This is a genomic window from Amycolatopsis thermoflava N1165 (assembly GCF_000473265.1).
Lineage (GTDB): Bacteria > Actinomycetota > Actinomycetes > Mycobacteriales > Pseudonocardiaceae > Amycolatopsis_E > Amycolatopsis_E thermoflava.
Genome location: NZ_KI421511.1, coordinates 7,626,232 through 7,735,342, shown reverse-complemented (window position 1 = coordinate 7,735,342; position 109,111 = coordinate 7,626,232). Strand labels below are relative to the sequence as shown.

Here is a 109,111-nt window from a genome sequence, read left to right as displayed (position 1 = left end):
TCGGCGCGCTGTTGTGGCGCCGCGCGGTGACCACGACGTTCGGCCGGTGGGTCGCCGACGGCGACTGGCCGGAAGCCGACGCGCGGCGCGTGGTGACCATGATCGCGCGCGACAACGCGCGGCGCGTGTACCGGCTTTGAGCGGCGCGATTTACCGGCCCGGCCACGCCGCGGCGTGGCCGGCCCCGCAGCTCATCAGCCCTGGCCGCGCAGCCGGTCGAGCAGGCGGCGGTCCCGCTTCGTCGGGCGGCCCGCTCCGCGCTCGCGGCGGGCGACCGGCGTCAGGGCCTCCGGCGGGGGCGCCGGGGTGCGGTCGATGTAGCACGTGGCCGCGTCAGGGGCGCCCACCCGTTTTTCGATGACCCGCACGACCTCGACGATCCGCGTCCGGTCATGGACGCGCGCCCGCACCGTGTCGCCGGGGTGTACGCCCGTCGCGGGCTTCGCCGGGCGGTCGTTGACCCGCACGTGCCCGCCGCGACAGGCCGCGGCCGCGTCGGATCGGGTCTTCGTCAGACGGACCGCCCACAGCCAGCGGTCCACGCGCGTGGACTCCATGGTCATCCATCTTGCCTCGCCGGCGCCTTGACCGGCAGGATCGCCGCCAGCCCGGCCGCGAGGATCAGCACGATCCCCGCCATGCCGGCGCGCTGGCTGTCGAAGATCGCGATGAACCCGCTGAACGCCAGCGGCCCCAGGAAGCTCACCGCCCGCCCGGTGGTCGCGTACAGGCCGAACGCCTCGCCCTCCCGCTCCGGCTCGACGATCCGCGCCAGGAACGTCCGGCTCGCGGCCTGCGCCGGGCCGAGGAACACCGACAGCGCCAGCCCGCACACCCAGAACGTCGCCTTGCCGGGCAGCACGGTCAGCGCGACACCGATGATCACCAGCGCGATCAGCGATGTCACGATCACGGTCTTGGGCCCGAGGCGGTCGTCCAGCCTGCCACCGCTGACCGCGCCGATCCCGGCGGTCACGTTCGCCACGATCGCGAACATCACGACCTCGGTCTGGCTGAACCCGAACGTCCCGGCCGCGACCACGCCGCCGAATGTGAAGATCGCGGTCAGGCCGTCGCGGTAGATCGCGCTCGCGGCGAGGAACCACAGCGTCCGCCGGTCGGTCCGCCACAGGTGCGCCAGCCGCTTGGCGAGCACCTTGTAGCCGGCGAAGAAGTTGCCCCTGGCCTGTTCGCGGGACGGCGGGTTCTCCGGCACGAACAGCAGCACCGGCAGGGCGAACACCAAGAACCACACCGCGACGAACAGGGCCACCGCGCGGATGTTCAGGCCGTCCTCGGAGGTCACGCCGAACAGCCCGACGTCCGGCTGCACGAACGCGAACAACACGATCGCGAGGGCGATGACGCTGCCGAAGTAGCCCATGCCCCAGCCGAAGCCGGACACGCGGCCCATCGTCTTCGGCGTGGACACCTGCACGAGCATCGCGTTGTAGTTGACCTCGGCGAACTCGAAGAACACGCTGCCGACCGCGAGCAGGACCAGCCCGGCCAGCAGGTAGGACGGCTCGTCCTGGACGAAGAACAGCCCGGCCGTGCAGGCGATCGCGATGGCGCTGTGGATCCCGAGCCAGAGCTTGCGCCTGCCGCCGACGTCGCTGCGCTGCCCGGTGACCGGAGCCAGCAGGGCGACCGCCACACCGGCGATCGTCATCGCGACGCCAAGCGCTTGCGACCCGCTTTCCGTGTCGGCGGCGACACCGTCGGTGAGGTAGACGGAGAAGACGAACGTGAGGATGACGGCGCTGAACGCGGACGCTCCCCAGTCCCAGAACGCCCAGCTCAGCACGGCTTTGCGCGCGCCCGGCGAGGCCTTGGCGGTGACGGTCACGGCATGATTGTCCACGAGCCGGATGAACCGCTCCGCCCGGCCGGGTGAACGGCGTCACGCTGTGAAAGACTGGGGCTGCGCACTCTCGGCAATGGTTCGGCCACTCCACGCAGCAAGTCCGCCACGGGAAGCGCGCCGACTGGCAAATGTTGACAACGTCACGGATGGTGCCCAGCGGTAACCCGGACGACCCAATTGGCGATACCAGGGGTATCCGAAAGATCGCGGGAGGGGTTTCGCAGTGAGTTTGGGCCAGTCCAAGACTCCGGTCACCGACCGTCCAGTCTGGCTTGTCCTGACGGCGGTGTTCGCGGCGACCGCGGCGGTACAGGTCTACCTGGCGCTCGCCATGTCCGTGTGGTTGTCCGGCGTTCTGGCGATCGTGCTCGCCTTCGCCGCGGCGGGGTCACTGGCCGCCGCGGCGAAGGCAGTGCCGATCACACGTCGAAGTCGACCGTGAGCGCGTCGGACACCGGCAGCGACTGGCAAGTCAGCACGAACCCGTCGGCGACCTCGCTCTCCTCGAGCGCGAAGTTGCGGCGCATGTCCACGGCTCCGGCGGTCACCTTCGCCCGGCACGTGCCGCACACGCCGCCCTTGCACGCGAACGGCAGATCCGGCCGCGCGCGCTGAGCGCTGTCCAGCACCGGCACGTCCCGCGGCACGGCGAGCGTCGTGGCGCGGCCGTCGAGGATGATCGTCGCCTGGGTGACGACTCCGTCGAGCGGCTTCTCCTCGTGCCGCACCGGCTCCGGCGGCACGTCGTCCACATAGAACAGTTCCTGGTGGATCCGCGAAGCAGGCACTCCGGCCGCGCGCAGCCGGTCCTGCGCCACCGTGACCATCCCGAACGGCCCGCACAGCCACCAGTGCCCGACCGCCGACACGTCCGGGAACAGCGCCAGCAACGCGGACAGCTTCTCGCCGTCGAGCCGTCCGGTGAACAGCTCCGCCTCGCGCGGCTCGCGGGACAGCACGTGCACCAGCTCGAGCCGGTCCGGGTAGCGGTCCTTCAGGTCGGCCAGCTCGTCGGCGAACATCACCGTGTCCGTGCGGCGGTTGCCGTACAGCACGGTGACGGTCGCCGCCGGGTCGCGCAGCACCGTCGCCGCGATCGACAGCACCGGCGTGATGCCCGAGCCGGCCGCGATGAGCACGTGGTGCTCCGGCACCGACAGGTCGGGCGTGAAGTTCCCGGTCGGCGTGCCGACCTCGATCTCGTCGCCCGGCCGCACCTGGTGCACCAGCCACGTCGAGAACAGCCCGTCCGGCACCTCGCGCACCCCGATGCGCGGCTTGCTGCCCTCGGGCGAGCAGATCGAGTACGACCGGCGCTCCTCGCGCCCGTCGATCGTCCGCCGCAGCGTGAGCGACTGCCCGGCGCGGAACGCGTAGGCCTCCGCCAGCTCCGGCGGCACGTCGAAGGTGACCGCGACGGCGTCGTCGCACAGGGGCGTCACCTCGGCCACGGTCAGCGTGTGGAAGTCGCCCCGCAGCCTCGATTTGGTGCTCGCGGTCACCTCAGATCTCCTTGACGTGCTCGAAGGGTTCGTCGCAGGACCGGCAGCGCAGCAACGACTTGCAGGCGGTGGCCCCGAACTCCGACACCAGCTCGGTGTCCGCCGACCCGCACCGCGGGCAGGACACCCGGCGCACCGGCGGGCTCAGCGTCAGCGGAACCGGCCCGGTCGGCCGTCGCGGCGCGCTGCCCGGCGGCGCGATACCCGCCTCGGCCAGCGCCCGGCGGCCCCGCTCGCTGATCCAGTCGGTGCTCCAGGCAGGCTGCAGCACCGTGCGGACCTCGACGCGCGAGTAGCCGGCGCTCTGCAGCGCGTGCACCAGGTCGTCGCGCATGGTGTCCATCGCCGGGCACCCGGTGTAGGTGGGCGTGATCGACACCGTCACCGCACCGTCCTGTTCGGACACCTCGCGCAGCACGCCGAGGTCGGCCAGCGTCAGCATGGGCAGCTCGGGGTCGCGGACGGTCTCCGCGACGGCGCGGGCGCTCACCATGTCGCCTCCGGATGGGCGCGGGCGACGCTCTGCAGCTCGGCAAGCAGGTAGCCCATCGCCTCGGTGTGCCGGCCGCCCCGTCCGGTCTGCCCGTTGACCCCGGCCTTGCCCGCGATCTCCGGGCGGGACAGGGAACCGGCGGCGAACACCTGCGCCAGGACGTCGTCGAACTCCTCGCGCACCGACGCCGGGGCGACCGCGACACCGGCCGCGGCCAGCCGCGACTCGGTCTCGTGCGGCACGAACAGCTCGTCCACGAACGGCCAGATCCCGTCCAGCCCGGCCTGCATCCGCTCGTGCGAGAACGCGGTGCCGTCACCGAGCCGCACGGCCCACTGCGCGGCGTAGTCGCGGTGGTAGGTCAGCTCCTTGACGCCCTTGTCGGCGATCGCGGCCAGCACCGGGTCCACCGACGACCGCAGCCGCTGGAACAGCGCCAGCCGCCAGGTCGAGAACACCAGCAGCACCGCGATCAGCTGCCCGAAGTCGCCGCGCTCCAGCTCCGCGAGCCGGACGTTGCGGAACTCGTGCTCGTCGCGGAAGAATGCGTAGTCGTCCTCGCCGCGGTCTGAACCGCCCGCCCGTCGCCCACCGCCACCCTCAACGGAGGCGCTCTGCGCCGCTGCTTCTGCTTTGCCCGCGCGCGCCAGCAGCAGCCGCGCCTGGCCGAGCAGGTCGAGGCCGATGTTGGCGATCGCGACCTCGTCCTCCAGCTCGGGCGCGCGGGTGCACCACTGCTGCAGCCGGTGCGAGAACACCAGGGCGTCGTCGCCCAGCATCAGGCAGTACCGCGCCAGGTCCGCACCGTCCACACCGGACGGCACCGAGGTGTCGACCCCGGCGAGCGGGTCCTCGAACCCGGTGCCGAACGCCCACCGCGAGTCGTCGTGAGCGTCGATCAAAGCCTCGTAGGCGTTGTCAAAGGACATCATCAGCTCACATGTGGGGAACGTTGTCGGGGATGTCGTAGAACGTCGGGTGCCGGTACACCTTGTCGCCGGACGGCGCGAAGAACGGGTCCTTCTCGTCCGGCGAGGACGCGGTGATGTCGGCGGCCTTGACCACCCAGATGCTGACGCCCTCGTTGCGCCGCGTGTACAGGTCACGCGCGTTGTGCAGGGCCATCTGGTCGTCGGCCGCGCGCAGCGACCCGACGTGCACGTGGTTGAGGCCTCGCTTGCCACGCACGAAAACCTCGTACAGCGGCCACTCGCTCTTGCTCACTTCGCCTCCGCCATCTTGCGCGCGTGCGCGGCCGCGGCCTCGCGGACCCACGCGCCGTCCTCGTGCGCCTGCCGCCGCCGCGCCAGCCGCTCGGTGTTGCACGGGCCGTTGCCCGCGACGACCTGCTTCATCTCGTCCCAGTCGACCTGGCCGAAGTCGTAGTGCCCGCGCTCGGCGTTCCAATTCAGGTCCGGGTCCGGCAGGGTCACGCCGAGCGCCTCGGCCTGCGGCACGGTCATGTCGACGAACCGCTGGCGCAGCTCGTCGTTGGTGTGCCGCTTGATCTTCCACGCCATCGACTGCGCGGTGTTGGCGGATTCGGCGTCCGGCGGGCCGAACATCATCAGCGACGGCCACCAGAACCGGTTCACCGCGTCCTGCACCATGTCCCGCTGCGCCTGCGTGCCCTTCATCATCGTCATCAGCAGCTCGTAGCCCTGCCGCTGGTGGAACGACTCCTCCTTGCAGATCCGGATCATCGCCCGGGCGTACGGCCCGTACGAGGACCGGCACAGCGGCACCTGGTTGCAGATCGCGGCGCCGTCGACGAGCCAGCCGATCGCGCCCACGTCGGCGAACGTCAGCGTCGGGTAGTTGAAGATCGACGAGTACTTCTGCCGCCCGCTGATCAGCTTCTCGGTCAGGTCCGCGCGGTCCGCGCCCAGCGTCTCGGCGGCCGAGTACAGGTACAGCCCGTGCCCGGCCTCGTCCTGCACCTTCGCCAGCAGGATCGCCTTGCGCCGCAACGACGGCGCGCGGGTGATCCAGTTGCCCTCCGGCTGCATGCCGATGATCTCGGAGTGCGCGTGCTGCGCGATCTGCCGGATCATCGTCTTGCGGTAGCCCTCCGGCACCCAGTCCCGCGGCTCGATCCGCTGGTCCTTTTCGATGGTGTGCTCGAAGTGCCGTTCGAGGTCCTTCTCGTCGAGGATGGCAGTCATCGATTCTCCTTGGCCACCAGGGTGAGCACGTCGTACTTGGCGACGGATTCGCCCGCGGAGTTGGTCACGTCGGCGTCCCAGCGCACCTCGCCGTAGTCGGCGTTCTCGCGCGGGGTGATCTGCTTGGCGGTCAGCGTCACGGTCAGCTCGTCACCGGGCTTGACCGGGGTCAGGAACCGCAGGTTCTCCAGGCCGTAGTTGGCCAGGACCGGCCCCGGCTCGGGCGAGACGAACAGGCCCGCCGCGAACGACACGACCAGGTAGCCGTGCGCCACGATGCCGCCGAACAACGGGTTGGCAGCCGCCGCCTCGGGGTCGGTGTGGGCGTAGAAGGTGTCGCCGGTGAACTCGGCGAAGTGGTCCACGTCCTCCTGGGTCACGGTGCGCGGCCCGGCCACCACCGAGTCGCCGATCTTCAGCTCCGCCAGGGACTTGCGGAACGGGTGGACGTCCTCGGTGTTGCGCGGCGCGCCCTCGACCCACCGGCCGGTGACCGCGGACAGCACCTTCGGGCTGCCCTGCACGGCCGTGCGCTGCATGTGGTGCAGCACGCCGCGGATGCCGCCCATCTCCTCGCCGCCACCGGCGCGGCCAGGGCCACCGTGCACCAGGCCCGGCATCGGCGAACCGTGGCCGGTCGACTCCTTCGCGTCGTCGGCGTCGAGCACCAGCAGGCGGCCGTGCCACGGCGCCACGCCCAGCACGACCTCGCGGGCGAACTGGGCGTCGCCGGTGACGACCGACCCGGCGAGGCTGCCCTGGCCGCGCGCGGCGTAGCCGATGACCTGCTCGACCGAGGTGTAGGGCATCAGCGTGGAGACCGGGCCGAAGGCCTCGACCTCGTGCGGCTCGGCGCGGTCGGCGTCGCCCTTGAGCAGCACCGGCGAGATGAACGCGCCGCGCTCGGCGTCGGCGTCGACCACCTCGACCCGCTCCGGGTCGCCGAACACGACGCTGGAGGCGTCCTGCAGCGCCTTCAGCGAGCGGCGGACCTCCTCGCGCTGCTCCAGGCTGGCCAGCGCGCCCATGCGGACGCCCTCCGCCGCGGGGTTGCCGATCTTGACCTTCGCCAGGCGCTCGGCGGCGGCCTCGGCCACGTCGTCGAGCAGCTCGGCCGGCACGAACGCACGGCGGATCGCGGTGCACTTCTGTCCGGCCTTGACGGTCATCTCGGTGACCAGCTGCTTGACGTAGAGGTCGAACTCGGCCGTGCCGGGCTTCGCGTCCGGGCCGAGGATCGAGCAGTTCAGCGAGTCGGCCTCGGCATTGAACCGAACAGCCTGGCGCACGATCACCGGGTGCGTGCGCAGCTTCTGCGCCGTCGACGCCGACCCGGTGAACGACACCAGGTCCTGCTCGGTGAGGTGGTCCAGCAGGTCGCCGGCACTGCCGGAGATCAGCTGCAGCGTGCCCTCCGGGATCAGACCGGATTCGATGATCAGCTCGACCAACCGCTCGGTCAGGTAGGCGGTCTGGCTAGCCGGCTTCACGAGGCTCGGCACGCCCGCGAGGAACGCCGGGGCGAACTTCTCCAGCGGACCCCACACCGGGAAGTTGAAGGCGTTGATCTGCACGGCGACGCCCCGCAGCGGGGTGGCGATGTGCTGGCCGAGGAACGTGCCGCCCTTGCTCAGCGGCTCCACGTTGCCGTCGACATAGACGGTGTCGTTGGGCAGCTCGCGCTTGCCCTTGCCGGAGTAGGCGAACAGCACGCCGATGCCGCCGTCGACGTCGAACTTCGAGTCGCCGAGCGTGGCGCCGGTCTTGGCGGACAGCTCGTACAGCTCGTCGCGGTGCTCGCGGAGGTGGGAGGCCACGGCTTTGAGCAGCGCGGCCCGCTGGTGGAAGGTCAGCTCGCGCAGGGCAGGCCCGCCGACGCGGCGGCCGTGGTCGAGCGCGGCGGCCATGTCGATGCCGGCGGACGAGATCCGTGCGACCTCGGCGCCGGTGACCGCGTCGTGCAGGGGCGCCCCCTCGCCCTCCCCGGTCCGCCAGCCGCCGCTGACGTAGCTGCGCAGCATCCTCGTCGACTGCTGGGCCATCGTTCCTCGCTTCCCCGGATTAACCAACCGAACGTTCAGGAAGTCATGGTAGCGTCTCGGCATGGCTGACGAAAGCACCAGTGACGTTGTTTCCGTTTCCCGCGAAGGCGCCGTGGCCACCGTGACGATGCTCCGGCCCGCCCTCACCGGTGAACTGAAGACCGAGCTGCGGGACGCGCTGGAGCGGGTGGCGGCGGACGATTCGGTCCGCGCCGTCGTACTCACCGGCACCGGCCGGGCGTTCTGCGTGGGCCAGGACCTGGCCGAGCACGCCGACGCGCTGCGCGCCGACCCGGCGACCGCGTTCGCCACCATCGACGAGCACTACAACCCGATCGTCACGACGCTGGCGACCATGCCGAAACCGGTGGTCGCGGCGGTCAACGGGACGTGCGTCGGCGCCGGGCTCGGGTTCGCCCTCGCCTGCGACCTGCGGGTCACCGCGGACACCGCGAAGTTCGGCACCGCGTTCACCGGCATCGGCCTGACCTGCGACTCCGGCCTGTCCGCCACGCTCGCGCGCGCCGTCGGCGCGGCCAGGGCGAGCGAACTCGTCCTGCTCGGCGAGACGTTCACCGCCGCGCAGGCCGCGGAGTGGGGCATCGCCGGGCGCGTCGTGCCGGCCGACGAGGTGGCCGCGACCGCCGCCGACTTGGCGGCCCGCCTGGCCGCGGGCCCCACGCGCGCCTACGCGGAGGCCAAGCGCGCGCTGGCCGCGTCCTGGGGCGCGCCGCTGCCGGAAGTCCTGCGCCTGGAAGGCGAAGCACAGGCGCGACTCGGGCTCACCGACGACCACCGCGGAGCCGTCGAGGCCTTCCTGGGCAAGTCGAAGCCGGTGTTCCAAGGGTCTTGACAGTGCCGAGGCCGGACGCACATTATTAACCGTCCATTCGGTCAGTAACGACGGAAGGCAGTGCTGCCGTGTCCCAAGCCGCGCAGGCGATGTTCGCCGACGACGTCGCGTCGAAGTCGCTCGGCATCGAACTCGTCGAAGCCGACGGTGGCCGGGCGGTCGCCCGCATGACGGTCACCGAGCAGATGGTGAACGGGCACGCGATCGCCCACGGCGGGTACATCTTCCTGCTGGCCGACACGACGTTCGCCTGCGCGTGCAACAGCCACGGCCCGGTGACGGTCGCGGCGGGCGCCGAGATCTCGTTCGTCGCCAGCGCCCGCCTCGGCGACCGGCTGGTCGCCACGGCCGAGGAACGCACGCGTTACGGGCGCAACGGCATCTACGACGTCACGGTGCACCGCGAGACCGGCGCCGGGCGCGAAGTGATCGCCGAATTCCGCGGCCGCAGCCGCACGATCGGGAAGAACTGAGGAGCCGGCCCCCATGACGACCATGCACAGCGACGTGCCCCAGGCGAAGCGCCTCGGCACCGCGCCCGCGCCGGACGACCTGACCGCCGCCGAGCGGATGAGCGTCGACGAGCTGCGCGCCACCCAGCTGGAACGTCTGCAGTGGACGTTGCGGCACGCCTACGAGAACGTGCCGTTCTACCGCCGCAAGTTCGACGAGGCCGGGGTGCACCCGGACGACTGCCGCGAGCTGTCGGACCTGGCGAAGTTCCCCTGCACCACCAAGCACGACCTGCGGGACAACTACCCGTTCGGGATGTTCGCGGTGCCGCAGGAGCAGGTGCGCCGCATCCACGCCTCCAGCGGCACCACCGGCAAGCCGACCGTGGTCGGGTACACCGAAGCCGACATCGACACCTGGGCGACCGTGATGGCCCGCTCGATCTACGCGGCGGGCGGGCGGCCGGGGCACAAGGTGCACGTGGCCTACGGCTACGGCCTGTTCACCGGCGGGCTCGGCGCGCACTACGGGGTGGAGAAGCTGGGCTGCACCGCGATCCCCGCGTCCGGCGGCATGACCGCCCGGCAGGTGCAGATCATCACCGACTTCCGGCCCGAGGTCATCATGGTGACCCCGTCGTACATGCTGACGCTGCTGGACGAGTTCGAGCGCCAGGGCCTGGACCCGGCGAAGTCCTCGCTGCGGGTGGGCATCTTCGGCGCCGAGCCGTGGACCGAGCAGATGCGGCGGGAGATCGAGCAGCGGATGGACCTGCACGCCGTCGACATCTACGGCCTGTCCGAGGTGATGGGGCCGGGTGTCGCGCAGGAGTGTGTGGAAACCAAGGACGGCCTGCACATCTGGGAGGACCACTTCTACCCCGAGGTGGTGGACCCGGTCGAGGGGAACGTGCTGGCCGAGGGCGAGACGGGTGAGCTGCTGTTCACCTCGCTCACCAAGCAGGCCATGCCGGTCATCCGCTACCGCACACGGGACCTGACCGCGCTGCGCCCCGGCACCGCGCGGCCGGCGTTCCGGCGCATGGACAAGGTCACCGGCCGCAGCGACGACATGATCATCCTGCGCGGGGTCAACGTGTTCCCGACGCAGATCGAGGAGATCGTGCTGGCGACCGAGGGCCTGGCGCCGCACTTCCAGCTGAAGCTGACCAAAAAGGACCGGATGGACCACCTGACGGTGCTGGTCGAGGCCCGGCACGACACCCCGGCCGACCGCCGTTCCGGCGCCGCCGCGGAGATCGCGGCACGGGTCAAAGACGGCGTGGGGATCAGCGTCGGCGTGGAGGTGCTCGACCCGGACACACTGGAACGGTCGATGGGCAAGCTGCGCCGCGTGATCGACCAGCGCCCGCCGGCCTGAGACCGCTTGGGATACTGGGGTCATGACGACCGCACCTCCGGCCCGGCCCGCCCGGCGTGGCAGGCCGGGCTACGACCTGGAGTCCCTGCTCGCGGTCGCGGTCAAGCTGTTCAACGAGCGCGGCTACGACGGCACCAGCATGGAGGACCTGTCGCGCAAGCTCGGCATCACCAAGTCCGCCATCTACCACCACGTGCCGAGCAAGCAGGAGTTGTTGCGGCTGGCGGTGAACCGGGCGCTGGACGGGCTGTTCGAGATCGTGGCCGAGCTGGACTCGGTCGACGGGCGCGCGGTGGACCGGCTGGAGTACCTGGTGCGCGGCAGTGTCCGGGTGCTGGTGGACCGGCTGCCGTTCGTGACGCTGCTGCTGCGGGTGCGCGGCAACACGAAGGTGGAGCGGGACGCGCTGGCCCGTCGTCGTGAGTTCGACCACATCGTGTCCGAACTGGTCACCAAGGCCGTCGACGAGGGCGACCTGCGGCCGGACATCGATCCGCCGACCGCGGCGCGGCTGTTGTTCGGCATGGTCAACTCGCTGATCGAGTGGTACCGGCCGCGCGGCGGGCAGAGCGGCGACGAGCTGGCGGAGACGGTGGCGGCCGTGGCCTTCGACGGGCTGCGGGTGCGGTCCGCTTAGGACTCGTTTGCCGGGTTTCCCGGGTGAACGGTCTCACACCGGGAATGCACCGGCCGTGTGTGGTGTCCGCACTGTCATGCCGGAAATCCGCAACCTGCGGCTGATCATGGTGGTGCTCGCGTTCTCGTGCGGCGCCACGGTGGCCAACCTGTACTACGCGCAGCCACTGCTGACCGAGATCGCGACCGCGTTCGGGGTGAGCCAGGGCAGCGCCGCACTGGTGGTGACGTTGACGCAGCTGGGTTACGCGGCCGGGCTCGCGTTGCTGATGCCGCTCGGCGACCTGGTGGAGAACCGGGCGCTGGCGTCGCGCACGCTGGTGTTCACCGCGCTGGCGCTGGTGGTCGCGGCCGTGGCGCCGGTGTTCGGGGTGTTCCTGGCGGCGTCGGTGCTGATCGGCGTGACGTCGGTGGTGGCGCAGATCCTCATCCCGTTCGCCGCGCACCTCGCGCCGGAGGAGCAGCGCGGCCGGTTCGTCGGCACGGTCATGACCGGTCTGCTGCTGGGGATCCTGCTGGCGCGGACATTGTCCAGCCTGGTCGCGGGGGCGTTCGGGTGGCGGACGATCTACTTCGTGTCGGCGGTGCTGATGCTGGTGGTGGCGGTCGCGGCGCGCCGGATGCTCCCCCACCGCCGCCCGACGCACGACGAGGGTTATGCCCGGTTGATGGGGTCGATCCTCACACTGGCCCGGGAGGAACCCGCGTTGCGGCGCCGGGCGGTGTGCCAGGCGTTGATGTTCGGGGCGTTCTCGGCGTTCTGGACGTCGGTGGCGTTCGAACTGGTCGGGCGGCACGGGCTCACGCAGACCGAGGTGGGGGTGTTCGCGCTGGTGGGCGCGGCCGGCGCGGCGGCCGCCCCGTTGGCAGGGCGCTTGGGCGACCGCGGGCACGGCGGGATCGGCAGCGGAATCGCACTGGCCCTGGCCGCGGTCGCGATGGTCGTGGCGTGGCTGGGCGCGGGATCGGTGGTGGTGCTGGCGCTGGCCGGCGTGGTGCTCGACCTCGCCGTGCAGGGCCACCAGGTCCTTTCGCAGCGGGAAATCTACGGCCTGCGGGCGGACGCGCGGGCCCGCATCAACACGGTGTTCATGACGACGATCTTCGTGGGCGGCGCGGTAGCGTCGGCAGTAGCGGGAAGCTTCTACGACGCATTCGGCTGGGCCGGCCCGACCCTGTTCGGCGCGGCGCTGCCGCTGATCGGACTGGCCATTTGGGCAACAGCGACAACACGCCAAGCAACACAAGAGAAGCTGGGTGGTCATCCCGTCGCCTGACACTGGCGCGATCACCTTGAGCCAGGGCCGCAACCTCCGCTTCTCGCGTGAGTTGACATGCCAACCTTGCGGCCCTGGCTCAAGGTGATATGCACAAACCGGAAGGCGACGGGATGACCACCCAGCCACCCACCCAAGGTGAGACGAGGCACCCAACCCCTGGTCATCCCGGAGCCTGCCCGTCCGGCGAGGACTCTTTTGATCTTTTCCGCCCTGCGGGCGGTGCGCCTTGCGGCGCCCGGAAAGGTCACCTTCCGACCACCCCCGCCCCCGATGCCTGATTGTGTTTCAGTCGCCGAGCAGGGTTGTCAAGGCGGGAAAGCGTGCCTTGACAACCCTGGTCGGCGACTAAAGATCGGCTGTGGATCGGGGGCGGGGGAGGCCTGGTTCGATGGTCGGTGCTGTTGCGTTGCCGGGCGGCGGTTGTTGTTGTTGCGGGAGTTTTTCTGGTCCGGTCCCGGTGCTGGAGCATCTGTGCTTCACTTCCCGTGACCGATCGGGCACGAGGAAGGACCTCTGGGGTGACGAGCTGGCGCGATCTCGCGACGTTCATCCGGCAGCAGTACAAGGTGGTTCGGGACGAACCGGACGAACTACGCATTCGGATCCGCTTCCAGTCCGATCCCGAGGAGGAGGAGCGCACCCAGATCGTCGTGATCGCCCGGGAGGTTCTCGATCGGCGGGACGAGTGGATCCAGATCGCGACACCGTTCGCCCGGGTGGACGAGGTGGACGTCGTCGGGGTGCTGGCCGAGGTCGGGCACACCACCGTCGTCGGCGGAGTGGTCGTCATGGGCGAGTACCTGGTGCTCCGGCACTCCCTCCCGCTGGCCAACCTCGACATCAACGAGTTCGTCGACCCGCTCGCCCTGGTCACCAGTTCCGCCGAGCTGCTCGAAGAACAGCTCACCGGGCGCGACGACTACTGAAATCCGGTTGCTGCGGGCCGATCCGCGGGTAACCCTGTGGATCCACCTGAGCGAAAGGATCTTCGGATGTTCACCGCCGTCGAGGGCGCCCGCGTGCCGATCCGCATGTGGGCCGACCCGGCGACCGTCGAGGACGCAGCGATGCGTCAGCTGCACAACGTCGCCAACCTGCCGTGGGTGCACGGTCTGGCCGTCATGCCGGACGTGCACTACGGCAAGGGCGCGACAGTCGGCAGCGTGATCGCGATGCGTGACGCGGTCTCCCCCGCCGCGGTGGGTGTGGACATCGGCTGCGGCATGAGCGCGGTCCGCACCTCGCTGACCGCCGGCGACCTGCCCGACGACCTCGGCAAACTGCGCCGCCGCATCGAGGACGCCGTGCCGGTCGGCTTCGCCATGCACCGCACCCCGGTCAACCCCGCCCGCGTACCCGGCACCGGCGGGTGGAACGAGTTCTGGTCGGCGTTCGGGCAGCTGCACGACGGCGTCCAGAACCTGCGCGACCGGGCGCGGGCGCAGATCGGCAGCCTCGGCGGCGGCAACCACTTCATCGAGGTGTGCCTCGAACAGGGTGGCCCGGACGCCGGCCGCGTGTGGCTGATGCTGCACTCCGGCTCCCGCGGCATCGGCAACGAACTCGCCAAGCGGCACATCGACGTGGCCCGCAAGCTGCCGCACAACGCGGACCTGCCGGACCGCGACCTGGCGGTGTTCGTGGCGGGCACCCCGGAGATGGCGGCCTACCGGCGAGACCTGTTCTGGGCGCAGGACTACGCGGCCCGCAACCGGGCCACGATGGTCGCGCTCGTCCAGCAGGCCGTCGCCGACACGGTGCCGGGCGTGCGGTTCGACGAGCCGATCTCGTGCCACCACAACTACGTCGCCGAGGAGACCTACGACGGCGTGGACGTGCTGGTCACCCGCAAGGGCGCGATCCGCGCGGGCTCCGGCGACCTCGGGATCATCCCGGGCAGCATGGGCACCGGCTCCTACATCGTCCGCGGCCTCGGCAACGAGACCTCGTTCCACTCGGCGTCGCACGGAGCCGGGCGGCGCATGTCGCGCACCAAGGCGCGCAAGACGTTCACCGCCGCCGACCTCGCCGCCCAGACCGACGGCGTGGAGTGCCGCAAGGACGAGGGCGTCGTCGACGAGATCCCGGCCGCCTACAAGGACATCGACTCGGTGATCAAGGCGCAGACCGACCTCGTCGAGGTGGTCGCGCACCTCAAGCAGGTGGTATGCGTCAAGGGGTAGGCAGCGGCTTCGCCGGGTAACTGCGCAGCACGAGCGACGTGGTGACCGGCCCGAAGCGGGCCAGCGAGTCCACGATCTGTTCGAGCCGTTCGGCGTGCGTGCAGTGCACGTCGAACAGCAGACAGTCCTCACCGGTCACGCGGACCGTGGAGACGACCTCGGCGATCCGCCCGGCGAGGGCCAGCGCCTTCGGCAACTGCGCGTGCGTCGTGCGCAGCCGGACGACGGCGTGGATGTTCAGGCCCACCGCGGCGGGCGCGACGACCGCGCGGTACCCGAGGATGACGCCGCTCTTCTCCAGGCGCTGGATGCGCGCGCCGGCCGCCGGCTGGGACAGCCCCACCCGGCGGCCCACCTCGGCGCCGCTGAGCCACCCCTCGGTCTGCAACAGCTCCAGGATCGCGCGGTCGATCTCGTCGAGTGATTCCATCGTTGTCGCCGCCACTTCCCTTGAGATCACTTGCCCCGCCCGCCACGGACGGTTGAACCATCGATCATCGTCCACGGCGGCACCCGGTCGTGCGGGGGCCACGAGTGGAAACGGCGGTGGACGTTGGTCGCGTACGTCATCATCCCGGGGATCGACGGTTCGGACGAGAAGCACTGGCAGACCGTGTGGGAGGAGCGTTGGGGCGCTTCGGCCGTCCGGATCGCCCCGGCCTCCTGGACGGAGCCGGACCTCGCGGACTGGGTGGCGGCGGTCGGCGCCGCCCACGCGACCGCGGCCCGGCGCGGCGAGCGGGTGGTGCTGGTCGCGCACAGCCTCGGCTGCTGGGCGGCGGCCGAGTGGCTGGCCGCGGCCCGGCCGCGCGGGGCGGCCGCGTTCCTGGTCGCACCGCCCGACCCGCGGGGGCCTGCGTTCCCCCGCCAAGCCGCGCCGACGTTCGCGAACCTGCGGGCCCGGCCGCTGCCGTGCCCCGGCCTGGTGGTCGCCGGCGACGACGACCCCTACTGCGAACCGGCGGCCTCGGCCGCGCTCGCCGGCGCGTGGCGAGTCCCGCGGCGCCTGCTCGCCGGGCACGGCCACCTCAACTCCGCCAGCGGCCTCGGCGACTGGCCATCCGGCCTCGCCCTCCTCAGCGAAGTTGCCGCCTGATCTACCACTGCCGTCCCACATGCAGCGCCCCCAGTTCCGGCGCGGACAGGTGCAGCACCTCGTACCGCTCGGTCGCCTCGCCGTCGTGCTCGCCGAGCACGAACCGCACCAGCTGCCAGTGGTGCGGGTCCAGCGCGAGGGCCGCGCTGTGCACCCCGGACCCCCTGGCGGTCGCGCTCAGCCCGGTGAGCGCCTCCTCGACGGCCGCGGCGGCATCCGCACCGACCGGGGTGACGAGGCGGGACGCGTGCCGGGGCGTGCGGTCGCGCGCCGGACCGGGCTGGAACGCCAGCCCGGTCCAGTGCCGCACCACCGGGCGGCCGAAGTCCCGCACGATGTTCTCGAAACCGCCGCCGCCCACCAGGAACTCGGCCATCCGCCCGGGGTCCCGCCACAGGTAGAACGGCGCGTACTGGTTCGGGCTCTCCCGGAGGAGGTACGCCTTCAGGCCGAGGCCCGCGCGGTCGTCGAGCGCGTGCCCGCGCTCGGCGACCCGCCTGCGGATGATGCCCATGTCGTAGTCGGCGGGCAGGGCGATCTCGTACTGCTTCGCATACATCCCCGCACTGTACCTACTGGTATGTACGAAGGACGTAGCCGGTGTACTGGTACTCCGAGCCGTGCTCGCGGCGCATCGCGATCTCGCGGCGCGCCGCGGCGACCGCCTCGGCCATCGCCGGATCGCCGGCGGCGGCGTCGGCCCGCGCGGCCAGGTGGTCGTAGAACTCGTCGAACCAGTCGCTGTCCGGCTGCGGGAACACCGCCTCCACCCGGTAGCCCGCGGCCACCGCGGCGGCGGAGTTCTCCTCAGTCGTCCTCAGTGGATACTGCTCGTCCCAGAACTCCCGCGCGGCCGCCGACGGCGTGCCGGTGGACCATTCGCACTCGGTGAGCACGAGCGCGCCGCCGGGCTTGAGCAACCTCTTCCACGTGCGCAGCGCGGTGTCGAAGCCGAGCACGAAGACCGAGCTTTCGGCCCACAACAGGTCGAACGTGCCGTCCGGGAACGGGGGGTCGGCCATCGACGCGTTGACGGTGTCGACGTCGAGCCCCTCGGCAGCCTTGGCGAGGTCGTCAAGGAAGGGCTGGTGGGTGTCCAGGCCGGTCACCCGCGCGCCGGCTTTCGCCAGCAGCAGCGCCGACCGGCCGGGGCCGCACCCGAGGTCCAGCACGCGGGGCCGCTCGGGCAGCGGGCGGGCGAGGTCGAGGAGGCGGAGGGTGGTGGCGTCCGAACCCGGGCCCTGCCGCGGCAGGCCGTGGAACAACGCGAAGAACGCTTCGGTCACGTGCGGCAGCCTCCGGCCCGCCGCACGGTCGCGCAACCGGTTTTCAGCCGGCCAGGTCGACCTCGGCGGTCAGCACCCCGTGGTGCTCCTGCAGGTCGACGCACCAGGTGCGGGCGAGCCGGTCGAGGATGTGCAGCGGGAGCCGCAGCGCCGCGTGACCGGGCAGGGTGCGGCAGCGCAGCTCGCGGATCTCGGCGCGCAGGCTGCTGCCTTCGGTGTGCCGGAGGCGGACGGTGAACGGCACATGCGCGTGCCTGCAGGCGAGACTCGCGAGGGTGTCGACGACAAGGAGCGCGCGTTCGTTCGCCTCCTCGCTCTCCTCGTCGAGGAGCGCGCGGAGGTGCCGCCGGAGCCCGGCGAGGTGGGGCGCGCCCAACAGGGGCACGCCGCTGGTTCTGTCACAGATCTGGGCTGAGTCCGGCAAGACGGTCCTCCGCTGGTCCTTCAACGGGCGTGGAGCGTCGTTGTACCCCGGTCAAGGGAACGCGAAACCTGCTCGCCGTCAACGGCCCAGATCCGGTGCTGCATCGGCGATCCGCTGCCGCATCGAACGTTCCCGCAAGGCCTCGATGGCCTCGTCGACCAGCTTGGTCAGCGGGTATGCCAGCTCGGCTTCGAAACGTTTCGCCGCGGCGGTGGTCGCCGCCCACTCCGCGTCCAGGACGGGCAGCAACTCCTCGGCCTTGGGTGTCAGGTGGACGATGCGGTGGCGGGCATCGGCGCCCGGCCTGAGCGTCACCAGCTCCGCCTTCACCATCTGCGCGACCGTCTGGCTCGCCGCCGAGTGGGTGACCCCGATGGCCGCGGCGAGATCCCGGATCGGCTGCGGACCGTCTGCGGCCAGCGTCCGCACCACCGGCGTGAAGCGCGGCCGGAACCAGGCCAGGCCGAGGTCGGCGTACACGGCGGCGACGTCGCCGTCCAGCAGTTCCAGCAGGTGCCGCAGCCGGGTGGCGAGGAGTTCGGCGCCGGGGATTGTCACAGCGCTAATATAACAGCACTGTTGCATCTGGAGGGATCATGACCCAGCTCCACCCCGTCGCCGAACCCCACACCGAAGGCATGCTGGACGTCGGCGACGGCAACCGGATCCACTGGGCCGAGTGCGGCAACCCCCGCGGCAAGCCGGCCGTGTTCGTCCACGGCGGCCCCGGCTCCGGCGCCTGGACCAATTCACGCGGCTACTTCGACCCGGAGCGCTACCGGATCATCCTGTTCAGCCAGCGCAACTGCGGCCGCAGCACGCCGCACGCGAGCGACCCGGCCACCGACCTGAGCCACAACACCACCGAGCACCTGATCGCGGACATGGAACGGCTGCGCGAGCACCTCGGGATCGAGCAGTGGCTGCTCTTCGGGGGTTCCTGGGGCTCCACGCTGCAACTCGCCTACGCCGAGCGGCACCCGGAGCGGGTCAGCGAAATCGTGATCGTCGGCGTGACCACCACCCGGCGCCGCGAGATCGACTGGCTGTACAACGGGGTCGGCCGGTTCTTCCCGGCGGAGCTGGAGCGGTTCCGGGCAGGCGCCGGCGACGTCGAGGGTGACACGTTCGACGTCCTCGCCGCGTATGCGCGCCTGCTGGCGGACCCGGATCCCGAGGTGCGGAACAAGGCCGCGCGGGACTGGAGCACCTGGGAGGACGCGGCGATCTCACTCGAACCCAACGGGGTGCCGAACTCCTACAGCGACCGGCCGTCCCGCGACCTGCTCGCGATGACGCGGATCTGCGCGCACTACTTCTCGAACGCCGCCTGGCTGGAGGAGGGTGTGCTGATCCGGGAAGCCCACCGGCTGGCGGGGATCCCGGGGAAGCTCATCCACGGCCGCCTCGACCTGTCCGGCCCGGTCGAGACGGCGTGGGAGCTGACCAAGGTGTGGCCGGACGCCGAACTGATCGTGATCGACGACTCCGGCCACACCGGCAGCGACGCGATGCGGGCGGCGATGCGCGCCGCGCTCGACGAGTTCGCGGTCAGGCCAGCTCGGGGATGACCTTGTTCGTGAACAGATCCACCGACGCGCGGTCGTAGGCGATGTCGGCGAAGTAGGTGATCGCGTAGGTCATGCCGAGGCCGCGCAGCTCGGTGAGCCGCTCGGCGATCTGCTCGGGAGTGCCGACCAGCGGCCCGTTCGCGAACGAGTTGACGGTGCTCTCGAGCAGGTCGGCGGACAGGTGCGGCTCGTAGTGCGAGCGGATCCACGCCAGGCGGTCGGCCACGTCCTTCTCGGTCTCGCCGATGACGACGTTGTAGTTGGCCGAGCGGACGATGGCGTCGAAGTCGGTGCCCACGTCCTTGCAGTGCGCGGCGAGGACCTCGGACTTGTGTTTGAAGTCCTCGGCGCCACCGGCGAAGTTCGTGTACCGGGCGTACCGCGCCGCGATGCGCAGCGTCTTCTTCTCGCCGCCGCCGGCGATCCACAGCGGGATGCCGCCGTCCTGCAGCGGCAGCGGGTACGACAGCGCGCCGTCGACCTGGTAGTGCTTGCCGTTCAGCGTCGCCTTGCCCTCGCTCCACAGCTGCCGCATGATCTGCACACCCTCGTCGAGCATGCCGAGCCGCTCGCCTGCGGACGGGAAGCCGTAGCCGTAGGCCCGCCACTCGTGCTCGTACCAGCCGGCGCCGATGCCCATCTCGACGCGACCGCCCGAGATGACATCCGTGGTCGCCGCGACCTTCGCCAGGTAGGCCGGGTTGCGGTAGCTCATGCAGGTGCACATCTGGCCGAGGCGGACGCGGCTCGTGGTCGCGCCGAGCGCCGCCATCAGCGACCACGCCTCGTGCGTGGCCTCGGCCAGCGGAGCCGGGACGGTGTGGAAGTGGTCGTACACCCACACCGACTCGTACGGCCCGTTCTCGGCGTACCTGGCGATGTCGAGCATGGTCTGCCACTGCCCGGCGGGCTCGATACCGGTCAGGTCGAGCCGCCAGCCCTGGGGGATGAACAATCCGAAGCGCATGCGCCCAGCCTAGCCGGGGCGCCGGCCCCCGTCAGAAGAAGCCTTCATGTCCTTTTCGGACGTTTGGTCCGGTCGTCACGCTCTGCCGGTGCCCGAAGTCCGCGCTGATCCGGTCGGCCGCCTTGATCAGGAGCGGCACCACGTCGGTGCGCAGCTGTTCCACTGTGGACCGTCCGCTGGACGTCGAGGAGGCCAGGGCGGCCACCACGGCGCCGGAGGAGTCCCGCACCGGCACGGCGGCCGAGAGCAGCCCCTTCTCCAGCTCCTCCGCCACCACCGAATAACCCAGCGAGCGGACGTCACGCAACCGCCGCCGGAACTCGTCCGGATCGGTGACCGTGTGCTCGGTGTGGGCCGTCAGGCCCGCGGCGATGACGTGGTCGACCACCTCGTCCGGCGCCCAGCCCAGCAGCACGCGGCCCATCGACGTGGAGTGCGCGGGCACACGCGTCCCGATCGACACGTTGATGCTCATGATCCGCCGCACCGGCACGCGGGCGACGTAGACGACCTCCGTGCCGTCCAGCGCGGCCAGCGACGCCGACTCGCCGGTCTGCTCGGCGAGCCGGAGCAGGTGCGGCTGCGCGATCTCGATCATGCCGTGCGAGGCGGAGTAGTGCTGCCCGATGCTCAGCACGCGCGGCGTCAGGGTCCAGCGCCCGCCCTCGCCGTGCACGTAACCCAGATGCTGAAGGGTCAGCAGGATCCGCCGCACCGCCGGGCGCGACAGCTGCGTCGCGGCCGCGAGTTCGGCGAGCGTGGGGTTGGGCCGCTCCGCGTCGAACGCGAGCAGCACCGCGAACCCCCGCTCGAGGCTCTGGATGAGGTCGCGCGGATTCCCCTCGGTGGTCATGGCCGCCATCTTCCCGCACCTGAGGTATTGACTCGCGCACCCACCAGCAGGCACTCTCCTTGTGAACGCAGAGCGTGCAACTAGTACGCAGAGCGTACAGGAGGTGTCGAAGATGACGCTCGACCAGCGCCAGCTGCGCACCGGCTTCGGCCGGTTCGCCACCGGTGTCACGGTGGTGACCTGCCGCAACAGCGCCGGGGAACCCCACGGCGCGACCGTCAACGCCTTCACCGCGGTCTCGCTGGAGCCCGCGCTCTGCCAGGTGACGCTGACCCGCTCGTCCAAGGCGTGCGGCTACCTGGCGGACTCCCCGTTCGCGGTGAACGTCCTCGCCGCGGACCAGCTCGACACGGCGATGCACTTCGCGGGCCGCCCGCAGGACCCGGGCCCCCGCTGGGGCACTGGCCCGACGGCGCCCGTGCTGCTGGGCAACGCCGCGACGATCTCCTGCCTGCCGTGGCGCACCTACGACGGCGGCGACCATCTGATCGTGCTCGGCGAGGTCGTCGACCTCGAACTCACCGACGCCGAGCCGCTGCTGTTCTACGCGGGCCGCTTCCGCAACCTCGGCCCCACCGACGACGGCTCGCACTGGGCCGTCTCCCTCGACTGCCCCGAGATCGGCTGGTTCCCGGCCGCTCCGGCGGCCGTCTGACCACCCACCACCAGATCCCGTTCAACGACGAAGGGACCATCCCGTGGCGATCCACCAGCCCGACGAAGCCGTGACCCCGACCCGGACCACCCGCCCGATGACCGGCGAGGAGTACCTCGACAGCATCCGGGACGGCCGCGAGATCTTCATCTACGGCGAGAAGGTCGACGACGTCACCACCCACCCCGCGTTCCGCAACTCCGCCCGGATGACCGCACGCCTCTACGACGCGCTGCACGACCCGGACAAGCAGGGCGTCCTCACCGCGCCGACCGACACCGGCAGCAGCGGGTTCACGCACCCGTTCTTCCGCACCCCGCGCAGCCGGGAAGACCTGTTCGCCGACCGGGACGCCATCGCCGAGTGGGCCCGCATGACCTACGGCTGGATGGGCCGCAGTCCCGACTACAAGGCCGCCTTCCTCGGCACGCTGGGCGCGAACTCGGACTTCTACGAGCCGTTCGCCGACAACGCCCGCCGCTGGTACACCGAATCGCAGGAGAAGGTCCTCTACTGGAACCACGCGATCATCAACCCGCCGGTCGACCGCGACCGCAACCCCGACGAGGTGAAGGACATCTTCATCCACGTCGAGGAGGAGAAGGACGACGGACTGATCGTCTCCGGCGCCAAGGTGGTCGCCACCGGTTCGGCCATCACGAACTACAACTTCATCGCCCACTACGGCCTGCCGATCAAGAAGCGCGAGTTCGCGCTGGTGTGCACGGTGCCGATGGGCGCGCCGGGCATGAAGCTGATCTGCCGACAGTCCTACGCGCAGAGCGCGACCAGCGCGTTCGACTACCCGCTGTCGTCCCGGTTCGACGAGAACGACACGATCTTCATCCTGGACAAGGTGAAGATCCCGTGGGAGAACGTCTTCATCTACGGCGACGCCGAGAAGGCCAGCACGTTCTTCCCCGGCTCGGGCTTCCTGCACCGCTTCACCTTCCACGGCGTCACCCGGCTCGCGGTCAAGCTCGACTTCATCGCCGGCCTGCTGATGAAGGGCGTGGAGGTCACCGGCACCAAGGACTTCCGCGGCATCCAGACCCGGGTCGGCGAGGTCATCGGGTGGCGCAACCTGTTCTGGGCGCTGTCCGACGCGATGGCCGCGCGGCCCGACGAGTGGATCGACGGCGCGGTCCTGCCGCACCTGGACTACGGCCTTGCCTACCGGTGGTTCATGACCGTCGGCTACCCCCGGGTGCGCGAGATCATCATGCAGGACCTCGGATCCGGGCTGATCTACCTGCCCTCGCACGCCGACGACTTCAAGTCGCCGGAGGTCCGCCCCTACCTCGACCAGTACGTGCGCGGCTCGAACGGCATCGACGCGATCGAACGCGTCAAGCTGATGAAGCTGATCTGGGACTCGATCGGCAGCGAGTTCGGCGGCAGGCACGAGCTGTACGAGCGCAACTACTCGGGCAACCACGAGGGCGTGCGCGCCGAGCTGCTGTTCGCCGCGCAGCAGTCGGGCCAGGCCGACGGCATGAAGGGCTTCGCCGAGCAGTGCATGGCCGAATACGACCTGGACGGCTGGACCGTGCCGGACCTGTTCAACCCGGAAGGCCGTCGCTGACGGTCCGGTGATCCCACGGCGGGGCCCGGTGGACGACGACGTCGCCGGGCCACCACCGCCGGGTGCGGCGCCTCGTCCCCCGGGGCGCCGCACCCGGTGCGACCAGCGAGGAGCTGCGATGACCGCGATGCTGTGCCCGGTGTGGCGCGACACCGTGCCCGCCGGTCTCGGGCCGTCCGTGGTGACCCTCGGCGTGTTCGACGGGGTGCACCGAGGGCACGCGCGGCTCATCGGCGAGGCCGTCGGCATCGGCCGTGCCCGCGGCCTGCCGACGGTGCTCGTCACCTTCGACCCGCACCCGGCGCGGGTCGTCGGGCCGCCGCGGTGCACGGACGCGCTCAGCACTGTCGAGCGGCGCGCGGAACTCGCCGGGGAACTCGGTGTCGACGCGGTGTGCGTCCTGTCGTTCACACGGGAGCTGGCCGGGATGTCGCCCCTGGACTTCGTCGCCCGGATCCTGGCCGGGCGCCTGCGCGCCGCGGCCGTGGTGGTGGGCGGGAACTTCACGTTCGGCCACCGCGGCGAGGGCACGCCGGAGACGCTGCGGCGGCTCGGGCGCAACTACGGCTTCACCACGCACCCGGTGGACCTGCTGCCGCTGGTCTCGTCCACGCACGTCCGGTCGTGCCTGCGGGCGGGCGACGTGGCCGGCGCCGCGCGAGCGCTGGGCCGGCCGCACCGGGTCGAGGGTGTGCTCGCCGACGGCCGGCTGCGGGTGGAGCCGGGCACCGCGCTGCCCGCACCGGGCGTCTACCGGGGACGGTTGACGTGCGGGGACGAGGTCCTGGTGGAGGTGGACGCGGAAGGTGTGGCGGTCCGCACCTCCCGGACCGGCGCGACCGGTCTGGACTTCCTCAGCGGCTGATGCGGCCGGGCATCGGCTGCGGCTTGCTGGGCGGTGGCTGCGGGCTCGGTGGCCGGCGCTGCCACGGCCGGGAACTGGTCCTGCGCACCTGACCCCCCGGGACGGTCTCGACGACATTCGCTGGCGAAGACTAACCACACCCCGGGTGTGACTCACGCGGCGCACCCTCGTTCTGCGACCGCAGTTGCAGGAGGGACTGTTGTTACGGCTGGTCCGGTCCTTTTCGCGCAACTCCCACTATGCGAGGTGCGACGACGGACACCTTCGCGCCCCGCGGGAAGATCAACTCCCGGCAGTGTGACACGACGAACCCGGCGGCCTCGATCGCGGTGCGGGTGTCCCGGTTGGGCAGGCACCCGCCCATCAGCCGTGGCCAGACAAGTGCGGCGAGGTCCTGCCAGCGCGCACGCAGCGGAGTGCGGGCGCGGACGTGCTCGTAGAACCGCAGCCGTCCGCCTGGCCGGAGGACGCGCCGGAACTCGGCGAGCGCGGCGGCCTGGTCCGGCACCGAGCACAACACGCCGCTGACCACGACCTCGTCGACGGACCCGTCCGGCAGCGGCAGGCGGTCGGCGCGCGCGTCCACGACCGGGACGCCGGACTTCGCCGCCTCGGCCCGCAGGGCGGGCTCCGGCTCGACGGCCGTGAGGTCCACCCCGGGCGGGTAGTGGGGGAAGTTCAGCCCGGTGCCCGCCCCGACTTCGAGCACCCGCCCCCGCGCGCCCGCGAGGAGCTCCCGCCGGAGCGCGGCGCCGCCCCGGGCCTCGTTGCGGGCGCCGATGCGCTTGAACAACCAGGGGAAGAAGCGGTTCGCCATGCCTCGACGTTAGGGGAGGTCCGCCAGGCCCGGTACCGGTCCGGCAGGCAGACCGCGCAGGGCCGGTACCCGGCGGCGACCGCGGTCCGCTCGTCGGCGAAGAAGACGCGGTGGCGGGCGTAGTGGCCACGGGCGAGGGCGCGCCGGACGGACGGGCAGGTGAGCAGGCCGTAGATCCGCAACCGCCGGTGCCCGCCGAGGGTGCCCGGGACAGCGCTGCGGTAGGGGCGGCCGTCGGCGCCGAGGAGGGTGTAGACCACGGGGTCGATGTTGCCGGTGTTCGGTGGGATCGGCTGGCGTGTTCCGGTCGTGGCGGCCAACCGTGGCAGCCGATGGCCGAAGCGGTCAGGGTTGTGGCACGCACCGGCCGAAACGGGTGCCCGGGACAGCGCTCCGGTAGAGGCCGGCCGTCGCCGCCGAGCAGGGTGCAGACCACGGGGTCGAGGATGCCCGGACCGGGAAGACTGCGCTGGCGTGTTCCGGTCGCGGCGGCCAGCGGAGGTGGCGGCCAGCGGAGGTGCCGGACAGCGGTTTGCGGCGATCAACGACCGGGCGGTCAGGGGCGTAGCGGCCAGCGGCCGCGGCGGGTCAGCGGCGGCGGTCAGCGGTCGGGGCGCGGTCAGTGGCCGTAGCGGCTGGCGGTCGATCCGAGCTTCCGGCAGCGCCTCGTGGGACAGCGGCGCCGTGTCCCGGGCGACCGAGGATCACTCCACAGTGGACCCCGCCGGTTCCCACAGGCCCGCGGCGCGGCCCTCCGCCACGTGCTCCTCGTACACCGCCACCTTGTGCCGGATCACGGCGAGGCTCTCCTGCAGCTCCGCGATCCGCGCCCGCACCCGCTCCTCGTGCTCACGCAGCAGCGCCAGCCGCTCGGATTCGTTGCCCCTCCCCTGCCGCACCAGCGCGGCGAACCGGCGGATCTCCTCCAGCGGCATCCCCGACGCGCGGAACCGCGTGCAGTACCGCAGCCACTCGACGTCCGCCTCGCGGTAGACGCGCCGGCCGCTCGCGTTCCGGGCGACCGGGCTCGCCAGCAGGCCTTCCCGCTCGTAGAGCCGCAACGTGTGCACGCTCAGCCCGGTGCGCCGCGCGACCTCGCCGATGCTCAAGTCCACCGGACCAGCCTAACTTGACCTAGACGCCGCTCTAACTCCTAGCGTCGCGGCCATGATCCAGAAACCACTTGGCACCGGCTTCGGCGCCCGCACCACCGCCGCCGAGGTCCTCGCCGGCGTCGACCTGACCGGCAGGCTCGCGATCGTCACCGGCGGCTACTCGGGTATCGGCCTGGCCGCCACCCGCGCGCTCACCCAGGCCGGCGCGCACGTCGTCGTTCCCGCGCGTCGCCCGGAAGCCGCGCGCGAAGCGGCCGAAGTGGACGAACTCGATCTCGCCGACCTGGACAGCGTGCACCGGTTCGCCGAGCGGTTCCTCGCCTCCGGCCGCGGCATCGACATCCTCATCGCGGGCGCGGGCATCATGGCCGCCCCGGAAACGCGCGTCGGGCCGGGCTGGGAATCGCATTTCGCCGTCAACCACCTCGGGCACTTCGCGCTGGTCAACCTGCTCTGGCCGGCCATCGCGCCCGGCGCGCGCGTCGTGGTGGTCTCCTCGGCAGGCCATCAGCTCTCGCCCATCCGCTGGGACGACATCCACTTCGACCGCGGCTACGACCGCTGGCTCGCCTACGCCCAGTCCAAAACCGCCAACGCGCTCTTCGCCGTGCAGCTGGACGTCCTCGGCCGCGAGCGTGCCCGCGCGTTCTCCCTGCACCCCGGCGCGATCCTGACCCCGCTGCAACGGCACCTCGACACAGCGGACATGGTGGCGGCGGGCTGGATCGACGAGCACGGCAACCCCGCCGACCCCAGCTTCAAGACACCCGAGCAGGGCGCGGCCACCCAGGTCTGGGCCGCCACCTCACCGCGGCTCGACGGGCTCGGCGGCCTCTACTGCGAGGACTGCGACATCGCCGAACCCACGGACAGCACGGAGATGATCGCCGGCGTCCGCGACCACGCGGTGGACCCCGCGGAGGCGGAACGGCTCTGGGCGCTGTCCGCGGAACTGACCGGGATCAACGCGTTCTGAGCGCGGCCAGCTCCCGCCCCAGGTTCGCCTTCGCCGCGGCCTCCCACCGCGACCGCGCAGCCGCCGTGGCGTACAGCGGATCCCGCGCCAGCAGGTCCGACAGCACAGCCGACCGGCCGGCGCGCCACAACTCGTCCGGAATCGCCGCGTATTCGGCGCGCACCGCGCTGCGGTAGCGGTCGTAAGCGACCTCCTCCGCGCCGAGGATCGCGAGGTCGGCGTCGAGCAGTGCCTGCGCGGTCGCGTCCCCGTCCGGCGCGGCGTGCGTGAGCGTGGCCAGCACCAGCTCCTCGACCCGCGCCACGTGCTCCGGCCGCACCCCCGCCCGGCGCAGCCACGACACCGCCCACTCGGCACTGCGCCGCTCGTCGTCACCTGGCCGTCCGTCGTACACGACGTCGTGTGCGGCGGCGGCCAGCGCGAGCGTCGCGCGTTCCTCCGGCGGCAACCCCAGGTCCGCCGCCAGGGCCGCCGAATCCCGCAGCACCGCGAGCACGTGCGCCGTGTCGTGGTAACGGCGGTGCGGCTCCGCGTACCGGGCAGCCAGGTCCGCCGCCGCGTCCGCCGCCACACCGCCGTCGCCACCGAGCGCCCGTACCGCGCTCACCCAGTCGTTCCGCACGCACCCATCATCGCGCGGGGCGGATGTTCTGGTTGACGTGGAACACGTTCTCCGGGTCGTACTTGGCCTTGATCCGCGCCAGCCGGTCGTAGTTGTCCCGGTAGGACGCTCGCACCCGGTCCTGCCCCTCGTCGTCCATCATGAAGTTGATGTACGCCCCGCCCGCCGACGTCGGGTGCAGGTCCGACCAGTAGTCCTTGGCCCAGCGGGACATCCCGTCGAGGTCGGCCGGCTCCGGCGACACTCCGACGATCACACCGGCCCACCCGCCGTCGCGGTAGCCGAACGCCGTCGCCTCCGCCGGGACGCGCGCCGCGGCGCCGTCGATCGGGTACAGGTGCATCGTCGAGAACGGCGTCGGCAGCGTCTGCCCGTACCGGACGTGGACGTCGATCGCCTCGTCGCTGATCTCCGAGAAGAAGTCGGCCTTCCAGTACCACTGCAGCCCGGCCGGGTAGAGCTCGTCGAAGGCGGTCTGCAGGATGTTGTGCGGCATCGGCTGCAGCCCCACCACCAGCGGCGTGCCGTAGCTCTTCACCGGCTCCAGCACCTCGTCCGCGCGGTCGTGCGGCCCGGTGTAGCACCAGACGATGCCGCACGCCTTGCGTCCCCACAGCTCCTCGGGGAACGGCGGTGCGGGCGGGATCGTCAGCAACCCGAACCAGCCGGACAGCTCCTCCGGCAGCGACGGCAGCAGTTCGCGGTACCAGCGCAGCACGTCCGGGGTGTCGGCCAGGTCGTAGAGCACCGGCCCGCCGATGATCACACCGTGCTCGCCGATGTCGTGGGCGCGGAACGTGAACGACGTGACCACGCCGAAGTTCCCGCCGCCGCCGCGCAACGCCCAGAACAGGTCCGGGTGCGACGTCTCGTTCGCGGTCACCAGCGTGCCGTCGGCCAGCACGACGTCGGCCGAGAGCAGGTTGTCGACGGTGAGCCCGAACCTGCGGGCCAGGTAGCCGACCCCGCCGCCGAGCGTCAGCCCCGCGACCCCGGTCGAGCCGAGGAACCCGCACGGCACGGCCATGCCGAACGGGACGGTGGCGTGGTCGACGTCGGCCCACGTGCACCCCGCGTCGACGCGGACGGTGTGGTGCTCGGGGTCGACGGTCGTGCTGTGCAGCAACGCGAAGTCGATCACCAGGGCGTCGTCGGCGATGCCGAGCCCGCCGGCGTTGTGGCCGCCGCCGCGCACGGCGATCGTGATGTCGTGTGCCCGCGCGAACTTCACGCACGCGACCACGTCCGCGGTGTCGCGCACCCGGACGATCGCGGACGGCCGCCGGTCGATCGCCCCGTTGTAGACGGCGCGGGCCGCGTCGTAGGCCGGGTCCGACGGGAGCACGAGGTCGCCGCGCAGGGTGGCGGCCAGCTCCTCGTACGGTGCGGTGGCAATGGTGGTCATGGTTCCTCCTCTGGTGGGTCGCCACGACGCTAGGGACCGGGCGTTCGCGCAGCGTTCGCCCGCGCGGGGTCAGCCGGCGCCGGCCCGAACGGCGAGGTCGTGCTCGCACCGCCGCTCCAGGGCGAGGCTGCCCTGCGCCCTGGCGAGCCGCACCGCGGAGCGCAGCCGGGACACCGCGGTGTCCGGGTCGTCGAGAGCGGCGCGTTTGCGCATCACCTCGGGCATCCACCACACGTCGTCGCGGGCCTGCCCGGCGACGATCGCCGCGTCCAGGGTCGCGCGGGCCGCGTCCGGGCCGGACAGGTCGGCGAGCAGCGCGAGCCAGTACGGCATCCGCGCGAACGAGCCCTCCGCGCGTAGGTTGTCGATGCCGCGCCGGGCGACCTCGGGCCGCCCGGCCCGCCAGCCGCCCAGCACCAGGCCCCATTCCCGGTAGTAGGCGAAGCCGTAGCGGTCGCACAGCTCGCCCAGCTCGCGCACGGTGTCGCCGAGCCGGTCCACCTCGCCGCACATCTGGTAGGTGATCCCGGCGTAGGCGAGCCCGACGGCAAGGCTGTACGGGTGCTCCGCCGACCGGGCGAGGTCGATCGCGTCCTGGCAGGCGGCCAGCGCCTCCCCAGTGTGGCCGAGCAGCCAGTGCGGGTGCGCGGCCCACCCCGTCGCGTGCACGTCGGGGCGGGTGCCGACGGTCAGCGACGGGGCGCCGCGGGACAGTTTCACGGCGAGGTCGAAGTGCTGCAGCGCCTCGGCGGGCCGTCCGAGGCTGCTCGCGCTCCCGCCGTACACGAAGTGCGCCGCGCCGCGCAGTTCCGAGTCCGGGTCGACGAGGTCCAGCACGCTCGTGGCGACCTCGTAGGCGTCCGCGGTGCGGCCCTGCACGAAGCGGGAAGCCCACAGCCCGACCATCGCGGTGAGCATGGAATCCTGCTGCCCCAAGCGTTTGGCGAGGGTGATGGTGCGCTCCAGGGCCTGCTGCAGCTGCGGCGAGGCGTACCCGTGGCGGGCGTTCAGCGGCGCCGCCATCGTCTCCAGGATCGCCAGTTCCTGACGGGCGGACTCGGCGCTGTCCGGCTGGGACCGCACGATGTCCAGTGCCTCCTGGTGCAGCCGGATCGCCTCGGCGTGGGCGAAGGTGCTGGACGCGAAGGCCGCGGCGCGCCGGTAGAAGCCGACGGCGCGGTCCGGGCGCCCGCCCCGCGCGTACTGCTCGGCCAGTCGGCCGGACACCGGGGCGGTGTCGCCGGCGTGCAGCAGCTCCAGCGCCTGCGCGATGCGCCGGTGCAGCAGCCACCGGTTGGGCGGGCTGACCAGGTGGTAGGCGGTGTCCCGGAGCAGATCGTGGCTGAAGTCGTAGCCGCCGTCGATCTCCTGGATGATGCGGCGCCGCCACAGCTCGTCGACGGCCTGCACGACGGTGTCCGGTTCGAGGTCGCTGGCCTCGGTGAGCAGGGCGAGCGTGAAGTCGCGGCCGACCGCGGCGGCGAGCCCGGCGGTCTTGCGCGCGGCCGGGCTCGCCTGCTCCACCCGGTTGCGCAGGACGTCGGTGAGGTCGCTGCCCGGTAGTGCCTTGCCCCGCACGGCTTCGACGACGTAGAGCGGGAAACCGCCGGTGGTGGCCTGCAGCAGCTCACGGTCCGCGGGGGCGAGCGGCTGGCCGGAGATCAGCTCGGCCAGCCGGGCGGATTCGGTGATCTCCAACGGGTTCAGCGTCAGCTCGGTCAGCAGGCCGGTGCCGCGCATGCGGGTGGTCCACTCCGCGAGCTCCGGCCACGCGCCGTCGGTGCGCAGGGTCGCGGCGACGAGGACCGGCGCGTCCGGGGTCAGGCCGAGGCAGAACGTGAGGAACGCCAGGGTTTCCTGGTCACACCACTGCAGGTTGTCCAGCACCAGCAGCATCGGGCGGCCGGCGCCGGTGAGCGCCCTGGCCAGGCCCTCGAAGAACCGGTGCCGCTGCCAGGCGTCCACCATCGCGCGGGGGCCGGTGTCCGGATCGCTCCGCGACCGGCCCGCGGGCACGAGGCGGTCCACCTCGGCGCGCCACACCGGTTCCAGGTTCGCGGTCGCGGCGCGCACCGCGGGGGCACGCAGCCAGTCCGCGACCGGCGCCAGCGGCAGCCGCCCCGGCGTGCCGAAGCACTGCGAGGTGGCCACGATCGCGCCGTGCGCCCGTGCCGCCGAGGCGACTTCGGCGACCAGCCTGCTCTTGCCGACCCCCGCGCCGCCGCACACCAGCACGAGCCCGGGGCGGCCGGCCGCCGCGGTCTGCCAGACGCGCGAGAGGAGGGCTACCTCCCGGCCGCGCCCGACGAGCCCGGTGGTGCCGGGGCGCGGGCCCGTCGCCTCGCCCGCCAGCAGGCGACGCAGGGCCCGCCGCGTCGCCTCGTCCGGCACGACGCCGAGTTCGCGCTCCAGGGTGGACGCACAGTGGTGGTAGGTGCTGACCGCGCTGGCCCGGTCCCCCATCGCCGCCTGCAGGTCCATCAGCGTGCGGTAGCCCTGTTCCTCCAGCGGGCGCAACTGGATCCGCCTGCGGGCGGCCTCCGCGGCGCCGGGCAGGTCGCCGCGGCTCTTCCTGGCCTGGCACAGCAGATCGCACAGCCGGACGGAGGCCGATTCCAGCGCGGCACGCGGCTCGATCACCCATTCGTCGTTGATGCCGGGCAGGAATTCACCGCGGTAGAGCGCGAGCGCGGCCGGCGCGTGCTGGAGCACCCCGTCGCCGGACTGGGCCGCCGCGCGGGCCAGTTCGAAGTCGCGCACGTCGACGCGGACGGTCGCGGTGTCGCGCCAGCACAGGTCCTTGGCCGTGACGACCAGGCAGTCCTGGCCGAGGGTGTGGCGCAGGTGGTGCAGCTCGCGGCGGAGGTTCGTCAGCGCCTGCGGTTCGGACGAGTCGGGCCAGAACAGTTCGGCGATGCGCTGCCGCGGCTGAGGCACCCCCGCGTGCACGACGAGGTACGCGACAAGCGCGACGGTGCGCGGCGAACGAGTCACCACCGAACCGTCCGCTTCGTCGAGGATTGCCTGTTCTCCCAGCAGGGAGACCCGCAGCATCCCGCCAGAGTAGACCGCGACGCGGCTCCGATCGACGGAACGCCTAGAGCCCTTGCCCGGCCAGTGCTTCACCGATGATCCGCGCGCCGTCGGGGAACGCGCCCGGGTTCGGGCCGGAGTAGTTGAGCCGCAGGTACACCCCGGGCGGCTCCGCGGGAAACCATTCGCCGCCCGGGTTCACCACCACTCCGGCCGCCTCGCAGTCGCGGATCAGGCGCGCCGGATCGGTGGCGTCCGGCAGCCGCACCCACAGGTTCAGCCCGCCCTGCGGCAACCCTTCCAATCGTGCGGACGGCACGTGCTCCCGCAGCGCGCCGGCGAGCAGGTCGCGCCGCGCGGCCAGCTGGCGGCGCACCCCGCGCAGGTGCGTGCGCCACCCGGGCTGCGTGACGACGTCGAGCGCGACCGCCTGCAGCAACCCGCTCACGTACATCGACTCGCCCTGTGCGCTGGCGAGGATCCGCTCGCGGGCCGCGCCGCGCGCGATGATCCCGGCGACCCGCACCGCCGGGGACACGCTCTTCGTCAGCGACCGCAGGTACACCACGTGCCCGCGGTCGTCGCGCGCGGCGAGCGGCACCACATCCGCCGCGATCCCGAAATCGTGCGCCCAGTCGTCCTCGATCAGGAACGCGCCGTGCTCGCGGACGACGCCGAGGACCCGGTCGCCCAGCTCGGCGGGCCAGCGGGCGCCGGTCGGGTTGGCGAAATTCGGCTGCGCGTAGAACGCCCTGGCCCCGGTCCGCCGGAACGCGCGGTCCAGCTCGTCCGGGTCCGGACCGTGCGGACCGCTCGGCACGGGCACCACCCGCACCCCGGCCTGCGCGGCGGCGAGGATCGCGCCCCAGTACGTCGGCGACTCCAGCACCAGCGGCGCGCCCGCCCCGACGAGCCCGCGGAACGCCGCGCTGAGCCCGCTCTGGCTGCCCGGGAACACGACGACGTCGCCCGGCGCCGCCGGACCCAGCTCCGCGGCGAACCATGCCTGCAGCTCCGGCAACCCGGCGGCCGGCGGGCGGTTGACCGCGGAAGCGCCCCGCGCGGCACGCGCGAACGCGGCCCGCACGAGCCGCTCGGGCAGCAGTTCCCGGTCCGGGTACCCGGAGTGCAATGCGATCACGTCGTTCGGCACCGTCCGCAGCGCGGTCGACACCCGCGGCATCCGCTGCGGCGGCGATCCGAGCGCCGCCGTCTGCCACCCGTAGTCGTTCGCGCGCGCCACGCGGACCGCGCGCACGAAGGTGCCGACACCGGGCCGGCTCTCCACGATCCCCTGGGCCGCGAGGGTCCGCAGGGCCTTCTGCACGGTCACCGGGCTCGCCGCGTACTCGGCGACGAGCGCGCGGGTGGACGGCAGCTTCGCGCCCGGTTCGGCGGTCGCGATCCACTCGCGCAGCCCGGCGACGATGCGGGAGCTGCTATCGTCGGACATGAGTCAGGATAGTAGCGCTACTCTCGTCGAGCGTCGGGTGCTACCGACCGCGCGGGCCGGTCTCGGCTGGGGTCTGCTCGGGGTCACGGCGTTCTCGTTCACCGTCCCGTTCACCCGCGTCGCCGTCGGCGCCATGTCGCCGCTTTTCATCGGCGCCGGCCGGGCGGTCGTCGCCGCGCTGCTCGCCGCGGTCGCGCTCGCGTGCACCCGGCAACGGCTGCCGCGGGGCGTGCAGTGGTTCCGCCTCGCGATCGTCGCCGCGGGCGTGGTCGCCGGGTTCCCCGTGCTGACGTCGTTCGCGCTGACCACCGCCTCGGCCAGTCACAGCGCCGTCGTGATCGCGCTGCTGCCCGCCGCCACCGCGGTCATCGCCGTGCTGCGCGGGCGGGAACGGCCGGCGGCCCGCTTCTGGTCGGCGGCGGCCCTCGGCGCGGTGGCCGCGGTCGCGTTCGCGTCCCTGCAGGGCGGTTTCACCGGCCCGCGGTGGTCGGACCTGCTCCTGGTCGGGGCCGTGCTGGCCGCCGGGATCGGCTACGCGGAGGGTGGGCTGCTGGCCCGCGAACTCGGCGCGTGGCAGACGATCTCGTGGGCGCTCGTGTTGTCCGCGCCGCTGATGACCGCGCTCGCGGCCGTCGCGGCGTGGCAGCACCCGCCGACGGGCAACGCCGTGGACTGGGCCGCGTTCGCCTACCTCGGCGTGGTGAGCATGTTCCTCGGGTTCTTCGCGTGGTACCGGGGGCTCGCGATCGGCCCGATGGCGCGGGTGAGCCAGATCCAGCTGGTTCAGCCGGTGCTGACGATCTGCTGGGCGGTGCTGGTTCTCGGCGAGGCGATCACCTGGCCGACCGTGCTCGGCGGCGTCGCGGTGATCGCGTGCGCCGGGCTCGCCGTGCGGACCAGGCTGGTCAGGCGAGCGTGACCTCCTCGGGCAGCCGGTCCGGCCGCAGCCCCCGCCAGGACGGCGCCCGCAACCGCCCGTCCGACGTCCACTGCCGGAACTCCACCTCGCCCACCAGTTCCGGCTCCACCCAGTGCGCGTTGCGGGCGTACTCGCGGGGCACCGGGCTGTCGAACGGGCTCGTGCGGCGGGCCAGCGGGCGCAGGCGCGCCTGCAGGTCGTCGAGCATGCGGTCGGTGAACCCGGTGCCGACGTGCCCGGCGAAGCGCAGTCCGGTCTCGTCGTGCAGGCCGAGCAGCAGGGCGCCGAACGTGCCGGACCGCCGCCCCTCGCCGGCGGTCCAGCCCGCGATCACCACCTCCTGCGTACGGGTCAGCGGTGTCTTCACCCAGTCCGGCGATCGCACGCCGGGCTGGTAGACCGAGCCGAGCCGCTTCGACACCAAACCCTCCAGGCCGACCTCGCGCGCCGCGCTCAGCAGCTCCGCACCCTCCACGTCGGACGCGAGGAAGTGCCGCCGCACCCGCACCTCCGGCCGGTCGATGCCCAAGCCCAGCAACCGTTCCCGGCGGTCTTCGTAGGGCAGGCCGGTGCAGTCCTGCTCCCCTTCGCGCAGCAGGTCGAACGCGAAGAACACGACGGGCACCGAGGACAGCCGCGCCGGGGTGGGCGCGGCCAGGTTCATGCGTTGTTGCAGGCGACCGAAATCCGGCCTGCCGTCCTCGTCGAGCGCGACGACCTCGCCGTCGATCAGCAGTGTGCGGGGATCGTCCCCGAGCACGGTCAGCTCCGGGTAGGTGCTCGTGACGTCACGCAGCCGCCGTGAGTAGAGCCGGACCTCGCCGCCGGACACCGCGGCCTGGCACCGCACCCCGTCGTACTTCCACTCGAACGCCCAGCCCTCGCTGTCCCGCACGGGTCCGGAAACGGCCAGCATGGGGGCGACGGGCTCGGGCAGCGGCATGCCCCCGATGCTGCGCCGGATCGTGTGCCTCCGCCAGTCGGCCACACCTCTTCGTGGGGACTCTTCGAGAAGGCCCGCGGTGAAGTGGTGCGGCACTACCAGTGGATGCTGCGGGAGGACTACCTGCCCCGGATCGTGAACCCGATGATCGTCGACGACGTGTTCACCAACGGGCGCAGGTACTTCAACCCGCAGACCGCGGGTGGTCCGGCGACGATGCCGATCGAGTTCTCGGTCGCGGCGTTCCGCCTCGGGCACAGCATGGTGCGGGAAACCTGTTCCTGGAACCGGATCTTCGAAGCCGGTTCCCCGCTGGGCATCGCGACGTTGTTCCAGCTGTTCACCTTCAGCGGCACCGCCGGGATCCTGGCCACCGGCAGCAGATGGCCGAGTTCCTGGAGACCACCCCGCTGACCGGAACTGCGTGACGAGCTGGTCGCCAACACGCCGCTGTGGTTCTACGTCCTGTGTGAGGCCGAGGTGCACGAGGGGCGCCTGAACGGCGTCGGCGGGCGGATCGTCGCCGAGGTGTTCCACCGCTGCATCGAGGCGAGCCGCTACTCGATCCTGAACGAACCGGGCTGGCAGCCTGCGCTCGGCGCGCGGCAGGGCGGCTTCACGATGGCCGACCTGCTGGTCTTCGCGGCGGGCGGGAAGCCGGAGAACCGCAACCCCCTCGGCGACAAGCCCTAACCGAGCAGACCACGCTGGTGCGCCAGGGAAACTGCCTCGGCGCGGCTCCCGGCGCCCAGCTTGGCCATGACGCGCGACAGGTGCACGCTCGCGGTCTTCTCGCTGATGAACAGGCGCTCGCCGACCTGGCGGTTGGTCAGCCCGCCCGCGACCAGTTGCAGCACGGACCGCTCGCGCGGGGTCAGCACGTCGTCGGCGGTCGCGGCCGCGGCGGTCAGCCTGCCGCGCCGGGCCAGGTCCGCCACCGCGGATCGCAACGGTTCCGCGCCCAGCTCGGTCGCGGCGTCGCGCACCAGCCGGACCTGCTCGGCCGCCGCGTCCCGCTCGCCGTGCGCCAGCAGGGCCGCGGCCCACCGCCAGCGGGCGAGCAGCTGCCAGTACGGCAGGGGCGCGGCCTCCTCGACCGCGGCCGCCCACGCGGCCGGGTCGTCCGCGCCGCGCAAGCGTTTCAGCTCCGCGGCGAGCCGAGCGGTCGGCACGCGCGTGTCCGGGCTGCGTTCCTCCAGCCGGACCTGCACCGACGACACCGGCTCCCCGGCGGCGGCCAGCTCCTCGCCCTGGGCGACCAGCTCACCGGCGTCCCCGCCGCGGCGCCGGACCTCCTCGGCGAGGTCGGCCAGCGCGGACACCCCGGTGACGACCGCCCACCGCAGGTCGGCGAGGCTGGACCGGGTCAGCGCATGCAGCCGCTCGATCACGGTCCGGATCTCCGCGACGGCCCGCTCGGCGTCGCCCTGCCACTGGGCGGCCTCGGCCAGCGCGATCCCCAGCAGCACGCCCGTGCGCGCGTCGTCGCGCTGGTCGGCCAGTCGCGCCGCGAGGTCTTCGACCTCGGCGAACCGCCCCTGCGCGGCCAGGATCGGCGCGGAGTACGACCCGACCCTGGCCCGTGCGAACCGCGGCGCGCCCGGCACCTCGGCCCGGGCGAGCGCGGTTTCCCAGTCCCCGAGCACGTACAGGTCGAACAGCTCGCTCGTGCGAGCTTCGACGCCGACGTTGCTCCAGCCGAGCCCGGCCCGTTCCGCGCGCTGCCACGCCCGCGCGGCCATCCGCGCCGCACCGGGCAGGTCCCCGCTCACCAGCAGATTGCAGGTGACGTTGTGCAGCGCCCGCAGCTCCACCCGGACCGCGCCGATCTCGGCCGCGCGCTCCGCTGCGGCCAGGCCGAGGCGCGTGGACAGCTCGACGTTGCCCTGCCAGTCCTCGAACGCGGCGAGCGTGACCATCCCGTCGGCCTCGACCTCGGGCGCCCCGGCCGCACGCGCGTCGGCGATCGCCTGCTGGACGTGGCCGCGCAGCTCGTCGACGTCGACGTCCGGCACGCCCCACACCCAGGCGCGGGCGCGCAGCGCGAGGACCCGGGCGCGCACGACGCTCGCCGGGCGGTCGCGCACCAGCTCCCACGCCTCGGCGACGGCCTTGGACACCTCGCCGCGGTGCACGTCGAACGGGATCAACGCGATCGCGAGCTGGTGCCGCGTGTCGGCGGCCAGCTCGGGGTCGTCGCGCAGGTCCGCCTCGGTCACCGCCGAGCGGGCGTAGGTCACGGCGCGGTCGGCCTCGCCCGCGGTGTCCGCCATCGCGGCCGCCGAGCGCAGCAGCGCCAGCTGGTCCCGTCCGCTGATCCGCTCCGGCTCGTCCACCGCCTCCCACAGCTGCAGCGCCTGCTCGAGGTGATGCAGCGCATCGCCCGGCGCCTGCATCCCGGCCGCCTGGTCCGCGGCCCGCACCGATGCGGCGAGCGCGGTCGGCAGGTCGTGGCTGCGGAAACTGTGGTGCGCGAGCGCGGCCGCGGTGCCGTTCTCCGCGGCCAGGCGGGCGAACGCGGCGTGCAGTCGGACCCGCTCCCCGGGCAGCAGGTCGTCGTAGACCGCTTCGCGCAGCAGCGCGTGCCGGAACGCGTAGCCGTCCTCCGCGGCGACGAGGACGTTGTGCAGCACGGCCTCGCGCAACGCGGTTTCCAGGGTGTCCTCGTCCAGACCGCAGACCGTGCGCAGGCTGGCGTGCGCGACGAGCTGGGTCGCGCCGGAGACCGCGCGGGCCACGCGCTGCGCCTCGGGGCTGAGCCGTTCCACGCGCGCCAGCAGCAGCTCGGCCAGTCCGTCCGGCAGGTTCGCGCCCCGGCGCACCGCAGCGGTCAGTTCCTCGCAGAAGAACGGGTTGCCCTCGGAGCGTTCCGCGACGGTGCGCACGGTGACGTCCGGCAACGCGCCTTCGGCGAGCGCGGACACGAACGCGACCGTGTCGGCCGCGCCGAGCGGGGCCAGCTCGACCCGGGCCACCGCGGGCAGCCGCGACACCTCCGCCAGCAGCGGGCGCAGCGGATGGCGGCGGTGCAGGTCGTCGGTGCGGTAGGTGGCGACCACCAGCAGCCGCTGGGTGTCCAGCCGGGACAGCAGGAACAACACGAGGTCCCTGGTCGAGGCGTCGGCCCAGTGCAGGTCCTCCAGTGCGAGCAGCACCGGGCCGCGCGCGGCGAGCTCCACCAGCAGCGCGTGCACCGCGTCGAACAGCCGCAGCCGTTCCACCGCCTGGTCGACGGGCTCGGGCTGGGTGAGACCGGGCAGCAGGCGCCCGAGCACCGGCCACTGCTCCGCCGCCGCCCGCTGCCCGCCCAGCGCCTCGGCGAAGGGCAGGTACGGCAACCCCGCCTCGCCGACGTCGAGACAACGCCCGGACAGCACGGTCACCCCGTCGGCCCCGGCGACCAGCTCACCGAGCAGCCGTGACTTGCCGACCCCGGCGTCACCGGCCAGCAGCACAGCCCCCGCCTGGCCCGCCCTGGCCCGGTCCAGCGTGGCTCGCAGGGTGTCCAGCTCGGGTGCGCGGCCGATCAGCGGGATCGCGGTGTCGAGGCGAGGCACACCTCATGCTCCCACGGACGGTCAGCGCGGGGGCCGTTCGTCCGCGAGGGCGGCGACCGAATCGGCCAGCCCGAAGCGGTCGCGCACCCGGCACAGGAAGTCCGGCTCGTCGAGGCGGACCAGGCGTGCGCGCCGGCTCGCCGCCTGCACGGTGATCCAGTCGCCCGGCTCCAGCACGCCCCGCAGCTGCCCGTCCACGCTCACCGCGGCCTCCCCGGACTGCTCCAGCACCCGGATGCCGACCCGCTGCTGCGGCGCCAGCACGACGCTGCGGTTGAAGACCATGTGCGGCGCGACCGGCGTGAACACCAGCGCGTCCAGGCCGGGCGAGACGATCGGGCCGCCCGCGGAGAAGCTGTAGGCGGTCGATCCGGTCGAGGACGCCACGACGAACGCGTCGGTCGAGTAGACGGCGAACTGCCGCCCGTCGACGTACACCGCGAGGCTCGCCTGCCGGTCGCGGGCCAGCTTCTCCACCACGATGTCGTTGAGGCCCAGCACGTCCAGCTGGATGCCGTCGCCGTCGGACGGGGCCCGCCGCGTGTTGGGCGGTGGCAGCGCCGGGCCGCGGCCGTACCGCAGCATCGGCTCGATGCCCTTCGGGATGCTCAGCGGCCGGGACGCGCACATGGTGAGCGTCATTCGCGAGTCCTCCTGGAAGGCGCCGTCGTTGACCGCGTCCAGCGCGGCGACCACGTCCTCGGTGGCGACCTCGGTGAGGAACCCGACGCGGCCCACGTTGACGCCGAGCACCAGCGACCCGACCGGCGCCGCGACCCGCACCCCGCGCAGGAAGGTGCCGTCACCGCCGACGGTGACGATCAGGTCCGGGTTGCCCGCGCGCTCGGCCTCCTCCTTGGCGTGCCGCCGGTGGCCGTCGAAGTCGTCCCAGACGTCGATGTCGGTGCACGGGATGCCGCGGGCGGCCGCCCAGGCGCGGACCTCGCCCGCGGCGCGCCGCGCGGCCTCCTTGCCGCCGTGCACGACCAGGCCGATCCGGGAAACGGAAGCCATGTCCCTCCTCGCGACCGGAGGCACTCCACGTCGGCCTCCTCGGTACCAAGCTAGTACCGGCGGGTCAGGACGCGAGCGGCTCGGCGCCTTCGGGCACCGCAACGAGGGCGGGCTTGGGCAGTTCGGCGCAGCTCACGCGCAGTTCGGCAGGCCGCGGGGTCGCCCACGTCCCCAGCATCAGGAAGGTGACGGACTCGCCCGGCCCGAGGTCGAGCACGTCGGGCAGGCGGCGGGTGAGGGCGCGGTCGTAGCGGTCGCCGAAGTCGACGCGGACCCCGGTGGCGAGGACCGGGCCGGTGTTGGTGAGGCGGTACCACTGCTGCGGCTGGGCCTCGAGGCGGAACGCGGGCGCCGGCTCACCGACGCGGCGGGGCAGGGCCGACCGGCGGCCGAACCAGAACGCCGTCGCCACGGCCAGTATCAGCACGGCCACCTCGATCATCAGTCGCACAACCAGCTGATCGTCCGTTCGGGGCAGTGCGCTACCCGGGGTGATCGAACCGTGATGTGACAAGCACGATCATCAATGTCCCGTCCACCAGGGATTCGGGCAGCGGCCACCCGGGGTGCTTAGCGTGTGCGCGCCTTTCCTCCCGAACCCCCGAAAAGGTGACGCATGACCGACCTCTCCCCCACCCGCCGTCAGGTCCTGATCGCCGGTGGCGCCGCGCTCGGCGCCGCTGCCTTCGCCGGCTGGGGCACCGCCTCCGCCAGCCCCGTGCGCGACCCGTTCACCCTCGGCGTCGCGTCCGGCGACCCGCTGCCCGACGGCGTCGTGCTGTGGACGCGGCTCGCGCCGGAGCCGCTGGCCGCCGACGGCCTGGGCGGCATGCCGTCGAAGGCCGTGCCCGTCGAGTGGCAGGTCGCCGCGGACGAGCGGTTCCGGCACGTGGTGCGCGCGGGCGCCGAGATCGCGCGGCCGGAGTCCGCGCACACCGTGCACGCCGAGGTGTCCGGCCTGCAGCCCGGCGCCGAGTACTTCTACCGCTTCCGCGTGGGCAACGAGATCAGCCCGGTGGGCCGCACGAAGACGGCGCCGCGGCCGGGCGCGCGGCTGGACAGGTTCTCGTTCGCGTTCGCCAGCTGCCAGAACTACCCGGACGGCTTCTACACCGCGCACGCCCACCTCGCCCAGGAGGACCTGGACCTGGTGGCGTTCCTCGGCGACTACATCTACGAGGGCAACGGGCAGGGCAGCATCGGCCGCGGGCACACCCCCGCCGCGGAAACCTTCAACCTGGCCGACTACCGCGTCCGGCTGGCCCAGTACAAGGGCGACGCGGACCTGCAGGCCGCGCACGCCGCGTTCCCGTGGGCGGTCGTGTTCGACGACCACGAGGTGGAGAACAACTGGGCGGGCGACATCTCCCAGCCCGACACCGAGCCCGACCAGGACCCGGCCGTGTTCCGGCAGCGGCGGGCGCAGGCGTTCCAGGCGTACTGGGAGCACATGCCGCTGCGCCGCGCCCAGCGCCCGTCCGGGCCGGACATCCGCATCTTCCGCAGGCTCACCTTCGGCGACCTGGTGGACGTGCACCTGCTGGACACCCGCCAGTACCGCGACGACCAGGTCGCGGGCGACGCGCGGCTGGACCCGTCGCGCACGATCCTGGGCGCGCAGCAGAAGGAGTGGCTGCTGCGCAACCTGTCCGGCCCGACCGCGCGGTGGAACGTCCTGGCGCAGCAGGTGTTCTTCGCCCAGCGCGACTTCACGTCCGGCACGGCCGACTCGTTCAGCGACGACGCCTGGGACAACTACTACGTGGAGCGCAACCTGGTGCGCTCGAAGCTGGCGCAGGCGAGCAACCCGGTGGTCATCACGGGGGACGTGCACGCGAACTACGTGGCCGACGTGAAGGCCGACTTCGAGGACCCGGCGTCGGCGACGGTCGCGACGGAGCTGGTGGGAACGTCGATCTCCTCCGGCGGCGACGGGACCGACCAGAACGCCGGTGACCGCGTGCAGCTCGCGGAGAACCCGCACATCAAGTTCATCAACCGCAAGCGCGGCTACGTGCGGAACACGATCACGCGGGACTCGTGGACCGCCGACTACCGCATCGTGGACTACGTGACGCGCCCCGGCGCGCCCGTCCAGACCCGGGCGAGCTTCGTCATCGAAGCCGGCCGCGCGGGGGCGCGGCACGTGTGACCGGGGTCCCTCACCCGCCGGTCTCCCGCAGCCGGCGGGTGAGGAACTCCCGCTCTGGCGCGTTCTCCGTCCGCCGCAGGGCTTCCTCGTAGGCCCGCGCCGCTTCGTCCCGCCGGCCCAGGCGGCGCAGCAGGTCCGCCCGGACCGCGTGGAACAGGTAGTACTCGGTCAGCCGCAGGCGCTCCACGAGCGCCAGCCCGGCCGCGGGGCCGTCGACCTCCGCCACCGCGACCGCCCGGTGCAGAGCCGCCACCGGGGACGGCGCGACCGCCATGAGCTGGTCGTACAGCGCCACCACCTGCCGCCAGTCGGTCTCCGCGGCGGTCGGCGCGTCGCTGTGCACCGCGTTGATCGCGGCCTGGATCTGGTACGGCCCCGGCCGCCCCCGCCGCAGGCACCGGCGCACCAGTGCCTGCCCCTCGGCGATCAGCTCCCGGTCCCACCGGCTCCGGTCCTGGTCGGCCAGCAGCACCAGCTCCCCACCCGGACCGGTGCGGGCGGCACGGCGCGACTCGGTCAGCAGCATCAGGGCCAGCAGCCCGAGCACCTCCGGCTCGTCCGGCATCAGCCCGGCCAGCACCCGCGTCAGCCGGATCGCCTCGGCGCACAGGCCTTCGCGCCGGGCCGTGTAGCCCTCGTTGAACACCAGGTACAGCACCGCGAGCACGGCCCGCAGCCGGTCCGGCAGGTCCGCCTCGTCCGGCACCCGGTACGGGATGCGGGCGGCGCGGATCTTGCCCTTCGCGCGCACGATCCGCTGAGCCATCGTCTTCTCCGGCACCAGGAACGCCCGCGCGATCTCGGCGGTCGTCAGTCCGCCGAGCAACCGCAGGGTGAGCGCCACCCGCGCGGCCGGGGCCAGCGCCGGGTGGCAGCACGTGAAGATCAGCCGGAGCCGTTCGTCGGGCACGGCACCCTCCTCCACCGGCTCGTCGCGGGCGTGCAGCAGGGCCGCGCGGGCCTGCCGGTCGTCGCGGATCGCCTCGCGCCGCAACCGGTCCACGGCGCGGTTGCGGGCGGTCGTGATGATCCAGCCCGCCGGGCTCGGCGGGATCCCGTCCTCGGGCCACCGCCGCACAGCCGTGGTGAACGCGTCCTGGACCGCCTCCTCGGCGATGTCGATGTCGCCGAAAACGCGGACCAGGACGGCCACCGCGCGCCCGTACTCCTCCCGGAAGACGCGGGCGATCTCCTCGGTCAACCGAGGGACTCCTCCACGAACGGCCGGACCTCGATGGGCAGCCCGACCGCCCGCGCGGCCTTGCGCCCCCACACCAGGGCCTCGTCCAGGTCGGCGGCCCGGATGAGGGTGAACCCGCCGACATGCTCCTTGCCCTCCAGGTAGGGCCCGTCGGTGATGAGCACGTCGTCGCCCTGCGCGCGGAGGACGGTCGAGGTGCTCGGCGGGTGCAGCCCGCCGCTGAACACCCACGCGCCCGCGGCCCGCAGCTCCTCCTCGAACGCCGCCACGTTCTTCATGATCGGCTCGAGGACCTCCGGCGCGGGCGGCTCGCCGTCGGGCTGGTAGATCGTGAGCAAGTAGTGGGTCATGGTCCCTCCTCGGGTCGGTTTCCACCCTCTACACGAACGGCGCCCCCGCGGATCGACACCACACCGGAAAATACTTTGACGGGCGCCCGTTCGCGGACGACAGTGGAGTGCACCGAAACTCCACGCGATGCCCGCCCGATCCGCCGCGCCCGGCTCCACACCGCGCGCGCCGGTCCGGTCGCCGAGGCGCGCGTGCGCGGGCCCGCTATCGCACGGGCCGCCCCCGGCCGGCGCGGACCGAAGCCGCGCCGGCCGGGGAGACCAACGGCGCCACCGCTGTCAGCGTCCGGGGCGCACCAACCTGCTGTCGATCGCGTTGTGCGCGGACACCGGCGCACTGCACGGGTCTCTGACGACCCGGCTCGCGCTGCCCGCCATCACGCACCTGGAGACCGCGCCGATCCTGCGAACAGCGCGTCGCCGGTCTCGACGTCGAAGAACAACGCGCCGCGCCCACGGAGTTCGTCGACCCGCCGCACGACCGTGCCGCCCGAGGTCAGCCGCACCCAGGCGTGTCGTCGCGCTGCTGATCACCGGTGGGCGGCTCGGCGACCTCGCCAGGCGCCGCCGGGTGTTCCCGGCTCGGTGTGACGGCGTTCCTGCTCACCTCGCTGGCGTGCGCTCGCGCGCCGGACGCCGGCGCGTTGATCGTGTTCCGCGCCGCTCAGGGCGCGTCCGCGGCGGTGATCATCCCGCAGACCATCGGGCTGATCCGCGCGATGTTCACCGGCCCGGCGCTGTCCCGCGCGCTCGGCGCGATCGGCCCGGTCATGGGGCTCGCGGCGGTGTGCGGGCCGGTGCTCGGCGGCGTGCTCACCGCGGCCTGGACGTCGCGGTCGGTTTCCTGGTGAACGTGCCGCTGTCGGTGATCGTGCTGCTGCTCACCCGTGGCCTGCCGGAGGACCGCGTGCCCAGCCGCCCGCGCCTGGACCTGCCGGGCACGGTGCTCACGGTCCTCGGCCTCGGGCTGCTCGTCCAGCCGGCTGACGCAACTGTCCACTCCGGACTACCGGCTCCTCGCGGCCGGCGCGGTCGTGCTCGTCGTCCTCGTGCTGCACCAGCGCCGCAGCCGTGCTCACTCGTCAAACGGTCCCTGGTCGCCGGACGACGGTTCCCGGCCGCGCTGGTCACCTCGGCGCTGTTCGTCACCGCCACCTCGGGCCTGCCCCTGGTCGTGGCCCTGCACGAGCAGCTGGACGCCGGCGTGCCTGGTGAGCGACCACGCCGTTGTCCTCGGCACACTGGCGGTGATCGGAATCGGCGCCGGGTTGTTCAGCCCGGCGTTCTTCACCGCGGCGCTGCCCGCGGTGCGCCGGCGGAGATCGGTTCCGCCGCGGGATTGCTCAACGCGGTGCAGCACTCGGCGCGACGCTCGGTGTCGCGCTGCTCGGCGGCGTGTTCTTCGACGGCGGCGCGCCTGCCGCGTACCGGATCGCGATCGCATTGGCGATCGGCGCCGCGGCCGGTGCCGCGGTGATGGCGGGAAATCGGCGCTCTCGGTTTTCCGGTGATGCGGGTTATCGTGTTTCGTGACCATTCCGCGATTCCCGCCGCGGACTTTGCGGTGGCAGGTGATCCTGCTCGTGAGCGGGTTGCTCCTGCTGCTCACCACCACCGCGATCGTCACCACCGCGGCCCGCGTCCACGTGACCGACGTCGGTTCGCGGGTGCGGGACACGCTGCGCCCGGCGCAGGTCGCGGTCGCGGCGCTCGGCAAGGGTTACGTGGACATGGAAACGGGCGAGCGCGGTTTTCTGCTGACGCGCGATCCGCAATTCCTGCAACCCTACGAAACGGGGCACGCGGCGGTCGCCGGCGCGGAGGGCGACCTCAGGCGGCTGATGGCCGGTGACGCGGAATCGATCGCTCTCCTCGACGAAGTCAGCGCGGTGGGCGCCGAGTGGCGCACCCAGGTGGCCGAGCCGTCGATCGCGCAGGTCCGCGCGGACGGCACCGTCGCGGACGGCCGGCTGGGCAAGGCCTTGTCCGACACCCTGCGCGCACGTCTGGCCGCACTGGGGAACCACCTCGACCAGCTCATCGCGGCCCGGCTGGAATCGTCGCGCCGCGCGAACGCCACCGCGAACCTGACCACCGGGCTGTGCGTGGCGCTGGCGCTCGTGCTGGGAATCGCGAGCGTGGTCATCCTGCGCCGCTCGCTGGTCACGCCGCTGAACCGGCTGGTGGCGCAGGTGCGCGAGGTGGCCGCCGGCGACCTGCACCGCGAGGTCGAGGCCGCCGGGCCGGAGGAGGTGGTGCGGCTCGGCGAAGCGGTCGAGGCGATGCGGGTGCGGATCCTGTCGGAGGCCGAACAGGTGGCGGCGTCGGCGAACCGGATCGCCCGGCTGGAGGAGACCGACCGGATCGCCCGCACGCTCGGCGACACGGCGATCCGCCGGCTCTACGGCATCACGCTGGACCTGCAGTCCGCGGCCGCCCGGTTCCCCCGGTCCGGCCCGGTGATGGCCACCGCGATCAGCGGCATCGACCGCACGATCTCGGCGCTGCGGAGCTCCGTCTACGGCACGGCAGCGACGCGGACCCGCCCGGCGCTGCGCGCGCAGGTCAGCGACGTGGTCGGGGAGCTGGAGACGACCCACGGGCGCGCGCCGGGGCTCGTCCTGACCGGCGACCTCGACATCGAACCGCCGGAGGAGGTCACCGCAGAGGTCACCCAGGTGCTGCGGGACATCCTGCGCGCCACCGCGGTGCCGGGCGGCGGCGCGGAGGAGGTCGAGCTGGCGCTGTCCGGCGAGGAGATCCGGCTGCGCGTGCGGTGCGCGGTGCCGGACGAGCAGGTGGCCGGGGTGGAACTGGCGCTGGCGGAGGCGTCCGGGGACGCGGTCGTGTGCCGCGAGCCGGGCCGGGTCACGGTCGAGTGGCGGCGTCCGTTGTGACCACCGGGTAGGCCGGTTCGCTCATCTCCGCCAGCGCGGTCTCGCGGCCCTCCGGCGTGAGGTGGTCGATGTAGAGGCGGCCGTCGAGGTGGTCGGTCTCGTGCTGGAAACAGCGGGCGAGCAGGTCGCGGCCAGGCACGGCGACGGGGTTGCCCGCGAGGTCGAAGCCGCGGACGGTGACCTGGGCGGGGCGTTCGACGACGGCCCTGGCGCCGGGCACGGACAGGCAGCCTTCGGGGTGGGCGCCGGTCTCGTCGCCGGCGACTTCGATGACGGGGTTCACGACGTGGCCGGCGTGCCACAGCTCGCCGTCGCTGCGTGCGTAGCTCTCCGGGCACAGGTAGACGAACACGCGCAGCGGGACGCCGATCTGGTTGGCCGCGAGGCCGACGCCGCTGGCGGTGCGCATGCTGACGAACATGTCGGACACCAGCTGGGCCAGGTCGTCGCCGAACTCGGTGACGTCGGCGCACGGCTGGTGCAGCACCGGGTTGCCGACGACGGTGATGGGCCGGGACTCGCCCCGGGCGTAGTGGTGGGCCAGGTCGCCGCCGGTGGTGACGTCGTGGTGGACCTCGATCTCGGACATGGGACGAGTAAACCAACCGGGTGCGGGTATGACGGCGAGTGCCCAGTTCGAGTGCATCTGAAGGCAGGCAGAGATGACGAAGGCTCGCGAAATCATGACGCCGGAACCGGAGTGCGTGCGGACCAGCGACACCGTGCTCGACGCCGCGAAGCGGATGGCGGAGCTGCAGGTGGGGGCGATGCCCATCTGCGGTGAGGACAACCGGCTCAAGGGCATGCTGACCGATCGGGACATCGTGGTGAAGGTGCTGGCGGAGGGCAAGGACCCGCGCGCCGTGAACGCCGGGGAGCTCGCGCAGGGCGAGGCGGTCACGATCGGCGCCGACGACGATGCGGAGGAAATCCTGCGCACAATGTCGCAACACCAGGTCCGGCGGCTCCCGGTGATCGACGGCCACGACCTGGTGGGGATCGTCGCGCAGGCGGACGTGGCGAGGTCGCTGGACGAACCCAAGATCGGTGACCTGTTGCAGGCACTTTCGGCCGATTGATGCCGGTTCGATCGGGTTTGTGCAGGTTCCTCGGCTTTTTGTAGGTTCGTCGTTCCCGCCCGGAGGGGCGTTCAACGCTTGGTTCGTGTTGGCGCCCGCTCCGGGCTTTGCGCTGTGCCGGTGAGGCCCGCGCTCGGCCTTTGTGCCGTGTCGGTGAGGCCCGCGCCTAGCTTTGTGCCGTGTCGGCGAGGCCCACTCCCGGCTTCCCCGCCCCGTGATTGAGGCCCGCTGAGGCCCGCTCGCGGCTATACGCTGCGTCCCTGAAGCCCACTGGAGCCCGCTCGCGGCTATGCCTTGCGTCGCTGAAGCCCGGCGAGACCCGAGCGGCAATGCGCTGCGTCGCTGAGGCCCGCTCCCGGCTTCTGCGCCTCGTCGTTGGCGCCCGCTCCCCGCGTTGCGCCGCCCTGCGTTCCAGCCGATCTGCCCCGCGCGCAGGTATACCTGTTGCTCCAGTCAGGTGATTCGACCAATTCGACCCGATAGGGTGGCGATTTTCCGCCCAGCACAGGTTTTTGTCGGTCCCCGTCCCTAACGTGGCCGACATGAACCCGACAACCCACCACAGTCCCAAGTGGACGGTCCGCATCCGCGCCGCCCTGCTGGGCGCCGTGCGCGCCCTGGCCAGGTCAGTCCGCGTCCTCCAGCCGGAACCCGACCTTCAGCCCGACCTGGAAGTGCCCGATCGCGCCGTTCTCGATGTGCCCCCGTATTTCGGTCACCTCGAACCAGTCCAACCCCCGCAACGTCTGCGAAGCACGCTCGATACCCCCACGAATGGCGGCCTCCAAACTCTCACTGGACGAGCCGACGATCTCGGTGACGCGATAGGTGTGCCCGGCCATGTCAGGCCTCCTTGCCCTAGGCGAATCCCGGCCCCGGCATTGTCACCCGCCACGCCCGCCACCGCATCCCACTCCCGATCTCGCGCACCCACCCCCACCTGCGTGCCGTCCACCCACCCCACCTTCGGGCGAACACCACCCTCAACATCGCCACATCCCCTCACGATCTCGCGCACCCACGCCCCCGCCCCACCGATCCGCCTTCCCCACGGGCCAACCCTCAACCCCCCACCCTCGGGCGAACACCAACCCCAACATCACCACCACACACACCGCCACCCCCTCACGATCCCGCCCAGCCACCCGCCCATCCCGCCCCCGCGCAGGGCACCTCCAAGTGCCGACCTCGGGGACCGCCGCCGATCCCAGGGGCGCATGCCAGGATCGGGGGCATGACACCAGAGGAGCTGTTGACCACCACCCGCAGCGTGCGCAAGCGGCTGGACCTGTCGCGTCCCGTGCCGCGCGAGCTCATCGAGCGTGCGATCACCCTCGCGCTGCAGGCGCCGACCGGGTCGAACCGGCAGGACTGGCACTGGGTCGTGGTCACCGACGCCGGCAAGCGCGCCAAGCTGGCCGAGCTGTACGCGAAGTCCTACAAGGCCTACCGCGACCAGGGCCCCGCGCCGGAGGAGCGCTACCCGGGCGACACGGACCGCGCCGCCACCCAGCACCGGGTGATGAACAGCGCCGACTACCTGGCCGAGCACATGGCCGAGGTGCCGGTGCTGCTCGTCCCGGCGATCCACGTGCCGGGTGGCAAGCTGCCCGAGGGCAACCAGGCCGGCTTGTGGGGCTCGATCCTGCCCGCGGTCTGGAGCTATATGCTCGCCGCGCGCACCCTCGGGCTCGGCACCGCTTGGACGTCGCTGCACCTGGTCTACGAGAAGGAGGCCGCTGAACTGCTGGGCATCCCGGACCACGTCCGGCAGGCGGCGCTGATCCCGACGGCGTTCTACACCGGCGAGACGTTCAAGCCGGCGAAGCGCCAGCCGCTGTCCGAGGTCCTGCACTACGACCAGTGGTGATCCGGTGCCCAGGAAGAGCGCGGCGTTCCTGCTGTACCGCCTGACCGGCGACGGTGGGGTGGAGGTGCTGATCGCGCACATGGGCGGGCCGTTCTGGGCGCGCAAGAACGAGCGGGCCTGGTCCATCCCGAAGGGCGAGTACACCGACGAGGACCCGCTGCCCGCCGCACGGCGCGAGTTCGCCGAGGAGGTCGGCGAGCCCGTCCTCACGGGCGAGATCCTGGAGCTGGGCGAGGTGCGCCAGCCGAGCGGCAAGGTCATCACGACGTTCGCCGCGGAGGGCGACTTCGACCCGGCCGGCTTCGCCAGTAACACGTTCGAGATGGAGTGGCCGAAGGGCTCCGGCCGCGTCCAGGAGTTCCCGGAGGTGGACCGCATCGAGTGGACGACGCCCGAGCGCGCCGCGGAACTGCTCGTCAAGGGCCAGGTGCCGATCATCACCCGCCTGCGGGAAACGCTGGTGGCACAAGGAATCCTGCGCGCCTGACCCCGGCGGCAACCCCGCACCGGCCCCGGTTCCGCCCGGACACCCCACCTCCGGGCGGAACCCCAGGCGGACCGGCAGGCCCAGGCGATCCCCGCCCCTGCGGGCGGAGATCTTGCTGATCGCGGCGGGGCGAGGTTGCCCCCAGCGGGGCGCAGGTTTACCTCGGCGGGGCGCAGGTTTGCCCCAGCGAGGGGCGCAGGAATTGCCGTGGCCGGGCGACACTTTTCGCCGCTCCGGCATGGCGTAACCCTGCCGCGGCAGCGCGAGAACCTCGTCGCTGCCGAGCAAACCTTCGCCGCGGCGGAAAACCCGCGCAGGCGGGCAGGCGCCCGCACGTGAGGCGCACCCGCGCGCTCCGCGCCGCCAGCGCGGCACCTGCCTGGGACGAACCCGCTGCACCCACAGCGCACAAGGCGGTGGGCCCCGCTACGCGAGGCCCACCGAACCCACACCCTCGAAGCAGCGCCACCGAAGCAGCGAGGGCTACGCCAGCCACCACCAGAAGCGACCCCCAGGCTGACAACACCGCCGCCAGCCGGGCAGAACCTTCAACACGACCGGGAACACCGTGGCGGACACCTGCGCAAGCGCGAGGGCGCGCCAAGCGAAAGGCGCGCCCGCGCTATGAACCCCGGGCTCGACCACCCCGCCGGGCGGAGCCCACCCGAGGCACCCCGCCGCACCCACACCGCATATGCCGGTGGGCCCCGCTACGCGAGGCCCACCGAACCCACACCCTCGAAGCAGCGCCACCGAAGCAGCGAGGCCTACGCCAACGCCACCACCAGAAGCGACCCCCAGGCTGACAACACCGCCATCAGCCGCAGCCCCCGGCCGGCCACACCGGCACCAGCAGCAGCGCCTGGCGAGACTGCCAGCCCTCAGCGCAGCACCACCTGCCGTCAGGCCAGCAGCACCAGCAGCAGCCCGAGACCCAGCGACACCGCCGCCAGCAGCAGCCTCAAGCCGGCAACGCCAGCACCAGCAGCAGCCCCAGGCCGGCAACACCGGCACCAGGAGCAGCGCCAGGCCAGACCACCAGCCCCCAGGCAACCACCAGCCCTCAGGCAACCACCTGCCCTCCGGCAAGCACCTGCCCTCAGGCCAGCACCTCCCCTCCGGCCGGCACCACCAGCAGCGGCCCCCAGGCCCCTGCCCCAGCAACACCACCAGCCGTCAGGCCAGCGACACCGCCACCTGCTCCAGCCGGTCCAGCGACTCCTGCATGCCGCCCTCCATGCCGGACTCCAGGTGCCCGTCGCGGGTTTCCTTGTTCGGGTACTCGGCCAGCACGGTCAGCGTGGTGCGCCCCTCGTGTTCGGTCAGCGTCAGCGTGTTCAGCGACTCCGCACCGGGCATGCCTTCGAACACCTCGGTCGACACGATCCGCTCGTGCGGCACGATTTCCCGGTACTCGCCGTGGAAGGCGACCTCGAAACCGCCGTCGGCGATCATCACGTTGCGCCATCTCCCGCCGACCCGCAGGTCGACCTCGACGGACGTGACCTCGCCACGCTCGCCCGACCACCAGCGCTTCACCAGCTCCGGCGTGGTCCACGCCTTCCACACCAGCCGCGCGGGCGCGTTGAACTCACGCACGATCTGAACCTGGTTGTCCGCCGGGAGCGTGACCTTCGCCGTACCGCTAGTCGTCATCGTGCTCATCTCCGTCCTCCAGTTCCTTGAGTTCTTCCAACACCGCGTCCATACGGTCGAACCGCTCGTCCCACAACCGCTGGTATCCGCTGACCCACTCGTGGATGTCCTTCAGCGGGCGGGCGTTGATGCGGTAGACCCGCTGCCGTCCGGAGTCGCGAACCTCCACCAAACCCACCTCCCGCAGGACCCGCAGGTGCTTCGACACCAGCGGCTGGGCGAGCCCGAGCACCGACACCAGGTCGTTCACCGGCTTCTCCCCGCCGGCCAGCAGATCGAGGATCTGCCGCCGCCGCGGTTCGGCCACCGCGTTGAACGCGTCCGCCGTAGTCGCTGCCCTTGCCATGCAGCCAATATATACCCATATGGGAATGAGTCAAGGGATCCAGGCAACTGCATCGATTTCGACCAGGTAGCGGGGGTCGAACAGGGTCTGGACGCCGACGAGCGTGCTCGCCGATCGCGTGGTCACCCCCGCACGCAACGGCGCGAGGATCGCCTCCGCCAGCTCCGGGCGATATCCGACGACGTAGATCGTGTGCTTGACCAGGTGCTCACGACTCGTGCCCGCGGCGGCGAGCGCGATGTCGATGTTCCGCACGATCTGCTCCACCTGCGCACCGTGGTCACCCTCGCCGACGAGTTCACCCTCGGCGTTCCAGGCGACCTGCCCGGACAGGAACACCAGCCGTGACGCGGGCACGGCGACGGACAGGCTGAACATCTCCGGCAGCGCGAAGAGCCCGGCCGGGTTGGCGTACTGCGGCATCTCACTCTTGGTCATCGACCCACCATAGGCTACGTTTGGTCGGTGACCAAGAAGATCGTCATCGCCGGAGCGGGCCCGACCGGGCTGTGGCTGGCCGCGGAACTCCGCCTCGCGGGCGCCGAGGTCACCGTCCTCGAACAGCGCGCCGAACGGGACCCGCACTCGAAGGCCCTCACCATCCACCCGCGCACCATCGAGGTGCTGGCCTCACGCGGCGTCGAGCAGCCGTTCCTGGTCGAGGGGATCCCCATCCCGCAGGGGCACTTCGCCGTGCTCGACGACCGCCTGGACTTCGCCCTGCTCGACACCGATTTCCCGATCACCCTGGCGCTCCTGCAGGCACGCACCGAGGAACTGCTGGAAGACCTCGCGCGCGAGAGGGGCGCGGACATCCGGCGCGGCCACCGCGTCACCGGCCTCGCCGAACACCCCGGCGAGGTGCGCGTGGCGGTCGACGGCCCGGACGGCGAGTACACGGTCGCCGCCGCGTACGTCGTGGGCTGCGACGGCACCCGCAGCACCGTCCGCGCCGCCGCCGGGATCGACTTCCCCGGCACGTCCGCGTCCGTCTACGGCTGGCTCGGGGACGTCGTGCTGACCGACCCGCCGTCCGCGGGCTCCTACAGCCGCGCGACCGCCGACGGCCTGCTCCTGGCCGTCCCGCTGCCCGGCGGCCTGCACCGGCTGGTCGGCCACAGTCCCGGCGACGTCCGCGCCGACCACCCCGGCGAGCTCACCCTCGACGAGCTGCGCGCCAAGGTCACCGCCATCGCCGGCCGGGACTTCGGCATGCACTCTCCCGCGTGGCTGTCCCGGTTCTCCAACGCCAGCCGCCAGGCCACCCGCTACCGCCGGGGACGCGTCCTGCTCGCCGGCGACGCCGCCCACATGCACATGCCGGCCGGCGGCGTCGGGCTCAACGTCGGCCTGCAGGACGCGATGAACCTCGGCTGGAAGCTGGGGGCCGTGGTTCGCGGCGAGGCGCCCGACGACCTCCTCGACACCTACCACGACGAACGCCACCCGGTCGGCGCCGAACTCCTGGAGCACACCCAGGCGCAGACCGCGCTGATGACCGCGTTCACCCCGGACGGCCGCCGGCTGCGGTCACTGCTCAGCACCCTCATCGCCGAACAGCCCGCGTTCGCCAGGGCACTCGCCGAGCGGCTGTCCGGTCTGTCCGTCCGCTACCCCGGCGCGCACCCGCTCGCCGGCACCCGCGCACCGAACCTCAAGTTCCGCGACACCACGCTCTTCCGGCTCCTGCACGCGGGACGCCCGGTGCTGCTGGACTTCCGCGACGAGCCCGGCCCCGCCACCCCCGGCACGGTCGTCCACCACGGACGCCCGCTGGACGACCGGCCGGACTGGGCCGCGCTCGACACGGCCCTCATCCGCCCCGACGGCCACGTCGCGGACGTGACCCCCAGCGGCGAGCCTGATCAGCACCCCTGACGGCGACCTGGCTAGCATCGCCCGGTGATCACCCGGAACGGCGACAGCCGGCGCGACGAGATCGTCCGGGTCGCGCTCGACCTGCTCGACGAAGAGGGCCTGGAGGCCGTCAGCCTGCGTGCCGTCGCGCGGCGGCTCGGTGTCCGGCTCAACACCGTCTCCTGGCACGTCAAGACCAAGGCGCGGCTGCGTGAGCTGATGGCCGACGCGGTCTTCGCCGGCATCTCCCTCGACGGGCTCCCGGACGACTGGCGGGACCGCACGACCGAGCTGGCCCACCGGTTCCGCCGCGCGCTGCTGGCGCACCGGGACGGCGCGTTCGTCGTCGCCGGGACGTTCGTCGCCGAGCCGGCCACCCTGCGCGCCGCGGAAGCGCTGGTCGCCGCCCTGCTCGACGGCGGCCTCGAACCCCGCGACGCGGGCTGGACCTGCTGGACGATCCTCTACTTCACGCTCGGCCTCACGCAGGAGGAGCAGGGCGCGACGGGCGCGGTGGCCGGCCTGCTGGAGTCCGCGGTCACCCCGGACAGCCACCCCGCGCTGGCCCGCGTGCTGCCGCACCTCGTGGACAACGAGTTCACCCGCCGCTTCGAGTTCGGGCTCGACCGCATCCTGGACACGGCCGCACGTGGCTAGCCTGAACCCATGACGCCAGGCGAACTCAAACGACTGTGCCTGTCGCTGCCGGGGGCCCGCGAGGAGTTCCCGTTCGGCGAGGCCAACAGCGTGTTCAAGGTCGCGGGCAAGATGTTCGCCCTCAGCCCGCTCGAGTCGAAGCCGCTGCGGGTCAGCCTGAAGTGCGATCCGGACCTGGCGGTGCAGCTGCGCCGCGACCACCCGGAGATCACCGCCGGGTACCACCTGAACAAGCGGCACTGGAACACCGTCGTGCTGGACGGCGGCGTGCCCGAGGACCTGGTGCGCGAGATGGTCGAGGACTCCTACGACCTGGTCGTGTCCGGGCTGCCGCGCCGCGAGCAGGAGAAGCTGCGGTGGGTCGCGCTCAGCCAGGAGAAGACGCCGCGCGGATCCGGCAAGCCGGCCCGGTGACCGTCGAACTGACCCTGCTGCCGCGGGTGGCCTGCCGCGGCCGGGAGATCACCGCGCCCCGGCTGCGGGACCTCCTCGCGCTGCTCGCCGGCGACCTCACCACCGGCTGCGGCACCGGCCGGCTGGTGGACGGGCTGTGGCCGGACGAGCAGCCGGAGAACCCGGTGAAGGCGTTGCAGATCCTCGTTTCGCGCGCCCGCTCGCAGCTCGGCCACGACCTCATCGCCAGCACGCCGACCGGGTACCGCCTCACGCTCGAACCCGCCCAGGTCGACGCCGCCGCGCTGCTCCAGCACGCGTCCGCGGCGCGGACGGACGATCCCGCGATCGCGCTCGCCGAGGCCGACGCCGGGCTCGCGCTCTGGGACGGCACGGCCGACGACGGGCTGGACCCGCTGTCCACCTTGCGCCGCGAACGCCGCTCCGCCCACCGCTTCCTCGTGCGCGCCCGCGGGCTGGCGCTGTCCCGGCTCGGCCGCCACGCCGAGGCGGTCGAACCGCTCACCGCCGCGGCGGCGGACCGGCCGCGTGACGAGGAAGTCCTGCTGGAGCTGTTGCGCAAGGAGTCCGCGACCGCCGGGCCGTCCGCGGCGCTGGCCAGGTTCGAGTCCTACCGCCGCGAGCTGCGGAACCAGTTGGGCACCGATCCCGGGCCGGAACTCCAGGCGTGGCAACGGGAAACGCTCGCCGGCGAGCGGCCGGCTGTCCGGCACGGCATCCCGCACGAGCCCAATCCGCTGCTGGGCCGCGCGGACGACATCGCGGCGATCACGCAGCTGCTGCGCCGGTCCCGGGTCACCTCGATCGTGGGTCCCGGCGGGCTGGGCAAGACCCGCCTCGCGCATTCGATCGGCCGGGACGCCGAACAGCCGCTGGTCCATTTCGTCGCGCTGGCCGGTGTCCGCGCCGACGCGGACGTGGCCGGGCACGTCGCGACCGCGCTCGCCGTCGGCGAGGCGCGCCGCACGCCGGGCCCACCGCCGCCCGACGACCTGACCGGCATCGCCGAAGTCCTCGGCGCCGCACCGGCGCTGCTGATCCTGGACAACTGCGAGCACGTCCTCGACGGGGTCGCGGAGCTGGTCGGGGCCCTGGTGTCGATGACGCGGGACCTGCGGGTGCTCGTCACCAGCCGCGCGCCGCTGGGCCTGTCGTCGGAGTCGGTGTACCCGCTGCCGGAACTCGACCTGGACACGTCGATCGAGCTGTTCGCCCAGCGCGCCCGGGCCGCGCGGCCGGACGCCGACCTGCCCGCGGACACCGTGGCCGCGCTGTGCCGCCACCTCGACGGCCTGCCGCTGGCGGTGGAGCTCGCGGCGGCGCGGGTGCGCGTGCTGTCGGTCGCGGAGATCGCGCGGCGCCTCACCGACCGGTTCGCGCTGCTGCGCGGCGGCCCGCGCGACGCGCCCCAGCGGCACCGGACGCTGCAGGCCGTCGTCGACTGGAGCTGGCACCTCCTCGACGAGCACGCGCAGGCGGCGATGCGCGCGTTGTCGGTGTTCCCCGGCGGGTTCACCGAAGACGCCGCGCGGCACCTGCTCGGCGGCCGCGACACCCTCGACGTGCTGGCGGAGCTGTCCGGTCAGTCCCTGCTGAAGGTCGTCGACACCCCGGTCGGCGCCCGGTTCCGGATGCTGGAGACGGTGCGCGAGTTCAGCGCCGCCCGCCTCGGCGAGGCCGGCGGGACCGCGCGCGCCACCGCGGACTTCCTGGCCTGGGCCCGGGATTTCGGCCTGGCCCACCACGAACCGGTGTTCGGCCCCGACCCGTACACGGCGAGCGAGCGGATCCGCGCCGAGCAGGACAACCTCGTGACGGCGATGCGACTGGGCATCGAGCGGGCGGACGGCGCGACCGTCGCGGCCACGGCGGCGGCGCTGGGCGCGCTGTGGACGGCCGACTCCAACTACTCGCGCCTGGCCGCGCTCACCACGGAAGTGCCGGCGGTGCTCGCGCGCTTCCACCCGAAACCGGAGTTCGTCGAGGTGACCCGCACGGCCGCGACCGTGTGCGCCACCGCGACCTTCATGCTCCAGGGTCCGCGCGCGGTGCGGTCGCTGGTCGTCCTGCGGCGGCTGCCCGAAGCGCCGCCGACGACGCTGGTCCGCGCGCTGTCCACCGTCCTGTCCGCGCTGCCCGGGATCGATCGCCGCGGACTGGACGCCCTCGGCGACAGCGACCAGCCGCTGCTCGCGTTCGTCGCGCACGCCGTGCACAGCTACTGGTGGGAGACGGCGGGCGACGGCGAGCGGGCGCTCGCCTCGGCGGTGCGGATGCTGGACGCGGCGGGCGATTCCGGCCTGCCGTGGGTCCGGTTGATGGCCCGCGCCCGGCTCGGCGAGCTGTACCTGCAGCGCGGCGAACCGGACGAAGCCGCGCGGCACCTGTCGGTCGCGATGCGGGTGCTGGCGGATCTGGCGCCGTGGCCCGACACGATCGGGATCCGGTGGGGGCTCATGCTCGCCGCCCTGCAGAGCGGCGCGGTCGACGAGGCCGAACGCTGGCTGGCGAAGACGAGCCCGGGCGGCGGCGAGGACCGGTTCGACGTCATCACGTTCGACCTCGGGGTGCGCGCCGAGATCTCCTTGGCCCGCAACGAAATCGACCAGGGGCTCGCGCTGTGGCGGCAGGCGGTGGCCCGTCAGCGGGACAGCGGCGTGCTCCCCCTGCCGGATGCGCCTGGCCTGGACGCGTGGACGCTGGAGCTGCTCTGCGTCACGGTGATCGCGCACGCCCAGCACGGAAGGCTCGACCTGGTCGCCGACCTGGTCGCCGAGCTCCCCCCGCTGGCGCCGCCGTTGTTCAGCGAGAGCGCGGCGAAGGTGCCCGCCTACCTGATCGGGATGGCGGTGCGCGGCACCCTTCTGCTCACGCTCGGGGTGCTCGCGCTCGACCGCGGGGACCGCACCGGGGTGCGGCTGGTGGCGCTGGCCGAGCGGCTCGGGTTCCTGCGCAACTTCCAGCCCACGATGACACCGGCCGGGTTCCGGGCCGCGGCCGAGAAAGCCGACGGGCCGGCGTACGCCGACGCGGTGTCGGAGTACGCCGGCCTCGGCCCGGACGAGCTGCGCCTGGCGGCGCTGGACCTGCTCAGCGCGTGGGTTCCCGGTTGAAGAGGCGCTTGGACCAGAAGTAGCCGAGGACGGTGATCCCCGCGCCCCAGCCGATGGCGCCCCAGCCGTACCAGCCGATCGGCGTGCCGGCGAGCAGCCCGCGCAGGGTCTCGATCACCGCGGTGAACGGCTGGTACTCGGCGAACCAGCGGATGCCGGCGGGCATCGAGTCCAGCGGCACGAAGGCGCTGGACAGGAACGGCAGCAGGAAGGTCATCGGCAACACGACGTTGCTGGCGCCCTCCGGCGTCTTGGAGAGCTGGCCGAGCGCGGCGGAGAACCAGCTCAGGCCGAGCGTGAGCAGCAGCAGGACGGCGGCCGCGAGCAGCCAGTCGCCGAAGCCGGCCGAGGTGCGGAAACCCATCGCGACGGCCACCGCGAGGACGACGACGAGGCTCACCACGGTCTGGATCACGTTGCCGACGACGTGTCCGGTGAGGACGGACGCGCGGGCGATCGCCATGGTGCGGAAGCGGGCCACGATGCCCTCGGTCAGGTCGGTGCAGATCGCGACGGCCACCGGCATCGAGGCCGAGCCGATGGTGAGCAGCAGGATGCCGGGCACGAGGTAGCCGAGGTAGTCGCCGCCGGCCGGGGCGCCCGCGATGCCGTTGCCGATGGCGCCGCCGAAGACGTAGTTGAACAACAGCAGCATCATGATCGGGACGGCGACGACGCTCGCGGTCATCGACGGGTAGCGCAGCGCGTGGCGAAGGTTGCGGCGCAGCATGGTGGCGGAGTCGGTGAACATCAGCGGGAGACCTTCTCTTCGGTGGGGTGTCCGGTCAGGGCGAAGAAGACGTCGTCGAGGTCGGGCGTGTGCACCGACAGTCCCTCGGGCTCGATGCCGGCGTGGTCCATGCGGTCGAGCAGCGCGCGCAGTGAGCGGACGCCGCCGTCGCTGGGGATCTGCAGGGTGCGGGCATCGTCGTCGCGGGTGACCTCGCCGAACGTGCGGGCGGCCAGGTCGAGTGCGCGGTCGTCGGCGAAGCGGAGCTCGACGTGCCCGCCCGGGATGCGGCGCTTGAGCTCGGCCGGGCTGCCCTCGGCGACGAACACGCCGTGGTCGAGCACCGCGATGCGGTCGGCCAGCTCGTCGGCCTCCTCCAGGTACTGGGTGGTGAGGAAGACGGTGACGCCGCGGGCGACGAGGTCGCGGATGATCTCCCACATCGTGTGGCGGCTGCGCGGGTCGAGGCCGGTGGTCGGCTCGTCGAGGAAGATGATGCGCGGCTCGCCGACCAGGCTCATCGCGAGGTCCAGGCGGCGCCGCATGCCGCCCGAGTAGACCGCGGCGAGCTTCTTGCGCGCCTCGACCAGGTCGAAGCGTTCGAGCAGCTCGGCCGCCCTGCGACGGCCCTCGGCCTTGGGCAGGTGGTGCAGGTCGGCCATCAGCCAGAGGTTCTCCTCGGCGGTCAGCTTGTTGTCGACGGCGGAGAACTGGCCGGTGACGCCGATGGCGGCCCGAACGCGGTCGGCCTCCGCGGCGACGTCGTGCCCGGCGATGCGGGCGCTGCCGGAGTCGGCCCGCAGGTAGGTCGACAGGATCTGGACCATGGTCGTCTTGCCCGCGCCGTTAGGCCCGAGCAGGGCGAAGATCGAGCCGGCCGGGATGCGCAGATCGATCCCGCCGAGCACGACCTTGTCCCCGAACGCCTTGCGCAGCCCGGCGACCTCGATGGCCGGGGTGGTCGTGGTGGTGGTCAAAGCCCCCTCCTCCGTGTGCTGTTCCGTTGCTGGTGACGAGCTTCGGAGGAGGCGGCTTCAGAAGGGCTTCAACGCGGTTTCAGGGGCGACGGACCTGGCTTCAGAGTGAGCGGCGTCACTTCCCCGACCGGTCACGCGGCGGGCGGCTCGCCCGTCCTGCTCCCACGACCTGATCGAGGAGGACATCATGCGAGTACTCGTGGCGGGCGGCAGTGGCGTCATCGGGCGGCGGCTGGTTCCGTTGCTCCGCGCGGTCGGGCACGACGTGGCGACGCTGTCCCGCTCCGACGGGGTCGACGCGCTCGACCCGGCCGCCGTCCGGCGGGCCGTGCGGGACGCCGCCCCGGACGTCGTGGTCAACATGCTCACCGCCATCCCCCGCGAACTGGATCCGCGCAAGCTCGCGAGCCAGTTCGCGCTCACCAACCGGCTGCGCACCGAGGGCACCCGCAACCTGCTCGACGCGGCAGGCGGCGCGCGGATCATCAGCCAGGGCCTCGCCTACGGCTACCAGCCGGCGCCCGGGCCGGCGGGCGAAGACGCTCCCTTGTGGACTGTCGGCACGCCGAAGCAGTTCGCACCTGTGCTGAACGCCCTGCGCGAACTGGAGGACCTGACCACCGGCGCGGGCGGGCTGGTGCTGCGGATCGGCCACCTCTACGGCCCCGGCACGATCTACGCGGCCGACGGGTCCTTCGCGCGGCAGGTGCGTGCCGGGAAGGTGCCGCTCGTCGGCGGCGGTCACGCCACCTTCTCCTTCACCCACGCCGACGACGCCGCCAGCGCCGTCGTCGCGGCGCTCGACCGGCCGGAGGTGACCGGCGTGCTCAACGTCGTCGACGACTGCCCCGCCGAGCTGCGTGAGTGGCTGCCCGCCTACGCCCGACTGCTGGGCGCGCCGGCCCCGAAGCGCGCGCCGGCGGCGCTGGCCCGGCTGGCCGTGGGAGGCTGGGGTGTGGCGTTCATGAACCAGCTGCGCGGGGCCGACAACGCGCGCGCCCGGATGCGCCTGGACTGGCGGCCGCGGTACCCGTCGTGGTCGGACGGGTTCGCCGCGGACCTGACGGGCGCGGGCCGGTGAGCGGGTTCGAGGAACACCGGGCGGTGCTGCTGGGGCTGGGCTACCGGCTGCTGGGCAGTATGTGGGACGCCGAGGACGTGGTGCAGGAGGCCTATCTGCGGTGGGTGCGCGCGGACCGCTCGGAGATCCGGGAGCCGCGCGCGTTCCTGGTCACCGTGGTGACCCGGCTGGCGCTGGACCAGTTGCGGTCGGCGCGGGTGAAGCGCGAGGCGTACCCCGGGCCGTGGCTGCCGGAACCGGTGCACGCCGGGGAGTTCGGCCCGATGGAGACGGCGGAGCTGCGGGACACTCTCTCCTACGCGACGTTGCACCTGATGGAGCGGTTGTCGCCGCCGGAGCGGGCGGTTTTCGTGCTGCGGGAGGCGTTCGAGGTGCCGTACGAGGAGATCGCCGGGATCGTCGGCGCCACTCCCGCGGCCTGTCGTCAGACGCACCACCGCGCCGTGCGGCGGTTGTCGGGCGGGCGGGACCGGTTCCACCCGTCCGCGGCCGAGCACGGCGAGCTGCTGACCCGTTTCCTGGACGCGGCGCGCGACGGGGACCTGACCACGCTGACCGAACTGCTCAGCGAGGACGTGGTGGCCTACAACGACGGCGGCGGCAAGGTGCGGGCGGCGCTGCGCCCGGTCACCGGGCGGGACAACGTGGTGGCGTTCGTGACGGGCCTGCTGGCGCGCTACCCGCTGGACGAGGTGCGGATCGCGGAAAGCAACGGGCAGCCCGCGGTGTGGACGCGGCTGGGCGGGCAGGAGCAACTGGTGACGCTGGACGTGCGGGACGGCCGGATCCACGCCGTGTTCGCCGTGCTGAACCCGGACAAGCTCACCAGGGTGCGGCCCGCCTAGCGGCTGCGCCACCAGGAGACGAGCCGCTCGGCGATGCCGTCCACGTCGGAGTCCAGTCCGAAGTGGTCGGACATCTCGTGGCGGAGGTACTCGCGGATCCCGTCCACGTCGGCGCCCGCGCGCAGCCGGGAGAGCAACGGCCAGACCAGGCAGTCGTACTCGTCGTCCACGGACTCCGCGACGCCGATGGGATCCCACTCGTTGAGCAGGAGGCGGATCGGTTCGACGGGGAGCACCAGGCCAGTATGGAGGCATGGGGTACACCCGATGCGCGGCGGTCGACGTGCACTACCCGGAAGCCGGCGGCGCCACCGCGGCACTGGTGATCGCAGCCGGGCCAGCCTTCGCCGAAGTCACCGAGGAGCACGTGGTGCGGGTGGACGACGTCGAGCCGTACCGGCCGGGCGCCTTCTACCTGCGGGAACTGCCCGCGATGCGCGCGGTCCTGCGCCGTGCGGGGCCGGTGGACCTGCTCGTCGTCGACGGGTACGTGCACCTCGACCCGGACGGCCGCCCCGGGCTCGGCGCCCACGCGCACGAAGAGTTCGGCGTTCCGGTGATCGGGGTCGCCAAGACGGCCTTCCGCAGCGCCACGCACGCGATCCCAGTGCTGCGCGGCAAGGCGGTCCGGCCCCTCCAGGTCACCGCGATCGGCCTCGCCCCGGACGAGGCCGCGCGGATAGTCCGGACGATGGCCGGTCCCCACCGCCTGCCGGACGCGCTGCGCCGCGTCGACCGGCTGTCACGCGAGTAGGGGCCCGTCCCCCCGAGGACGGGCCCCCGCACCCCCGTGGCTCAGACCCGGGCGAGTTCCGGTTCCGGCGCCCGGCGCAGGCGCACCACGCCGGACACCGCGATCAGCAGTCCGAGCGCCGCGATTCCGGTGATCACCGCCAGCGCCGGGGTCAGGCCGGTCAGCAGGTTGCCTTCACCGCTGCCCGTCAGCACCGCCGTCACGATCGCCAGGCCGATCGCGCCACCGACCTGCAGCGACGTGTTCAGCAGGCCACCGGCGAGTCCCTGCTCGTTGTCGCTGATGCCGGTCGTCGCCTGGATGTTCAGGGACGAGAAGGCCAGGGTGAAGCCGATGCCGAGCAGGATCATGCTCGGCAGCACCGAACCGGCGTACCCCGAGTGCTCGTCGACGCGCAGGAACAGCACGTACGCGAGCACGTGCGCCAACACGCCACCGAGGATGGTGCGCGACGTGCCGACCCGGTCGATCAGCGGCTCGATCCGCGGCGAACCGAACGCGACGATCAGCGCGGCGGGCAGGAACCCGAGCGCGGTCTCCAGCGCCGACCACCCCAGCACGTCCTGCAGGTACAGCATCACCACGAACTGGAACCCGATGTAGGCCCCGAAGAACAACGCCGCCCCCAGGTTCGCCCGCGCCAGCGGCCCGGAGCGCAGGATGCCCAGCCGCAGCAACGGGTGGCTGCTGCGCTTCTCGATCAGCACGAACGCGGTCAGCAGCGCCGCCGCGACGACGAAGGTGATCAACGTCTGCGGCGAGGCCCAACCGGTTTCCGGCGCCTCGACGACACCGAACACCAGCAGCAGCGACCCGGCCGCACCGGTGATCGCGCCGGGCAGGTCGTAGCCGCCCGCCGAGTGGTCCCGCTCGTAGGCCGGCACGACCTTGATCGCCGACACCAGCGCGATCAACGCGATCGGCACCGGCAGCAGGAACGTCCACCGCCAGCCGACCTCCGTCAGCAGCCCGGAGAACACCAGGCCCGCCGAGTACCCGCTGGCGCCGAACACCGCGAAGATGCTGATGGCGCGGTTGCGGGCCGGGCCCTCCTGGAACGTCGTGGTGATGATCGACAGCGCGGCCGGCGCGGTGAAGGCCGCGGCCAGGCCCTTGACGAACCGGCTCGCGATGAGCAGCGCGCCGTTGTCGACGAGACCGCCGAGCAGCGACGCGACCGCGAACACGGCCACCGCGACGAGGAACACCCGCCGCCGCCCGAGCAGGTCCGCCGTGCGGCCGCCGAGCAGGAGCAGCCCGCCGTAACCGAGCACGTACCCGCTCACGACCCACTGCAACGCGCTGGTGGACAGGCCGAGGTCGGCCTGGATGGACGGCAGCGCGACGCCGACCATCGAAACGTCGAGGGCGTCCAAGCCCACGACCGTGGACACGGTGAGCAGCACGGCCCACAGCCGTGCGTCCCACCGCGTCGATGTGGTGGACAGGTGCGCAGGAGAAGTCATGGCAGCCAGGTTACATGCGTGCGCATCTAATGCAAGCGGATTTAATGCCTTCGCATCAAATTCCCGTGCATGCTATGGTGTCGCCATGGGTGACGTCGCCGAAGGCCGGCTGGTGCAGCAGTGGCACGAGTTGCTGGCTTTGCACGCGACCGTCTTCGGCGAGCTGGAATGCCGCCTGCAGGACGCGCACGGCATCGGGGTCAGCGAGTTCGAGGCTCTCGAACGGCTCGCGACCTGCGACTTCAAGTGCCGCTCCGCCGACCTCCTGGAGGCGGTGCACCTGAGCCAGAGCGCCACCTCGCGCCTGGTCGCCCGCCTGGAGAAGGAGGGCCTGGTCGAGCGCGCGATGTGCGAGCAGGACCGGCGCGGCGTCTTCGTCTCGCTCACCGACGCCGGACGGCGCCGTTACGAGGAGGCGAAGCCGACCCACCGCGCCGTCCTGCGCGCCACGCTCGGCGAGGCGCGTCTCACGAAGGCCGGTTGACCCGCCGCTCCACGGGGTAGCTCACCGCCATCGCGCAGACGCCGACGGTGGGAGTGCAACCGTGAGCGAGCCAAACAGGGAAAGCGTTGTCAGCAGGGCGAAGGCCGGCCTCGACCGCGTCGACGCGGTGCAGCAGGAGCACACCGCGTTGTCCGTGCCGGTCGCCGTGGTGAAGAAGTTCCTCGAGGACCAGTCCACGCAGCTGGCGAGCATGATCGCGTTCTGGGCCTTCTTCTCGATCTTCCCGCTGTTCCTCGTCCTGATCACCCTGCTCGGGTTCTTCGTGCCGGACGACCTGAAGAACGACGTGCTGGGCAACGTCGGTTCGATGTTCCCGCTCCTCGACCCGGCCACGATGCAGGGTTTCGGCGGCTCGGCATGGGCCCTGATCCTCGGGCTGGTGACCGCCCTGTGGAGCGGGATCGCCGTCGTGCGCGCGACGCAAACCGCGTTCAACTCCGTGTGGGAGCTGCCCTTCCACGCACGGCCCAGCCTGCCCGTGCAGATCGGCCGCAGCGTGCTGGTGCTGGCGACGATCGGGCTCGGCCTGGTCGTCAGCACGCTCATCAGCGGGTTCGTCTCCAGCGGCAGCGACCTGCTGGACCTGGGCTGGCTGGGCCGGATCCTGGGTTACGTGATCGCGATCGTCCTGGACGTCGGGTTGTTCGTCGCCGCGTTCCGGATCCTGACCGACCGCGAGATCACCACCCGCGACGTGCTGCCCGGCGCCGTGCTGTCCGGCGTACTTTTCTGGGTGCTGCAAACGCTTTCGTCGCTGATCATCAGCCGCTACCTGCAGAACGCGCAGAGCACCTACGGCACGTTCGCCACGGTCATCACGCTGCTCTGGTGGTTCTACCTGCAGAGCATCATCACGTTGCTCGGCGCGCAGCTCAACGTCGTGCTCAAGGACCGGCTGCACCCGCGCGCGCTGGTCGGCGCCCCGGAGACGGACGCCGACCACCGCGCCTACGAGTCCTACGCGGAGGAACGCTCCTACCACGAGCAGGAACGGGTGGACACCGAGTTCCCGCCCGAGCAGCGCCGCTGACTACTCGGCGCCGGTGACGAACGCCTCCCGCTCGGCGGCCGGCCGCTCCCGCAGGGCGAGGACCGCGGCCAGCGTCACCAGGCAGGCCACCAGCATGTACCCCGACACCGACAGCGACGTGCCGGTCTCGCCGACGAGCCAGGTCGACACCAGCGGCGCGAACCCGCCGCCGAGGATGGCGCCGAAGGCGTAGGCGAAGGACACCCCGCTGTACCGGATGCCGGCCGGGAACAGCTCGCTGTAGGCGGCCGCCTGCGGGCCGTAGGTCAGGCCGAGCCCGAAGCCCAGCACGATCACCGCGCCCAGCATGAGCGGCACCGAGCGGGTGTCGAACAGCAGGAAGAACGGGAACGTCCAGGCGCCCATCGCCAGCGTGCCGACGAGGTAGGTCTTCCGCCTGCCCCAGCCGTCCGACCAGTGCCCGGCCAACAGCGTGAACACACCCCAGGACACCGCGCCGACCATGCCCACGAACAACATCGTCGTGCTGGACAGCTTCAGCGTGCGGGTGCCGTAGGAGTTGATGAACGCGATCAGGATGTAGCCGACCATGTTGTTGGCGATGAACAGCCCGATCGCGACCAGCAGCTCACGCCGGTTGGTGCGCAGCAGCTCGGCCAGCGGCGCGGACCGGCGGGCGCGGCGGGCGCGCAGCTCGCTGAACACCGGGCTCTCCGACACCCTGGCCCGCACGAAGAAGCCGACCGCGATCAGCACCACGCTGAGCAGGAACGGGATCCGCCAGCCCCAGCGCGCGAACTGGTCGTCGGTGGTCGCCGCGGACACGCTGAAGAACACCAGGTTCGCCAGCAGCAGCCCGATCGGCACGCCGATCTGCGGGAACGAGCCGAAGTAGCCGCGGCGGCCGGGCGGCGCGTGCTCCACCGACATCAGCGCCGCGCCGCCCCACTCGCCGCCCGCGGACAGGCCCTGCAGCAGGCGCAGCACGACGAGCAGGACCGGCGCCGCGACACCGATCGAGTCGTAGGAGGGCAGCAGCCCGACACCGATCGTGGAAATCCCCATCAGCAGCAGGGTCGCGACGAGAACCGCCTTGCGGCCGACCCGGTCACCGAGGTGCCCGGCGACGATCCCGCCGATCGGCCGCGCCACGAAGCTCACCCCGAGCGTCGCGAACGAGGCCAGCAGCGCCGCGGTTCCGTCCAGCGAGGGGAAGAACTGCTTGCCGAACACCAGGCTCGCGGCCGAGGCGTAGATGAAGAAGTCGTACCACTCGATGGTCGTGCCGACGAGGCTCGCGCCGACGACGCGGCGCAGCTGCCGGCCGTCGTGCGCCGAGCTCGTCCGGGCCGAGGCCTCGGGCGTGTGCGTCATGGGCCATCCCTTCCCGCCATTGGAAAGAAGATCAAAGGTTTGATTAGTTCCCTGGCAACCTAGATCCCACAGTGCCGGAAGACCAGTGGCGGGTGCAGACCTTTACCGTCCTGAGACCTTCGACGGACCGGTCACAGGAAGTCACGCAGCCGGGCGGCGAAGGCGACCGGGTCGCCGGCGAAGCCCGTGTGGTCGCCGGGGAACCGGACCGGTTCGATCCCCAGCTCCTTCGCCAGCGCCTCCGACGTGCGTTCGCACAGCTGGCCGGCGGACTCCGCGCCGATGCCGACCACCACGGGACGGGTGCGCAGGACGTCGAAGTCCGGGGTCCAGCGGGTGGTCGGGCGGTACATGTGCGCGTACTGGAAGTCCGCGTCGGCCCGGTCCTGCGGGCTGGGCTCCTGCGCGAAGAACTGCTGGAAGACCGGCTCCGGGAGGTGGATGCCCGCCATCACCAGGAACTTCCGCATGGCGCCGACCGGGTCGCCGCCGAAGTGGGTCGCGATGACCTCCTCGCCCTGCGCGCGGATCCGGTCGGCGTCCGGGAGCAGGTCGCTCAGCGGCGGTTCGTGCGCGATGACGGTGGTGACCAGGTCGGGGCGCGCCTGGGCGAGCGCGAGGACACTGACCGCGCCGCCGCTGGACCCCAGCACCACGGCCGGGCCCGCGTCGGCGTGTTCGATGAGCCGGGCGAGGTCGTCGGCGCGCATCTCCGGCGTGGAGTCCTGGTCCGGGTCGTCGACCGGGCTGCGGTTGATGCCGCGCGGGTCGGTGGTGAGGACGGTGTGGTCGGTGGCGAGCAGCTCGGCGAGCGGGGTGAACGAGCGCGCGTCCATCGGGGCGCCGACGAGCACGACGAGCGGGCCGTGGCCGCGGATCTCGTGGTAGAGCTCGGCGCCGGGGACGCGGAGTGTGCCGGCGATCTGGGACATCGGGTCCTCCTCGGGATGTGGGTTTTGCAGGTGTGACCGCCGGCGTGGGGCAGAATCATCGCTCGTGACGGAACTGGCCGTTGACCTGGAGCGGGCGCGCGCCGGGGACGACTCGGCGTTCACGCGGCTGGTCGAGCCGCTGCGGCGGGAGCTGCACGCGCACTGCTACCGCATGCTCGGGTCGGCGCACGACGCCGACGACGCGTTGCAGGAGGCGCTGCTCCGGGCGTGGCGGGGGCTGGCGCGCTTCGAGGGGCGCGCGTCGCTGCGGTCGTGGCTGTACACGGTGACGACGCGGACCTGCCTCGACGCGGTGGAGCGGCGCGGCAGGCGCGCGCTGCCGATGGATCTCGGACCGTCCAGCGAGCACGTGGTCGCCGGGGACGCACCGCGGACGGACGTCGCGTGGCTCGGGCCGTACCCGACGGGGCCGGACGCGCGGGCCGAGCAGCGGGAGGCGGTCGAGCTGGCGTTCGTGGCGGCGTTGCAGCACCTGCCGGGGAACCAGCGGGCGGCGCTGGTGTTGTTCGAGGTCCTGGGGTTCTCGGCGGCCGAGATCGCGTCGATGATGGGCACCTCGGCGGCGTCGGTGAACTCGGCGCTGCAACGGGCGCGGCGCGTGGTGCCGGCGCGGGAGCCCGCGCCGCCCGACGCGCGGGTGCGGACGCTGGCGTCGGACTACGCCCGGGCACTGGAGCGGGGCGACGCGGACGCGCTGGTGGCGTTGCTGACGGAGGACGTGACGTGGTCGATGCCGCCGATGCCGCACTGGTACCGCGGGCTCGACGCGGCGATGTCCTTCGCGCGCCGGTACCCGCTGGCGTCCTGCGGCTCGTGGCGGCACCGGATCGTTTCGGCCAACGGGTTGCCCGCGGTGGCCTCGTACCTGCGCTCGTCACCGGGCGGGGCGTTCGAGAGCTGGTCGATCAACGTGCTCCGGCCGCGGGACGGGCGGATCGCGGAGATCACGTCGTTCGTGGGGCGGGAGCACTTCGCGGTGTTCGGGCTGCCGGACGCGCTGGGCTGACCGGCACAGTCCTCTGTGGACCGGTTTACCGCCGGTAACCCCTGGGTAAACCGAGGATCCTCCGGTTGACGAGTCAGCGGAGGAGGTGGTGCATCGTGGATGACATGGTGCATCGGCCGGATCGGTTCACCAGCGTCGTGGACGGGCCGTCCGAACTGGCGGCCCTCCGGCGGCGGGTGCGGGTCATGCTCGCGGGCGTCGGCGAAGAGCACGTGGTCGACGCGCTGCTGGTGACCGATGAAATCGCCGGCATCGCCTGGCTGTCCACGCGCCAGCCGTTCACGTTGCGGCTGGGCCGGGCGGGCGCGGACACCATCCGCGTCGACGTCACGGTCGCCGCCGAGCCACCCGCCCGCGGGGAACTCGGCACGTCGGCGCGGGTCCTCGACGGGATCGCCGCCAGGTGGGGCATGACGCCGCGCCGTGGCGAAACGGTGCTGTGGGCGGACGTTCCGGTCGCCGCCCCGGCCACGCCGGACGGTCCGGCGCTGGACGCGGTGCACGTCACGGAACCGGCGTGACGGTGGTCGCCGGTGGTCCGGGATCCGGGCCACCGGCGACGGCGGTTAGAGTGTCCGGGCTGAACTACCGACCGTGGAGGGATCCGTGCCGCAGGCCTTCGCCACCCGCTGGACGCGCGAGGGCAGCGAAGTCGTCGTCACCATCGTCGGCGAGGTCGACCTCACCACGGCGCCCCGCGTCCGCGAGGCCGTGAAGGACGCCCGGGACAGCGTCGCCCCGGTCGCGCTCACCACCGTGATCCTCGACCTGTCCGAGGTGGAGCACCTGGACTCCCTCGGCCTGGCCGTCCTGGTCGAGACGGCCGCCGAGTGCCATTCCGCCGAGCAGGCGCTCGCGCTGATCTGCCCGACGCCGGTCGTCACGCGGCCGCTGGAGATGACCGGGCTCGACGGCATCCTCACGATCACCGCGTCACTGGAGGAGGCCCGCGAGGCGGCCCGGGAGTACCTCTCCGGCAAGGCCTAGGCGCTGGTCGTGGAGCCGGGGCGGACGATCATCAGCACCGTGACGACGGCCCAGAGCACGTTGAAGATCCCGGTGTACATCGCCAACCGCGCCGGCGCGCGTGGTTCCGGTTCCGCCTGCTCCGCGATCCCGTCCAGGATGTCCTGCTGGCGCGGCAGCACCACCAGCACGAGCACGGCCGCCGCGATCGCGGTGAGCACGATGGACACGATCACCCACGCGTCACCCGTCACGCCGAGGCTGCCCGCGGTCGCGAACCCGAACACCGGGATCGCGATGCCGACCGCGGCGTAGACCCGGCAGATGCGGTGCAGCGTGCGCAGCACCGCGAGGTCGTGGTCGGTGCCGCCGGTCGCGCGGCGGGTCGCGGCGGGGAACATGCTGGCCGCGACGGTGACCGGGCCGATCGCGACCAGCGCCGCGAGCACGTGGAGGGAGAGCAGTACCTTCGTCACGCACCGGGACGGTAACGGCCGCCGGTGATCATCGGAACTGGCTGGATGGCCAACTTCCACCGGATTCTCGCCAACCCGTTGACCAGGGCGGTCCTGGCGAAACGGCGTGGCGAGGACCTACGGTGTCGCCATGCACACGGTCGCCGTGCTGGCGCTGGACCAGGTGGTCCCGTTCGACCTGGCCACCCCGATCGAGATCTTCACCAGGACCCGCCTGCCGGGCGGGCGCCCGGCCTACCGCGTGCGAGTCTGCGCCCCGACCCCGGAGGTCGACGCGGGCACGTTCACGGTCCGGGCCGACTGGGGCCTGGAGGCGCTCGCCGACGCCGACACGATCATTTTGCCCGGCTGCGCCGATCCGACGGTGCCGGTGCCGGAGGACGTGCTGGACGCCCTGCGCAAGGCGGCCGCCGACGGCACCCGGATCGCGTCGGTCTGCGCGGGCGCGTTCGTCCTCGCCGCGACCGGGCTGCTGGACGGCCTGCGCGCGACGACGCACTGGGTGGCGGCGGACCTGCTCGCGCGGCGGCACCCGGAAATCGAGGTCGACCCGGACGTGCTGTACGTGGACAACGGCCAGTTCCTCACCTCGGCGGGCGCCGCGGCCGGGCTGGACCTGTGCCTGCACCTCATCCGGCGCGACCACGGTTCGGCGGTGGCGGCCGACGCGGCGCGCCTGTCGGTGATGCCGCTGGAGCGGGAGGGTGGCCAGGCGCAGTTCATCGTGCACGACCAGCCGCCCGCGCCGCGGGGTTCGGTGCTGGAGCCGGTGCTGCGGTGGATGACCGACCACCTCGACCGGGACCTGACGCTGAGCGACATCGCGGCGCGGGCGGGCATGAGCACGCGGTCGCTGAACCGGCGCTTCCGCGAGCAAACCGGGACGACGCCGCTGCAGTGGCTGCACCGCGAACGGATCCGGCAGGCGCAGTACCTGCTGGAAACGACGCGGCACCCGGTGGACCGCATCGCGGGGCAGGTGGGTTTCGGTTCGCCGACCGCGTTCCGCGAGCGGTTCCGGCGGGTGGTCGGCACAAGCCCGAACGCCTACCGGGCCGCCTTCCAGCGGCGGGAGCCGGCGCAGCCGGGCACGCTCACGTAGCGGCCACCGGGGCCCAGCCCGCAACCGCACCCGGCGCCTGGTTCCCGCGCATCGCCGGCGCCAGCGCCACTGCGCCGCAGCGGCGCGAACCGGCAGCCAGGCACACCGACGTAGCGGCCACCGGAGCCCGGCCCTTGGCGCACCAGCTCAGCACGAGCACCCCCCTCGCAACAGCGGCCACCCCACCGACGCCAGCCTCCTCCGCACCCGGTGGCTGGTTCCGGCGCATCGCCGGCACCCGCCGCACCGCGTCGCAGCGGCGGGAACCGGCTCGGCCGGGGAAGGCAAGCTGCGGCCACCGGAGCCCCCGCTCGGGCGGACCCGCCTAGCACGCGCGAACCCTCGCAACAGCAGCCACGCCCGGACGGCCCCAGCCCTCGAGCGCACCCGGCGACCGGCTCCCGCGCACCCTCGGCACCAGCGCCACTGCGCCGCGTTCCAGCGACGGGAATCGACGCAGGCAGCCGCACCCACACAGCGGCCGGAGGAGCCCGGCCCTTGGCGCACCAGCTCAGCACGGGCACCCCCCTCGCAACAGCGGCCACCCCACCGACGCCAGCCCCCACCGCCCCCACGGCCGGTTCCCGCATCGCCGGCGCCAGCGCCACGGCTTCGGTTCCACCGCACGCCCGCTGAGCCGTGTACCCTTCAGGCTCCATCGAGACGAGTCGGTCCCGTCCACTCCTGGTACTGTCCGGGACATGACCCGGACCCGTCGCGCGCCGAGTGGCGCCGCCGTGCTGCGTGTCGAGCTCACGGACGCCATCGTCGAGGTCGTGATCGACGAACTCGCCGAGAAGGGCTACGCCCGCACCTCGATGGACGGCGTGGCCAGGCGGGCGGAGGTCGGGAAGAGCTCGCTCTACCGCCGGTGGTCCTCGAAGCAGGACATGGTGGCCGACGCGGTCTCCCAGCTGAGCGTCCCGCTGGTCGACATCCCCGACAGCGGCTCCCTGCGCGGCGACATCGAGCGCGCCTTCGAGATGGTCGTGCAGTGGCTCAGCGACGAGCGTCTCGGCCGGATCCTGCCCGACCTGACCGCCGAGGCGAAGCGCAACCCGGCACTGGCCAAGGCCCTGACCGAGCACCTGGAGGAGCCGCGCCGCGCCAAGGCGGAACCGGTGCTGGACCGCGCGATCGCCCGGGGCGAGCTGCCACCGGACGTCGACCGGGAACTGGCGCTCGACATCTTCGCCGCCCCGATTTACTGGCGCTACACCGTGCGCCGCACCGAGATCACGCCCGAGTTCCTGGCGACGCTGACCGATTCGACGCTGGCGTTCCTCGGCGCCCGCCCGGCGAAGAAGCGGCGCAGGTAGTTCACCGCAGCACCCGGAACGTGCTGCGGTGGAACACCACCGGCTCCGCCCCCGGGAAATCCCGCAACGCCGTGATGCCGAGCAGCGCGATGACGTGGTCACCGGCGTCGACCTCACCGGTGAGCCGGCATTCGAGCTGCAACGCGCTGTCCTCGACCAGCACGGCGCTGCCCCGCGCCACCCACGGCACCCCGGCGAACCGGTCCCCGTCCGGCATGGCCAGGCTGCGGCAGATCCCGCCCTGCCCGGCCGACAGCACGCTGACCCCGAGCTCCGGCGCCGCCCGCAACGTCCGCCAGGTCCGCGACGCCTTCCGCACGCACACCGAAACCAGCGGCGGGTCCAGGGAAACGGCGGTGAACGTGCTCGCGGCCATGCCCACCGGTTCACCGCCGACCAGCGCGCACACCGCCGCCACCCCGCTCGGGAACTGGCCGAACGCCGCCCGCAATGTGGTCCCGTCGATCATGTCGTCACTCCTTCCAGCTCGAACGCGCCGCGGAGGAACTCGACCGCCGGGCCTACGACCTCCGGGCTGCTGAACACCGCGGTGGCGTGGTCCGCGCCCGACACGACCTCCAAAGTGGACTGTCCGCCCGCGGCGAGCACCGCCTCGTGCAGCCGCCTGCTCTGCCCGAGCCCGGACCGGCGGTCGGCGTCGCCGTGGCTGATCCGGAACGGCGGCACCCGCGACGCCGCCGCCACCGCGCGGGACACCGCCGCCCCGGCCACCACCCCGGGCCGCGCCGCCAGCGGGAACCCGAAGAACTGCGAGCCGACGTCGACCGCGTTGCGCAGACCGGCCTCCGTCGGCTCGAACGCGTCCTCGACGATCGTCGAGAAGTCCGTGACCGGGTAGTGCAGCACCACCGCGGACAGCCGCGCGGACACCGCGGGGTGATCGCCTACCGGCCGTCCGATGCGGTCGGTGAGCGCGGCCAGCGCCATCAGGTACCCGCCGGCGGAACTGCCCCACCCGGCGACGCGCGCCGGGTCCAGCCCGTACCGGTGGGCGTGGACGCGGACCCACCGGATCGCGGCGAGCACGTCCTCGACCGGCTCCGGGTACCGCGCCTCGCCGGCGAGCCGGTAGTCCACCGACGCCACCGCGATCCCGTGCCGCGGCAGACTCGCCCACGGCCCCATTTCCTTGACCCCGCCGAGGAAACTCCCGCCGTGCGCGTACACCACCACCGGCACCGGGCCGGTCGCGCCGAGCGGGACGTGCAGGTCCAGCGTCAGCGGCCGCCAGCCGACCGGGATCGCGTACTTGACGTTGAGGTACGACTCGGCGTCGTCGAGGATCCGCACCGGGCGGACCGTCCACAAGCGAGGGTCCGCCATGTGGTGCGAGGCAGGCCGCACGAAGGCGACGTCGGACGGGTGCGGCAGCGTCATGCCTTGCGCACCCCCGGCAGGTAACGGCCGGCGTCGGGGATTTCGCCGCTCAGCTCGGCGGCGCCGACGAACGCGTTCTTGGCGTCGATGCTGTCGTGGCTGGCGAACGTGCGGGCGTTGCGCCAGAACCGGTCCAGCCGGTACTTGTTCGCGGTGCTGCGCGCGCCGGTGAGGTCGTGCACGCGCGCGGTGACGTCCAGCGCCGCCGTGGTGCACACGACCTTGACCTTGAAGAACTCGGTCATCAGCGCGCGCAGGTCGGTCGTGTCGTCGGAGTTCGCCAGCTTCCGGCAGGTGTCCAGCAGGTAGGCGCGGCCCGCGGCGAGTTCCGCGGCCATCTCGCCGATCTGCCGGTGCATCAGCGGATCCTCCATGGCGGAGGCGAACATCGGCATGCTCGCGCGGTTCAGCCCACGCAGGTACTCCAGCATCGCCGCGTACGCGCCTTCGCCGATCCCCTGCAGCAGCAACGCGTGGCCGGGCAGCACGAGGTCGACGAACACGACCTCCGACTCGGGCGCCGCGTAGTGCCAGCCGTCGGGCACGAACACCTCGGCGTAGGTGATGGTCTGGCTGATCGTGCCGCGCTGGCCCATGTTGTCCCAGTCGCCGTGCACCTCGACGCCGGGCGCGTCGAGCCGGATCAGTGCGTGGTGCCGGGACGTCGCGCCGTCCGGCCCGGTGAGGCGGAAGCTGACGTTCGCCAGGTCGCGGCCACCGCCGCCGCTGTTGGTGTTGAAGGTCTTCACGCCGTTGACGACCACCCCGCCGTCGACCCGGCGGCCGGTGACCGGTCCGGTGCCGCCGGTTTCGGCGTTGGAGGCGACGATGCGCCGCCCCTGGGAGATCAGCTCGTCGGCGAGCGCCTGCTTGGTCGACACGGGCAGCGGCGCGGACATCACCTCGCGGGCCTGCAGCGCGGTGGTCGACCAGCACTGGCCGGTCGACCCGTCGCCCGCGGTCACCTCCAGCGCCGCCTCGACCACCCGGTCCCAGCCGGCGAAGGTGCCGCCCGTCCACAGTCCGCCGAACTCGACGGGGACGTTCGCGCGCTGCAGACCGGCCTCACCGAGCAGGCGCATCGCCTCGGTGGGATCGACCCCGCGAGCGTCGACCTCGACGCCCAGCTCGGCGATGCGTGGCCGGAGCGCCCTGGCGCGGTCGACGACCTCGTCGTAGCTCGCGGGCGCCGCGGGCCAGGCGGGGATTTCACGGAATTGCGTGGAAACGGACATGAACGCCGTCCTTCCGGAAGGAATCAAGAAATGGACGAGACGGTATCGTCTCGACCAAGGTAACCCGTCCGGAGCGGACCAACAAGAGTCTGGACACGCCGGGAGCGCCCGGCGTACTCTGCTCGGACGCGACGATACCGTATCGACCATTCGCGAGCGCTGTTCCGTGGCGTGGTGGGGGGACCGCCATTCACCCCGGAAGTCCAGGAGTGCTCATGACCCCAGACGGAAACCACCACCGGTTGCGCGCCAACGCGGTGGGCATCTTCGACATGATCCTCATGGTGATCGCGGTGACCGCACCGCTGACCGCGGTCGCCTCGAACCTCTCGCTGAGCCTCGCGTTCGGCGCAGGCACCGGCACGGTCGGCGTGCTCGTCCTCGTGCTGGCGATCCTGCTGGTGTTCTCCGCGGGCTACGTGGCGCTGAGCCGCCAGGTGGTCAACGCGGGCGCCTACTTCGCCTACATCGGGTTCGGCCTCGGCCGTCGCATGGGCGGCGCGTCGGCGCTCGTGGCGACGCTGGCCTACAACGTCGCGGCGGCCGGGATGTCCGTGGCCGTCGGGTACTTCGGGCACGCCGGGCTGTCCGCCTACCTCGGCTTGGACGTCCCGTGGTGGGTGATCGCGCTGGTGGCGGTGGCCGCCACCTGGGTGGTCGGCTACTTCGGCGTGACGATCGCGGGCAAGGTGAACGTCTTCGTCGCCGTCACCGAGTTCGCGGTGCTGCTGGCGTTCGCGATCGCGGTGCTGGTGCGGCGTCCGGGCGGGTTCTCGTTCGACGTGCTCGCGCCGGGCAGCGTGTTCGGCGGGAACTTCGGGCTCGCCGTGGTGTTCTGCATCCTGTCCTTCGCCGGGTACGAGGCCGCGGCCATCTACGGCGAGGAGGCGCGGTCGGCGCGGCGGAACGTCGGCCGGGCAACGTATTCCGCGCTGATCGTGCTGGCCGTGACGTTCGTGTTCGTCATGTGGGCGATCGCGGCGGCGTTCCCGGACGCGGTCGCGACGGCACAGGCCGATCCCGGCGCGCTGCTGGTCTCGGCGATCACGGCCTACCTCGGCGGGTGGGCCGGCCCGGTGCTGAGCCTGATGATCACGTTCAGCTTCTTCGCCGCGGCGCTGTCCTTCCACGCGATCGCGTCGCGGTACATGTTCTCCCTGGCGCGCGACGGGTTCCTGCCCCGGTCGCTGAGCCGGGTGCACCACCGCCGGCAGACACCGGTGTCCGCGGGGACCGTGCAGCTGGTGGTGTGCGTGCTGGTGGTGGTGCCGTTCGCGGTGGCCGGCGCCGATCCGATCGCGACGTTCTTCCCCGCGGTCTCCGGGATCACCGCGCTGGCGATCATCTACCTGATGGCGGCGTGCTCGGCGAGCATCGTCACCGCGGCCGCGCGCGGGCGGATCGGCGGGTCCACCTGGGCGGTGCGGGTCGCGCCGTCGATCGCGTGCGTGGCGCTGGTGAGCTGCGGGGTGGTCATCGTCGCCCACTACACGGAGATCACCGGCAGCGATTCGCCCGTCATCAGCGCGCTGCCGCTGTCCCTTGTCGTCGCCGCGGCCTACGGCTGGCTCGCGGCGCGGACCCGGACCGTCACCGAGGAACCGGCTCTGGCCTGAAAGGAAGTCCGATGAGTTTCACGCCCAATCCCGGCGACACGCTGGTGTTCGAGAACGACCGCGTGCGCGTGTGGTCGATGACCCTGCCGCCGCGTGGGATGTACGACTGGCACCAGCACCACCACGACCACCTGATCATCTGGCCGGACCCGGGCCGGGCGGAGGCGCAGCGCCTCGGCGACGAGGACTGGACGCTGCGGCAGACCGCCGAGGCCGGGTACGTGGCGTTCAAGACCGTCGGCAGCGGCGGGCCCCTGACGCCGCACCGGATCCGCAACCTGGAGGACCACGCCGTGACGCACTACATTGTGGAGCTGATCAGCGAACCTTCGCCGAGCCAGGTGGAGCTGCCGTCGGAGACGAACGACCGCGGCTCGGCGGTGGACGTCCGGACGGGCGAGCCGTTCTAGGGAGGTCATGTGCGAGTCACCCTGCGCCCCGCGACGGAGGGCGACCGCGAGTTCTGCTTCCGGCTGCACGAAGCCGCGATGGGCGCGTACGTCGCGGCCGTGTGGGGCTGGGACGAGCAGGAGCAGCGCGCTTACCACGACCGCGGATTCGCGCCCGGCCGCTGGCAGATCGTGACCGTGGACGGGACCGACGCGGGCATGCTCAGTGTCGAGCAGCGGGACGGCTCGCTCTACCTGGGACGGATCGAACTGCTGCCGGAGTTCCAGGGACGCGGCGTCGGGAGCAGGCTGATCACGGACCTGATCGCCGACGCGGACCGGCGCGGGGTGGCTGTGGAACTGGACGTGCTGGCGGTCAACACGCGGGCGTACGAGCTGTACCGGCGGCTGGGTTTCCGTGAGGTGCGCCGTGGTCGCAAGATCGCGATGAGGTACCGCGGAACGCCTTGATCGGTTACGGCATCATAACCGGCGTGAAGCGTGGTTCTCTCTTCCGGACAGCAGCGGTGGTGGCGGCGGCGCTGACCGCCCCGGCGTGCGGATCGTCCTCTTCGGACGCTCCGAGCGCGACGGCGACGAGCAGCAGCGCCCCGCCGCCCATCGTGGAACCCACGACGCCGCCGGGCACTTCGCTGACCGTCGGGCAGCGCGCGGTGGTCAACTACTCCGACGGGATCGACGAGGGTCTGCTGGCGATCACCGTCACCGCGATCGAGCAGGCGGACCAGAACGAGTTCCGGACCGCGTTCGGCGACAAGGCGGAGGGGCTGACGCCGTACTGCATCCGCTACACCGTGGAGAACCTGACCGGGACCGATTTCGGCACCAAGGTCGGCCCGACGCTGGAGGCCCTGGTCGGCGACGGGGAGACCACGGGAACGTTCATCACGGGCGACATCCCGAGCTGCGCACCGCGCCTCTCCCCCGGCGACTTCGACCACCCGGGCGCGCGGTACGAGAACGCGGACCTGGACGCGACATCGCCGGACGACCCGGTGGTGGCGGCCCGCTACGACGGCAACGACTACGACGGCAACCCGCTGGTGTGGCGGATGCCCTGACGCTGGGCGCGGGAGGCGTGCGGGCCCCGGCGGGGCCGCCGGGGCAAGCCGCGCCGTGACCAAGCGGGTCTGTCGGCGAGCCAGACCGTCACCGCGCGCCGGGCAGGCCGCGCAGCGACGGAGCGCGGCTGCCCGACAAGCCGCACCGCGACCGCGGCGCCACCGGCAAGCCGCGCCGTGGCCGAGCGGCTCTGCCGGGCAACCCGTGCGGTTGCCCGGGTGGGACTGTCAACCAACGGTCCCACCCGGTCACAGCCCTAGCCCGCTACCGGCTCCAGCACCTTCGCGCCCGTCTTCTCCCGCAGCTCCTCCTCCGTGACGCCCGGCGCGAGGCGCACCAGGCGGAGGCCCTCCGGCGTCACGTCCAGCACCGCGAGGTCCGTGATGATCCGGTCCACCACGCCCGCGCCGGTCAGGGGCAGCGTGCACGTCTCGACGATCTTGGGGCTGCCGTCCTTCGCCACGTGGTCGGTGATCACGATGATCCGCTTGGTGCCCGCGACCAGGTCCATCGCGCCGCCCATGCCCTTCACCAGCGCGCCGGGCACGGTCCAGTTCGCCAGGTCGCCGTTGGCGGCCACCTGCAGCGCACCGAGGATCGCCAGGTCGATGTGCCCGCCGCGGATCATGGCGAACGACGTGGCCGAGTCGAAGAAGCTCGCGCCGGGCTGGACGGTCACCGTCTGCTTGCCCGCGTTGATCAGGTCGGCGTCCTCCTCGCCCTCGAACGGGAACGGGCCGAGGCCGAGGATGCCGTTCTCGCTCTGCAGGGTCACCCGGACGCCATCCGGGATGTGGTTGGCCACCAGCGTGGGAATGCCGATGCCGAGGTTCACGTAGTCCCCGTCGCGCAGTTCCGCCGCCGCCAGCGCGGCCATCTCGTCGCGGCTCCAGCCCATGGTCACGCCTCCGTCCCGGCGAGCGCCCGCGGGCGCACCGTGCGCTTTTCGATCTCCTTCTCCCGCGGCGTGGCGACCACCAGCCGGTCGACAAACACGCCGGGGGTGATGACCAGGTCCGGGTCGACGTAGCCGTCGAGCAGGACCTCGGTCTCCACCACGGTCACCCGGCCGCAGGTGGCGACCACCGGGTTGAAGTTGCGGGCCGCCATCCGGTACACGAGGTTGCCCTCCCGGTCGGCGGTGTGGGCGTGGACCAGCGCCAGGTCGGCGACGATGCCGCGCTCCTGCACGTAGGTCTCGCCGTCGAACTCGGCGTGCGGCTTGCCCTCGGCCACCGGCGTGCCCACGCCCGTCTTCGTGTAGAACGCCGGGATGCCGGCGCCGCCCGCGCGCATCCGCTCGGCCAGCGTGCCCTGCGGCGCGAACTCGACCTCGACCGAACCGTCCAGGTACTGCTGCGCGAACAGCTTGTTCTCCCCGACGTAGGACGCGATCACCTTGCGGACCTGCTTGTTCTCCAGCAGCAGCCCGAGACCCTTGCCGTCCACACCCATGTTGTTCGACACGATCGTCAGATCGCGCACCCGGGCTTCGCGGACGACCTCGATCAGGTCGTAGGGGATGCCGGACAGACCGAAGCCGCCGACCGCGATCGTCATGCCGTCTCGCAGCGCGCCTGCCATCGCGTCGGCGGCCGCGCCGAACACCTTGGACACGTGAACTCTCCTTCGAGCGTCCGTGGGATGAGCACCTGCCCGCAGTCAAGACGACCTGGGGAAACCCGGTCAAGCAGCCGTTCTGGATCTCTCGTCAGGTGAACGGCTCGAGGTTTGGCGTTCACTGAGTGGACGTACCATGGGGACATGCCGCCCGCCCACCTGATCGGCCGCGCCGCGCTGGTGCTCCGTGCGCTGTCCGCGGCCGGTGAGCCCGGTGCGTCGACCTCCGACGTGTCGCGGCTGACCGGGCTGGCCCGGCCGACGGTCCACCGGTTGCTGGCGGCGCTGGCCGACGAGGGGTTCGTCGACCGCGACCAGCGCAGCGGCCGCTGGTACCTGGGCCCGGAGCTGTACCTGCTGGGCGAGTCGGCGGCCGCGCGCTACGACGTGACGCAGCACGCGCGGGCCAGCGTGCACCGGCTCGCCGCGGCGACCGGGGAGAGCGCGTTCTTCTCCGCCAGGCGCGGCGACGAGACGGTGTGCCTGCTGCGCGAGGACGGCGACTTCCCGATCCGGTCGTTCGTGCTGTACGAGGGCGCGCGGTTCCCGCTGGGCGTGGTCTCGGCCGGGCTGGTCGTGCTGTCGCTGCTGTCCGACCGGGAGATCGACGACTACCTGGCGCGGGTCGACCTGACGGAGCGGTGGGGCGCGGCGCACGCGCCGGGGCCGCTGCGGGAGCGGATCGCCGAGACGCGGGAGCGGGGGTACGCCGTCAACCCGGGCCTGGTGGTCGAGGGCAGCTGGGGCATGGCGGCGGCGGTGTTCGGCTCGTCCGGGGAGCCGGCGTGGGCGCTGACGCTGACCGGGGTGGAGTCTCGCTTCCGCGAACCGCGGCGGGCGCAGCTGGGCGCGCTGCTGCTCAAGGAGGCCCACGCGCTGACGACGGCGCTCCGCGCGGACCGGCAGCACGGCGGGCTCTGACGCTGGGGGCGGGGGTCCGGGCACCGCGGGCTGATGCGGCCGGAGACCGATCGCCGCACCGGACAAGCGGCGGCCGGGGTGCCCTTGCCGAGCGGCGAGGCGCGCCTCACTGCTGGCCGGCCGGCAAGGGCAGCCCGCACTCCGCCGGCCCCATTCCGGCAGCGGCCGCTCCCCGCGCGGCGTGCGTCGCGCGGGGAGCGAGGTGCCCCGCCCGGGGCCAGGCCTCAGCCGGGCCCCCGCGTCACCGGTCGAGCGTCCGCAGCGCCCGCTGGTAGAGCCGCCGCGCCTCGGTCAGGTTTCCGTGCGCCTGGTGGTCCATCCCGAGCGTCGTCAGGTCCGCCGCGGATACCTCGGGGGCGCGCCGGGCCAGGTGGCGGACCACGTATTTGGCGTCGCGGCCCGCTCCGCCCACCAGCATCGAGCTGAACGAGTGCAGGAACGGCAGCCCGACGAAGTACAGGCCGGGCACCGACGTCACGCCGCGCTCCTGCTCGGGGTAGCCGTCCTCGCCGGTGACGGGCAGGTCGATCCACCCGTAGTCGGGGCGGAAACCGGTGCACCACACCACGTTCGCGACATCCACCACGCGCCCGTCCGCCAGCACGGGCATGCCGTCCCGGACGCCGGTGGTCTTGTCGACGACCCGCTCCACACCGGCCTTGCGCAGGTCCTCCTTCTTGACCCGGATCAGCGGCCCGCCGTGCCCGCGCACCTCCGCACGCAGCTTGCGGCCCACCGCCCGGTTCACGGTGAGGACCCGCGTCGCGGCGAACCACAGCACCCGCAACGCCATCGACGCGACACGGCCTTCGAAGTAGAACGGGATCTCGCCGGTGTCCGTGCCGGACAGGATCGTCGGGTGCTCGCTGGCCACCTCGTACGCGATGTCCGCGCCGGAGTGGCTCGCCCCGACGACCAGCACGGGCCCTGGCCGCAGCTGCGCCGGGTTCCGGTACTCGCTCGAGTGCATCTGGCGGATCTCCGGGCTCATCTCGCCCGCGAAGGCCGGGATGGACGGCGCGCCCCACACGCCCGAGGCGACCACCACGTTGGCGGCCTCGAACCGCTGGTCCCCCGCGGTCACCACGAACTCGCCGTCCTCTTGCGACAGCCGGTCCACCCGCGTGCCGCAGCGCACCGGCAGTTCGAACCGCTGTGCGTAGGCCTCCAGGTAGTCGGCCATCTCGTCCCGCGTGGGGAAACTGCCGGGTGGTGCGGGGAACCGCATCCCGGGCAGGCCGTCGTAACGCGCCGGGCTGAACAGCCGCAGCGAATCCCAGTGCCGCCGCCACGAGTCGCCGATCCGCTCGTGCGCGTCGAGAATCACGAACCGCCTGCCGTCGCGGGCCAGGTGGTACCCGGCCGAAAGCCCGGCCTGCCCGCCGCCGATGACCACCGTGTCGAACCTCATCGTGCACCTCCAGCTTTTCCGAGGACACCGACGCTAGGCCCGCGGCCCGCCACGGAACTTCGGGTGAACGACCCAATTCCCCGGCCCCCGGCATGGGTAGTTCTGCCCAGTCAGCCGATCCGGTGCTGGAAGGCGTACGCCGCCGCCGCGGTGCGCGAGCCCACCCCGAGCTTGGCGAAGATGTTGCTGACGTGGCGCGCCACGGTCTTCTCGCTCAGCACCAGTTCCCGCGCGATCCCGCGGTTGGTGGCGCCGGCGGCCAGCAGCCGCAGCACCTCGGTCTCCCGCGGGCTCAGCAGCGAGGCGCCGCGGCGGGCGCCGCGCACCCGGGCCAGGTCCGGTTCGGCACCGAGCCGCGTGAACACCTCCGCGGCGGCGTCCAGCTCCACCTCCGCGGCGTCCTCGTCGCCGAGCGCGCGGCAGGCCAGCCCGACCAGGCACCGGGTCCGCGCCGCTTCGTAGGGCGCGTCCAGTTCGCACCACAGCCGCAGCGCGGTCCGCAACGGCGGCAGCGCCGCGGACTCGTCACCCGCGGCGAGGAGCGCGGCGCCGGTCGCGCCCGACGCCAGCGCGCGCAGGGCGGGCGTGTGGAACCGGCCGGCGATCGCGGTCAGCTCGGCCGCCGCCGCCCGGGCGCACCCCGGGTCGCCGTTGCCGATCGCGGCTTCCACCTGCGCGGGCAGCAGGCGGGACCGGCTGATGTCGTCCTCGGCCTCGGCCAGGGCACGGCGCAGGGACGCGTCCGCCGCGTCGGCGCGGCCCTGGGCCAGGCGGAGCAGTGCCAGGCCCGGCTGGATGTCCCACCCGCTTTCGCCGGCCCGCCGGTAGGAGCTCTCCGCGTCGGCGAACTCGCCACGCAGCCGGTGGATCTCGGCGAGCTGGTAGTAGGCCATGCCCGCGACCACGTGCCCGTACCGATGGTCCAGCCGCGCGCAGGCCGTGCGCGCCTCGCGGACCGCGTCCGGCCACTCGCCGACGAGCTGCAGCAGCTCCGAGCGGTGCACCCGGCAGATGCCGGAGTAGGCGCCGGTGAACTGCGGGCTCGCGTCGCACCAGGCGTTCACCGCGGCGGTCCACTCGCGGGCGCGGCCCAGCTCGTGCACGTCGCGGCAGGCGGCGATCATGCTGCAGTACATCCAACCGGTCACCTGTGAGGAACACGCGCCCGCGGAGATGTCGAGCATCGCCTCGTCCAGCAGCGCGAGCCCCTCTTCGACGCGGCCCTGCGCGAGCCGGGCGCGGCCCTGGACCTGCACCCCGATGGCCACGAGATCCCGGTCACCGCACCGGTTCCCCAGCTCGACGGCCTCCGCGGCGGTCGCGAACGCGGCGTCCCCGGTCTGCCGCTCGGCCTCGCCGATCAGCAGGTAGCCGCGCTGCGCGCAGCCCGGGTCGTGCGCCAGCAGCCGCGCCGCCCGCGCCATCCAGCCCTGTGCGCGCGAGAACTCGCCCTGGAACGCGCACACCTCGCGCAACCAGAAGGCGCACCGCACGGCCCGGCCGATCGCGCCGGCGTGCACGTGCTGCTCGTAGCAGCGGCGGAACGCGTCGGCGGCCTCCTCCGGGCGGCCCAGCAACAGGGCCAGCTCGCCGAGCCGCTCCAAGTTCGGCAGCGCGAGAGGGGTTTCCCGGTCGGCGGCGGCCAGGGAGTCACAGGCGTCGGCCCAGGCCCGCCGGTCGTAAGCCGCGCCGGCCCGCTCGAGCAGGACGCGCGTGTCCACCGGGTCATTAAACGCCCGCGATGTCCTCGTCACCAGGTCCGTCGGTCAGGCGGCCGCGCAGCTTCGCGGGCGCGACGGCGAGCCACCCGTCGGTGAGCGCTTCACGCAGCGCTGTGCGGGACACCTTCCGCAACTGGACGAGCACCGCCGCGTAACCGTCGAAGTGCGGGATCGTGAAGAAGGCGTCCGGGTTCGCCGCGAGGATCGCCTCCTTCTCGCCGAGGTCGTCCACCCGGATCGCGAGGATCGGCCCGTCCGGTGGGGCCTCGTCGCCGAACCGGCGGAGGTCGGCCTTGCTGAACGGCCGCACCCAGGCGAACGCCTTACCGGCGACGGACCACGTCCGGTGACCGTGCCGCTCCCCCTCGGTCACCTCGGGCAGCTCGGTGACCAGCCGTGTCACGTCGCCGACAGTCGCCATCGTCGAACGGTACCGCGGTCACGGCGCGCCCGGCAGCTGCCGCCGCTCGAAGCTCTCCCGCAGGGCAGCGCGGCGGGCGCGGCCGCGCTCGTACAGGCGCCCGAACACGAACGCGTCGGTCACCGAATCACCCGTTCGCTGCCGGAGGAGTTCACCCGCGCTCACCAGGTCGTGATACTCGCCCAGCTCGCTCTGCACCTGCTTGACCGCCCGCCGCCACGAGCGCACCCGCTTGCCCAGCAACGGTTTCGCCACATCGGCCGCGTACCGCGCCGCCTTCGCCTTCTTGCGCACCTCGTGCAGGGCGGCGTCGGGGTCGCTCGCGTCGCGCACCGCCTCCGCCGCGGCCGCCAGCCGCCGGTTCGCGCGGCGGAGGGCCTTGCGCAACTCGCGGCGCCCGGACTCGGCGGCGATCGTCAACGGCGGATCGGCCACCCACTCGTCGAGCGCGCCCAGCAGCCGGGCGTAGCGCTCGCCGGTCAGTTCCGCGAGCAGCGCCCGCCGGTCCCGCTCGGCTGCTTCGTCCAAACGCGACACGAGCGTGCGGCGGGCGTGCTCGGTTTCCGGCTCGCGCGGGAGGTTCGCGAGCTCGGCGAGCAGCGTTTCGCGCCGGACCTCGCCGTCCCGGGCCGGGGACAGCACCCGTCCGGCCCACTTCAGCTCGTCCGCCAGCGCCTTCGCCCGGTCGCGCACGAAGAGGCGCCGGTAGCCGCGCAACGCGCTCCGCAGCCGCCGCATCGCGACGCGCAACTGGTGCACCGAGTCCTCGTCGCCGCGCCGGACGCCCTCGTCGTACCGGCGGATCGCCTCGACCTGCGCGCGCAGGTAGGTCATGACGGTGTCCCCGGCGTTGGCGGGCTCCTCGTCGGCGGCCAGGTCGGCGGCGAGCAGGCGTCGCAGCTTCGACGGCCAGTGCGCGGGCCGCACCCCGTCCGCGACGAGGGCTTCGGCGAGGGTGTCGAGGAGTTCCGGTTCGGCGTCGTCGAGTTCGACCTCGAGTTCACGCCAGTGGTCCAGGTGCGCGTGGTCGCCGGCGCGCTCGCCGTGGACGTGGTCGTCGGTCAGCACGGCCAGCCGCCGCCCATCGGCGGCGGTGAGGTCGTGGGTGAAGCGGTCGACGCGGAGGTGCGCGATCTCGACGAGGTCCGCACCACCGGTCCACTCGCGTGCGGCGTCGGCGAGTTCAGGTGGCAGGTGGTCGCCCGGCGGCAGCTGGGTCTCCTCGCGGGCCCCGGCCGCCGCCGGGCGCTTGAGGTGCCAGCCCGCGTCGTCCCCGCCGGTGCGGCGGCGCAGGGTCACGCCGGCGCGCGCCAGCCGGAGGTCGCGGGTGTCGTAGTAGGTGTTGTCGAGCCTGGACTCCCTCGGCGGGGACTGCTCCGCCACGGGGCCCACCCCGGCCAGCCGCGGCACCGGCCGGCCGTCGTCGAAGTCGAACTTCCGCTCCCGCTCGGTGACCGTCTTCGCGCCCATGACCAGGAGTTCCCGGGCGACGACCGGCGGAAACCCGCCGACAGCACCAGCCGAGCGGCCATTGGCGGGAACCTCGCCTACCGCGGACGGTGCAGGCGATCAGCTCCGCCAGCGCTTCCCGGTCCAACCGCGCCTCCTCCAACGGCGCCGGACGCTACCCGCCTGCCCGTTCAGCAGACCGCGTACACGTCCAGCAGCACCGCGTCCGGGCGGCGCAGCGCCGAGCTCACCGCGACGACGTGGTTGAGCCACGCGTGCTCCGGCGAGTCCTCGGCGGTCTCGAAGGTGATCGCGGTGCGGAAGCGGTACGTGGACGGGTCCGGGCACTGGCCGGCAAGCAACGCGGTCATCACCTCCGGTGGCCCGTGCCGCACGCCCCGGCTGACGATCGACACCAGCGAACCGTCGTCGGTCCGGGCGGTGTAGCGCGCCTCGACCCGCACCCAGCCGCCGGTCTGCAGGATCTGCCAGTCCGCGCCGCCGGGCAGGACGTCGGCGGACAGCCGCGGGCCCTCGACGCGGCCGCCGGTGATCGGCACGACCCGGCGCCGGCCGTGCGGGGTGCCGCCCAGGTGGAGCACCTCGTCCAGCGTCACCTCCGCCCTGGCGAGGAACTCCAGACCAGGTCGCGGTGGCTCGTACGGGGTCGCCATGCCCCGGCAAACTATCAGGGATTCTGATCCAGGACAGCGGTCGCGCGGAGGACGACGTCCCGCAGGTAGCGGTGCTCGGGATCGTCGTCGTACATCGGGTGCCACCACATCGCCTCGCGTAGCGGGCCGATTTCCAGCGGGCACGGCAGCGCCCGGACACCCAGCTCGGCGGGCACCCCGGCGGCGAGCCTGCGCTGCAGCAGCGCGACCCGGCCGGTGCCGCGGACCAGGCTCGGCACGCTCAGGAAGGTTTCCGTCACCACCTGCACGTTCGGCTCGATGCCGAGCATCCGCATTTGCCGCGCGGCGGGCGTGGACGCCGTCGGGCCGTGGTAGGTGACCACCCACGGCATCGTCTTCAGCTGCTCGACGGTCAGCTCCTCGCCGACATCCGGGTTGTCCCGGGACACGAGGCACACCCAGTCGTCCAGGTACAGCTCGCGGTAGGGCAGGTCGGTGATGAACCCGTGCGGCATCAGCAGCAGGTCGTGGTTGACCAGTGCCTGCGCCGCCTGCTCGACCAGCGGCGGGGTGTTCGCGGTCAGCCGCAGCCGCGTGCCGGGGGCCTCCGCGGCGAGCAGCGCGGCGATCTCCGAGCCGAGCACCGCGACGCCGTAGTCGCTGATCAGTAGCGAGAACTCGCGGGCCGAGGACGCGGGGTCGAAGTCCGGTTCGGCGGCGAACACCCGCTCCACCCCGGAGATCGCCACCCGCACCCGTTCCTTGAGCTGCACCGCCAGCGGGGTCAGCCGGTAGGAGTTGCCGACCCGGATCAGCAGGTCGTCGCCGAAGTGCCGGCGCAGCTTGCCCAGGTGCGCGGACACCGCGGGCTGGCTCAGCCCCATCCGCTCGGCCGCGCGCGTGACGCTGCGCTCCTGCAGCAGCGCGTGCAGCGCCACCAGCAGGTTCAGGTCCAGGCTCGCGAGGTTCACCAGCGCAGGCTACATCAGCCAGGCTGATACCTCCCATAACCGATTTCGTCTTCCCTGATACCGCCGCGGTGCCCGACAGTGGACTCGTCGCTCAAGGAGGAACCGACGTGATCCACGACCGCACCGATCCCGAAGGCGCGATCGCCGCCGCGGCCAAGCGGTGCTCCAACTGGGGCCGCTGGGGAGCCGAAGACGTACTCGGCACGCTGAACTTCCTGGACGAGGCCAAGCGCCGCGAAGGCGCCGCGCTCGTCCGGCAGGGCAAGAGCTTCTCGCTCGCGCAGCGGTTCGAGGCCGACGGCCCGCAGAAGGGCTGGCGCCGCCGCACCAACCCGGTCCACACGATGCTCGACACCGGCCTGGACGCCGAACGCGGTCAGGGTTTCCCGCACGGCCTCGGCGGCGCGGACGACGTCGTGTTCATGCCGCTGCAGGCCTCGACGCAGTGGGACGGGCTCGGCCACATCTTCGACCACGGCACCGCCTACAACGGCCGCCGCGCAGGCGATGTCGTCACCAGCGCGGGCGACCGGGTGACCGGCATCGAGACCACCGCCGGCCGGATCGCGGGCCGCGGCGTGCTGCTCGACGTCGGGCGCGCGATCGGCGACGACGGCGAGCTGCCGGACGGGTTCGCGATCACCGTCGAGCACCTGGAGGCGACGATCGCCGCGCAGGGCGAGACGGCCCGCGTCGGCCGCGGCGACCTGCTGCTGGTGCGGACCGGGCGGCTCACCCGCGCCCGGCGGGACGGTTGGGGCGACTACGCCGGCGGCGACGCGCCCGGCCTGTCGTTCACCACCGCGGACTGGCTGCACGGTACCGAGATCGCCGGGATCGCCACCGACACCTGGGGTTTCGAGGTGCGGCCCAACGAGTTCGACGTCGCGTTCCAGCCGCTGCACCAGGTCTGCATCCCGCACATCGGCCTGTTCCTCGGCGAGATGTGGGACCTCGACGCGCTCGCCGCGGACTGCGCCGCCGACGGCGTGTACGAGTTCTTCCTCGCCGCCGACCCCATCCCGGTGACCGGCGCGGTCGGCGCCCCGGTCGCACCCGTCGCGGTGAAGTAGGAGTTCCCATGCCAGCCGTGAACAACGTCCTGGTGGTTGGCAGCGGCCTCGCCGGGACGGCCACCGCGATCGGCCTCGCCGCGCACGGCGTCGCCGTGGACCTGGTCGAGATCAAGCCCGACGTCGCCGCCATCGGATCGGGGATCACCTTGCAGGGCAACGCTTTGCGGGAACTGCGGAACCTGGGCGTGTGGGAGCGGGTGCGCGCCGAGGGGTTCGGCTTCGACAGCCTCGGCCTGCGCGCACCCGACCCCGCGGGCACCCTGCTCGTGGAGATCCCGGACGCCCGCACCGGCGGCCCGGACCTGCCTGCCGCGATGGGCATGCCGCGCCCGGCGCTGGCGCGGATCCTGCTGGACCGCGCGGCCGAAACCGGTGTGAAGACCCGCTTCGGCGTCACCGTCACCGAGCTGGAGACCGACGGCCGGGTGGTGTTCTCCGACGGCTCGTCCGCGCGGTACGACCTGGTGGTCGGCGCCGACGGCATCCGGTCGTCGGTGCGCCGCATGCTCGGCGTCGAACTGGAGACCCGCGCCACCGGCATGGGCATCTGGCGCGCGTTCGGCCCGCGCCCGGCGTCGGTCACGCGCACCGACCTGTACTACGGCGGCCCGTGCTACATCGCCGGCTACTGCCCCACCGGGGAGAACTCGCTCTACGCCTACGTCGTCGAGGACGCGCAGGACCGCTCCGCGCTCACCCCGGACGAGCGGCTGGCCACGATGCGCGAGCTGGCCGCGGCCTACCACGGCCCGTGGGACGAGATCCGGGAGACGCTGACCGACCCGTCCCGCGTCAACTACACCTGGTTCGAGACCCACGTGCTGCCGCCGCCGTGGCACCGGGGCCGCGTCGTGCTCATCGGCGACGCCGCGCACTCCTGCCCGCCCACCCTCGCGCAGGGCGGCGCGCAGGCCCTGGAGGACGCCGCCGTCCTCACCGAACTGCTGCTCGCCGCCGACACGCTGGACGACACGCTGTGGCAGGCCTTCACCGGCCGCCGCTACGAGCGGGCCAAGGCCGTCGTCGACGCGTCCAACCAGCTCGGCCAGTGGCTCCTCGACCACGAACAGGGCGACGTGCCGGGCCTGATGGGCCGCGTCGCCGCACTCGTCACCCAGCCCGCCTGACCCAGGAGGACCCATGACCGACCGACTCATCACCCACCTGCGCCACGTCGACCTCGCCGTGCCGGACCTGGCCCGGCAGCAGGACTTCTTCACCGGAGCCTGGGGCCTGACCACCGAGCACACCGACACCGGCATCGCGTTCCTGGCCGCCGAAGGATCGCCCGAGCAGTACGTGATCCGGCTGCGCCAGGCCGACGACAAGCGCATCGACCTGATCTCGTTCGGCGCCGCCACGCCGTCCGATGTGGACACCCTCGCCGCACGGCTGGCGTCCTCCGGCGTGCGGCTGGTCAGCGAGCCCGGCGCCATCGACACCCCCGGCGGCGGTTACGGGTTCCGGTTCTTCGACAACGAGGGCCGCACGATCGAGATCAGCGCCGACGTCGCCGTCCGCGCGCACCGCAAGGTCGAGCAGGGCGAGTCGATTCCGGTGCGGCTGTCGCACGTCGTGATCAACTCCGCCGATCCGGAGGGCACCCGCGCGTTCTACGAGAAGCACCTCGGGTTCCGGCTTTCCGACATCCTGATGCACCCGCGGATGGGCGAGATGATGTGGTTCATGCGGGTGAACTCGTGGCACCACAGCATGGCCATCGCCCGCTGCCCGCACCCGTCGCTGCACCACGTGTCGTTCGAGATGCGCGGCCTGGACGAGTACATGCGCGGCACCGGGCGGCTGCTGCGCGCCGGGGTGGAGAAGATCTGGGGCCCCGGCCGCCACCTGGCAGGCAACAACACGTTCAGCTACTTCCTCGACCCGCACGGCAACACGATGGAGTACACCACCGAGCTGGAGCTGATCGACGAGGACACCTGGCACCCGCACCTGTACGACTTCAGCGACCCCGAGGTGTCCGACCAGTGGGGCACGGCGAACGCGATGAACGAGTTCGTCGCGCAGAAGTCGTTCAACGACCCGGACAAGGGCCTGTTCGTCGCCCCGCCGGTGTGAGGAGGTCCTGATGCGTTTCGCCACCTACTCGCTGGACGGCGAGGTACGGGCCGGTGTCGTCGTCGGCGACGGCGTACACCCGCTGCCGCCGGACGTGACGGTGCTCGGCCTGGTGCGGTCCGGGCTGCCGGCCGCGCTGGAAGCCGGTTCCTCAGTCCTGAGTGGACCGTCGGTGCCGCTGGATCGCGTGCGGTTGCTGCCGCCGCTGGAACCGCCGACGGTCCGGGACTTCGTCGCGTTCGAGGAGCACGTGGAGGGTGTGGTCGCCAGCGTCTCCGGCGGGTCCGGGGTCGTGCCGGAGTGGTACGAGGCGCCTACGTTCTACTTCACCAACCCCTACGCGCTGCTCGGCGCGTTCGACGACGTGCCGGTGCCGCCGGGCTCGCGGCTGTTCGACTTCGAGCTGGAGGTCGCGGCCGTGGTCGGGCGGGACGGGTCGTCGCTGACGCCGGACGAGGTGGAGATCTTCGGGTACACCGTGCTGAACGACTGGTCCGCCCGTGACCTGCAGCGGCGCGAGATGAAGGTGCAGCTCGGCCCGGCCAAGGGCAAGGACTCCGCGACGACGCTCGGGCCGTGGCTGGTGACGGCCGACGAGCTGGAGTCCTATCGCGACGGTGACGGGTTCCTGGAGCTGGACCTGCGGGTGTCGGTGAACGGCACGGAGATCGGGCAGGACCTGCTGTCCAACATGGGCTGGCCGTTCGAGGAGCTGGTCTCCTACGCCTCGCGCGGCACGTGGGTGCGGGCCGGGGACGTGCTCGGCTCCGGGACCTGCGGCAACGGCGGCTGCCTCGCCGAGCTGTGGGGCCGCGGCCGGGAGCTGCCGCCGCTGGCGGCGGGTGACGTCGTGGAGATGACCGTCGAGGGCATCGGGACGATCCGCAACACCGTCGTCGCCGGGGTGGAGCTGCCCCCGGTGCGGGCCGCGCGACCCCGGCCGCGGAAACGCAAACGATGAGGGTGGCCGGCAAGGTCGTCGTCGTGACCGGCGCCGGACAGGGGCAGGGCGCGGCGGAGGCGCGGCTGCTGGCCGAGGAGGGCGCCCGGGTGATCGGCGTGGACCTGGGCGCTTCGCCGGTGGAGCCGTTGCCCGGGGTCGAGTACGCGCAGCTCGACGTCACCGACTCGGCGGGCTGGGCCGAGCTGGCGTCCCGGCTGGAGCGGGTGGACGGGCTGGTCGCGAACGCCGGGGTCACCTGGCGGGCGCGGCTGGACGAGGTCGACCCGGCCGACCTGGCGCGGGTGCACGACGTGAACGTCGGCGGGGTGGTGCGGGCGATCCAGGCCGTGCTGCCGCTGATGCCCGCGGGCGGGTCGATCGTGACGGTCGGCTCGGTGGCGGCGCTGACCGGGCACTACCCGGTGGCGTACACGGCGAGCAAGTGGTCGTTGCGCGGGCTGACGCGGGCGGCGTGCCTGGAGCTGGGCGCGCGCGGGATCCGGGTCAACGCGGTGCACCCCGGGACGCGAACATCGCCGAAACCCCGCTGGGCCGCACCGGAACCGTCGACGAGGTCGCGCCGCTGGTGGTGTTCCTGCTCTCGGACGAGGCGTCGTTCATCACGGGAGCGGAGATCCCGGTCGACGGCGGCCTGACCGCACACGGTGGCGTGAAATCGATCAGTGAGGTTTTGAAAGGCCCCGCCCGCCGGCCCACCACCACCCTCAACGGACACGCTTCGCGTGACTGAAAGGAATTCAATGTTCGAGTACTTCCCGGGCAACTACGTCTGGAACCTGGGCGTCGTGGCGACGCTGAACAGCGGCGGGCTGATCGACGAGGTCGACCGCGCGTGCCGCCCGATCAAGGAGGCCGCGCAGCGCGGTGAGGACGCGGGGACGGCCGACTTCCTGACCGCGTGGACCGCGCTGACCGACCAGCTCGTGGGGCAGGCGGAAGAGGCGGAGGCGGCGGGGCACACCCGCACCGCGCGGCAGCTGTACGCGCGGGCGACGAACTACCTGTGCCAGGCCGAGCGGATGCAGAGCGCGTCGGCGCCGGGCCGGCTGGACACCTACCGGCGGGTGCTTTCGTTGCAGGAGAAGGGTTTCGCGCCCGGTGTGTCGCGGGTCGAGATCCCGTACGAGGGCACGACGCTGCCCGCGTACTTCAGCGCGGCGCCGGTCGAGGGCCCGGCGCCGGTGATGATCATGTGGAACGGGCTGGACTCGACCAAGGAGCACATGTACTCCTCCGGGCACTGGGAGGAGCTGGCGGCCCGCGGGATCTCGTGCCTGATGGTGGACTGCCCCGGTTCCGGCGAGGCGCTGCGGCTGCAGGGACTCACGGCGCGCGTGGACACCGAGGCGTGGGCGTCGGCGTGCGTGGACTACCTGGTCGAGAGGTCCGATGTGGACTCCTCGCGGATCGGCCTGGTGGGCTGGTCGCTGGGCGGCTACTACGCGCCCCGCGCCGCCGCCTTCGAAAAGCGGCTCGCGCTGGTGGTGGCGTGGGGCGCGAACCACGACTGGGGAGCCGTCCAGCGGCGACGGCTGGAGCGCGAGGGCGAGCGGCCGGTGCCGCACTACTGGGAGCACGTGCTCTGGGTGTGGGGGCACTCCGACCTGGCGGAGTTCATCGACTTCGCGGACGCCGTCAACCTGGACGGCGTGGTCGAGAAGATCGACATCCCGTTCCTCATCTGCCACGGCGAGAACGACCGGCAGATCCCGCTGGCGTACGCGCACCGGTCGTACGAGCAGGCCACCGCCAGCCCCCGGCGCGACCTGCGGATCTTCAGCCCCGCCGAGGGCGCGACGGAGCACATCGGGCTGGACCACCTGCCCTACGTGAGCAGCTACATAGCCGACTGGGTGGCCGACGTGTTCGACGGCCGCTGACTCCCGAGATGACGAACGACGAGTGGCGACAGCACGTGGAGGGCTGGCGGCCCCACTGGCCGAGCTGGAAGCAGAAGGCTGGCAAGCCACGCTGACCTTTCCGGCCGCCCCGGTCCAGCTCGAAGGGCGCTTGCCGAAGGGCGAGCGGTTCTCTTCCGCGCCCGCCACGCCCACGTGCTCCTTTCCGTCGGCGGCGACGATCCCGCTGCTGTCGGCGCTTGGGAAGGCGCGGTTCCGTTCGAGGGTGCCGGTTACCTGGCAGCAGAAGACGGCGCATCCATCATCCGGCTACTGCTTGCCCACTACCGCGCGGACAAGCAGTAGCTCCGGCCCCGCAGCCGGGCCGCTGACCGGCGAGTGGGCGAGTCCTATCGCCCCAGCTCGACCCACTCGTGGTCCTGCCCCGAATAGTCGATCTTGCCGGTCTCGGGGCGGACCGCGGTCACGATGCCGTGCTCGATCATGACGTCGAACATCAGGTCGTCGTCGAACCCGCAGTGCGGGCAGGGAGAGCCGTAGCCCCGGGCCGCCACGAGCGGGCGGCCCGGGACGCCCGCGTCCCACTCCCCCCACTCCAAGGAGTCCCCGACGCGGTACCGGCGGAGGTTGCACGCGCCGAACCGAAACTGCGCGTTGCGGCGCCCAGCCCGGCCGCAGCTGCGGCACAGCCGCTCGCCGGGCACGTCGACCACGTTGAACAAGCCCATCTCAACCTGCCAGCCGCGCCCGCGCGTCCATCAGCGCGAAGCCCAGCAGGTTCAGCCCCGGCCACCGCTCCGGCTCCCCGGCACACGGGTCATCCGCCGCGACGCCGATTCCCCAAATCGCATCCACCGGGCTGGCCTCCACCAACACCTGCGAACCCGTGCCCACCAGAAACCTCCCCAGCTCGGGGTTCTGCCCGAACTTCGCGACCGATCCGGCGACCACGATGTCGTACCTGGACGCCTCCCAGCGGGCCGGTTCGAAGCCCGCCACCTGGCGGCCCAGCTCCTTCGCCCGCCCGGGGTGCGGGGCGCGCAGCACCTCCTCAGCCACCGCCGCGTCGTCGAACAGCAGCGCCTTGCGCCACATCATGTAGTGCTCCGCCGTGGCGAACTCGCGCCCGTCCGCGACGAACCGCGCCGGCCACCACTGGCTCAGGCACCCGCGCCCCGCGCTGCCGTCCGGCTCCGGCCGGTGGCCCCAGAAGAACAGGTACTCGACCCGCTCGCCCCGCCGCACCCGCTCGATCAACTCCGCTCGCACAACCGGCAGTATCGCCGATCAGAAGCCGGAGATCACCGTCTTTCCGACGGTCCGCCCGGTCTCCGTCAGCTCGTGCGCCTGCCGCACCGTCGAAGCGTTGATCGGCTTCAGCTCGGTCGTCAGCGTGGTCCGGACGACACCCGCGTCGACCAGTTCGGCGACGTGTGCGAGCAGGTTGTGCTGGGCGATCAGGTCCCAGCCGTGCAGCGGGCGGGTGAACATGAGCTCCCAGTGGAAGCTGATGCTCTTCCCCTTGAGCGGCAACAACTCCAGCCCCGGCGGTTCGTCGATCGCGGTGATCGCTCCGCCGGGGCACAGCAGCTCGGCGAACTCCTCGATCCGGCCGGCGGTGTTCGGCGAGAACACGTAGTCCACGCCGTCCGGCGCCACCTCCCGCACGCTCGCGACCAGGTCCCGGTGGTCGGCCACGTGGTGGGCGCCCAGCGAGCGCACCCAGTCCCGCGACTCCGGACGGGACGCGGTCGCCACCACGGTCAGCCCGGTCAGCGCCCGGGCCAGCTGGATCAGGATCGAACCGACCCCGCCGGCGCCGGCGAGGACCAGCAGCGTGCCGGTGCTGTCCGGGCCGACCCGGAACCGGTCGTGCAGCGTCTCGTACGCGGTGATGGTGGTCAGCGGCAGCGCCGCGGCCTGGGCGAACGACAGGCTCCGCGGCTTCGGGCCCACGATGCGCTCGTCCACGACGTGGTACTCGGCGTTCGTGCCCGGCCGGTCGATCGTGCCCGCGTAGTAGACCTCGTCGCCGGGCCGGAAGAGGGTCACCTCGGCGCCGGTCGCGGTCACCACGCCGGCCGCGTCGAAGCCGAGCACCCGCGGCTCGCCGCCCGGGTCGGAGCCGGCGCGCACCTTCGTGTCGACCGGGTTGACCGACACCGCCTCGACGCGCACCAGGAGGTCGTGCGGTCCTGGCTCCGGGACCGGCAGCTCGACGTCCTCGAGTGCGGCGGGATCGGTGACGGGGAGGGACTTGCGGTAAGCCACCGCGCGCATGGTCGTCATGGCGGCGACGGTAGCCGGAAGGGCGTAGTTACCTGCAAGGCTCACAAGTTCCCATCGGGTACCATCGCAGCGTGCAGACCTGTGGCCCGAAGGACGTCTACGCCGCCGCGTGCCCGTGCCGGGACATGCTCGACCTGCTGGCGAACAAGTGGAGCGCCCTGGCGCTGGGCGCGCTGGAGGGCGGCCCGCAGCGGTTCGGCGCGCTGCGGGCGCGGCTGCAGGGCGTCAGCCCGAAGGTGCTGACCCAGACGCTGCGCAAGCTCGAGTCGCACGCGCTGATCGAGCGCGAGGTGTTCCCGGACGTGCCGCTGCGGGTGGAGTACCGGCTGACCCCGCTCGGCGCCGACGCGGCCGTCCCGCTGGCCGCGCTGCGCACCTGGGTGGAGGCCAACATCGACCGCTTTCCGGAACCCGCCTGAGAACCTCGGGCTTGACCTCGAGTTAACTCCAACTTCTAACGTCGTGACCATGACGGATGCGACAGCGACCGCGTTGCGGATGCCCCCCAGGACACTCCTGTTCACGCTGCTGGGCGTCAGCACGATGACCATCATGGCCAGCGCCACCATCACCCCCGCGCTGCCGGGAATGGAACAGCACTTCGCGGCCACCCCGAACGCCGCGCTGCTGGTCCGCCTCGTCCTCACCCTCCCCGGGCTCGCGATCATGCTCGCCGCGCCCGTGCTCGCCCGGCTGAGCGGCCGCGCCGGGCGGGTCCGGGTGCTCACCGCCGGGCTGGTGCTCTACGTCGTCGGCGGCGGGTCGGGCCTGGTGCTCGACTGGCTGCCCGGGCTGCTGGCCGGCCGCGCGGTGCTCGGCGCGGGCATCGCCGCCATCATGGTGACCTCGACGGCGCTGCTGGCCGACCACTACCCGGCCAGCGAACACGGCCGGGTGCTGGGGCTGCAGAGCGCCGCGATGGGGTTCGGCGGCGTCGTCGCCCTCCTGCTCGGCGGGGTGCTGGCCGACCTCAGCTGGCGCGGGCCGTTCGGGGTGTACCTGCTCGCGGTGCCGATGGTCGTGCTCGTCCTCCGGTTCGTGCCCGAGGCGCCGAAGTCCCCGACGGCCCCCGGCGGTCCACAACGGACACCGCGGCTGTTCGGCCTGTACGCGCTGATGTTCCTCGGCGTGGTCGTCTTCTACACCGTGCCGACGCAGGCGCCGTTCTGGCTGGGTGCGGTCACCGGCACCGGCCCGGTCGTCGTCGGCGTGCTAATCGCCGCGCTGAACCTCGTCATGACGCTGGTGGGCCTGAACTTCCGGCGACTGCGCGCCCGGTGGGACTTCCGCGTCCTCGCCGCTGTGCTCTTCGCCGCCTACGCCGCCGGGCTGGTCGTGCTCGGCCTCGCGGGCGGGATCTGGACGGCGGCGCTCGGCATGCTCATCACGGGCGTCGGCATCGGCCTGCAGAACCCGGTGATGAACGGGTGGGTGGTCGCCTCGGTCGACCCCGCGGCCCGCACCCGCGCGCTCGGGATGCTGACGTCCGCGTTGTTCCTCGGCCAGTTCGCCTCGCCGCTGCTGGCGCAACCGGTGGTGAACGCCGTCGGCCTCGGCAACACGTTCGTGCTGGCCGGTGCTCTCGGCCTGGTGATCTCCGTGGTCCTGGTTTTCCTGCGCGGCCGGGCAACCTCGGATTCGCCCACCGCGTAAGGAGGTGCGTAGGCCCACCGACAGGGAGGAAAGGGCATGCGCATCAAGGGAATTCTCATGGGGGCGGCGTCCGGGGCGATCGGGCTGGCGGTGTTCGCGGCGCCTGCCGCGAACGCGGCGGACCCGGTGGACTGCGACCCGAACCCCGGCTCGACCGGCTCGTGCGGGTGGGTCAACGTGGTGCCGGACGTCGTCCACCGCGGGGACGTGGTGGACGTGGAAGCCAACTGCCGCAACGCGGTGGCGCTCCCCGAGTCCGACGTGCTGCTGAACTTCACGCCCACCGGCGAGCCGACGCACTGGTCGGCGACGGTGTCACCGAAGGCGAAGCGGGGCGCGCACACCGTGTCGATCACCTGCCCGGAAAACACCTACACGAAGACGTTCTACGTGGTCCGATGAGGACGGACGGCGCGCTCGCCCGGCCACTGGCCGGGCGGCGCGACCGCGGGTGACGTCCGGACCATACTGGGCGACGCGGTGGTCGAGCGCGTTGCGCGGCGCGACCCCGTGGTAACTGGCGTTCCCCATTGCGAGCAGGAGGCTCACCTTCGGCCCGTGCCGGGCGTCGACGTGGATCCACTGCGCGTGCGCCGGATCCTGCTGGTGGCGAGCAGGCCTCGAGGCGTCCGCCGACTGGGCCGACCACCCGCCGCCCGTCGTGGGCAGCTGGGAATGGCGCATCACCGAGGGTGGCACCGACCACTACAACGTCGTCGCGTGGAACGACGAGACCTTCGAGCTGTACGGGCTGGCGCCGCCGGAGAACCGCTCCGCGCCCGCGGACGCCCAGCCCCGCTTCCCGCACGGCCGCTGGTGGGACGGCACCTACCACCCGCGCGCCGACCGCCGCAGCGAGGTCCCGCATCGTCCAGCCGGTCAGACCACGCCGACGGGTCAGCTCCAGTGCGGCGGACACGACCACGGAACGCGTGATCGGCGCGCGCTCACGGATGGGCGTCGACATCCCGGCCCTCGATCGCGGCGCGCGGCCGGAGCGGTCCCAGGTCGGGGCGGTCGCGGAGGGGGTGGACGAAGCCCGTCACAGCAGGATCCCGTTCGGCGAAGGGTCACGGCTGCCACACCCCATGATCGCGGGGACGGGCTCACCTCTTTGTATACCAGGAGCACCGCCCCCGCCAACCCCCGTGCGGGGCAGGTCCGCCCCGTACTATCGACCGGCACTCATCGTGGTCGATGGGAGGACTGGTGGTCGCCGAGGAGGAGCCCGCGGGCGTGCGCGCCCTCTGGCGTGCCCGGCGCGCCCCGGACGCCGCCGACGTGCTCGCCACCGCGCGGGGCGTCGCCGGGCACCTCGCCGACGGGCTGTCCGGGCCGGGCGCGCGGGCGGCGGCGAAGGGCGTCCGGTCCCTGCTCGGCGTGCCCGCGGCCGGGCTGGCCGACCTCTCCGGCGCGACCACCTGGGCCGGTCACCCCGCCGACGAGGACGCGGCCCGCGAACTCGTCTCCGCCGTCCTGCACAGTGAGACGCCGGCCGGGAAGGCGCCGCTGCGGGCGGTGCCCCTCGACGTCGACGGCGAGCTCGCCGGGGTGCTCGTCGTCGAGGGCGAGGCGCCGCGCAAGGCCGTGCAGGAGGTGGCCCGGCTGGTCGCCGGCGCGCTGGAACGGGGCAGGCTGGAGGCGTCCGCGGAGCTGGCGGCGCAGTCGGAACTGCGGGCGCTGCGCGCGGAGATCTCCCCGCACTTCGTCTACAACGCGCTCACCGTCATCGCGTCGCTGGTGCGCTCCGACCCCGACCGCTCCCGCGAACTGATGCTCGACTTCGCCGACTACATCCGGCACAGTCTCGCCAGGCACGGCGAGTACACCGCGCTCGCGGACGAGTTCCACGCCATCGAGACCTACCTCGCGCTGCAGCGGGCCGTCCTCGGCGACCGGTTGCGCGTGCAGATCCGCGTCGCGCCGGACGTGCTCGCCGTGCCGGTGCCGTACCTGGTGCTGCAGCCGCTGGTCGAAAATGCCATCCGGCACGGGATCGAGCCGCTCGGCAGGCCCGGCACGGTCTCGGTGCGCGGCGAGGCGGAAGGGAACGACTGCGTGATCAGCGTGGAGGACGACGGCGTCGGCATGCCACCCGCGGACGCGGAAGCGGTGCTCTCCGGCGACGGTGAGCGCGTCGGGCTGGCCAACGTCGACCGGCGGCTGCGCAGCGTCTACGGCCCCTGGTACGGCCTGGTCGTGGAAACCGCGCCGGGCGCGGGCACCCGCGTCGTGGTGCGGGTGCCGATGTTCCAGCCCGGGGTGGTCCTGCCGTGACCGGGTTGCGCGTGCTCGCGGTGGACGACGTGCCGCCCGCGCTGGAGGACATCTGCCAGCTGCTGCGGGAGGCGCCCGAGGTGGCGGAGGTGACCGGCGCCGGTGACGCGCTGACCGCGCTGCGGATGATCCAGAGCGAGCGGTTCGACGCGGTGTTCCTGGACATCTCGATGCCCGGCCTGGACGGGCTCGAACTGGCCGGCCTGCTGGCGAAGCTGAGCGAACCGCCGGTGATCGTGTTCGTGACGGCGCACGACGGGCACGCGGTGACGGCGTACGGCATCGGCGCGGTGGACTACCTGCTGAAACCGGTGCGCGCGGAACGGTTGTCGGCCGCACTGGGGAAGGTGCTGCGGATGCTGCCCGCGGGCGCGCCGAGGTCGCCCGCACTGGCCGACGCGCTCGCGGCGCTGCCGGTCGAGTCGCGGGGGCGGACGCGGTACGTGCGGCGCAGCGAGGTGCTGTTCGTCGAGGCGCAGGGCGACTACGTCAAGCTGCACACGCGCGGCGGCGTGCACGTGGTGCGGATGCCGATCTCGCGGCTCGCGGAGTACTGGGAGGGCAGCGGGTTCGTGCGGGTGCACCGCGGCTACCTGGTGGCGCTGGACGCGGTGCGCGAACTGCGCAGCGACTCTGTCGGAGGGCTGCTGGCGCACACGGCGGCCGGGGACGTCCCGGTGAGCCGACGGCACGCCCGCGAGCTGCGGGAACGGCTGCTGCGCGCGGCGCAGCGCAGCGAGCTGGGGCGGTGATCATGGGCGCTTGGCGGGTGGCTTGGCGGCTGCTCCCGGACGCGGACTGGTGCCCCTCGCGCGGTGGACAGCGTGTGGCCTGGCGGAAGCTTCCGCGCGCCGTTGGGCGGCGGCTGCCGCGCAACCGCGGCGCGGTTCCGGGACGCCCTCACCTGCGGATCCGGAGTGCCCCTGTCCCCTACCCCGCGGGGAGGTGCTGAATGCCCAACCGCCGCGTCGCGGTGATGAGTCCGCAGACCCGGCTCGCCCATGCGCGTCGTAGGCAGCGGGGGCGCTGGCGCCCGCCGCGGCTCGAAGCTGCCGACGCCGAGCGCGCCCTGCGGAACTACCGCCGTCAACGCCGCCGGGCGGTCGCCGCACTGCTGCTGCTCTTCGCGGTGCTCGCCGGGCTGCCGGTCCTGTTCGCGGTCTGGCCCGCGCTCGACCACACCCGCCTCGCCGGGGTGCCGGTTTCCTGGCTGGTGCTGGCTGTCGTGCCGTACCCGCTGCTCATCGGGCTCGGGCACTGGCACCTGCGCCGCGCCGAACGAGCCGAGAAACGTTGATGACCAGCCACCCCGCACCCGCCGCCCGATACGCCCGGGCACTCGCCCCGTGCCGGACAAGCCGAGCAGCCCTGATGGTCGCCACCTTCGCAGCCGCCGAACACACCCGCACGCTTGCCCCACGCCGAACCAACCGAACACCCCTGATGGCCACTCCCTCCACGGTCACCTCGCCCGCCCCACAGCCCAATACCCCCGCGCACCCGCCCCGCGCCGAACGAACCGAGCAGCCCTGATGGTCGGTCTCTTCGCCGTCGCCCCGGTCGTCCTCGTCACGCTCTTCATCGGGCTGCGCGGGGTCGCCGCCATGCGCACCACCTCCGACTTCCTCGTCGCCTCCCGCCGGGTCACTCCGCTGCTCAACTCGGCCGCCGTGTCGGGCGAGTACCTCTCCGCGGCCTCGTTCCTCGGCGTCGCCGGGCTCGTCGTCAAGGACGGGGTCGGCGCGCTCTGGTACCCGGTCGGCTTCACCGCCGGCTACATCGCCATGCTCGTCCTCGTCGCCGCCCCCATGCGCCGCTCCGGGGCGCTCACCGTGCCCGACTTCGCCGAAGCCCGGCTCGCCTCGCCGGCGCTGCGCAGGCTCGCCGCCGTCGTCGTGCTCGTCATCGGCGCGCTCTACCTCGTCCCCCAGTTCCGCACGTCCGGCCTGGTGCTGAGCGTCGTCAGCGGCACGCCCTACTGGGTCGGCGTCGTCCTCGCCGGGGCCGCCGTCGCCACCACGCTCGCGCTCGGCGGGATGCGCGCGGCGACCTACGTGCAGGCCTTCCAGTTCGTGCTGAAGGTCGTCCTGTTCGCCGTCCCCGCGCTGTGGCTGGCGATCACGGCCGGCGCCGCCGCGCGCGACGAGGCCCTGCACCCCGCCGAATTCACCCAGCTCCGCCAGGACACCCGCGTGGTCTTCCGCGTCGACGTCACCCTGGAGGCCACCCAGCCCATCCAGGCCAGGGAGCCCGACGGCACACCGGTCACGCTCACCCCCGGCCCGCACACCTTCGCCGCGGGCGAGGAACTCGTCTTCCTCGCCGGGCAACCGGTCCCGCGGCTGCCCGGCACCGCCCCGCCGGGCTCCGCGGGCTGGGAACGGCCGCTGCTCAACCTGGACAACGAAGGCCACCCGCTGCTCGGCACCCTCGCCGTCCTGGTCGCCATCGTGCTCGGCACCATGGGCCTGCCGCACGTGATCATGCGCTTCCACACCAGCCCCGACGGCCGCGCCGCCCGCCGCACCGCCGCCCTCACCGTGGCGCTGCTGTCCGCGTTCTACGTCTTCCCCGGCGTCTACGGCGTGCTCGGCCGGGTCCTGGTGCCGCACCTGTACCTGTCCGGCGCCACCGACACCGCGGTCGTCGCGCTGCCGATGCAGGTCGACACCGGCTGGGCGGGCACGTTGTTCACCGGCCTGCTCACCGCGGGCGCGTTCGCCGCGTTCCTCGCCACTTCACTGGGCTTGCTGCTGGCGGTGTCCGGCGCGATCGCGCACGACCTCGCGCCGGGCGGGCTGGCCCGGCTGCGCGGCACCGTCGTCGCCGCCGCGGCCGCGGTGGTGCTGCTCGCCCTGTTCGCCGTGCACCTCGACGCGGGTGTGCTCGTCACGTGGGGGTTCACGGTCGCGGCGTCGACGTTCTGTCCGCTGCTCGTCCTCGGCATCTGGTGGTCGCGGCTGACCGCGCGCGGCGCGATCGCCGGGGTCCTCACCGGACTGCTCGCGTCGTCCGGCGCGATCCTCGCGACCCTGGCCGGTGCGGACGTGCACGGCGTGCTCGCGATCCTGCTCGCCCAGCCCGCGCCCTGGTCGGTTCCGCTGGCTTTCGGCACGATGGTGGTGGTGTCCCTGCGCGGGCGGCCGCCCGCCTGGGCGATCACCGCCATGTTGCGGCTGCACCTGGACGAGAACCCGCCGCGCCAGGCCGGTCCGCGCCGCCGTTCGACCGGTTTCCGCGACCGCTTGTCGACCGTTCGTCGCGCCCGCTGACGGTTGGTCGCCACGCCACCGCGCCGCACGTCGTGACCTCCTAACGTGTCCGCCACCACACGACAAGGAGGTCTCCAGTGGCGGCCACCGAGCACGATCTCGGCCACGAGGAGTGGACGCGGGTCCACTCCAGCCCCGAATTCGCGCAGCTGCGCCGAAGGCTGCGGGGCTTCGTCTTCCCGATGACCGCGTTGTTCCTGGGCTGGTACCTGCTCTACGTCCTGCTCGCCGACTACGCGCACGGGTTCATGTCGACCAAGCTGGTCGGCAACTTCAACGTCGGACTGCTGCTGGGACTGCTGCAGTTCGTGTCCACGTTCCTGATCACCGGCCTGTACGTCCGCTTCGCCAACCGGAAGCTGGACCCGATCGCCGACCGCATCCGTGAGGACGTCGAGGGAGGCGCGCGATGAACCTCGCCGCGGGAGTCGCGGGCAGCAGCCCCGCGCTCAACATCAGCATCTTCGGCCTGTTCGTGGCCGTCACACTGGTGATCGTGCTGCGGGCCAGCCGCAACACCAAGACCGCGTCGGACTACTACGCGGCCGGGCGCGCGTTCACCGGACCGCAGAACGGCGTCGCGATCGCCGGTGACTACCTGTCGGCCGCGTCGTTCCTCGGCATCGCCGGCGCCATCGCGGTGTACGGCTACGACGGGTTCCTGTACTCCATCGGCTTCCTGGTGGCGTGGCTGGTCGCGCTGCTGCTGGTCGCGGAACTGCTGCGCAACACCGGCAAGTTCACGATGGGCGACGTGCTGGCGTTCCGGATGCGGCAGCGGCCGGTGCGCGCGGCGGCGGCGACGTCCACGCTCGCGGTGAGCTTCTTCTACCTGCTGGCCCAGATGGCCGGCGCCGGTGTGCTGGTTTCGTTGCTGCTGGGCGTGTCCAGCGGGATCGGGCAGTCGGTGGTCATCGCCGTCGTGGGCGTCGTGATGATCATCTACGTGCTCGTCGGCGGCATGAAGGGCACCACCTGGGTGCAGATCATCAAGGCGGTCCTGCTGATCGCGGGCGCCGCTCTGATGACCGTGTGGGTGCTGGGCAAGTACGGGCTCAACCTGTCCGCGCTGCTGCAGGGCGCGGTGGACCGCTCCAGCGAGGCGGTGCTGAACCCGGGCGCCCGCTACGGCGCGACCGGGACGTCGAAGATCGACTTCCTGTCGCTGGGCCTGGCGCTCGTGCTGGGCACCGCGGGCCTGCCGCACGTGCTGATGCGGTTCTACACCGTGCCGACCGCGAAGGAAGCCCGTCGATCGGTGGTGTGGGCGATCGCGCTGATCGGGCTGTTCTACCTGTTCACGCTTGTGCTCGGCTACGGCGCGAACGCGCTCGTCGGCGCGGACGTGATCCGGAAGGCGCCGGGTTCGGAGAACGCGGCGGCGCCGCTGCTGGCGCTGGAACTGGGCGGGCCGGTGCTGCTCGGGTTCATCGCCGCGGTCGCCTTCGCGACGATCCTCGCCGTGGTGGCCGGGCTGACGATCACCGCGTCGGCGTCGTTCGCGCACGACATCTACGCGAACGTGATCAAGAAGGGCAAGGTGGACGACCCCAACGGCGAGGTGCGGGTCGCCCGGATCACCGCCGTGGTGATCGGCGCGGTCGCGATCGTCGGCGGCATCCTGGCGAAGAACCAGAACGTCGCGTTCCTGGTGGCGCTGGCGTTCGCGGTGGCGGCGTCGGCGAACCTGCCGACGATCCTGTACTCGCTGTTCTGGAAGCGGTTCAACACCTCGGGTGCGCTGTGGAGCATCTACGGCGGCCTGGCGATCACGATCACGCTGATCGTGTTCTCGCCCGCCGTGTCCGGGACGCCGAAGTCGATGCTGCCGAACGCGGACTTCGACTGGTTCCCGCTGCAGAACCCGGGCCTGGTGTCCATCCCGGCGTCGTTCCTGCTCGGCATCGTCGGCACGTTGCTGTCGAAGGAGCACGACGAGCGCAAGCACGCGGAGATGGAGGTGCGCTCGCTGACCGGCGCCGGCGCCGAGAAGGCGACGGCGCACTAGCCGCCCCGCCTTCTCCCCGAGCCCCGGCGCCGCTGCCCTGGCGCCGGGGCTCGCTCATGCCGCGGCTGCCGCACCGGCCGGCAACCGCCATCCCGGATGCCGGGGCTCGCTCAGGCCGAAGCGCCGCCCGCGCGACAAAGTGCCACACGGCGGCCCGGCCACAGGCACTACGCCGAATCCCGCCGCGCGCCCCGCCGACCTGACACCAACGGGCGGAGGCGCCCACCATCCCGAGAGCCCTGCGCCGCTGCCCGGGCTCGCTGACGCCGAAGCGCCGCCCGCGCGACAAAGTGCCACACGGCGGCCACGCGCGATCCCATCGCGCCTCAACCCGTACCGACGCGCCGCCCCATCCTGAGCACCATCGCCGCGCGCCGGGCCACACCCAGGCTAAAGCGCCGTCCCAGGCTGAAGCGCCGTCGCACCCGGCAAGTGTCATTCGGCGGGGCCGCGCCGCTGCCCTGGCGCCGGGGCTCGCTCATGCCGCGGCCGCCGCACCGGCCGGCAACCGCCGTGGGCCGCAGCACCGCCCAACAACGCGATGCGCGGCACGACCAGGGCAGCCGCGGCCACGCACGATCCCACGCGTGCCTAGCGCCGCACCCGCGCGCCGCCCCAGCCGGCGGTATGTCCCACCATTCCGCCGCCGCTGCCCGGATGCCGGGGCTCGCTCAGGCCGAAGCGCCGTCCACCAACGCCATTCCCAATGGGGTCAGTGAATGACGCACCGTGTTGCGGTTGCGGTGGCTCGCGATCAGGCCGGCCGCCCGCAGCACCGACATGTGCTTGCTCGCCGCGGACGGGGTCACCCCCAGGCGCGCCGCCAGGTCCGACGTGCTGCATCCGGCCGCTGCCAGGACCATCGCCGCCGCGCGGGTCGGGCCCAGCAGCGCCGCCAGGGCGCGCGGGGTGGCGTGCGGGGCGCGGCGGACGCGTGGGTCTTCGGCCGCCGCGGGGTATCCGAGGCGCACCGGGCCCGCCGAGCCGGGCACGATCCACGGCTGCACCGTGAAATAGGTGGGCACAAGCAGCACCCCGGCCGTCCGCCGCGGCGTGCCGGGGCTCGCCACGCCCGTCACCAGGTACGGCGGCTCCCACCGCAGCACCGGGCGCAGCGTGGCCAGCAGACCGTCCACCCCACCGTCGGCCAGCGCCTGGATCCGCGCCTGCCGGTCCACCTCGACCCGCGCCCGCACGGTGTCCCAGTGCGGCGCCAGCGCGACCATGAAGTACTCCCGCAACGCCTGCACCAGCCGCGACAGCGCGGCGTCCGAACCGGACCGCAACGCCGCGGCCCACGGTGGCAGGCCGCGCGGCTCCGGCAGCGCCGCCAGCGCGGCCCGCACCCGGTCCGGCTGCGTGCCCAGCACCGCCGCGAGCCCGGACGCCAGGTCACCGCCCGCGGGCAGCAGGAACTCCGGCACCTCCCCCGACCCGTACAGCCACCGCAACACCGGGAAGGACTCCGGCAGCCGCCCCTGGACGCGGCGCCGCCACCAGCCGAACGCCACCTCCTCGTCCAGCAGCAGCCGCACGCTGCTCGCCAGCTCCCAGCACGGATCGGCGGCGTTGGACAGCCCCACGCGGGTGAGGTCGCGCGACTTCAGCTCCAGGCGCACCGGCGATCCTCTCCGCGAAACTGTGGCAGCACTGGAGAGATCGTTCGCGATACCGGTCCGTTACACCGTTGAACAGCGTTGTTGAGCGTCCGGGAAATGTGGTCGACTCCGGAGCGCCGCCACGGCGAAGATCCAGTTCCCGGGGTGCGGCCGGAGGATTCCGCGCCCCGTCACGGAATGGGGAACCCATGAGAAGACTGAAGCGGCCGTTCGCGGCCGCGGCACTGCTGGCCGGCCTGCTGTCGCTGTTCGTGGCGCCGAACGCGGGCGCGGCCCAGCAGGCCGGCGAGCCGGTCACGTCGCTGGACGGCCTGGTGCTGCGCCCGGCGCACCCGAACCAGGTCAAGGGCGGCGTCAACACGATGGCCGAGGAGCAGGCCTACCTGCTCGGCCCGGCCTCGGACCCGTCGCGCTGCCTGGACGCGGACCTCAACACGATCAACCGCAACGGCACCAAGGTGCAGCTGTGGGCGTGTGACCAGTACGCGGCTCAGCAGGCCTGGTACATCCGGCTGATCCCGGAGGGCTACTACCGGTTCCAGAACGCGTACAGCGGCCGCTACCTCGACGCCGACCTGAACACGATCAACCGCAACGGCACCGTCGTGCAGCTGTGGGACTACGTGGCGGGCGCGAAGAACCAGTGGTTCGCCGCCAGCGAGATCCCCGAGGGCTACCTGCGGCTGCAGAACGTGCAGAGCGGCCGGTACCTCGACGCGGACCTGAACACCAGCTACCGCAACGGCACCGTCGTGCAGCTGTGGCAGTACGTGGCGGGCGCGCAGAACCAGTGGTGGTACTGACCGGCTGACCCCCGCTAGTCGCGGTGCTCACGCAGGAACGTGAGCACCGCGGCGACGCGGCGGTGCACCGGCTCCTCGGCGAGCCCGAGCTTGCCGAAGATCGAGTTCACGTGTTTTTCCAAAGTGGACGCCGACAGGTGCAGGCTGCGTTCGATGCCCGCGTTCGTCTTGCCCTGCGCCATCTCCCGCAGCACGTCCAGCTCACGCGGCGTGAGCGCGGTCAGCGGCGAGGTGACCGTGCGCGTCCGCCGCGCGACCAGCGCGTCCACCACCTGCGGGTCGATGACCGACCCGCCGCGGGCCACCGCCCGCAACGCCCGGATCAGGTCCTCCAGGTCGCCGAGCCGGTCCTTCAGCAGGTAGGCCAGTCCCGCGGTCCCGTTGCGCAGCAGCGCGAACGCGTAGCTCTCGTCGGTGTGCTGGGACAGCACCGCCACCCCGGTGCCCGGGTGCTCGGCCTGGATGGCGTGCGCCGCCTCGATCCCTTCCATGTGGTGCCCCGGCGGCATCCGGATGTCGGTGAGCACCGCGTCCGGCCGCAGCCGCCGCACCGCGTCACGCAGCTCGCCTGCGTTTCCGACCGCGGCCAGCACCTCGACCTCCCCGGAGTCCTCCAGGAGACGCCGGGTGCCTTCGCGGACGAGGTAGTTGTCCTCCGCGAGCACGATCCGCAGCCGCTCAGCCATGACCCGCCACCGGCAGTTCCGCGCACACCGTGGTCCCGGCGCCGGCCGCGCTGTCCACGCGCAGCCTGCCGCCGATCGCCTCGACCCGGTCACGCAAGTTCGTCATGCCGTGGCCGGACTCCCCGGCCGCGAGCCCGATCCCGTCGTCGTGCACCCGCACGACGAGCGTGCCGTTGTGCCGCGCCAGGTCGATGTCCGCGCTGCGCGCCGCCGCGTGCTTGACGACGTTCGTCAGGGCCTCGCAGATGACGAAGTAGGCCGCGCCCTCGACCTCGGCCCCGAGCCGCTCGCCGCGCAACGCGTCGCCGGCCCGGACGGCGACCTCCAGCGGCAGCCGGTCCACCCGCGCCTCGACCGCCGCGACCAGCCCCTGGTCGCTCAGCACCGGCGGGTGGATGCCGTGCGCCAGCTCGCGCAGGTCGGTGAGCAGGTCCCGCGCGTCGCGCTGCAGCTCGTCCAGCACCGCCGCGGGTTCCCGCTCGCCGCGGCCGACCTGGTTGCGGGCCAGCCGCAGCTTCATGATCAACGCGACCACCTGCTGTTGCGCGCCGTCGTGGATGTCGCGCTCGATCCGGCGCCGCTCGCCGTCCTCCGCGGCCACCAGGCGCGCCCGCGACCGGCCCAGCTCCGCGACCTGCTCGGCCAGCCGCGTGGTGAGCCCGACATTGGCGATCGCCGGCGCGGCCTGCCGGGCCAGCGTGGCCAGCAGGTCCCGGTCCGCCTCGTCGTAGCCGCCGTCCCGCGGCCCGCACTCGATGTGCCCGATCACCTCGCCCGCCCGCTCCAGCGGCACCCGCAGCGCGGGCGGCCCGTGCGGCTCGCCCGCGGTGGCGGCCGATCCGGGCACCGACACCCGCACCCAGGACGCGGACAGACCGCGGCACACCGTCGCGGCCAGCCGCGGCAGCAGCTCGCCGAGGTCGAGGGTGTTCTCCAGCGCGACGCCGAAGTCGGTCACCAGCTGGTAGCGGTTGACCCGCTCGCCGAACACCAGCCGGCCCGCCAGCGCTTCGAGGCGGCGG

General features: G+C 72.5%; 119 protein-coding genes and 1 pseudogene (2 of these 120 running past the window's edge). 60 read left to right on the top strand and 60 right to left on the bottom strand.

The features are described 5' to 3' along the window. Positions 1-140 carry the end of an amidohydrolase family protein gene (locus tag AMYTH_RS0138530; protein WP_228685143.1) on the top strand. It extends 982 nt beyond the left edge of the window, so only the last 140 of its 1,122 coding nucleotides appear in the window; its start codon lies off the left edge, out of view; the stop codon is at positions 138-140. A gap of 54 nt (positions 141-194) precedes the next feature. Here AMYTH_RS0138530 and AMYTH_RS0138525 read toward each other — a convergent pair whose 3' ends face one another. Next, positions 195-557 carry an RNA-binding S4 domain-containing protein gene (locus AMYTH_RS0138525; RefSeq protein WP_027934700.1) on the bottom strand — a complete coding sequence of 121 codons (363 nt, stop codon included), beginning with the start codon at positions 555-557 and terminating at the stop codon, positions 195-197. 2 nt (positions 558-559) lie between these two features. Further along, the gene (locus AMYTH_RS0138520; protein WP_027934699.1) at positions 560-1,849 is read right to left on the bottom strand and encodes an MFS transporter; all 1,290 of its coding nucleotides are present in this window, start codon (positions 1,847-1,849) and stop codon (positions 560-562) included. Between the two features lie 241 nt (positions 1,850-2,090). Here AMYTH_RS0138520 and AMYTH_RS48385 point away from each other — a divergent pair, with 241 nt between their 5' ends. Next, positions 2,091-2,309 carry a hypothetical protein gene (locus AMYTH_RS48385; RefSeq protein WP_020486725.1) on the top strand — a complete coding sequence of 73 codons (219 nt, stop codon included), beginning with the start codon at positions 2,091-2,093 and terminating at the stop codon, positions 2,307-2,309. Here the strand turns inward: AMYTH_RS48385 and paaE are convergent. The 6 genes from paaE to paaZ are packed head-to-tail and all read right to left on the bottom strand — an operon-like array spanning position 2,287 to position 8,048. After that, entirely contained in the window at positions 2,287-3,369 is a 1,083-nt protein-coding gene (paaE, locus tag AMYTH_RS0138510; protein ID WP_027934698.1) for a 1,2-phenylacetyl-CoA epoxidase subunit PaaE, read from the bottom strand. The two genes, AMYTH_RS48385 and paaE, sit on opposite strands and share 23 nt — an antisense overlap. A 1-nt stretch (position 3,370) precedes the next feature. Then, positions 3,371-3,862 carry a 1,2-phenylacetyl-CoA epoxidase subunit PaaD gene (gene paaD / locus AMYTH_RS0138505; RefSeq protein ID WP_027934697.1) on the bottom strand — a complete coding sequence of 164 codons (492 nt, stop codon included), beginning with the start codon at positions 3,860-3,862 and terminating at the stop codon, positions 3,371-3,373. Then, positions 3,856-4,791: a 1,2-phenylacetyl-CoA epoxidase subunit PaaC gene (gene paaC, locus AMYTH_RS0138500; RefSeq protein WP_027934696.1), complete on the bottom strand. Its 936-nt coding sequence runs from the start codon at positions 4,789-4,791 to the stop codon at positions 3,856-3,858. The genes paaD and paaC overlap by 7 nt, the downstream gene beginning before the upstream one ends. A gap of 7 nt (positions 4,792-4,798) precedes the next feature. Next, positions 4,799-5,086, bottom strand: a complete 288-nt coding sequence (paaB, locus tag AMYTH_RS0138495; protein ID WP_017984160.1) for a 1,2-phenylacetyl-CoA epoxidase subunit PaaB — start codon at positions 5,084-5,086, stop codon at positions 4,799-4,801. Beyond that, positions 5,083-6,027 (bottom strand): 1,2-phenylacetyl-CoA epoxidase subunit PaaA, encoded by a 945-nt coding sequence (gene paaA / locus AMYTH_RS0138490; protein WP_027934695.1) that lies wholly within the window; start codon positions 6,025-6,027, stop codon positions 5,083-5,085. The genes paaB and paaA overlap by 4 nt, the downstream gene beginning before the upstream one ends. Beyond that, entirely contained in the window at positions 6,024-8,048 is a 2,025-nt protein-coding gene (gene paaZ / locus AMYTH_RS0138485) for a phenylacetic acid degradation bifunctional protein PaaZ (protein WP_027934694.1), read from the bottom strand. The genes paaA and paaZ overlap by 4 nt, the downstream gene beginning before the upstream one ends. Before the next feature lie 82 nt (positions 8,049-8,130). On the opposite strand from paaZ, the gene AMYTH_RS0138480 reads away from it, so the two are divergent. The 7 genes from AMYTH_RS0138480 to AMYTH_RS0138450 all read left to right on the top strand — a co-directional run bounded on the left by AMYTH_RS0138480 (position 8,131) and on the right by AMYTH_RS0138450 (position 14,854). Continuing rightward, positions 8,131-8,922: an enoyl-CoA hydratase/isomerase family protein gene (locus tag AMYTH_RS0138480; protein ID WP_027934693.1), complete on the top strand. Its 792-nt coding sequence runs from the start codon at positions 8,131-8,133 to the stop codon at positions 8,920-8,922. 89 nt (positions 8,923-9,011) lie between these two features. Further along, positions 9,012-9,395, top strand: coding sequence for a hydroxyphenylacetyl-CoA thioesterase PaaI (gene paaI, locus AMYTH_RS0138475; protein ID WP_037323010.1), 384 nt, complete (start codon positions 9,012-9,014; stop codon positions 9,393-9,395). 13 nt (positions 9,396-9,408) lie between these two features. Further along, positions 9,409-10,755, top strand: coding sequence for a phenylacetate--CoA ligase PaaK (paaK, locus tag AMYTH_RS0138470; protein ID WP_027934691.1), 1,347 nt, complete (start codon positions 9,409-9,411; stop codon positions 10,753-10,755). 22 nt (positions 10,756-10,777) lie between these two features. Beyond that, the gene (locus AMYTH_RS0138465; RefSeq protein WP_020422853.1) at positions 10,778-11,392 is read left to right on the top strand and encodes a TetR/AcrR family transcriptional regulator; all 615 of its coding nucleotides are present in this window, start codon (positions 10,778-10,780) and stop codon (positions 11,390-11,392) included. Between the two features lie 76 nt (positions 11,393-11,468). Further along, complete coding sequence (locus AMYTH_RS0138460; protein WP_027934690.1) at positions 11,469-12,668, top strand: MFS transporter; 1,200 nt, start codon at positions 11,469-11,471, stop codon at positions 12,666-12,668. Positions 12,669-13,189: 521 nt separating this feature from the next. Further along, positions 13,190-13,597, top strand: coding sequence for a hypothetical protein (locus AMYTH_RS0138455; RefSeq protein WP_017984168.1), 408 nt, complete (start codon positions 13,190-13,192; stop codon positions 13,595-13,597). 66 nt (positions 13,598-13,663) lie between these two features. Then, positions 13,664-14,854, top strand: coding sequence for an RtcB family protein (locus tag AMYTH_RS0138450; protein WP_027934689.1), 1,191 nt, complete (start codon positions 13,664-13,666; stop codon positions 14,852-14,854). Here AMYTH_RS0138450 and AMYTH_RS0138445 read toward each other — a convergent pair. Beyond that, entirely contained in the window at positions 14,844-15,284 is a 441-nt protein-coding gene (locus tag AMYTH_RS0138445; RefSeq protein ID WP_027934688.1) for an Lrp/AsnC family transcriptional regulator, read from the bottom strand. The genes AMYTH_RS0138450 and AMYTH_RS0138445 overlap by 11 nt on opposite strands. Before the next feature lie 123 nt (positions 15,285-15,407). Between AMYTH_RS0138445 and AMYTH_RS0138440 the strand changes: the two genes are divergently transcribed. After that, positions 15,408-15,950, top strand: a complete 543-nt coding sequence (locus AMYTH_RS0138440; protein WP_027934687.1) for an RBBP9/YdeN family alpha/beta hydrolase — start codon at positions 15,408-15,410, stop codon at positions 15,948-15,950. Between the two features lies 1 nt (position 15,951). Here AMYTH_RS0138440 and AMYTH_RS0138435 read toward each other — a convergent pair whose 3' ends face one another. From AMYTH_RS0138435 to AMYTH_RS0138420, 4 genes are all read right to left on the bottom strand, one after another. Further along, entirely contained in the window at positions 15,952-16,509 is a 558-nt protein-coding gene (locus AMYTH_RS0138435; RefSeq protein ID WP_027934686.1) for a DUF4865 family protein, read from the bottom strand. Between the two features lie 13 nt (positions 16,510-16,522). Next, entirely contained in the window at positions 16,523-17,236 is a 714-nt protein-coding gene (locus AMYTH_RS0138430) for a class I SAM-dependent methyltransferase (protein ID WP_027934685.1), read from the bottom strand. Between the two features lie 43 nt (positions 17,237-17,279). Next, positions 17,280-17,621, bottom strand: coding sequence for a hypothetical protein (locus AMYTH_RS0138425; RefSeq protein ID WP_027934684.1), 342 nt, complete (start codon positions 17,619-17,621; stop codon positions 17,280-17,282). 117 nt (positions 17,622-17,738) lie between these two features. Beyond that, positions 17,739-18,218: a MarR family winged helix-turn-helix transcriptional regulator gene (locus tag AMYTH_RS0138420; RefSeq protein ID WP_027934683.1), complete on the bottom strand. Its 480-nt coding sequence runs from the start codon at positions 18,216-18,218 to the stop codon at positions 17,739-17,741. 38 nt (positions 18,219-18,256) lie between these two features. Between AMYTH_RS0138420 and pip the strand changes: the two genes are divergently transcribed. Then, positions 18,257-19,231 (top strand): prolyl aminopeptidase, encoded by a 975-nt coding sequence (gene pip, locus AMYTH_RS0138415; RefSeq protein WP_027934682.1) that lies wholly within the window; start codon positions 18,257-18,259, stop codon positions 19,229-19,231. Here pip and AMYTH_RS0138410 read toward each other — a convergent pair. Continuing rightward, positions 19,212-20,198, bottom strand: a complete 987-nt coding sequence (locus tag AMYTH_RS0138410; protein ID WP_027934681.1) for an LLM class F420-dependent oxidoreductase — start codon at positions 20,196-20,198, stop codon at positions 19,212-19,214. The genes pip and AMYTH_RS0138410 overlap by 20 nt on opposite strands. 31 nt (positions 20,199-20,229) lie before the next feature. After that, on the bottom strand, positions 20,230-21,060 hold the full coding sequence (locus tag AMYTH_RS0138405) for an IclR family transcriptional regulator domain-containing protein (protein WP_027934680.1): 831 nt from the start codon (positions 21,058-21,060) through the stop codon (positions 20,230-20,232). Between the two features lie 103 nt (positions 21,061-21,163). On the opposite strand from AMYTH_RS0138405, the gene AMYTH_RS0138400 reads away from it, so the two are divergent. The 3 genes from AMYTH_RS0138400 (at position 21,164) to AMYTH_RS0138390 (ending at position 24,156) form a co-directional block, all read left to right on the top strand. Then, entirely contained in the window at positions 21,164-21,706 is a 543-nt protein-coding gene (locus AMYTH_RS0138400) for a flavin reductase family protein (RefSeq protein ID WP_027934679.1), read from the top strand. A 97-nt stretch (positions 21,707-21,803) separates the two neighbouring features. Beyond that, a complete protein-coding gene (locus AMYTH_RS0138395; protein WP_228685351.1) occupies positions 21,804-23,291 on the top strand; it encodes a 4-hydroxyphenylacetate 3-hydroxylase family protein in 1,488 nt (495 codons plus the stop codon). A 118-nt stretch (positions 23,292-23,409) separates the two neighbouring features. Further along, positions 23,410-24,156, top strand: coding sequence for a cytidyltransferase (locus AMYTH_RS0138390; protein WP_027934677.1), 747 nt, complete (start codon positions 23,410-23,412; stop codon positions 24,154-24,156). Between the two features lie 202 nt (positions 24,157-24,358). Here AMYTH_RS0138390 and AMYTH_RS0138380 read toward each other — a convergent pair whose 3' ends face one another. The 3 genes from AMYTH_RS0138380 to AMYTH_RS0138375 form a co-directional block, all read right to left on the bottom strand. Further along, positions 24,359-24,949: a class I SAM-dependent methyltransferase gene (locus AMYTH_RS0138380; RefSeq protein ID WP_228685349.1), complete on the bottom strand. Its 591-nt coding sequence runs from the start codon at positions 24,947-24,949 to the stop codon at positions 24,359-24,361. Further along, complete coding sequence (locus AMYTH_RS50675) at positions 24,835-25,233, bottom strand: Ada metal-binding domain-containing protein (RefSeq protein WP_228685141.1); 399 nt, start codon at positions 25,231-25,233, stop codon at positions 24,835-24,837. The genes AMYTH_RS0138380 and AMYTH_RS50675 overlap by 115 nt, the downstream gene beginning before the upstream one ends. Before the next feature lie 444 nt (positions 25,234-25,677). Next, positions 25,678-26,088, bottom strand: coding sequence for a MerR family transcriptional regulator (locus tag AMYTH_RS0138375; protein WP_027934675.1), 411 nt, complete (start codon positions 26,086-26,088; stop codon positions 25,678-25,680). A 52-nt stretch (positions 26,089-26,140) separates the two neighbouring features. On the opposite strand from AMYTH_RS0138375, the gene AMYTH_RS0138370 reads away from it, so the two are divergent. Further along, positions 26,141-27,064, top strand: a complete 924-nt coding sequence (locus AMYTH_RS0138370; protein ID WP_027934674.1) for an SDR family NAD(P)-dependent oxidoreductase — start codon at positions 26,141-26,143, stop codon at positions 27,062-27,064. Here the strand turns inward: AMYTH_RS0138370 and AMYTH_RS0138365 are convergent. From AMYTH_RS0138365 to AMYTH_RS0138350, 4 genes are all read right to left on the bottom strand, one after another. Continuing rightward, complete coding sequence (locus tag AMYTH_RS0138365) at positions 27,051-27,686, bottom strand: HD domain-containing protein (protein ID WP_027934673.1); 636 nt, start codon at positions 27,684-27,686, stop codon at positions 27,051-27,053. The two genes, AMYTH_RS0138370 and AMYTH_RS0138365, sit on opposite strands and share 14 nt — an antisense overlap. Before the next feature lie 7 nt (positions 27,687-27,693). Continuing rightward, positions 27,694-29,091, bottom strand: a complete 1,398-nt coding sequence (locus tag AMYTH_RS0138360; RefSeq protein WP_027934672.1) for an FAD-binding oxidoreductase — start codon at positions 29,089-29,091, stop codon at positions 27,694-27,696. A gap of 69 nt (positions 29,092-29,160) precedes the next feature. Next, positions 29,161-32,145 (bottom strand): ATP-binding protein, encoded by a 2,985-nt coding sequence (locus AMYTH_RS0138355; RefSeq protein WP_027934671.1) that lies wholly within the window; start codon positions 32,143-32,145, stop codon positions 29,161-29,163. A gap of 43 nt (positions 32,146-32,188) precedes the next feature. Then, positions 32,189-33,577 carry an aminotransferase-like domain-containing protein gene (locus AMYTH_RS0138350; RefSeq protein WP_027934670.1) on the bottom strand — a complete coding sequence of 463 codons (1,389 nt, stop codon included), beginning with the start codon at positions 33,575-33,577 and terminating at the stop codon, positions 32,189-32,191. On the opposite strand from AMYTH_RS0138350, the gene AMYTH_RS0138345 reads away from it, so the two are divergent. Beyond that, complete coding sequence (locus tag AMYTH_RS0138345) at positions 33,576-34,496, top strand: DMT family transporter (RefSeq protein ID WP_051362943.1); 921 nt, start codon at positions 33,576-33,578, stop codon at positions 34,494-34,496. The genes AMYTH_RS0138350 and AMYTH_RS0138345 overlap by 2 nt on opposite strands. Here AMYTH_RS0138345 and ligD read toward each other — a convergent pair. After that, positions 34,483-35,439, bottom strand: coding sequence for a non-homologous end-joining DNA ligase (gene ligD, locus AMYTH_RS0138340; protein ID WP_209440813.1), 957 nt, complete (start codon positions 35,437-35,439; stop codon positions 34,483-34,485). The genes AMYTH_RS0138345 and ligD overlap by 14 nt on opposite strands. A gap of 24 nt (positions 35,440-35,463) precedes the next feature. On the opposite strand from ligD, the gene AMYTH_RS50670 reads away from it, so the two are divergent. Further along, positions 35,464-35,853, top strand: coding sequence for a peroxidase family protein (locus AMYTH_RS50670; protein ID WP_228685139.1), 390 nt, complete (start codon positions 35,464-35,466; stop codon positions 35,851-35,853). Positions 35,854-35,919: 66 nt separating this feature from the next. Beyond that, positions 35,920-36,132: a hypothetical protein gene (locus AMYTH_RS50665; RefSeq protein WP_027934666.1), complete on the top strand. Its 213-nt coding sequence runs from the start codon at positions 35,920-35,922 to the stop codon at positions 36,130-36,132. On the opposite strand, the gene AMYTH_RS0138325 is transcribed toward AMYTH_RS50665, so the two are convergent. The 3 genes from AMYTH_RS0138325 to AMYTH_RS0138315 form a co-directional block, all read right to left on the bottom strand. Next, positions 36,129-38,996, bottom strand: a complete 2,868-nt coding sequence (locus tag AMYTH_RS0138325; protein WP_027934665.1) for a helix-turn-helix transcriptional regulator — start codon at positions 38,994-38,996, stop codon at positions 36,129-36,131. The two genes, AMYTH_RS50665 and AMYTH_RS0138325, sit on opposite strands and share 4 nt — an antisense overlap. 21 nt (positions 38,997-39,017) lie before the next feature. After that, entirely contained in the window at positions 39,018-40,010 is a 993-nt protein-coding gene (locus tag AMYTH_RS0138320; RefSeq protein WP_027934664.1) for an NAD(+)/NADH kinase, read from the bottom strand. Positions 40,011-40,074: 64 nt separating this feature from the next. Beyond that, complete coding sequence (locus AMYTH_RS0138315; RefSeq protein WP_027934663.1) at positions 40,075-40,452, bottom strand: hypothetical protein; 378 nt, start codon at positions 40,450-40,452, stop codon at positions 40,075-40,077. Between the two features lie 174 nt (positions 40,453-40,626). On the opposite strand from AMYTH_RS0138315, the gene AMYTH_RS0138310 reads away from it, so the two are divergent. Next, positions 40,627-42,162: an alkaline phosphatase D family protein gene (locus tag AMYTH_RS0138310; protein WP_027934662.1), complete on the top strand. Its 1,536-nt coding sequence runs from the start codon at positions 40,627-40,629 to the stop codon at positions 42,160-42,162. Between the two features lie 10 nt (positions 42,163-42,172). Here AMYTH_RS0138310 and AMYTH_RS0138305 read toward each other — a convergent pair whose 3' ends face one another. The 3 genes from AMYTH_RS0138305 to AMYTH_RS50995 form a co-directional block, all read right to left on the bottom strand. Beyond that, positions 42,173-43,363, bottom strand: a complete 1,191-nt coding sequence (locus tag AMYTH_RS0138305) for an RNA polymerase sigma factor (protein ID WP_027934661.1) — start codon at positions 43,361-43,363, stop codon at positions 42,173-42,175. Then, a complete protein-coding gene (locus tag AMYTH_RS0138300; protein ID WP_027934660.1) occupies positions 43,360-43,713 on the bottom strand; it encodes a YciI family protein in 354 nt (117 codons plus the stop codon). Before AMYTH_RS0138300 ends, AMYTH_RS0138305 begins: the two co-directional genes overlap by 4 nt. Before the next feature lie 377 nt (positions 43,714-44,090). Continuing rightward, positions 44,091-44,219 (bottom strand): hypothetical protein, encoded by a 129-nt coding sequence (locus AMYTH_RS50995; protein WP_267283915.1) that lies wholly within the window; start codon positions 44,217-44,219, stop codon positions 44,091-44,093. An 81-nt stretch (positions 44,220-44,300) separates the two neighbouring features. On the opposite strand from AMYTH_RS50995, the gene AMYTH_RS50660 reads away from it, so the two are divergent. Then, a complete protein-coding gene (locus AMYTH_RS50660) occupies positions 44,301-44,564 on the top strand; it encodes an MFS transporter (protein ID WP_267283914.1) in 264 nt (87 codons plus the stop codon). A gap of 224 nt (positions 44,565-44,788) precedes the next feature. Here the strand turns inward: AMYTH_RS50660 and AMYTH_RS50655 are convergent, their stop codons facing one another. Further along, positions 44,789-45,073: a hypothetical protein gene (locus AMYTH_RS50655; protein WP_027934658.1), complete on the bottom strand. Its 285-nt coding sequence runs from the start codon at positions 45,071-45,073 to the stop codon at positions 44,789-44,791. Between the two features lie 35 nt (positions 45,074-45,108). On the opposite strand from AMYTH_RS50655, the gene AMYTH_RS50650 reads away from it, so the two are divergent. Next, the gene (locus tag AMYTH_RS50650) at positions 45,109-45,246 is read left to right on the top strand and encodes a hypothetical protein (RefSeq protein ID WP_228685137.1); all 138 of its coding nucleotides are present in this window, start codon (positions 45,109-45,111) and stop codon (positions 45,244-45,246) included. Continuing rightward, positions 45,243-46,610, top strand: coding sequence for a CHASE3 domain-containing protein (locus AMYTH_RS0138280; protein WP_228685135.1), 1,368 nt, complete (start codon positions 45,243-45,245; stop codon positions 46,608-46,610). Before AMYTH_RS50650 ends, AMYTH_RS0138280 begins: the two co-directional genes overlap by 4 nt. On the opposite strand, the gene def is transcribed toward AMYTH_RS0138280, so the two are convergent. After that, positions 46,582-47,199, bottom strand: coding sequence for a peptide deformylase (def, locus tag AMYTH_RS0138275; RefSeq protein WP_027934656.1), 618 nt, complete (start codon positions 47,197-47,199; stop codon positions 46,582-46,584). The genes AMYTH_RS0138280 and def overlap by 29 nt on opposite strands. A 73-nt stretch (positions 47,200-47,272) precedes the next feature. Between def and AMYTH_RS0138270 the strand changes: the two genes are divergently transcribed. Further along, on the top strand, positions 47,273-47,689 hold the full coding sequence (locus tag AMYTH_RS0138270; RefSeq protein ID WP_027934655.1) for a CBS domain-containing protein: 417 nt from the start codon (positions 47,273-47,275) through the stop codon (positions 47,687-47,689). 626 nt (positions 47,690-48,315) lie between these two features. Here the strand turns inward: AMYTH_RS0138270 and AMYTH_RS0138265 are convergent. After that, on the bottom strand, positions 48,316-48,531 hold the full coding sequence (locus tag AMYTH_RS0138265; RefSeq protein WP_027934654.1) for a dodecin: 216 nt from the start codon (positions 48,529-48,531) through the stop codon (positions 48,316-48,318). 392 nt (positions 48,532-48,923) lie between these two features. Between AMYTH_RS0138265 and AMYTH_RS0138260 the strand changes: the two genes are divergently transcribed. Continuing rightward, a complete protein-coding gene (locus tag AMYTH_RS0138260) occupies positions 48,924-49,559 on the top strand; it encodes a nitroreductase family protein (RefSeq protein WP_027934653.1) in 636 nt (211 codons plus the stop codon). Between the two features lie 4 nt (positions 49,560-49,563). Continuing rightward, positions 49,564-50,046 (top strand): NUDIX domain-containing protein, encoded by a 483-nt coding sequence (locus AMYTH_RS0138255; RefSeq protein ID WP_027934652.1) that lies wholly within the window; start codon positions 49,564-49,566, stop codon positions 50,044-50,046. Between the two features lie 1,176 nt (positions 50,047-51,222). Here AMYTH_RS0138255 and AMYTH_RS0138250 read toward each other — a convergent pair. From AMYTH_RS0138250 to AMYTH_RS0138240, 3 genes are read right to left on the bottom strand one after another with little or no spacing between them, the layout of a single operon-like run. Beyond that, complete coding sequence (locus AMYTH_RS0138250; RefSeq protein WP_027934651.1) at positions 51,223-51,702, bottom strand: SRPBCC family protein; 480 nt, start codon at positions 51,700-51,702, stop codon at positions 51,223-51,225. Beyond that, on the bottom strand, positions 51,692-52,048 hold the full coding sequence (locus tag AMYTH_RS0138245) for an ArsR/SmtB family transcription factor (RefSeq protein WP_026153388.1): 357 nt from the start codon (positions 52,046-52,048) through the stop codon (positions 51,692-51,694). Before AMYTH_RS0138245 ends, AMYTH_RS0138250 begins: the two co-directional genes overlap by 11 nt. 30 nt (positions 52,049-52,078) lie before the next feature. Continuing rightward, positions 52,079-52,486 (bottom strand): RidA family protein, encoded by a 408-nt coding sequence (locus tag AMYTH_RS0138240; RefSeq protein WP_027934650.1) that lies wholly within the window; start codon positions 52,484-52,486, stop codon positions 52,079-52,081. A 27-nt stretch (positions 52,487-52,513) separates the two neighbouring features. Here AMYTH_RS0138240 and AMYTH_RS0138235 point away from each other — a divergent pair, with 27 nt between their 5' ends. From AMYTH_RS0138235 to AMYTH_RS0138220, 4 genes are read left to right on the top strand one after another with little or no spacing between them, the layout of a single operon-like run. Further along, positions 52,514-53,926, top strand: a complete 1,413-nt coding sequence (locus tag AMYTH_RS0138235) for an FAD-dependent monooxygenase (protein ID WP_027934649.1) — start codon at positions 52,514-52,516, stop codon at positions 53,924-53,926. Positions 53,927-53,950: 24 nt separating this feature from the next. Beyond that, complete coding sequence (locus AMYTH_RS0138230) at positions 53,951-54,562, top strand: TetR/AcrR family transcriptional regulator C-terminal domain-containing protein (protein WP_037323007.1); 612 nt, start codon at positions 53,951-53,953, stop codon at positions 54,560-54,562. Positions 54,563-54,571: 9 nt separating this feature from the next. Then, entirely contained in the window at positions 54,572-54,976 is a 405-nt protein-coding gene (locus AMYTH_RS0138225; protein ID WP_020422027.1) for an MmcQ/YjbR family DNA-binding protein, read from the top strand. Then, positions 54,973-58,089, top strand: a complete 3,117-nt coding sequence (locus tag AMYTH_RS0138220; RefSeq protein WP_027934647.1) for an ATP-binding protein — start codon at positions 54,973-54,975, stop codon at positions 58,087-58,089. The genes AMYTH_RS0138225 and AMYTH_RS0138220 overlap by 4 nt, the downstream gene beginning before the upstream one ends. Here the strand turns inward: AMYTH_RS0138220 and AMYTH_RS0138215 are convergent. Beyond that, complete coding sequence (locus AMYTH_RS0138215) at positions 58,067-58,840, bottom strand: ABC transporter permease (protein ID WP_027934646.1); 774 nt, start codon at positions 58,838-58,840, stop codon at positions 58,067-58,069. The two genes, AMYTH_RS0138220 and AMYTH_RS0138215, sit on opposite strands and share 23 nt — an antisense overlap. Continuing rightward, positions 58,840-59,796 carry a daunorubicin resistance protein DrrA family ABC transporter ATP-binding protein gene (locus AMYTH_RS0138210; RefSeq protein WP_027934645.1) on the bottom strand — a complete coding sequence of 319 codons (957 nt, stop codon included), beginning with the start codon at positions 59,794-59,796 and terminating at the stop codon, positions 58,840-58,842. The genes AMYTH_RS0138215 and AMYTH_RS0138210 overlap by 1 nt, the downstream gene beginning before the upstream one ends. Before the next feature lie 187 nt (positions 59,797-59,983). On the opposite strand from AMYTH_RS0138210, the gene AMYTH_RS0138205 reads away from it, so the two are divergent. Together AMYTH_RS0138205 and AMYTH_RS0138200 are read left to right on the top strand one after the other, a co-directional pair. Continuing rightward, positions 59,984-60,877 (top strand): NAD-dependent epimerase/dehydratase family protein, encoded by an 894-nt coding sequence (locus tag AMYTH_RS0138205; RefSeq protein ID WP_027934644.1) that lies wholly within the window; start codon positions 59,984-59,986, stop codon positions 60,875-60,877. Continuing rightward, entirely contained in the window at positions 60,874-61,722 is an 849-nt protein-coding gene (locus tag AMYTH_RS0138200; RefSeq protein ID WP_027934643.1) for an RNA polymerase sigma-70 factor, read from the top strand. The genes AMYTH_RS0138205 and AMYTH_RS0138200 overlap by 4 nt, the downstream gene beginning before the upstream one ends. On the opposite strand, the gene AMYTH_RS0138195 is transcribed toward AMYTH_RS0138200, so the two are convergent. Continuing rightward, on the bottom strand, positions 61,719-61,958 hold the full coding sequence (locus tag AMYTH_RS0138195) for a hypothetical protein (RefSeq protein ID WP_027934642.1): 240 nt from the start codon (positions 61,956-61,958) through the stop codon (positions 61,719-61,721). The two genes, AMYTH_RS0138200 and AMYTH_RS0138195, sit on opposite strands and share 4 nt — an antisense overlap. A 17-nt stretch (positions 61,959-61,975) precedes the next feature. On the opposite strand from AMYTH_RS0138195, the gene AMYTH_RS0138190 reads away from it, so the two are divergent. Then, positions 61,976-62,476 (top strand): endonuclease V, encoded by a 501-nt coding sequence (locus tag AMYTH_RS0138190; protein ID WP_027934641.1) that lies wholly within the window; start codon positions 61,976-61,978, stop codon positions 62,474-62,476. Positions 62,477-62,517: 41 nt separating this feature from the next. On the opposite strand, the gene AMYTH_RS0138185 is transcribed toward AMYTH_RS0138190, so the two are convergent. Further along, complete coding sequence (locus tag AMYTH_RS0138185; protein WP_027934640.1) at positions 62,518-63,942, bottom strand: MFS transporter; 1,425 nt, start codon at positions 63,940-63,942, stop codon at positions 62,518-62,520. 85 nt (positions 63,943-64,027) lie between these two features. On the opposite strand from AMYTH_RS0138185, the gene AMYTH_RS0138180 reads away from it, so the two are divergent. Both AMYTH_RS0138180 and AMYTH_RS0138175 read left to right on the top strand, forming a co-directional pair. Further along, on the top strand, positions 64,028-64,426 hold the full coding sequence (locus tag AMYTH_RS0138180; RefSeq protein ID WP_027934639.1) for a MarR family winged helix-turn-helix transcriptional regulator: 399 nt from the start codon (positions 64,028-64,030) through the stop codon (positions 64,424-64,426). Between the two features lie 61 nt (positions 64,427-64,487). Beyond that, the gene (locus tag AMYTH_RS0138175; RefSeq protein WP_027934638.1) at positions 64,488-65,477 is read left to right on the top strand and encodes a YihY/virulence factor BrkB family protein; all 990 of its coding nucleotides are present in this window, start codon (positions 64,488-64,490) and stop codon (positions 65,475-65,477) included. Here AMYTH_RS0138175 and AMYTH_RS0138170 read toward each other — a convergent pair whose 3' ends face one another. Continuing rightward, positions 65,478-66,812 carry an MFS transporter gene (locus tag AMYTH_RS0138170; RefSeq protein ID WP_027934637.1) on the bottom strand — a complete coding sequence of 445 codons (1,335 nt, stop codon included), beginning with the start codon at positions 66,810-66,812 and terminating at the stop codon, positions 65,478-65,480. Positions 66,813-66,943: 131 nt separating this feature from the next. Next, the gene (locus tag AMYTH_RS0138165) at positions 66,944-67,744 is read right to left on the bottom strand and encodes an alpha/beta fold hydrolase (RefSeq protein WP_027934636.1); all 801 of its coding nucleotides are present in this window, start codon (positions 67,742-67,744) and stop codon (positions 66,944-66,946) included. A 64-nt stretch (positions 67,745-67,808) separates the two neighbouring features. Between AMYTH_RS0138165 and AMYTH_RS0138160 the strand changes: the two genes are divergently transcribed. From AMYTH_RS0138160 to AMYTH_RS0138150, 3 genes are all read left to right on the top strand, one after another. Continuing rightward, complete coding sequence (locus AMYTH_RS0138160) at positions 67,809-68,771, top strand: sigma-70 family RNA polymerase sigma factor (RefSeq protein WP_027934635.1); 963 nt, start codon at positions 67,809-67,811, stop codon at positions 68,769-68,771. A 104-nt stretch (positions 68,772-68,875) separates the two neighbouring features. Beyond that, complete coding sequence (locus AMYTH_RS0138155; protein WP_027934634.1) at positions 68,876-69,292, top strand: hypothetical protein; 417 nt, start codon at positions 68,876-68,878, stop codon at positions 69,290-69,292. Between the two features lie 73 nt (positions 69,293-69,365). Further along, positions 69,366-69,758, top strand: a complete 393-nt coding sequence (locus AMYTH_RS0138150) for an STAS domain-containing protein (RefSeq protein WP_228685133.1) — start codon at positions 69,366-69,368, stop codon at positions 69,756-69,758. Here the strand turns inward: AMYTH_RS0138150 and AMYTH_RS0138145 are convergent. Then, positions 69,755-70,213 carry a DUF2269 family protein gene (locus AMYTH_RS0138145; RefSeq protein WP_027934632.1) on the bottom strand — a complete coding sequence of 153 codons (459 nt, stop codon included), beginning with the start codon at positions 70,211-70,213 and terminating at the stop codon, positions 69,755-69,757. The genes AMYTH_RS0138150 and AMYTH_RS0138145 overlap by 4 nt on opposite strands. Positions 70,214-70,343: 130 nt before the next feature. Between AMYTH_RS0138145 and AMYTH_RS0138140 the strand changes: the two genes are divergently transcribed. Both AMYTH_RS0138140 and AMYTH_RS0138135 read left to right on the top strand, forming a co-directional pair. After that, positions 70,344-71,315, top strand: coding sequence for a GlxA family transcriptional regulator (locus AMYTH_RS0138140; RefSeq protein WP_037323006.1), 972 nt, complete (start codon positions 70,344-70,346; stop codon positions 71,313-71,315). Between the two features lie 701 nt (positions 71,316-72,016). Then, positions 72,017-72,634, top strand: coding sequence for a TetR/AcrR family transcriptional regulator (locus AMYTH_RS0138135; RefSeq protein WP_027934630.1), 618 nt, complete (start codon positions 72,017-72,019; stop codon positions 72,632-72,634). 1 nt (position 72,635) lies between these two features. Here AMYTH_RS0138135 and AMYTH_RS0138130 read toward each other — a convergent pair whose 3' ends face one another. The 3 genes from AMYTH_RS0138130 to AMYTH_RS0138120 are packed head-to-tail and all read right to left on the bottom strand — an operon-like array spanning position 72,636 to position 75,267. Further along, a complete protein-coding gene (locus AMYTH_RS0138130) occupies positions 72,636-73,103 on the bottom strand; it encodes a flavin reductase family protein (RefSeq protein ID WP_027934629.1) in 468 nt (155 codons plus the stop codon). Next, the gene (locus tag AMYTH_RS0138125; protein WP_027934628.1) at positions 73,100-74,032 is read right to left on the bottom strand and encodes an alpha/beta hydrolase; all 933 of its coding nucleotides are present in this window, start codon (positions 74,030-74,032) and stop codon (positions 73,100-73,102) included. The genes AMYTH_RS0138130 and AMYTH_RS0138125 overlap by 4 nt, the downstream gene beginning before the upstream one ends. Beyond that, on the bottom strand, positions 74,029-75,267 hold the full coding sequence (locus AMYTH_RS0138120) for an acyl-CoA dehydrogenase family protein (protein WP_037323004.1): 1,239 nt from the start codon (positions 75,265-75,267) through the stop codon (positions 74,029-74,031). The genes AMYTH_RS0138125 and AMYTH_RS0138120 overlap by 4 nt, the downstream gene beginning before the upstream one ends. Before the next feature lie 215 nt (positions 75,268-75,482). Between AMYTH_RS0138120 and AMYTH_RS0138115 the strand changes: the two genes are divergently transcribed. The 4 genes from AMYTH_RS0138115 to AMYTH_RS0138095 are packed head-to-tail and all read left to right on the top strand — an operon-like array spanning position 75,483 to position 78,354. Continuing rightward, the gene (locus AMYTH_RS0138115) at positions 75,483-76,883 is read left to right on the top strand and encodes an APC family permease (RefSeq protein ID WP_027934626.1); all 1,401 of its coding nucleotides are present in this window, start codon (positions 75,483-75,485) and stop codon (positions 76,881-76,883) included. Positions 76,884-76,894: 11 nt separating this feature from the next. Next, positions 76,895-77,293, top strand: a complete 399-nt coding sequence (locus AMYTH_RS0138110; RefSeq protein WP_027934625.1) for a cupin domain-containing protein — start codon at positions 76,895-76,897, stop codon at positions 77,291-77,293. 9 nt (positions 77,294-77,302) lie between these two features. Further along, complete coding sequence (locus AMYTH_RS0138105) at positions 77,303-77,743, top strand: GNAT family N-acetyltransferase (protein ID WP_027934624.1); 441 nt, start codon at positions 77,303-77,305, stop codon at positions 77,741-77,743. 23 nt (positions 77,744-77,766) lie between these two features. Further along, positions 77,767-78,354, top strand: coding sequence for a hypothetical protein (locus AMYTH_RS0138095; RefSeq protein ID WP_228685131.1), 588 nt, complete (start codon positions 77,767-77,769; stop codon positions 78,352-78,354). Positions 78,355-78,611: 257 nt separating this feature from the next. Here the strand turns inward: AMYTH_RS0138095 and AMYTH_RS0138090 are convergent, their stop codons facing one another. Together AMYTH_RS0138090 and AMYTH_RS0138085 are read right to left on the bottom strand one after the other, a co-directional pair. Beyond that, complete coding sequence (locus AMYTH_RS0138090; RefSeq protein ID WP_037323002.1) at positions 78,612-79,253, bottom strand: CoA transferase subunit B; 642 nt, start codon at positions 79,251-79,253, stop codon at positions 78,612-78,614. Between the two features lie 2 nt (positions 79,254-79,255). Next, complete coding sequence (locus AMYTH_RS0138085) at positions 79,256-79,972, bottom strand: CoA transferase subunit A (RefSeq protein ID WP_027934622.1); 717 nt, start codon at positions 79,970-79,972, stop codon at positions 79,256-79,258. A 147-nt stretch (positions 79,973-80,119) separates the two neighbouring features. Here AMYTH_RS0138085 and AMYTH_RS0138080 point away from each other — a divergent pair, with 147 nt between their 5' ends. Further along, positions 80,120-80,896 carry an IclR family transcriptional regulator gene (locus tag AMYTH_RS0138080; RefSeq protein ID WP_017984235.1) on the top strand — a complete coding sequence of 259 codons (777 nt, stop codon included), beginning with the start codon at positions 80,120-80,122 and terminating at the stop codon, positions 80,894-80,896. Positions 80,897-81,137: 241 nt separating this feature from the next. Here AMYTH_RS0138080 and AMYTH_RS0138075 read toward each other — a convergent pair whose 3' ends face one another. The 6 genes from AMYTH_RS0138075 to AMYTH_RS0138050 form a co-directional block, all read right to left on the bottom strand. Further along, the gene (locus AMYTH_RS0138075; protein WP_027934621.1) at positions 81,138-82,307 is read right to left on the bottom strand and encodes a flavin-containing monooxygenase; all 1,170 of its coding nucleotides are present in this window, start codon (positions 82,305-82,307) and stop codon (positions 81,138-81,140) included. 110 nt (positions 82,308-82,417) lie between these two features. Continuing rightward, entirely contained in the window at positions 82,418-84,028 is a 1,611-nt protein-coding gene (locus AMYTH_RS0138070; RefSeq protein WP_027934620.1) for a LuxR C-terminal-related transcriptional regulator, read from the bottom strand. Positions 84,029-84,035: 7 nt separating this feature from the next. Next, positions 84,036-84,449, bottom strand: coding sequence for an MmcQ/YjbR family DNA-binding protein (locus AMYTH_RS0138065; protein ID WP_027934619.1), 414 nt, complete (start codon positions 84,447-84,449; stop codon positions 84,036-84,038). Positions 84,450-84,467: 18 nt separating this feature from the next. Continuing rightward, a complete protein-coding gene (locus tag AMYTH_RS0138060; protein ID WP_027934618.1) occupies positions 84,468-85,919 on the bottom strand; it encodes a CYTH and CHAD domain-containing protein in 1,452 nt (483 codons plus the stop codon). Positions 85,920-86,089: 170 nt separating this feature from the next. Continuing rightward, a complete protein-coding gene (locus AMYTH_RS0138055; RefSeq protein WP_027934617.1) occupies positions 86,090-86,572 on the bottom strand; it encodes a DUF3237 domain-containing protein in 483 nt (160 codons plus the stop codon). Positions 86,573-86,586: 14 nt separating this feature from the next. Further along, positions 86,587-87,504, bottom strand: a complete 918-nt coding sequence (locus AMYTH_RS0138050) for a LysR family transcriptional regulator (protein ID WP_027934616.1) — start codon at positions 87,502-87,504, stop codon at positions 86,587-86,589. Between the two features lie 107 nt (positions 87,505-87,611). Between AMYTH_RS0138050 and AMYTH_RS0138045 the strand changes: the two genes are divergently transcribed. From AMYTH_RS0138045 to AMYTH_RS0138020, 6 genes and pseudogenes are all read left to right on the top strand, one after another. Further along, a complete protein-coding gene (locus AMYTH_RS0138045) occupies positions 87,612-88,577 on the top strand; it encodes a cyclase family protein (RefSeq protein ID WP_157360733.1) in 966 nt (321 codons plus the stop codon). A gap of 8 nt (positions 88,578-88,585) precedes the next feature. After that, positions 88,586-89,707 carry an FAD-dependent oxidoreductase gene (locus AMYTH_RS0138040; RefSeq protein ID WP_027934614.1) on the top strand — a complete coding sequence of 374 codons (1,122 nt, stop codon included), beginning with the start codon at positions 88,586-88,588 and terminating at the stop codon, positions 89,705-89,707. A 13-nt stretch (positions 89,708-89,720) separates the two neighbouring features. Further along, a complete protein-coding gene (locus tag AMYTH_RS0138035) occupies positions 89,721-90,659 on the top strand; it encodes a VOC family protein (protein WP_027934613.1) in 939 nt (312 codons plus the stop codon). A 10-nt stretch (positions 90,660-90,669) separates the two neighbouring features. Beyond that, positions 90,670-91,620 carry a fumarylacetoacetate hydrolase family protein gene (locus AMYTH_RS0138030; RefSeq protein WP_027934612.1) on the top strand — a complete coding sequence of 317 codons (951 nt, stop codon included), beginning with the start codon at positions 90,670-90,672 and terminating at the stop codon, positions 91,618-91,620. After that, positions 91,617-92,353: pseudogene (locus AMYTH_RS46470) on the top strand (SDR family NAD(P)-dependent oxidoreductase). The gene AMYTH_RS0138030 and the pseudogene AMYTH_RS46470 overlap by 4 nt, the downstream one beginning before the upstream one ends. Before the next feature lie 10 nt (positions 92,354-92,363). Beyond that, the gene (locus AMYTH_RS0138020; protein WP_027934611.1) at positions 92,364-93,503 is read left to right on the top strand and encodes an alpha/beta hydrolase family protein; all 1,140 of its coding nucleotides are present in this window, start codon (positions 92,364-92,366) and stop codon (positions 93,501-93,503) included. A gap of 368 nt (positions 93,504-93,871) precedes the next feature. Here AMYTH_RS0138020 and AMYTH_RS46465 read toward each other — a convergent pair whose 3' ends face one another. From AMYTH_RS46465 to AMYTH_RS0138000, 3 genes are read right to left on the bottom strand one after another with little or no spacing between them, the layout of a single operon-like run. Continuing rightward, the gene (locus AMYTH_RS46465; RefSeq protein WP_037323001.1) at positions 93,872-94,210 is read right to left on the bottom strand and encodes a hypothetical protein; all 339 of its coding nucleotides are present in this window, start codon (positions 94,208-94,210) and stop codon (positions 93,872-93,874) included. A 1-nt stretch (position 94,211) separates the two neighbouring features. Continuing rightward, positions 94,212-94,751, bottom strand: coding sequence for an NADAR family protein (locus AMYTH_RS0138005; protein WP_084022759.1), 540 nt, complete (start codon positions 94,749-94,751; stop codon positions 94,212-94,214). A gap of 18 nt (positions 94,752-94,769) precedes the next feature. Beyond that, on the bottom strand, positions 94,770-95,771 hold the full coding sequence (locus tag AMYTH_RS0138000) for a zinc-binding alcohol dehydrogenase family protein (protein ID WP_027934609.1): 1,002 nt from the start codon (positions 95,769-95,771) through the stop codon (positions 94,770-94,772). Positions 95,772-95,842: 71 nt separating this feature from the next. Here AMYTH_RS0138000 and AMYTH_RS0137995 point away from each other — a divergent pair, with 71 nt between their 5' ends. From AMYTH_RS0137995 to AMYTH_RS0137985, 3 genes are read left to right on the top strand one after another with little or no spacing between them, the layout of a single operon-like run. Then, positions 95,843-96,190: a winged helix-turn-helix transcriptional regulator gene (locus AMYTH_RS0137995; protein ID WP_037323000.1), complete on the top strand. Its 348-nt coding sequence runs from the start codon at positions 95,843-95,845 to the stop codon at positions 96,188-96,190. A gap of 49 nt (positions 96,191-96,239) precedes the next feature. Beyond that, positions 96,240-97,424, top strand: a complete 1,185-nt coding sequence (locus AMYTH_RS0137990; RefSeq protein WP_027934607.1) for an MFS transporter — start codon at positions 96,240-96,242, stop codon at positions 97,422-97,424. Positions 97,425-97,460: 36 nt separating this feature from the next. Beyond that, positions 97,461-97,826 carry a hypothetical protein gene (locus AMYTH_RS0137985; protein ID WP_027934606.1) on the top strand — a complete coding sequence of 122 codons (366 nt, stop codon included), beginning with the start codon at positions 97,461-97,463 and terminating at the stop codon, positions 97,824-97,826. Between the two features lie 303 nt (positions 97,827-98,129). On the opposite strand, the gene AMYTH_RS50990 is transcribed toward AMYTH_RS0137985, so the two are convergent. Next, positions 98,130-98,252, bottom strand: a complete 123-nt coding sequence (locus AMYTH_RS50990) for a hypothetical protein (protein WP_267283913.1) — start codon at positions 98,250-98,252, stop codon at positions 98,130-98,132. Positions 98,253-98,621: 369 nt separating this feature from the next. On the opposite strand from AMYTH_RS50990, the gene AMYTH_RS0137980 reads away from it, so the two are divergent. From AMYTH_RS0137980 to AMYTH_RS0137955, 6 genes are all read left to right on the top strand, one after another. Further along, the gene (locus AMYTH_RS0137980; RefSeq protein ID WP_408626451.1) at positions 98,622-99,701 is read left to right on the top strand and encodes a sensor histidine kinase; all 1,080 of its coding nucleotides are present in this window, start codon (positions 98,622-98,624) and stop codon (positions 99,699-99,701) included. Next, positions 99,698-100,453 (top strand): LytR/AlgR family response regulator transcription factor, encoded by a 756-nt coding sequence (locus AMYTH_RS0137975; RefSeq protein WP_027934604.1) that lies wholly within the window; start codon positions 99,698-99,700, stop codon positions 100,451-100,453. The genes AMYTH_RS0137980 and AMYTH_RS0137975 overlap by 4 nt, the downstream gene beginning before the upstream one ends. Before the next feature lie 200 nt (positions 100,454-100,653). Further along, complete coding sequence (locus AMYTH_RS0137970) at positions 100,654-100,998, top strand: hypothetical protein (RefSeq protein ID WP_027934603.1); 345 nt, start codon at positions 100,654-100,656, stop codon at positions 100,996-100,998. Positions 100,999-101,233: 235 nt separating this feature from the next. Continuing rightward, a complete protein-coding gene (locus AMYTH_RS0137965; RefSeq protein WP_027934602.1) occupies positions 101,234-102,973 on the top strand; it encodes a sodium/solute symporter in 1,740 nt (579 codons plus the stop codon). A 77-nt stretch (positions 102,974-103,050) separates the two neighbouring features. Next, positions 103,051-103,386, top strand: a complete 336-nt coding sequence (locus AMYTH_RS0137960) for a DUF485 domain-containing protein (protein ID WP_017984247.1) — start codon at positions 103,051-103,053, stop codon at positions 103,384-103,386. Beyond that, on the top strand, positions 103,383-104,981 hold the full coding sequence (locus AMYTH_RS0137955) for a solute symporter family protein (RefSeq protein ID WP_027934601.1): 1,599 nt from the start codon (positions 103,383-103,385) through the stop codon (positions 104,979-104,981). The genes AMYTH_RS0137960 and AMYTH_RS0137955 overlap by 4 nt, the downstream gene beginning before the upstream one ends. Positions 104,982-105,652: 671 nt before the next feature. Here the strand turns inward: AMYTH_RS0137955 and AMYTH_RS0137950 are convergent. After that, positions 105,653-106,600 carry an ArsR/SmtB family transcription factor gene (locus tag AMYTH_RS0137950; RefSeq protein WP_027934600.1) on the bottom strand — a complete coding sequence of 316 codons (948 nt, stop codon included), beginning with the start codon at positions 106,598-106,600 and terminating at the stop codon, positions 105,653-105,655. Between the two features lie 188 nt (positions 106,601-106,788). Between AMYTH_RS0137950 and AMYTH_RS0137945 the strand changes: the two genes are divergently transcribed. Continuing rightward, positions 106,789-107,403 carry an RICIN domain-containing protein gene (locus AMYTH_RS0137945; protein WP_027934599.1) on the top strand — a complete coding sequence of 205 codons (615 nt, stop codon included), beginning with the start codon at positions 106,789-106,791 and terminating at the stop codon, positions 107,401-107,403. A gap of 14 nt (positions 107,404-107,417) precedes the next feature. On the opposite strand, the gene AMYTH_RS0137940 is transcribed toward AMYTH_RS0137945, so the two are convergent. Then, positions 107,418-108,089 carry a response regulator transcription factor gene (locus AMYTH_RS0137940; protein ID WP_027934598.1) on the bottom strand — a complete coding sequence of 224 codons (672 nt, stop codon included), beginning with the start codon at positions 108,087-108,089 and terminating at the stop codon, positions 107,418-107,420. After that, positions 108,082-109,111: the 3' portion of a sensor histidine kinase gene (locus AMYTH_RS0137935; RefSeq protein WP_157360732.1), read on the bottom strand. It continues 1,010 nt past the right edge of the window; the window shows 1,030 of its 2,040 coding nt (coding positions 1,011-2,040); the start codon falls outside the window, past its right edge — the gene reads right to left on this strand; its stop codon occupies positions 108,082-108,084. The genes AMYTH_RS0137940 and AMYTH_RS0137935 overlap by 8 nt, the downstream gene beginning before the upstream one ends.

Bases quoted from the DNA above. Each gene is read 5' to 3' on its own strand.
- AMYTH_RS0138135 (WP_027934630.1), top strand. From the start codon at position 72,017: ATGACCCGGACCCGTCGCGCGCCGAGTGGCGCCGCCGTGCTGCGTGTC.
- AMYTH_RS0138170 (WP_027934637.1), bottom strand. From the start codon at position 66,812: ATGACGCACACGCCCGAGGCCTCGGCCCGGACGAGCTCGGCGCACGAC.
- AMYTH_RS0137990 (WP_027934607.1), top strand. From the start codon at position 96,240: ATGACGGATGCGACAGCGACCGCGTTGCGGATGCCCCCCAGGACACTC.
- AMYTH_RS0138525 (WP_027934700.1), bottom strand. From the start codon at position 557: ATGGAGTCCACGCGCGTGGACCGCTGGCTGTGGGCGGTCCGTCTGACG.
- AMYTH_RS0138310 (WP_027934662.1), top strand. From the start codon at position 40,627: ATGACCGACCTCTCCCCCACCCGCCGTCAGGTCCTGATCGCCGGTGGC.
- AMYTH_RS0138075 (WP_027934621.1), bottom strand. From the start codon at position 82,307: ATGAGGTTCGACACGGTGGTCATCGGCGGCGGGCAGGCCGGGCTTTCG.
- AMYTH_RS0138300 (WP_027934660.1), bottom strand. From the start codon at position 43,713: ATGACCCACTACTTGCTCACGATCTACCAGCCCGACGGCGAGCCGCCC.
- AMYTH_RS0138395 (WP_228685351.1), top strand. From the start codon at position 21,804: ATGACCGGCGAGGAGTACCTCGACAGCATCCGGGACGGCCGCGAGATC.
- paaI (WP_037323010.1), top strand. From the start codon at position 9,012: ATGTTCGCCGACGACGTCGCGTCGAAGTCGCTCGGCATCGAACTCGTC.
- AMYTH_RS0138450 (WP_027934689.1), top strand. From the start codon at position 13,664: ATGTTCACCGCCGTCGAGGGCGCCCGCGTGCCGATCCGCATGTGGGCC.
- AMYTH_RS0137970 (WP_027934603.1), top strand. From the start codon at position 100,654: ATGCCCAACCGCCGCGTCGCGGTGATGAGTCCGCAGACCCGGCTCGCC.
- AMYTH_RS0138125 (WP_027934628.1), bottom strand. From the start codon at position 74,032: ATGACGCTGCCGCACCCGTCCGACGTCGCCTTCGTGCGGCCTGCCTCG.
- AMYTH_RS0138180 (WP_027934639.1), top strand. From the start codon at position 64,028: ATGGGTGACGTCGCCGAAGGCCGGCTGGTGCAGCAGTGGCACGAGTTG.
- AMYTH_RS0138350 (WP_027934670.1), bottom strand. From the start codon at position 33,577: ATGTCCGACGATAGCAGCTCCCGCATCGTCGCCGGGCTGCGCGAGTGG.
- AMYTH_RS0138445 (WP_027934688.1), bottom strand. From the start codon at position 15,284: ATGGAATCACTCGACGAGATCGACCGCGCGATCCTGGAGCTGTTGCAG.
- AMYTH_RS0138405 (WP_027934680.1), bottom strand. From the start codon at position 21,060: ATGGCGGCCATGACCACCGAGGGGAATCCGCGCGACCTCATCCAGAGC.
- AMYTH_RS0138265 (WP_027934654.1), bottom strand. From the start codon at position 48,531: ATGGCCGGGCACACCTATCGCGTCACCGAGATCGTCGGCTCGTCCAGT.
- AMYTH_RS0138410 (WP_027934681.1), bottom strand. From the start codon at position 20,198: ATGCGCTTCGGATTGTTCATCCCCCAGGGCTGGCGGCTCGACCTGACC.
- AMYTH_RS46465 (WP_037323001.1), bottom strand. From the start codon at position 94,210: ATGGGCTTGTTCAACGTGGTCGACGTGCCCGGCGAGCGGCTGTGCCGC.
- AMYTH_RS0138110 (WP_027934625.1), top strand. From the start codon at position 76,895: ATGAGTTTCACGCCCAATCCCGGCGACACGCTGGTGTTCGAGAACGAC.
- AMYTH_RS0138020 (WP_027934611.1), top strand. From the start codon at position 92,364: ATGTTCGAGTACTTCCCGGGCAACTACGTCTGGAACCTGGGCGTCGTG.
- paaD (WP_027934697.1), bottom strand. From the start codon at position 3,862: ATGGTGAGCGCCCGCGCCGTCGCGGAGACCGTCCGCGACCCCGAGCTG.
- AMYTH_RS0138245 (WP_026153388.1), bottom strand. From the start codon at position 52,048: ATGGCAAGGGCAGCGACTACGGCGGACGCGTTCAACGCGGTGGCCGAA.
- paaA (WP_027934695.1), bottom strand. From the start codon at position 6,027: ATGACTGCCATCCTCGACGAGAAGGACCTCGAACGGCACTTCGAGCAC.
- AMYTH_RS0138205 (WP_027934644.1), top strand. From the start codon at position 59,984: ATGCGAGTACTCGTGGCGGGCGGCAGTGGCGTCATCGGGCGGCGGCTG.
- AMYTH_RS0138480 (WP_027934693.1), top strand. From the start codon at position 8,131: ATGGCTGACGAAAGCACCAGTGACGTTGTTTCCGTTTCCCGCGAAGGC.
- AMYTH_RS0138260 (WP_027934653.1), top strand. From the start codon at position 48,924: ATGACACCAGAGGAGCTGTTGACCACCACCCGCAGCGTGCGCAAGCGG.
- paaC (WP_027934696.1), bottom strand. From the start codon at position 4,791: ATGTCCTTTGACAACGCCTACGAGGCTTTGATCGACGCTCACGACGAC.
- AMYTH_RS0138460 (WP_027934690.1), top strand. From the start codon at position 11,469: ATGCCGGAAATCCGCAACCTGCGGCTGATCATGGTGGTGCTCGCGTTC.
- AMYTH_RS0138315 (WP_027934663.1), bottom strand. From the start codon at position 40,452: ATGATCGAGGTGGCCGTGCTGATACTGGCCGTGGCGACGGCGTTCTGG.
- AMYTH_RS0138055 (WP_027934617.1), bottom strand. From the start codon at position 86,572: ATGGCGACCCCGTACGAGCCACCGCGACCTGGTCTGGAGTTCCTCGCC.
- AMYTH_RS0138030 (WP_027934612.1), top strand. From the start codon at position 90,670: ATGCGTTTCGCCACCTACTCGCTGGACGGCGAGGTACGGGCCGGTGTC.
- pip (WP_027934682.1), top strand. From the start codon at position 18,257: ATGACCCAGCTCCACCCCGTCGCCGAACCCCACACCGAAGGCATGCTG.
- AMYTH_RS0138060 (WP_027934618.1), bottom strand. From the start codon at position 85,919: ATGGGCGCGAAGACGGTCACCGAGCGGGAGCGGAAGTTCGACTTCGAC.
- AMYTH_RS0138360 (WP_027934672.1), bottom strand. From the start codon at position 29,091: ATGACCACCATTGCCACCGCACCGTACGAGGAGCTGGCCGCCACCCTG.
- AMYTH_RS0137980 (WP_408626451.1), top strand. From the start codon at position 98,622: ATGGGAGGACTGGTGGTCGCCGAGGAGGAGCCCGCGGGCGTGCGCGCC.
- AMYTH_RS0137985 (WP_027934606.1), top strand. From the start codon at position 97,461: ATGCGCATCAAGGGAATTCTCATGGGGGCGGCGTCCGGGGCGATCGGG.
- AMYTH_RS0138185 (WP_027934640.1), bottom strand. From the start codon at position 63,942: ATGACTTCTCCTGCGCACCTGTCCACCACATCGACGCGGTGGGACGCA.
- AMYTH_RS0138115 (WP_027934626.1), top strand. From the start codon at position 75,483: ATGACCCCAGACGGAAACCACCACCGGTTGCGCGCCAACGCGGTGGGC.
- AMYTH_RS0138130 (WP_027934629.1), bottom strand. From the start codon at position 73,103: ATGATCGACGGGACCACATTGCGGGCGGCGTTCGGCCAGTTCCCGAGC.
- AMYTH_RS0138370 (WP_027934674.1), top strand. From the start codon at position 26,141: ATGATCCAGAAACCACTTGGCACCGGCTTCGGCGCCCGCACCACCGCC.
- AMYTH_RS0138080 (WP_017984235.1), top strand. From the start codon at position 80,120: ATGCCGCCCGCCCACCTGATCGGCCGCGCCGCGCTGGTGCTCCGTGCG.
- AMYTH_RS0138165 (WP_027934636.1), bottom strand. From the start codon at position 67,744: ATGTCCCAGATCGCCGGCACACTCCGCGTCCCCGGCGCCGAGCTCTAC.
- def (WP_027934656.1), bottom strand. From the start codon at position 47,199: ATGTCCGAGATCGAGGTCCACCACGACGTCACCACCGGCGGCGACCTG.
- AMYTH_RS0138065 (WP_027934619.1), bottom strand. From the start codon at position 84,449: ATGGCGACTGTCGGCGACGTGACACGGCTGGTCACCGAGCTGCCCGAG.
- AMYTH_RS0138270 (WP_027934655.1), top strand. From the start codon at position 47,273: ATGACGAAGGCTCGCGAAATCATGACGCCGGAACCGGAGTGCGTGCGG.
- AMYTH_RS0137940 (WP_027934598.1), bottom strand. From the start codon at position 108,089: ATGGCTGAGCGGCTGCGGATCGTGCTCGCGGAGGACAACTACCTCGTC.
- AMYTH_RS0138000 (WP_027934609.1), bottom strand. From the start codon at position 95,771: ATGACGACCATGCGCGCGGTGGCTTACCGCAAGTCCCTCCCCGTCACC.
- AMYTH_RS0138225 (WP_020422027.1), top strand. From the start codon at position 54,572: ATGACGCCAGGCGAACTCAAACGACTGTGCCTGTCGCTGCCGGGGGCC.
- AMYTH_RS0138035 (WP_027934613.1), top strand. From the start codon at position 89,721: ATGACCGACCGACTCATCACCCACCTGCGCCACGTCGACCTCGCCGTG.
- AMYTH_RS0138345 (WP_051362943.1), top strand. From the start codon at position 33,576: ATGAGTCAGGATAGTAGCGCTACTCTCGTCGAGCGTCGGGTGCTACCG.
- ligD (WP_209440813.1), bottom strand. From the start codon at position 35,439: ATGCCGCTGCCCGAGCCCGTCGCCCCCATGCTGGCCGTTTCCGGACCC.
- AMYTH_RS0137945 (WP_027934599.1), top strand. From the start codon at position 106,789: ATGAGAAGACTGAAGCGGCCGTTCGCGGCCGCGGCACTGCTGGCCGGC.
- paaK (WP_027934691.1), top strand. From the start codon at position 9,409: ATGACGACCATGCACAGCGACGTGCCCCAGGCGAAGCGCCTCGGCACC.
- AMYTH_RS0138120 (WP_037323004.1), bottom strand. From the start codon at position 75,267: ATGTCCGTTTCCACGCAATTCCGTGAAATCCCCGCCTGGCCCGCGGCG.
- AMYTH_RS0138155 (WP_027934634.1), top strand. From the start codon at position 68,876: ATGGTGCATCGGCCGGATCGGTTCACCAGCGTCGTGGACGGGCCGTCC.
- AMYTH_RS0138040 (WP_027934614.1), top strand. From the start codon at position 88,586: ATGCCAGCCGTGAACAACGTCCTGGTGGTTGGCAGCGGCCTCGCCGGG.
- AMYTH_RS0138435 (WP_027934686.1), bottom strand. From the start codon at position 16,509: ATGTATGCGAAGCAGTACGAGATCGCCCTGCCCGCCGACTACGACATG.
- AMYTH_RS0138090 (WP_037323002.1), bottom strand. From the start codon at position 79,253: ATGGGCTGGAGCCGCGACGAGATGGCCGCGCTGGCGGCGGCGGAACTG.
- AMYTH_RS0138215 (WP_027934646.1), bottom strand. From the start codon at position 58,840: ATGTTCACCGACTCCGCCACCATGCTGCGCCGCAACCTTCGCCACGCG.
- AMYTH_RS0138390 (WP_027934677.1), top strand. From the start codon at position 23,410: ATGACCGCGATGCTGTGCCCGGTGTGGCGCGACACCGTGCCCGCCGGT.
- AMYTH_RS0138465 (WP_020422853.1), top strand. From the start codon at position 10,778: ATGACGACCGCACCTCCGGCCCGGCCCGCCCGGCGTGGCAGGCCGGGC.
- AMYTH_RS0138320 (WP_027934664.1), bottom strand. From the start codon at position 40,010: ATGGCTTCCGTTTCCCGGATCGGCCTGGTCGTGCACGGCGGCAAGGAG.
- paaZ (WP_027934694.1), bottom strand. From the start codon at position 8,048: ATGCTGCGCAGCTACGTCAGCGGCGGCTGGCGGACCGGGGAGGGCGAG.
- AMYTH_RS0137965 (WP_027934602.1), top strand. From the start codon at position 101,234: ATGGTCGGTCTCTTCGCCGTCGCCCCGGTCGTCCTCGTCACGCTCTTC.
- AMYTH_RS0138140 (WP_037323006.1), top strand. From the start codon at position 70,344: ATGCACACGGTCGCCGTGCTGGCGCTGGACCAGGTGGTCCCGTTCGAC.
- AMYTH_RS0138250 (WP_027934651.1), bottom strand. From the start codon at position 51,702: ATGACGACTAGCGGTACGGCGAAGGTCACGCTCCCGGCGGACAACCAG.
- AMYTH_RS0138240 (WP_027934650.1), bottom strand. From the start codon at position 52,486: ATGACCAAGAGTGAGATGCCGCAGTACGCCAACCCGGCCGGGCTCTTC.
- AMYTH_RS0138400 (WP_027934679.1), top strand. From the start codon at position 21,164: ATGACGCTCGACCAGCGCCAGCTGCGCACCGGCTTCGGCCGGTTCGCC.
- AMYTH_RS0138355 (WP_027934671.1), bottom strand. From the start codon at position 32,145: ATGCTGCGGGTCTCCCTGCTGGGAGAACAGGCAATCCTCGACGAAGCG.
- AMYTH_RS0137955 (WP_027934601.1), top strand. From the start codon at position 103,383: ATGAACCTCGCCGCGGGAGTCGCGGGCAGCAGCCCCGCGCTCAACATC.
- AMYTH_RS0138190 (WP_027934641.1), top strand. From the start codon at position 61,976: ATGGGGTACACCCGATGCGCGGCGGTCGACGTGCACTACCCGGAAGCC.